Origin of the sequence: Haloferax sp. Atlit-48N, assembly GCF_003383015.2 — an archaeon.
Taxonomy (GTDB): Archaea; Halobacteriota; Halobacteria; order Halobacteriales; family Haloferacaceae; genus Haloferax; species Haloferax volcanii.
On record NZ_CP137689.1, the window covers coordinates 1,359,852 to 1,471,044 of the forward strand.

The following is a 111,193-nucleotide window of genomic DNA, read 5'->3' on the forward strand; positions in this document are numbered from 1 at the left end:
AGTTCGGTGTCGACCGCGCCCCACGCCTCGAACGACCACGTCTCGGGGTCCCACGAGGGCGTGCCGCTCTTGGAGAGGACGGGAAACCGCTGGGTCTCGCGTTGGCCCGGCGGGAGCCGGTCGTCGCCGAACTCCTCGTAGAGGTGGGTCACGTCGTTGGCCATGCTCGAAGCTTCGGCCCGACGCACCTATCACTAACGACTCCGGACACCCGCAGGCGACCGGGGCGACGACCGCACTAACCGAACGTAAGCGGGAATTCGCGTTCGCCCGGACGACCTTCGGAAAACCCGATTATTCCCCCGGTAGAGTTATATACGGCCCTTCCAAAGCGACGGACGTTCAGATGCCCAAAGTAGAGATTACCGTGCCGGAACACCTGGAGATGCAGATCGTCCAACTCGTCGAGCAGGGCGAGTTCGTCAACCGCGACGAGGCCATCGAGGACCTGCTGTCGACCGGTATCCGCGCGTACAAGACGAGCGGTCCGATGTCCGACGAGGACCGCGCGTACGAAGACGACGGAATGATGGGCCACGAAGACGAGTACGTCTTCTGAGCCGAGTGACAGTATCCCCCAATAACGCTTAAACCGCCCTCGCACCTACCCAACGCTCATGCACAAGGACGAACTGCTGGAGCTGCACGAACAGATGGTTATCATCAAGGACCACTTCTCGGCCCGCGACCACGTCGATTCGAGCCTGTTCGACCCCTACGACGAGCTTGCGGTCGAGCCCTCCCACGTCCACAAATCGAAAAGCGAACACAAACACGCCGTGTTCGTGCTCGGCAACGCTCTCGCGACCGCGATGAGCGACGACGAGTTCTCCAGCGCGGGCCGTATCGGCAAGCGTATGGAGGAGTTGGCCGACGACGCCGAAGGCAAAATCTGAGCGGCCGTCGACCGCGACGCGCCTCCTGACCGACCGACGCGGAGTCGTCGATGACGGCCGCGTTCGTGTCGTTCGCTAGCACTACTCAAGCAGTTCTCCGCGGGTTTCTTTATCACCCGTTCGCACGACACAGGTAGCTCATGCTAGAGATACCGGGCTGGATACCGTTCCAGCGGCTCGCCGCGCTCCTCGCGCTTCTCGCGGCCGCCGTCGCGCTCGCCGTCGTCGACAGACCGAGTCGGCTCTCGGCGGCGCTTCGGCGGCGCTTCCTGTTCGGTCTCCCGCTCGGAACGCTCGCCAGCGCCGGCGGCGTCCTCCTCGTCTATCTCGTGGTGCAGGACGGCTGGTCGTCGTGGTACCGGCCCGTCGTCATCCCGTTCCGGGCGTGGTCGTACGTCTACCCGTCCGGGATGCTGACCGCCGCGTTCGCCCACTCCAGCCCCGGGCACCTCGTCGGCAACCTCGTCGGCACGCTCACCCTCGCCCCCGTCGCGGAGTACGCGTGGAGCCACTACCCGACGCGCCGCGGGTCCACGTCGTTCGGGTCGGCCCGCGAGAACCCCTACGTTCGGTCGCTCGTCGTCTTCCCGGCGGTCGTCTTCGGCGTGGGGCTTCTGACTTCCGTCTTCGCGCTCGGCCCGGTCGTCGGCTTCTCCGGCGTCGTGTTCGCGTTCGCCGGCTTCGCGCTCGTCTTCCGGCCGCTGGCGACCGTGCTGGCGTTCGTCTCCGGGCGCGTCGTCAGCCTGTTTTACAACGCGATGCTCTCGCCCGAGGTCGTCTCGTCGGCCCGCCCCGTCTTCTCGACGCCGTGGTGGTCCCAAATCGCCATTCAGGGCCACGCCATCGGCTTCCTGTTCGGCGTCCTCCTCGGTGCGTGGCTCAGTCACCGCCGCGGGGGTTCGAACCCGCCCGCGTTCCGCAGTTTCGCCGGCGTCCTCCTGTTTGCCGTCAGCGAGTCGCTGTGGGCGGTGTACTGGTACCGCGGCGGCGAGACCTACGTGCTGTTCCGCGCGGTCGGGTTCGCGCTCGTCGTCGCGCTCGCGACCATCGTCGCGCTGACGGTCGCGGCATCCGACAAGCCGCTTCGGGCGTACGCACCCGACAACTCGCTGTTTTCGGCCCGTCGCTGGCAGGCCGGCCTCGCCGTGCTCCTCGTCGTCGTCGCGGCGCTGTCGGGGCCGGCGATGCTGTACAACACGTTCACCGCGAGCGGCGACGACTTGCCGGGCGAGAGCGTCACGGTCAGGGACTACGAGGTGACGTACGCCGAGGACGTGCCGAACGGGCTGACCGCCGTCTTCGACGTCGAACTGTTCGGCGAGTCGACGACGACCAACACCTCGGGGGTCATCGTCAAAAGCGAGCGGCGCGGCATCTGGACGACGGCCGTCTCGACGAGTCGGCTGGCGTTCGACGGCGAGTCCGCGGTCAGAGTCGGCGGTCTCGGCTGGCGCGACCGGGTGACGGCGGTCCGCGACGGCTACGTCGTCACGGGCGCGGGGGTCGCCTACCGGGTGTTCCTCGTCGCCGACGGCGAGGCGCGGCTGGCGTACGAGACCGGTCCGGTCCGGGCCGAACCCGTCGTCGCCCGGCGGAACGTCTCGGTCGTGCCGACGCCGACGGGCTACGACGTGCAGGTGTCGTCCGACAGCGGGACCGTCAGGGGGCCGATGCCGACCGAGAACACGACGACGACGCTCGACGGGATTCGGTTCGTCCGCGAGAACTCCCTCGTCTTCGCCGAATCCCGGGGGACGAAAGTCCGCATCGCGCGACAGGAGACATACAATTAGGGCGCGGTCGGCGGGCGATTCACGCGGTGTCGGCGGGCAGTTCGCGCGGTGAGTGGTCGGCGGCGCGACCGCCGGCTCACCACTCGATGCGGAACACTTCGGCGTCGAGCTGTCGGCGGTCCTCGTCGTGGAAGTCGAACTGGCGGTCGAGGTCGAACGTCGCCCGAAAGGCGTCGGTGAGGTCGCCGCCGGCGTCGGCGACGAACGACTCGACGAACTCCTTGCTCCCCTCGTTGTGGACCGAATAGGACACGTCGGCGACCGACGCGACCGAGTCGAGGAAGGCGCGGTCGGCGTGTTCGTTGCCCCGTTGCGCGCCGAACGGCGGGTTCATGAGCACCGTGACCTGCCGGTCGTCGGAGAGACAGAGCGGCAGGCGGGTGGCGTCGGCGCGAATCCAGTCGATGGGGGCGCTCGCGCCGACCCGGCGGGCGTTGTCAGTCGCGGTGGCGAGCGCGTCGTCGTCGAGTTCGACGCCGACGACGCGGGCGGGCGAGCGGAGCGCCGCGCCGAGTCCGAGCATCCCGGTTCCGGAGCCCAAATCGAGGACCGTCGCGCCCTCGATGTCGCCGCGGAGGTCCGCGAGATGGACGAGATGCGCGGCGAGGTCCGGCGGCGTCGGGTACTGTTCGAGCGAGACCTTCGGGTTCTCGAAGCCGGCGACCACCGCCAACTGCGCCTCCAGCGCGGCCTTGGTTGCCATCAGCCGTCGATGGAACCTCGAAGCTCAAAAGCGACACCCTCGCGCCGGGCGCGCTCGCCCAGCGCCGCGAGCGCCGACTCGGCGTCGTCGGGGCGACAGCACTCCGCGACGTCGACGGCGACGCGCCCGACGCCGAGGAACGCGGCGGCGCGCACGTACTCGCGGAGGCGGTCGGACTCCGACTGCACCGCGAGCGGGGCGTCGTCGCTGAAGCGGGCTTCGACGGTGAGTTCGGCCGGGAGGTAGCCCTCCTCGGCGAGTCCGGCCTTCAGGTCGCGGAGGTGCGAGGGAGCGGTCGACTCCAGACACGACGCGTCGAGGACGACGGGAGTCAGGTCGGCGGGACGACCGGCGGCGACGGCGGCTTCGACGGACGAGGATTCGTGCGTGCTCATGTTGCACATACATTTTCTCTAGTTATGTATATATCTTTGTAAATGCGCAGTAGTAATCTAGCGGGTGGATTCGCCGGTGGCCCGCGGATATCCCCGCGAACGTGACAACCTAGAGACTAATGATGGAAGGTGTCGTACCGCCGTTGGGGGGAGCACGCTCCACCCCCATTCCCCTTGACGCCGCGCGGGCGGTTCTCTCGGCCCCACGAGGTTCTACCTAGACAGTGTCTCCCCGAACAGCGGCTACTCGTACGTGTACGCGAGCACTTCGTCGCCGGTGGCGTCCCGAACCGTGACCGTGTCGCCGCCGTTGTTCCACACCGCGCCGCCGCGACCCCAGTAGACGTCTTCATCGGTGTCGGTTCCCGACCCCGTGTGGAGCGTCAGCGACGCGCCGGGGTCGAGTTCGGTTCCCCCGGCGAACGTGTAGGTCGCGCCCGCCGCGTCGGAGACGGTCCACCCGGAGAGGTCGATGGCGGCGTCGCCGTCGTTCCTGAGCGTGACGTACTCCTCGTTCAGATTGTCGTTGTCGTTGCCCGGCGCGTCGGCGACAATCGAGAGGGAGAGGCCGTCGTCGGTGGTCGCGTCCGCGCCGCCCGCGGCCGCGCCCTCGGTCGCGCAGGCCCAGAGGCCGACCCCGCGCTCTCTGGCGTCGCGCTCGGCGCGCTCGTAGCGCTCGCGCTCCTCGAACGAACTCTCGTAGAGCCGGGCGTGGCCCTCGGTGATGAGGTCGTAGTTGAACTCCGCGCCGTCGACGACGACGTACGCGAGGAGCCGGCCGTAGTAGCCGCGCTCGCCCGCCTTCCCGTCGTACCGGAGTTCGACGGTCCGGTCGGCGAGCCGGGATTTCGCGTAGGCGCTCGCGTCCTCGCCGGCCGCCCGGAGGCAGGTCCGCCCGGCCGCCGTCTCGGGGACGCCCTCGAACTCGTCGGGCGTGTTCTCGGCGTGGACCTCCGGCGTGTCGACGCCGAGGAGTCGCACCGTCTCGCGCGCGCCGTCCGGCATGACGACCTTGATGGTGTCGCCGTCGACCACCTCGACCACCTCGACTGTCACGTCGCCCGCGGCGGCCGCGGTCGCCGGCGACCCCGACTGCGACGTCGTCGCCGCCGTCTCCGTCGCGGTCGATTCGACCGTCGTCGCCGTCCCCGCGCCGCCCCCGCCGAGACAGCCCGCGAGGACCGCGAGCGCGACGACAACGAGTGTCGCGGTAGCACGTCTGACCATTCGATTCACCGTTAGTCAGGGAACTGTATAAGTAGGTGCGTCCCGATTGCCCGAACCCGAACGCGACGAATCGACAGACAGCGACCTGTATCATATTTCTGTTACAAAGGTTTAAATTCACGCTCCACCAGAAACCTTTTAATGGAACGTCCGAGCCGGCAGCGTCAACGAGAGGAGGAGGCAACGGCACAAGAGGACGAGCAAGTCAACTGTCCGGAGTGCGGCTCTGACCAGATCGTCACGGACGCAGACCAGGGGGAGCTGGTGTGTGACGACTGCGGACTCGTCCTCGACGAGCGACAGATTGACCGCGGTCCGGAGTGGCGGGCGTTCAACCACTCCGAGCGGCAGTCGAAGTCGCGCGTCGGTGCGCCCATCACCGAAACGATGCACGACCGGGGGCTGACGACGACCATCGACTGGAAGGACAAAGACGCCTACGGTCGCTCGCTTTCGTCCGAGAAACGCTCGCAGATGCACCGCCTGCGCAAGTGGCAAGAGCGCATCCGAACCAAGGACGCCGGCGAGCGCAACCTCCAGTTCGCCCTCAGCGAAATCGACCGCATGGCCTCGGCGCTCGGCGTCCCTCGGTCGGTCCGTGAGGTCGCGTCGGTCATCTATCGACGCGCGCTCAACGAGGACCTGATTCGCGGCCGCTCCATCGAGGGCGTCGCCACCTCGGCGCTGTACGCCGCTTGCCGTCAGGAAGGCATCCCGCGCTCGCTCGACGAGGTCGCGGAAGTGTCGCGCGTCCCGCAGAAGGAAATCGGGCGTACGTACCGCTACATCTCGCAGGAACTCGGGCTCGAACTCAAGCCCGTCGACCCCAAGCAGTTCGTCCCGCGGTTCGCCTCCGCGCTCGACCTCTCCGAGGAGGTCCAGGCGAAGGCGACCGAAATCATCGACGTGTCCGCCGAGCAGGGCCTGCTGTCGGGGAAGTCGCCGACCGGCTTCGCCGCCGCCGCCATCTACGCCGCGTCGCTTCTCTGCAACGAAAAGAAGACCCAACGCGAGGTCGCGGACGTGGCGCAGGTGACGGAGGTCACCATCCGAAACCGCTACCAAGAACAGATCGAAGCGATGGGCTTCCGCTGAGCGTCGGCCCGCAGACCCGACCCGCGACCCGGCTCGCCGTCACCGATTGAGACCGCCCGCGACACTCAGTTTTCCACGAACACCACGACCGGCCGCCCCCAGAGTCCGGTGTCGTACTGGTGTGCGACGTAGCCGTCGAGCAGCGGCGCGACCGTCCCGCGCTCGTCGGCGGGCGCGATGACCACCGGCGGCATCGACGACCGCGATTCGAGCGCCTCCGGCGTCGCCGCCGACGCGGTGTCGGCCCCGATTCGCTCGACGTACCACGCCATCGGGAGTCGCTCGCCCCACGACTCGGGCACCGGCGGGGAGTCGGCCGCGCCGTCGGCGACGTACATCGAACTCCCGTAGTAGAGCACGTCCGGCCTCTCGTCGTCGGTCGGCCCGACCCACGCAGAGAGGTTGTCGCGGAACGACGAGAACTCCGCCGACGGCTGGGCGAACTGCGCGAGTTCGGCGTCGCGGTCGCTCGGGCCGTACACCTCGCTCGACGCCACCGCCCCGGTCTGGACGACGAGCGCGAGCAGGACGATGACCGCGGCCGCGACGCGGGGCGCGTCCCGGCCGTCGAAGGCGCGCCGCCCCCAGCGGACGAGCGCCGCGAGGCCGATTCCCGCCGGGAGCGCGAGCGGGACGACGACGTAGACGCCGAGCCACGGCGCGGACACCTCGGTCAGCATGGGGACGAACACCAGCGACGCGCCGGCCCAGTACACCGCCGCCGACACCTCCGAGCGCGGCCCGCCGGCCGTGTAGCGGTCGACGAGGAACACCGCCGCGCCGAGGAGGACGACCGGAAGCGCCGCCAGCGCGAGCGCGCCGAGGAGGTCACCGAGATAGGGGAGGTACTCGTGGGTCCCGTCGGGGTAGCGGTCGACGACGCGGACGCCGACGAACCGCCGGACCGAGTCGAACAGCGCCGCGTCGACTGCGCCGAGCACCGTCCCCGGCGTGTAGAGGCCCGCGCCGTCGGTGTCGCCCGCCCGCGGCGCGAACGCGAAGACGTAGACGGCGACGAAGACGAGGAGCGCGCGAGCCGCGGGGGTCGCCGCGCCGCGGACTCGGGCGGCGTACTCACCGAGGCGCATCGCGGCCGGGCGCGCCGACGGGAGGAGCGCCGCGTGGTCGAACACGAGGAACCCGGCGACGCCGAGACAGCAGAGTGCGACGACGCCGAGTCCGGACGAGGCGACGGCGAGCGCCAGAGCCGCGGCGAGTCCGTAGGCGTTGCGCCGCCCCGCGCCGTCGACGAGGCGGAGCGCGAAGCCGAAGGCGACGAGCGCGAAGCCGACCGCGAGCACGTCGCCGCGGGCGAACCGGCCGTAGTAGACGAGAATCGGGTTCACCGCGAGGACGGCCGCAAGCCCGAGAACCTCGTCGTCAGCGAGGCGGCCGCGGAAGAGGAGCGCCGCGAGCGGGAGGGCCGCGCCGAACAGCGCGAAGGGGAGGCGGAGCGCGAAATCGGTCGCGCCGACGAGCGCGAGCGACGGCCGCGAGAGGTGATAGACCAGCGGGCCGCCGGCGACGGGGCGGTACGAGAAGAAGCCGGTTTCGAGCGACCGGAGGCTCCAGTAGCCGACGCGGGCCTCGTCCCAGTGGAGCGGCCGGTCGCCGAGGCCGACGAGGCGGACCACGAGTGCCGCGGCGGCGAGCGCGACGACGGCGAGCGTCGTTCGGTCGGGTCGCCGCCCGGCGCGGGAGGGAATCATGGGGTGACGTGGCGCGCCGGGCGGCAGAAAGGTTACGACTTGGACGGCCGCCGGCCCGCCCCTTCGAAAGCGTCATCCCCGCCGACCGGTAGCACTCGGATATGTCGCTCATCGAGTCGCTGCCCGCTCGCCCGCTCGAACCGCAGGAACTCACGTCTTTGAACCGCGCCGACGCGTTCGACCTCGTCGTCGCCGTCGAGGACGACGGCCCCGCCCGCAGTCTGCTCGTCGCCACCGAGGGGTGGGTCAAGGCTATCGCCCACGAGGACGGCGCCGGCTGGTCGGTCGTCGAGACGGTCGCACTCGACGACGAGACCGAGCGAATCGACGGCCTGCAAGCGTGCGAGGAAGCCATTCTGTCGTTCCGAGACGACGGGAACGAGGAGTAGTATTAACCCCGTTCCGAACTAAGTATAATTTGTCATGTACCGCGAAATCCTCGTCCCGACCGACGGCAGCAAGGCCGCCGAACGCGCCATCGACCACGCGCTCGACCTCGCAGAGACCTACGGCGCGCGGATTCACGCGCTGTACGTCGTCGATACCAGCATCTACACCTCGCTCGACGCCGGCGGGGACGTGGTCATCGACGCCCTCGAACGGGAGGGCGACGCCGCGACCCGACACGTCCGCGAAGCCGCCGAGGAAGCCGGCATCGACGTGCAGGCGGAGGTCGTCACCGGAACCGCCTACCGCTCCATCCGGGAGTACATCGACGGCCACGACATCGACCTCGTCGTCATGGGTACCCACGGGCGCACGGGCCTGAGCCACTACCTGCTCGGGAGCGTCACCGAGCGCGTCGTCCGCACCTCACCGGTGCCGGTGCTCACCATCCGACTGGACGACGACGAAGAAAACGAGGCGGACGCCGCGGACGAAGCGACGGACGCCGACGCCGACGCCGAGGAGTAGGCCGACAGTTTCGGGGAGTCAAGACACAGCCTCGGCCGGCGCGGTCGGTGACGGGGTCGCCGCGGCTTTGATAAACAGTTTTGGTGCGGTCGCGCATACGCCGCGGTATGACCGAGTACACCGTCGAGTTCGTCGGCACGGGCGAGACCATCACTGTCTCCGACAAGCAGACCATTCTCAAGGCCTGCATCGAGGAGGGCATCGCACAGGAGTACTCCTGCCGCGTCGGGATGTGCCTCGCCTGCTCCGCCGAGATTCTCGAAGGCGACGTCACCCAGCCCGCCGCCCGCGGGCTGACCGAGGAGGAGGCCGAGCGCTTCGCGCTCACCTGCATGGCCCGCCCGCAGAGCGACCTCAAACTCGACCGCGGCGTCTACCCGCCGAGCATCGAGGACGACGCCGCGGCCGCCGGCACCGCCGCAGACGACGACTGACGACGGGTACTCTCCGGGGGCGGCCCCGCGGCCGCCGACCCACGTTCTCAGTTCCGCATCGCGCCGCCGAGCCGACGCGCTGGCCCGACGTAGTCGCTCGACCCGCAATCTGCCCGCGAATCGCGCCTCACGCCTCGCTCGTCGCCGCGCAGTTGTTCGGCCCCAACTCGACTTCGAACGCCTCCTCGTCGGTCAGCGAGTTCCGACCGAGATTCGTCTCGATGATGCGCTCGTAGTTGGCCGGCCGCGGCGGCATATCCGAGCAGACGAACGAGACGAACGCCGCCTCGTCCATCGAGAGCGCCCCGAGCCGCTCGCGGAGCGCCCCGAGTTCCGCGACGTACGCGCCGGTTTCGTCCGGGGCCGTCCGCGGGCCGTAGTGGGCGGGCGCGACCAGCGTGTCGTCCGCGAACTCGCCGTACCGCTCGGTGAGCGTCGCGTGGAGCCGTCTCGCGGCGTCGGGCGCCCCCTCGTCGCCGTCTTCGAGGTCCGGGCGGGCGACGCTCGCTAAAAAGAGGCTGTCGCCCGCAACGAGCAGGTCTCCGAGGCGGAACGCGGTCATCTCGGTCGTGTGCCCCGGCGCGTGGACGGCGACGAGTTCCGCGCCGCCGACGCCGATAGTCTCGCCGTCAGCGACGAGTCGCGCGTCGAAGTCGAGGCCGCGGTCGGCCGCGCCCGCCGGGAGGACGGGCGTCGCGTCGGTGCGCTCCGCGACCGCTCTGACGCCGCTGACGTGGTCGGCGTGGACGTGCGTGTCGACGGCGGCGACGACCTCAGCGCCGCGCTCGCGGGCGTCTGCGACGTATCGGTCCGCGAACGCCCGAAGGGGGTCAACGACCACGGCCTCGTCGCCGACGACGGCCAGATAGGCGAGACAGCCGCTGGAGGGGCGGTCGTACTGGAGCACCGTCGCGTCCCTGTCCCCGTCCGCGTCTCCGACGGGGAGGTCGCGGGCGCGGTAGACGCGCGCCCAGCCGTCCATGCCGGTTTCGAGGTTCTCGGCGGGGACGCCGGCCTCGGAGAGCAGGCCGGCGACGTGCGCGCTCGACCGGCCCTCCGCGCAGACGACGACCACAGGCGAGGGGGCGTCTCGGAACTCGGCGGCGAGTTCGTCGACCGTCCCGCGAATCTCGGCCTGCGTGAAGCGAATCGCCGGAATCTGGGTCGCGGTCACGGCCGCGCCGTCGACGCGCCACGCCGCGAACTCGTCGCGGTCGCGCACGTCGAGCACCGCCGTGGGGTCGCCGCGGGCGAGTCGGGTCGCCAGTTCCTCGGGAGTCATACGCACACGATACGCGCGCCGGGCGGAAGAACGCTCCGCGGGTCGGAAAGAGAACAGCGGCCCGAGCAGCGGCCCGCGCTACTCGGTCGTTCCGCCGTCGTTGCTCAGGCGGTTCGAGGGCGGTTCGTCGAAATCGAAGTCGCCGAGGACGCCCTCCGGTGGGCCGTCGACGCCGCCGGCGGGCGGGGCGTCGGCTCCCGTCTCCGGGAGCGTGTTCGGCCCGGTGGCGTCGCCCGTCTCGCCGCCGAGGCGTTCGGCCGCGTCGCGAATCGAAAGCACCTGCTCGGTCTGCGAGCGGTTCGCGTCTGCGATTTCGCCGATTTGGTCCGACACGGTGGTCGCGCGCTCCGTCGCGTCGTCGACCATGCCGGCAATCTGCTCGGCGCTTTCGGCCTGGTCGTCGGTCGCAGAGGCGACTTCGCCGACGCCGACGGTGGCCTGTTCGACCGCCGCAGAGATGTCCGAGAGACTCCGCATCACGTCCTCGCCGCGGTCGATGCCGTCGTAGAGTCGCTCGGTCGTCTGCGAGAGGCTGTCGATGGTCTCCTGGGCCTCGGACTGGATGTCGCCCACCGTGCCTTCGACCTCGGCGGCGCGGGCCTGCGACTCCTCGGCGAGATTCTTCACCTCGCTGGCGACGACGGCGAAGCCCTCGCCCGCGTCGCCGGCGCGGGCGGCCTCGATGGAGGCGTTGAGCGCGAGCAGGTTCGTCTGCTCCGCGATGTCGTTGATGGCGTCGAGCACCTCGTCGATCTCCGCGATTTGGTCGTGCAGTTGCTGGACGTCCTCCGAAGCCGTCTCCGCGGCCTCGCTCACGTCGCGCATCACGTCGATGGCCTCGTCGGCCGCGTCCTCGCCCTCGGCTGCGCGCGTTGCGGCGTCGGCGCTGGTCCGCTCGACCTCCTCCGCGGTCGCCGCAATCTCCTCGACGGTCGCGCTTAGCTCCGACACTTCGGCGGCGACCGTCGCCATGTCGTCGGCCTGCGCCCGCGCCGTGGTCTCGATGTCGTCGGTCCGCTCGGTGACCTCCTCGGAACTCCGCAGGAGCGACTCGACGGGGTCGCTCACGTCGGCTTCGACCTCGTGTGCGAGGGCGCGCCGACGCTCGGCGGCCTCGCGCGCCGCCTGACTGTACGAGTGGATGTACGTCTCCATCGCCACCTGCTGGTCGAGCGACAGGAGCTTCAACACGGGGAGGAAGCGCTCGACGACCTCGTCGACGGCGGCTTCGACCCGGTCGTCGCCGCCGCGGAGGCCGCTCGAAACGCCGGACGCGCCGCCGAGAAGTCCCGAGAGCAGGCCGCTATCGGCGTCGGTATCGCCGGCCGTGTCGCCTTCGAACTCGGTGTCGGCGTCGCTCCCGACCGTGTCGCCGCCGGTGAACTCCGCTTTCACTTCGTCCGCGACGGCACCGAGAATGCCCTCGTAGTAGACCGAATACGCGCCGAGATAGAACTTCGGCCCGAGGTCTATCATATCGTGTAGCTTCCCGATACGCGCCCGCTTCGCGAAGTAGTCCTCGCCGTACTCGCCGCGACCGAGTTCGCGGAGGTAGGTCGCCTGGTCGGCCCGCAGCATTTCCGTGGTCTTCGTCGAGCGACCGAAGAACTTCGTCGTCGCGTGCTCGCCGAGGTGGTCGTAGAACTCCGCCGCGAACTCGTCCGCGAACTCGTCCAAGAGCGGTTCGAGGTCGCTCAGGCGGCGCTCGTCCGCGTCCGAGAGGCGAACGAACGATTTCCGGCGGTCGATTTCCGCCGCGTCGATATCCAACTGCGAGAGCAGCGCGTCTCCGTCGACGCGAGCTCGCGCGTTGGCGTCGACTTGCCCCGAGGAGTCTGTCATATACCTCTCTCAACAGACACCGGTATTTCAACCCTCTCCGCGGAGTATCACGAATGATAGAGCGGGGAGAGAGGGATAACCGTGAGAATCTCGTTCTCGTGGGCCGGACCGAACGTTCACGTCGCTGGCGGACCGAGAGGCGGTATGGACGCCGATTCGTTCCGCGAGTCAGTCGAGACGGCGAAGCGAACCCAACTCGACCGGCTCGGCTCGTCGAAGCTCCTGTTGGCGCTGACCGAGGCGGACCTCTCCGAGCCGGCGGTGCTCCGCGCCGCCGCGTACTCCGAGCACGCGGCCCGCGGGACGTTCGCGGCGTGGGCCGAAGACGAGACGGACGAGGAAGCGAGCGCCGCGTTCGAGGCCGCCGCGGCGCAGGAAGCCGAGCACCTCGACCGCGTCCTCGGCGCGCTCGACGAGGCGGTCGACCTTCCCGACGAACCCGGCGTGATGCACGCGTACCTCCGCGGTCGCGAGGACGCTATCGAGCGGGTCGCCGCCGGCATGGTCGGCCGCGGCCTCGTCTCGATTCGGACCCACACGCAGGTCATCGGCTTCTTCGTCAACGAGGCGGACGAGCCCCGCGCCGACCTCTTTCGCGACCTGAAAGCCGAGACCGAAGAGACGCTTGCGACCGGCCTCGACCTCTTGGCCGACCGCTGTGCGACCGACGACGACTGGGAGCGCGCCCGGATGGTCGCAGAGTACGTCGTCCAACTGGCGTACGACGACTACGCCGACGGCCTCGCCGAGCTCGGCGTCGACCCGAAGCCGCTCTGCTGAGTCGACGCCGCGACGTCCGGCCCGCACTGCCCCGCACCGCCCAGCCCAGCCCCGCACCGCCGACCCAATCTATTCGTGTCCCCGAGTGGTAGCCGATGGTATGACTTCCGAGGTTCGCGGGCGCGTCGAGGCGCTCTACACCGCGCCGTCGAAGGGTGAGCCGATGGTCTCCCACGAGGCCGTCTCGGTCGCGCGAGGCGGCATCGAAGGCGACCGCTACTTCGACGGCGACGGCTTCTACTCGGCGACCGACGGCTGTCAGGTGACGCTCGTCGACGCCGCGGTGCTGGACGACGCGGCCCGCGAGTACGGCCTCGACCTCGCAGACGGCCAACACCGCCGTAACGTCGTCGTCCGCGGCGTCGACCTCGACGCCCTGCTCGACGCGACGTTCCAACTCGGCGGGGCCGAACTCCGCGGGACGAAGCTCAGGCCGCCGTGCGCGTATCTCGCGGACCTCGTCGGCGACGACGACGTGGGCGAGGCGCTCCGCGAGTCCCGGGGCGGCATCTGCGCGGACGTGCTCTCTCCCGGCCGGGTCGCCGTCGACGACGACCTCCGCGTGACCGAGGCGAACCCGCGGGAGATGGGCCGCCAGCTAGCCGAGCGACTCCGCGGCGAGCGAGTCGAAGACGGCGGCGAAGCCGCGGCGAACCACGGAGAACGCGGAGACGACAACGAATGACCGGCGGCGGCGACGATACGGCCGCCGGAACCCCGGTCGAGCGCGCGAAGGCCGCGCTCGCGGCGCTCGGAGCCGACGGCGACGCCCCGAGTCGGCGTTCGCGGTCGACGACGGCCCCGACGGTCGCCGTCGCCCCCGGCCGCGTGAACCTCGTCGGCGGGCACACCGACTACAACGACGGCCTCTGCCTCCCGATGGCCGTCGACCGCCACGTCGCGGTCGCGGCCCGTCCCCGAAGCGACGACCTGCTCCGCGTCCGCGCCGCCGATTTCGACGAGACGGCCGAACTCGCCCCCGAAGACGACCCCGACGGCTGGGCGGCCTACGTCGCCGCGGTCGCGCGCGTCCTCCGCGAGGACGACCCAATCAGCGGCGCGGACCTCGCTATCGCATCCGACGTGCCGACGGGCGCGGGACTCTCCTCGTCGGCCGCGCTCGAACTTGCCGTCGGCCGCGCGCTCCTCGCGGTCTCCGGCCGCGACCTCCCCGCCGCCGACCTCGCGCTGGCGTGCTGGCGGGCCGAGCGCGAGGGCGTCGGCGTCGAATGCGGCATCCTCGACCAGTTCTCGGCGGCGCTGTGCGAGGCCGATTCGGCGCTCTCTCTCGACTGCCGGAGCCGCGAGACCGAGCCGGTCCCCCTCGGCGACGGCGTCGGCGTCCTCGTCATCGACACCGGCGTCTCCCACGAACTGACCGAGTCGGGCTACAACGACCGCGTCCGCGAGTGCGCGGCGGCGCTCGATACCCTCCGCGAGGACGCCGACCGCGACCTCGACTCCCTGCGCGACGTGGACCGCGACCTCCTCGACGCCCACGCCGACGCGCTGGACCCGGTTCACTTCCGCCGCGTCCGGCACGTCGTGACCGAAAACGAGCGCGTCCGTCGCGCCCGCGACGCGCTCGCCGCGGGCGACCTCGACCGCGTCGGCGACGCGATGCTCGCGGCCCACGACAGCCTGCGCGACGACTACGAGGTGAGCTGTCCGGAACTCGACGCGGCGGTCGAACTCGCCGCCGGGACGCCGGGGGTCTACGGCGCGCGGATGACCGGCGGCGGCTTCGGTGGAAGCGCGGTCGCGTTAGTCGATGACGACGCGCTCGACCGAGCCGAGCGCGCGATTCGAGACGCCGCCCCCGAGCGCGTCGGCCCCGACGCCGACGTGTTCGCCTGCCGCCCCTCCGCCGGCGTTCGACTGGTCGGTGAGGAGTGAGCGCGAGCCGACGGCTCCGCGCGGTGTCTCGTGAAAAATCGAACGCGGGGCCGTGAGTTCGGGGTTGGATTCTGCTTCGGCTTCCGCCTCGTCGAACGAGGTGAATCAGAGATTCACCGGCTCACGAGTCGGTTTACTCCTCGTCGAACATAACAGACGCTACGCGTCTGTTGGCTCGACGAGTCGTTTCACTCCTCGTCGAATAGTGTCGAGCGAAGCTCGACTGATTCGACTTCGGCTTACGCCTCGTCGAACGAGACGAATCGAAGATTCGTCGGCTCGACGAGTCGGTTCACTCCTCGTCGAACAGCGTCTCGCCGTCGACCATGTGCTCTTCGACGGTGTCCATGTCCAGCGTCACGCCGAGGCCCGGCTTCTCCGGAATCTCGATGTAGCCGTCCTCGATGACCGTCTCCTCGACGAGGTCTTCCCACCAGCCCAGCTCGTAGGAGTGGTACTCGACGGCCAGCGAGTTCGGAATCGCCGTGCCGACGTGCGCCGACGCCATCGTCGCGACCGGCGACGAGACGTTGTGCATCGCGACCGGCACGTAGTACTGGTTCGCCACGTCCGCGATTTTCTGCGTCTCGCGCATCCCGCCGACCTTCGGCATGTCCGGCGCGACGATGTCAACGGCCTGGTTCTCGATGAGGCGGCGAAGCTCCGTCACGCGGTAGCGGTTCTCACCGACCGTGATGGGCGTGAGCGTGGACTTCGTGACCTCCTCCTGCACGTCGAGGTTCTCCGGCGGGACGGGGTCTTCGAGCCACCACACGTCGTAGTCTTCCAACTCAGCCGCGAGGCGCTTGGCGCTCCCGCCCGAGAACGTCCAGTGGCAGTCGAACGCCACGTCCGCCTTGTCCTTGACGCGCTCTGTGACCTTCTCGACGATTTCGGCCTTGTGCCGAATCTCGCCGGGGCGCAGGTGGCGGTTCGCGCGGTCCTTCTCGTGGCCCGAGGGCACGTCGAGGTCGAACTTCAGCGCGTCGTAGCCGAGTTCGTCGACCACGCGCTCGGCCTCGTCGGCGCACGCTTCGGGGTCGGCCTCCTCCTCGGTGTGGCAGTCGCAGTAGACCCGCACCTTGTCGCGGTACTTCCCGCCGAGAAGCTGATAGGCGGGGATGTCGAGAATCTTGCCCGCGAGGTCGTGGAGCGCGACTTCGATGCCGGCGATGGCGGTGACGGTGACGCCCTCGACGGAGCCCTCGCCGGACATCTTCTGAACGAGGTGCTCGTACAGGCGGTCGATGTCGAGGGGGTTCTCACCGATGACGAACGGCTTCATGCGCTCGATGAGTTCGGGCACGCCCGCGCCCCAGTAGGCCTCGCCGGTGCCGACGACGCCCGCGTCGGTGTAGATGCGGACGAGCGTCCACGGGAAGTTGCCGTCGACCATCGTCGTCTGCACGTCGGTGATTTCGACGTCGCGGCCGCCGCCGCGCTTCGCCGTCACGCCCATCGTCTCCGCCGACAGCTCTCGCATCGTGTACTCCGCGTTCGGGTCGTGTAAGTCCGCGTAGTTCTTACCCATGAAGGGTGGTTTACTCGGACGTTAGTAAAGTTTTCCCGACCGGGACAGCTCTCCGCTCGGGTCTCGGGGGGACGGGACGCGAAGTCAGACCGGTGCGCGCCGGTCGAGCGAGTCGCGGAACGTCGCTCTGACGAGCGCGTCGAGGTCGGCGGGGAGTTCGAGTCGGCGGAGGTCGGTTTCGGGGTCCGTCTCGGGGTCGAGGTCGATTCCGCGGCGTCGGACCGCGAGGAGTCGCCAGAGATACGCGAATCTGAGCAGGCGCATCGCGTCCGGCACGTCGGCGTCGCTTCTGACGCGGTAGGTCACCCACGTCGACTCGGGCACCACGCGGTGCGGGTCCGCGAGGCCGTCGGTGAGGAGCGCGTCGCGGACGCGCCTCGTGAGCGCGAGGTCGACGACGCCGGCGTCGTGGACGTGACCGAGTTCCCTGCCAGCGACGACGAACGCCGTCCCTCCGAAGCGATGCGGCGCGGTCTCGACGCCGGGCCAACGCGAGACGCGCGAGACGATTCTGTCGATTGCGGCGGTCATTCGACGACTGTACGCGCTCCGAGAAGATAACGACAGAGCCGAAGCGGGTCAGACCCCCGCGAGAGACTGGCATTTGGGGTCGTTCGACATCGCGTACCCGGGCGATAACCACAGGCTTTCCGGACATTCAGTTCACCAAGAGAGTACGTCGAAAATAGACCCTCAGAGCGGCGCGATATTCGCGGATTAACACGGGTTAGGAACGCGAATTTTCGCATCCCGTGACGGGTTCCGACCGCGCAAGCACCGCGGGTGCTGGGTTCCGCGCGGAGCGCGTCGGTCCACGCCGGCGGCGAGCGGTAGACGAGTCGTAACGAAACCCTCGGGAGACGAACAACAGTTCGAACCATGTCTCTGACCCCCACGGATGTACCACTGCGGGGAATCGACCCCGACTCTCGGGAGGCCGACAGATGAATCTCGGCCAGCTCGGCGTCGGCGTCGTCATCCTCGTCATCGTCGTGTTCGCGCTCCTCTCCGGCGGGGTGAACACGCCCGAGACGCCCGCCCCGGCCGACGACGCCGACAGAAGCATCGGCGCCGACGTGACAGAGCCCGACGCGGACGACGCGCCGCCCGAGGACTCCGACCCCGGAACCGAACAAGAGCCCGTCGTCGCTGACGACGACGGGGCCGACGACGCGGGCGACGACGGCACCGCAAACGAGAGCGGAAGCGAGAGCGGGACGTTCGAGACGGTCGAGACCGGCGACGACGACACCGACTCGCCGACGAGGACGACCAGACCGCGTGGCAGTCCGGTCGGCGTCTCGGACTACAATGACGGTGACGACGGCTCGTCCGACGACTCGTCTTCGGACGATTCGACCGACGACTCCTCGACTGACGACAGCACCGACGACTCCTCGACTGACGACAGCACCGACGACTCCTCGACTGACGACAGCACCGACGACTCGTCCTCGGACGACTCGACCGACGACAGCACCGACGATTCGGGCGACGACGATTCGAACACCGATGATTCGAACACCGATGATTCGAACGGCGAAGACTCGAACACCGACGACACCGGCTCGTCATCGGACGACTCGACCGACGACGCCGGTGACGACACTGGCGACGACTCGGGCGACGGTTCGAGCGGTGGCGACTCGGGTGACGACATCGGGATGTGCACGGTGTAAACTCTGGACACCGTGGCAACGCGACACCCTCAGTCGACTAGGAGATTGAGGGCGTAGGCGGTCCGGAGCACCGACGCGGCGTCGCCGCGGGGAAACACCAGTTCGTCGGTCTCGCGGACGTGGTCGAGCACGCCCGGCGAGGAGTGCTCGGGAGCCGCCGCGAGCCCGCAGTCGTTTGCTGCTGCCCACCGCATCACGTCGAGGTCGGACTTCGAATCGCCCATCACGAGGACGAACGGGTCGTCCACCCCGAGCACGTCGAGCGCGGCGCGGACGCCCGCCGCCTTGTTCAGGTCGACCGCCGAGAGCTCCGCGGCGTCGGCGTGGTAGTACGCGACCGTCACGCGTTCGAGCGTCTGTGCGACGGGGTCCGGAATCTCCGACTCCGCGTCCGAGTCGGGAAGCGCGTCGCGGGCGTCGAGCACGTCGCGTATCTCCGGGTCGCGCGCCGCGAAGTACGCCCGCGCCCAGTCGGAGCCGGCGGGGTCGTCGGTGAGCGCCTCGCCGAGGAGGTCCAGCAGGTAGACGAGCGCGCCGTCGATGACTTCCTCGGCGTCGTCGCTGCCGGTCTCGAAGTTCGGCTTGAGCGTGACGTTGAACTCGTTTCCCTGCAAGTGGACGCCACCGCGGAGCGCGTCGGGGAGGTCGCGGATGACGCGTCCGCGGACCGATTCGAAGACCGACTGCACCGAGTCGTCGAGCGTCTCGTAGAGGAGGCGCTTCGTGTCCGAGCCGTGACCGGGCGTGAAGACGCCGGTGCCGGCCTCGTAGACGATGCTCACGTTCCCCGAGTGGACGAGTTCGTTGCCGAGTCCCTGAATTGCGAAGCCCTTGACGTTCTCCAAGGTCTGGCCGGTGCAGATGACGATGGGGACGCCCCGCTCGTGGAACTGCGTGAGGAGATGCAGCACCTCGCGGGGAATCTCGTTGTCCGTCTGGCCCGCAGAGCGCAGCGTCTCGTCCACGTCGAGGACGAGCGCGTTCACCGCCCGTCCGTACTTCGTGTAGAGGTCGAGGGCGGTGAACGCCTGGTCCCGCGTCGCACGCGCGGCGAGTTCCGCGTAGCGGTCGCCGTCCGAAAGCGCCCGGCGGATGCGGTCTTTCTTCCCCGCGAGTTCGTCGTCGACCTGCTGCCAGTGCGACAGCGCCACCGGCGAGCCGAGCGGCGGCAAGAGGTCGACGAAGTCCTGTGCGTCCCGGACCGCGTCCGCGTCGAAGTTCCCGTACAGTCTGTACAGGAGGTCGTACCGCTCCATGACTCGGGGTCGTCACCCAACCGCATTAAAGCCGCGTGAGAGGCGGGTCGCCTCGCGGCGGCTCGTCGGGGCGGGGTCGTCGGTCGGTCGCGGTCGTCCGCGGTCGGTCTGCCCCGCAACTCTGATACCGACCGGCCGACGACGTGTGCACATGGCACATTGGACCGACAGCATCGTCGGCGACCGGATGACGGTGGACCGCGAGTTCAACGAGCAGGTGACGAACTCCCGGTTCAACAGTCAGGAGTGGGGGCTCATCATGACGGCGACGGAGTTCGAAATCGAGAACGCGGACGACCCCGAGGCGGCGCGCATCGTCGCCGACACCGAGAAGGTCCCGCAGATTATCCCCGAACTCGACAACATCCGCAGTCAGATGGGCGCGATGGGCGGCGGGGGAGGCGAGTCGTCGTCCGACGGCGGCATCGTCGACTCCATCAAGGGCGCGCTCGGGATGGGCGGCGGCGGCAAGAAAGGCGAACAGGAGAAACTGGAGGCCGCGGAACGACTCACCCAAGAGTACGCCGACGCGCTCCAAGACCACCTCGAAAAGAAAGGCAAGTGGAACCAGGTCCGGGTCAGCTACCTCGAATAGCGGGGAACCCCGCCGGCGCACTGGTGCTCCTCGCGGGAGCGCTCGCGCGATGGCTCGGGTTGTAACGGGCCACCGCGACACCGCCAGAAAAACGCCCGAGCGTCGCTGCCGAGTCGAGTTCAGTACTCGTCGCCGGCGTGGAACAGCGTCCGTTCGCTCGCCTCGTAGATGTTCATCAGTTCGTTGATGAGGTCGTCGTACTCCTCGTCGTCCTCGCGGAGCGCGTCGAGTCGGGCGACCGTCTCGTCGTCGAGGTGAATCTGCGGCATACCTACACCCACGCCGCGTGATGCCTTAAGCGACGTGGGGGCGTCGGATTCGACCCCCTCATCCCCGAGAGCGTCGCCGCTGGGGGAGACGTACGAAACGAAAAACCGGCGGTGTGCCGGGTGGAGACGACGGCCGGTGTCGGCCCGCGATGCGGACGCGACGAGCGCTCGACGGTGAACGAGTCACCGTCCGCGCGGCGTTACTTGAACAGCGACTGGCCGGCGCTGCCGGAGACCTCGGTCAGGTCGGCGTGCACGTCGGCGATGCGCTCGCGGATGTCGCGACCGGCGACGCGGGGGTCGAACACGTCCTTGTTCGGCGACCAGTCGGTCTCGTTGAAGAACGTGTCGCGGGCGTCCGCGACGCCCTCGGGCGGGACGATGGCGTTCGGTTCCTCGTTGTAGCGGTCGTACGCGGTGCGGGTGTACTCGTACTGGTAGCGGGTGTCCTTGTTGACCTTGCAGATGCCGTGTTTGAGCATCTCTTGCAGTTGGTCGGGCTGGACCCCCGAGGAGCCGTGGAGGACGAGCGGCGTGTCGAGGCCGTGGTCGCGCAGGGCTTGCCGGATGTCGTTGGCGAGGTCCGGACGGAGTTCGAGGTCCTTGCCCTTGGCGACGCCGTGCTGCGTGCCGACGGAGATGGCCAGCAGGTCCGCGCCCGTCTTGTCGACGAACTCGACGGCTTGTTCGGGGTCCGTGTAGAACGCCTCCTCGGCCTCGATTTCGTCCTCGACGCCCTTTATCTGGCCGAGTTCGGCCTCGATGAGCACGTCGGAGCCCGCGGCCTCGACCATCTCGACGACCTCGCGGCTCGTGGCGACGTTCTCGTCGAACGGCTCGTGGGACGCGTCGATCATGATGGACGACGGGATGTCGAGTTCGATCTGTTGCTCGATGAACTCGAGGTCCGTCTGGTGGTCCATGTTGAGGAAGACGCCGATGTCGTACCGCTCGGCGATGGTCTCGATGTAGTTCCCCATGGCCTTCAGACCCGCGACGGCGTCGCCGTCGCCCGCGAACCGACAGGCCCCGCCGCTCATCTGCAACAGGAGGTCCGAGTCCATCCGGTCGGCCCCCTCCATGAGACCCATCATGATGTTCGGCTCCGCGATGTTACTCGCGATGAGGCCGAATCCTTCGTCGAGCGCCTCGTCGTACACTGTGGCGAGTTCCTCCCCGCCGTAGAACGGCATTATGCGTTCACCTCGGTTTCGTCAACGACTGCGAGACTAATAATGTATGGGAAGCGAGTTTCGATTCTGCACGTTTTCGTTTGTTCGCGTTCGAGTTAATTTCCATCGCCCGACAGAGCGCCGCCGCTGGAAGCGAGCGAAAAAACGGAAAAGCCGTCGCGGGGGTTACGAGAACAGCTTCTTCAGGCGGGCGAACAGCCCCTTTTCGGGGTCGCCGCCGCGGCGCACGGGCTCGTCCGACTCCGCGGCGTCGGCGTCGGCGGACGAGTCGTCGGCACCGGCGTCGGCGTCCTCGCCGTCGTCACCGCTTCCGAACGTGACCGAGCCCGTCTTGCCGGCCTCGGCGAGTTCGACGGCCTTCTGCACGACGGCCTCGGCGTTGTTCACGCCGTCCTTGACCGTCCCCTTGAGGACGAGTTTGCCGTCGAAGCGGTCGCGGCTGACAGACGTGTCCGAGGTGATGATGACCGCGTCCGCCTCGGCGATGGCGTCGGAGGCTAGTTCGTCCTGCGTGCCCATCGCGCCCTGAACCTCGACGTCGATGTCGTGGCCGAGGCGCTCGCCGGCCTGCAAGAGGTTCTCGGCCGCCATCTGGCTGTGTGCGATTCCGGTCGGACAGGATGTGACTGCGACGAGTTTCATTGGTCTAGTGTAAGGATTTCCGCGACTTCAGCCTTCGTGTCGGCTTGGAGGACGCGCTCCGCGAGGTCGCGGGCGTCCGCGGTGTCGGTCTCCGCGACGGCCGCCTTGACCTGCGGCACCGTCACGGCGCTCATGCTCAGTTCGTCGAGGCCGAGCCCGACGAGCAGTTCGGTGAGGTCCGGGTCGCCCGCCATCTCGCCGCACATGCCGACCCAGCAGTCCTCGCCTTCGGCCGCCGAGACGGTGGCGTCGATGGCGCGGAGGACCGCCGGCTGCCGGTAGTCTCCGAGCTCAGAAACGCGCTCGTTGCCGCGCTCGGCGGCCATCACGTACTGCGCGAGGTCGTTCGTCCCGATGCTGAAGAAGTCGACGTGCGGCGCGAACTGGTCGGCCATGAACGCCGCGGCGGGCGTCTCGACCATGATGCCGAACTCGGGCAGTTCGTTTGCGACGCCCTCGGCGTCGAGGTCGGCGGCGACCGACTCGAACCGCTCGCGGCCGGCGCGAAGCTCCTCGACCGTCGAGACGAGCGGGAGCATCACCGACAGGTTCGCGCCGTCGGCGCTGGCCGCCGCGCGCAGGAGCGCGCGGGCCTGCGTCTCGAAGAGGTCCGCGTCCGGGCCGAGCGACCGGCGGATGCCGCGCTCGCCGAGGAACGGGTTCTCCTCGTCCGGCAGGTCGAGATACGGGACCGGCTTGTCGCCGCCGATGTCGAGCGTCCGGACGACGACGCGCCCGCCGTCGAACGATTCGAGCGCCTCGACGTACGCCTCGTACTGCTCGTCTTCGTCCGGCGGCGACTCGCGGTCGAGGAAGAGGAACTCGGTGCGGAACAGGCCGACGCCGTCGGCCCCGCGGTCGACGGCCGGCCCGAGGTCCGCCAGCGTACCGATGTTGGCGGCGACCTCGATGTCGACGCCGTCTGCGGTCTCGACCGGCTCGTGTCGGATGTCAACGTCGGCGGCGGCCGCGGCGGCCTCCTTGCGCTCGTCGCTCGGGTCGACCACGAGGTCGCCCGACTCGCCGTCGACGACGACCTCGGTGCCGTCCTCGACGGACTGGAGCTCCTCGCCCACGCCGACGATGGCCGGCAGGGCGAGCGAGCGCGCGAAGATGGCCGCGTGGGAGGTGCGGCCGCCCGTCACGGTGACGAAGCCGGCGACGCGCTCCGGGTCGAGTTGCGCCGTGTCGCTCGGCGTGAGCCGCTCCGCGACGACGACGCTCCCCTCCGGCAGCGACGAGAGGTCGACGCGCTCGCCGTCCGAGAGGACGCGCACGAGTCGGTCGCGCACGTCGCGGAGGTCGTCGGCGCGCTCGCCCATGCGACCGCCCATGTTCTCGAACTGCTCGACGAACTCGGTGAACGTCTCCTGAACGGCGTGTTCGGCCGGGAGCCCGCCCTCGATGGCGTCGGAGACGCCGTCGGTTATCTGCGGGTCGTTGAGGAACTGGACGTGCGCGTCGAACACCGCGGCCTCCTCCTCGCCGACGCGTTCTGCGGTCCGCTCGCGCTCGGCTTCGAGTTCGTCTTCGGCGGCCGCGCGGGCGTCCTCGAAGCGGGCCAGTTCGGCCTCCGCGTCCACGTCTGCCGGGGCCGGCGGCTCGGGGAGGTCCGCGTCCGGGCGGTACCAGACGACGGTGCCGACGCCCGAAAGCGGTGTCACGCCGATGCCGGAGAGGGTTCGTTCGGTCATAGCTTACTGTTTGACTTCAGGCGTGGAAAGGATATCCTCTAGGGCGTCGAGTGCCGCTTCCGCGTCGTCGCCCTCGGCGACGAGTCGGACGGACTCGTCGTGGCCGACGCCGAGGCCGGTGACGGCGAGCATGCTGGCGGCGGGGACGAGGTCGTCCTCGTCGGCGCGGCCGAGCTGTACGTCGGCGTCGAACTCGTTTGCGGTCTCGACGAACTGCGAGGCCGGGCGGGCGTGCAGCCCGTCTTCGGGGACGACCGTGACGGTCCGCTCCATCACTCGACCACCTCTGCGAGCACGTCCTGGACGGTCTGTTTGCTCTCGGCTTCGAGGAGCTTCTCGCGCACGTCCTCGTGCATGAGCGACCGCGAGAGGGCGCTCAGAATCTGCAGGTGGTCCTCGCCGCCCGCCGCGGGGACGAGAATCATAAAGAGGAGCTTCGCCGGCTTGTCGTCCATGGCGTCGAAGTCGATGCCCTCGGTCGAGCGCGCGAAGGCGACCGTCGGCTTCGAGACGGCGTCGGTCTTCGCGTGCGGGATGCCGATGCCGAAGCCGACGCCGGTCGTCGCCTCCTCCTCGCGTTCGAGGAGGGCGTCGAGCGCGGCGTCGCGGTCGTCGACGCGACCGGCGTCGACCGCGAGGTCGAGGAGGAACTCGATGGCCCCCTCCTTCGTCGCCGGCGGCTCTTCGAGCGATATCAGTTCGAGCGGTGTGATGGTGCTGATGTCAGTGACGTCCATTGTATTGTGCTTCGTTCGAGTCTGGAAAGATTAGTTCGGTGTGGTCAGTCGTCGGAGCTCTGGGCCGCCATCTTGGCGTCGAAGTTCGGCTTGATGGCCGTCGCGATGACGGCGGTCACGATGGAGCCCAGCAGGATGCACGCGATGAACATGAACGGCTGGTTCGACAGCGGAACCACGAAGATGCCGCCGTGCGGAGCCGGCATGTTCACGCCGAGCGCCATCGAGGCCGCGCCGGCGACGGCGCTGCCCGCGACGACGCTGGGAATGACGCGGGCCGGGTCGGCGGCCGCGTACGGAATCGCGCCCTCGGTAATGAACGAGAAGCCGAGGAGCACGCCGCTCTTGGCGTTCTCGTACATCTCGGCCGCGTACTTCTGCGGCGCGATGAAGTTCGACAGCGCGAGACCGATGGGCGGGACCATCCCCGCAATCATGACCGCGGCCATCGGTGCGGTGACGCCCTCGGAGATGAGGCCGACGGAGAACACGTAGGCGACCTTGTTGACGGGGCCGCCCATGTCGGCCGCCATCATCGCCCCGAGGATGCCCCCGAGGAGAATCGCCTGTCCGCCGCCCTGCATATTGCTCAGGAACTCGGTGAGCCCCGCGTTGGCGATGGAAATCGGAACGCCCAGCACGAACAACATGACGGGCGTGAGCACCGCCGTCGTCGCCACCGGAATGAGAAGCACGGGCATCATCGGTGCGATGAACTCGGGCACGTCGCGCTGCTTGAACCAGCGCGCGACGACACCGGCGAGGAAGCCGGCGACGATAGCGCCGAGGTAGCCCGCGCCGGCGGAGCCGCCCTGGAGACCGATGACGTCACCGGCCGCTTGCAGGACGTTGCCCTGCTGGATGATGTACGACAGGATGAAGCCCGGTGCGAGGCCCGGTCGGTCGGCGATTGCGTACGCGATGTACGCGCCGAGAACCGGAACCATGAGCGTCAGCCCGGCGCTCCCGATCTGCGCGAGGAACCAGCCGGCGGTCCCCGTGCTGTTGAACACGTCTTGTACGTTGTTCGAAAGCGAGGCTACCGCGTAGCCCAGCGCAAGGAAGATTCCGCCGATGGTCACGAACGGAATCATGAACGATACCCCGGTCATCAGGTCCTCCTTCACCGAAGTGAGGTAGGACCGAACTGCGTCTTCTGCGTCGTTTGCCATAGTGTTGCCACCCCTACGAAAGAACGTACGCAAATGTGCTCAAAAACCCTTTCGAATATGAACGTTACTGCGTGTTTCGGTCGTTAACAAACGATCATCCGAGAGTCACCGGGTCCGAACGGTCGCCACCTCGACGTGCGTCTCGTTCGTCAGCACGTCTTCGAGGTCCGGGACGCGGGTCCCGGCGACGCCGACGACGCGGGACGCGGTCAGCACGCCCATTCGGAGCGCGTCGGCGTCCGAGAGGCCGTGTTCGCGCGCGGCGAGGAAGCCGGACATGACGGCGTCGCCCGCGCCGACCGTGTCCACGACCTCCACGTCGAGCGCGGGCGCGGAGAGCACCTCGTCGTCGGTGACGAGGAGCGCGCCGTCCGCGCCGAGCGACGCCAACACGTACTCGAATCCGCGCGCGTGAAGCTCCTCGGCGGCCTCGACGGCGTCGGCTTCGGTCTCGACGGTCCGGCCCGTCGCCGCCGCGAGCTCAGAGCGATTGGGTTTGCAGACGTAGTAGTCGGCGTCCAGTTCGGCGAGATACTCGCCGCCCATGTCCACCGCGATTTTCCAGTCGCCCGCGCGGGCGAGCCTGTCCACGTCGGAAAGCGACATCCCCGGCGGGAGACTGCCGCCGACGAGGAGCGTGTCGGGTTCGTTCGCCTGCGCGGTCTCGACGAGTTCGTCCACGTCGGCTGCACGAATCTGCGGGCCGTTGTGATTGAGTTTGTACTCGCCGTCGTCCGCGAGGACGGTCGTGTTGAGGCGGGTGTCCGCGTCGACGGTGACGAAGTCCGAGGCGATGCCGTCGGCGTCGAGTCGGTCGCGGACGAACTTCCCGAAGTGGCCGCCGAGAAAGCCCGAGGCGGTCACGTCGGCGTCGAGCGCCGAGGCGTACTTGGCGACGTTGATACCCTTGCCGCCGGCGGTGAACACCGCGTCGTCGGTCCGGTGGACGACGCCGGTCTGAAGCGGTTCGTCGAAGTGAATCGTGTGGTCGACTGCTGGGTTCGGGGTGACTGTGAGAATCATCGTGCAACTCCGTCGACGACGGTGACGCCCGCGCTCTCTATCTCCTCGCGCGAGTCGGCGTCGAGCGTCCCGTCGGTGATAAACAGGTCAATCTCTTCGAGCGATGCGAACTGGACGAAGCTCCGTCGACCGAGCTTCGAGAGGTCCGCGACGAGGACGACCTTCGCGGCCTTCTCGACCATCAGCTCCTTCATCCGCGCCTCGTCCTCGTTCGGGGTCGTGAGGCCGGATTCCACGTCTAAGGCGTTCGTGCCGAGGAACAGCAGGTCGAAGTTCGTCCGCTCCATGAACGACTCCGCGGTCGGTCCCACGAGCGCCTTCGTCCGCCGGCGGAGCGTCCCGCCCGTGAGTTTGACCTCGTTGTCCTCCTCGTTCAGTTCGATGGCGAGCCGCGGCGAGTTGGTGACGCCGAGTATCGTCCCGTCCTTGGGGACTTTGCGGGCCACCTCCATCGTGGTCGTCCCGGCGTCGAAGAACACGACCTGCCCCTCGGCCAGTTCCTCGACCGCGCGGTCCGCGATTGCGCGTTTCCCTTCGAGATTCTGTACTTCCTTCTGCCCGTAGGTCTGCTCGCGCCCGACGGAGGTCACGGGGACGGCCCCGCCGTGCGACCGCTCGATGAGCCCACGGTCTTCGAGTTCGCGCAGGTCACGACGTATCGTCGCCTTCGAGTAGCCGAGATGGTCTGACAGCGACTCGACCGACCGACCGTCCGAGTCGGAGACGAGTTCGACGATGCGGCGTTTGCGCTCTGCTGGTAACATCGGTGGCGATTCCTCGTTACGAGGAAGGTAGGTCGGGGAGTAGTGTTAATTGTTTATGTTGGATTCCGACCGTATCTGCTCGAAACAGCCGAATCCCACACAGGAACGAAAACAGGGTGTTCGTCGATGAGAAAACGATCAGAAACGAAAACGAGCGTGTTCGAAACGAACGCCGAATCGCCGGTTCGGCGGGTCGCCGGCGCTCAGAGTCGGTCGAGAATCGCGGCGGTCACGTCCTCCGTGGAGGCGTCGCCGCCGAGGTCGGGCGTGCGCGGCCCGTCGGCGAGGACGCCTTCGACGGCCGACCGGACGCGGTCGGCTTCGGCCTCGTGGTCGAGGTAGTCGAGCAGCATCGCCGCGGACAGAATCGTCGCGGCCGGGTTGGCGATGCCCTCGCCGGCGATGTCGGGCGCGGAGCCGTGGACCGGTTCGAACAGCGCGGCGTCCGGGCCGATGTTCGCCGAGGGGAGCAGTCCGAGGCCGCCGACGAGGCCGGCGGCGAGGTCGGACAGCACGTCGCCCGCGAGGTTCGGACAGACGATGGTGTCGAACTGCGTGGGGTCGAGACAGACGCGCGTCGCGAAGGCGTCCATCAGGACCTCCTCGGTCTCGACGCCGCGCTCGTCGGCGACGGCGACGACGGCGTCGCGGAAGCGACCGTCCGTCTCGCGCATCACGTTCGCCTTGTGGGCGACCTGGAAGCTGCCGCCCTCGCCGCCGACGTAGTCGCAGGCGTACTCGGCGAGTCGCTCGGACGCCGAGGTGGTGACGACGCGCGTGAGCGTCGAGAGGTCCTCGGAGAGGCGGTCCTCGTGGCCCGAGTAGACGCCTTCGGTGTTCTCCCGGAGGAACACGAGATCCGTCTCCGGGCGGAGCGCGTCGACGCCGGGGTAGGCCTTCGCCGGGCGGACGTTGACGAAGGAGTCCACCGCGGTCCGAAGCGGCAGGATGACGTCCGCCGCGGTCTCGCCGGCCGCGCCGAACAGCGTCGCGTCGGCCTCGGCGGCGAGGTCGTACGTCTCCTGCGGGAGCGCCTCGCCGGTCTCTTCTTTGACGTGGTCGCCGGCGTCGGCCTCGACGAACTCGAAATCGCCGACGGCCTTCAGCACGTCAACCGCCGCCGGGATGACCTCCGCGCCGATGCCGTCGCCGGGGATGACGACGATTTCCTCAGTCATCGACGTAGGGCAGGGCGGCGGCTTTCTCGGCGACCGCGTCGGCGTTCGACTTCATGAGCGCCGTCGTGTCCCAGACGCCCTCGGTGAGCGCCTTCCGTTGTGCGTCGTCGACGGTCACGTCCACGGTGGTGTCGCCGTAGGTGACCGTCTCGTTTTCCACGTCCACGTCGATGTCGGCGTCCGGGTGCTCGTCGACCCAGTCCTGGAGTTCGGTGACCGTCTCGTGGTCCGCGGTGACCGTCGGGATGCCGAGCGCGAGGCAGTTGCCCGCGAAAATCTCCGCGAACGACTCGCCGACGATGGCGTCGATGCCCCAGCGCATGAGCGCCTGCGGGGCGTGCTCCCGAGAGGAGCCACAGCCGAAGTTGGCGTTGACGACCATGATGGACGCGTCCTGGAACTGCGGCTCGTTCATCGGGTGGTCCTTGGGTTCGTCGTTCTCGTCGTAGCGCTGGTCGAAGAACGCGAACTCGCCGAGGCCGTCGAACGTGACGACCTTCATGAACCGCGCCGGGATTATCTGGTCCGTGTCGATGTCGTTGCCGCGGATGGGCACGCCGGTGCCGGACGCGGAGTCGATTTCGGGGATTTCGTCGGTCATACCGTGGTCACCTCCTTCAGTTCGCGTACGTCAGTCACTTCCCCGGTGACGGCCGCCGCGGCGACCATGCGCGGGTTCATCAGGACGGTGCGGCCGTCTTTCGACCCCTGCCGGCCGATGAAGTTGCGGTTCGACGAGGACGCGGAGGCCTCGTCGCCCTCCAGTTGGTCCTCGTTCATGCCGAGACACATCGAACAGCCCGCCTCGCGCCACTCGAAGCCGGCGTCCTTGAATATCTCGTCGAGGCCCTCCGCTTCGGCGGCGGCCTTGACGCGCTGACTGCCGGGGACGACCATCGCGCGGACGCTGTCCGCGACCTGTCGACCCTTCACGACCCCCGCCGCGCGGCGGAGGTCGGGCAGGCGAGCGTTCGTACACGAGCCGAGGAACGCCACGTCGATTTCGTAGCCCTCCATCGTCTCGCCGGGCGTGACGCCCATGTGTTCCTGCGCCATCCGGGCGGTGTCCTGCTTCTCCTCGGGCAGGTCTTCGGGGGCCGGAATCGGCTGGGTGATACCGACGCCCTGTCCGGGCGTGGTCCCCCACGTCACGACGGGTTCGAGTTCGGAGCCGTCGATGGTGACGACGTCGTCGTACTCGGCGTCCTCGTCGGAGCGGATGGATTCCCAGTACGGCTTGAGTTCGTCGAACCGCTCGGGGTTCTCCTGGAAGTACTCGGTCTCTTTCAGCCAGTCGTAGGTGGTCTCGTCGGGGTTGACGTAGCCCGCGCGAGCGCCGCCCTCGATGGACATGTTACAGATGCTCATCCGGCCCTCCATGTCGAGGTTCTCGATGGCCTCGCCGGCGTACTCGTAGACGTAGCCGACGCCGCCTTCGGTGCCGAGGCGACGGATGATTTCGAGGATGACGTCCTTCGCTTCGACGCCGGGGCCGAGTTCGCCCGTGACCTCGATTTTCCGCACCTTCTTCTTCTCCATCGCGACGGTCTGGGTCGCCAGCACGTCGCGAATCTGGCTCGTCCCGATACCGAACGCGAGCGCGCCGAACGCGCCGTGGGTCGAGGTGTGGCTGTCGCCGCAGACGATGGTCATGCCGGGCTGAGTGAGTCCCTTCTCGGGCCCGATGACGTGGACGATACCCTGCTCGCCCGACGTGGGGTCCGAGAAGTTGATGCCCGCTTCGCGGACGTTCTGCTCCAGTTCGGCCATCATCTCCTCGGCGGCGTCGTCGCGGAACGGCCGCGACTGGTCCGACGTGGGGACGATGTGGTCGACCGTCGCGTGCGTCCGGTTCGGGTAGGCGACTTCGAGGTCGCGCTCCTGCAACATGCCGAACGCCTGCGGGCTCGTCACCTCGTGGATGAGGTGCAGGCCGCAGAACAGCTGCGTCTGGCCGGTCGGCAGCTCCGAAACCGTGTGTTCCTCCCAGACCTTGTCGTACAGCGTTCCCTCACTCATGTCCGTCACCCGGTACGACGCGGTCGTCGCGGCCGCGTTCCCAGACCTGGTTCGCGCCCTCGCCGTTGCGGGGCGTGTGGTCCACGTCGCCCATCGTCTCCGTCTCGGTCGGCTCCGTGGTCGCGGGCGTCGCGTCGCTCCGACCGCCGTCGGTGACGGCCGGGCCGCGCTCGTAGACCGTGGTGAACGTCTCGCCCGTATAGGGGTTGGTGTGGCTGATGTCTCGCATTCGGTCGGTCGTGTCGTCGCGTGTCATTGGTGTCGTGTTCAGTCGTCCGCCGGCGCTTCGGCTTTCTCCGCGTCCGCCTCGTCTTCCTCGTCGGCCCACGCGAACAGATCGCGCAGCGGCGCGCCGACCTGTTCGATGTGGTGGTTCTCCTCTGCGTCCTTGAGCTGGGAGTACGACGGGCGGCCCGCCTGGTTCTCCAGAATCCACTCGCGGGCGAAGGTGCCGTCCTGGACCTCCTCCAGAATCTCCTCCATGTTCTCGCGGGCGTGCTCGTCGACGACGCGGTCGCCGCGGGTCAGCCCGCCGAACTCGGCGGTGTCGGAGACGGAGTGCCACATCTCGCCGAGCCCGCCTTCGTACATCAGGTCGACGATGAGTTTCAGTTCGTTCAGGCACTCGAAGTAGGCCATCTCGGGGGAGTAGCCCGCGTCGACGAGCGTCTCGTAGCCCTGCTTGACCAGCGAGGTGACGCCGCCGCAGAGGACTGCCTGCTCGCCGAACAGGTCGGTCTCGGTCTCCTCCTGGAACGTCGTCTCGATGACGCCAGCGCGGGTGCAGCCGAGGCCGTGCGCGTAGGCCAGCGCCTCCTCCTTGGCGTCGCCCGTCACGTCCTGGTAGACCGCGATGAGACCCGGCGTCCCCTCATTGGACTCGTAGTTGCGGCGGACGAGGTGGCCCGGCGACTTCGGCGCGACCATCGTCACGTCGACGTCTTCCGGGGGCCGAATCTGGTTGTAGTGGATGTTGAATCCGTGGGCGAACTGGAGCGTGTCGCCGGCGTCCAGCGAGTCTCGAATCTCCTCGAACACCGCCGGCTGGACGGTGTCGGGGACGAGCACGGAGACGATGTCGCCCTCGGCGGCCGCCGCGGCGGGCTCTTTGACGCGGAGGCCGTCGGCTTCCGCGGCGCTTCGGGACGAGGAGTTCGCGCGCAGGCCGACGACCACGTCGACCCCGCTGTCCGCGAGGTTCTGCGCGTGGGCGTGGCCCTGACTGCCGTAGCCGATGACGGCTACGGTCTTGTCGTCGATTTGGGAGCGGTCGGCGTCGTCGTCGTAGTACACTTCGGTGGTGAGTTCTGTCATTGCGTGTTGGTGTTGGGTTTGGTGGGTTCGCCGGAGGTTCCGGGTTCCTCTCCGGGGACGGTCTTCTTCGAGCCGTGGGCGAGCGCGGTCTGGCCGGTCCGGGCGATTTCGATGATACCGAACCGTCGGAACGCGTCCACGGCGTCGTCTATCTTGCGCTCGTCGCCGGTGAGCTGGACCGTGATGGTCTCCGGCCCGGCGTCGAGGGTGCGGCCGTCGTACATCTCCGTGATGGCGTGGACCTTGTCGGGGTCCTCGCCGCGGACCTTCAGGAGGACGAGTTCCGCGCGGACGGCGTCGTCGTCCAGCTCGCCGACGGAGATGACGGGCTTGAGCTTCGCGAGCTGTTTTTCGATCTGGTCGATGCCCGGTTCGGGCTCCTCGACGACCATCGTGATGCGGGAGTGGTCCTCGACTGTCGTCGGGCCCACGGTGAGGCTCTCGATGTTGAACTGACGGCGGGCGGCGAGGCCGGCGACGCGCGAGAGCACGCCGGGTTCGTCCTCGACGATGGCCGAAAAGACCGCGCGCCGCGGTTCGTGTTCCGATTCCGCTTCGGGGTCGATGCGGATGCCCTGCGCGTTGCGGCGGCCATCGGGGTGCGGCCGCTCGTCGGGCGCGGGGCCTTGCAGTCCTGTCCGATTGTCGCTCATAACTGGTCCTCCGAGAGTGCGAATTTGCCGTTCGCGCCGCCCGAGGAGACCATCGGATAGACGTTCTCCGCCGGGTCGACGTGGAAGTCGATGACCGAGGGGCCGTCGTACGCGAGCGCTTCCTCGATGACGTCGGGAACCTCCTCGTAGGAGTCGACGGTCCAGCCGCGCGCGCCGAACGCCTCGGCGAGCTTGTCGAACTGGGGACACCAGTCGTAGCCGGCGGCCATGCGTCGGCCCTCGAAGAAGGCGTCCTGCCACTGGCGGACCATCCCGATGTACTCGTTGTTCAGGATGGCGACCGTGATGTCGAGGTTCTCGCGGACGGCGACCGACAGCTCCTGAATCGTCATCAGGAACGAGGCGTCGCCGTCGACGCAGACGACCGTCTCGTCGTCGTCGGCCGCGACCCGCGCGCCGATTGCGGCGGGCAGGCCGTAGCCCATCGTGCCGAGACCGTGGGACGAAACCCACCGCCGCGGCTCGGTGAACGTCCAGTACTGGGCGGCCCACATCTGGTGTTGACCGACGCCGCTCGTGACGATGGTCTCGTCGGGCGTGGCCTCGTCGAGCGCCTCGACGACGAACTGCGGCTTCAGCGGCTCGTTGTCCGGGGCCGCGTAGTCCATCGGGTAGTCGTCTTTCCACGCGAGACACTGGTCGACCCACTCGCGCGCGTCGGGACCCTCGTCGAGTTCGGCGTCGACGCGCTCGATGGCGCGGCCGGCGTCGCCGACGACCGGGTAGTCCGCGTGGACGTTCTTCGAGATTTCCGCCGGGTCGATGTCGATGTGGACGACTTCGGCCTCGGGCGCGAACGTGTCGATGCCGCCGGTCAGGCGGTCGTCGAACCGCGTGCCGACCGCGATGAGGCAGTCGGTGTGCGTGATGGCCATGTTGGCGTAGCCGGTGCCGTGCATCCCCGCCCACGAGAGGCAGAGTTCGTGGTCCTCCGGCATCGCGCCGATTCCGGGCATCGTGGTGACGACCGGAATCCGGTGCTCGGTCGCGAACTGCCGGGCCACCTCGGTCGCGTCGGCCTTGACGACGCCGCCGCCGAACAACAGGAGGGGCTTCTCCGCGCGCTCGATTGCGCGCGCGGCGGCCTCGACCTGCGAGTCGGCCGGGTCGGTGCGGGCGCGGCACGTCTCGGGGGGCTGTGCCGGCCCCGGCTCGGTGTCGGTCTCGTTGAGCGAGACGTCCTTCGGGAGGTCGACGAGCGTCGGGCCGGGTCGGCCCTCGGCGGCGAGCGCGAACGCTTCGCCGACGGTGTCGCCGACGGTGTCGGGCGACGAGGCGAAGTAGTTGTGCTTCGTGATGGGCGCGGTGACGCCCGTGGTGTCGGTCTCCTGGAACGCGTCGGAGCCGACCATGTCGGACGGGACCTGTCCCGTGAGCGCGAGCACCGCGTCGGAGTCCATGTTCGCGTCGGCGATGCCGGTCACGAGGTTGGTCGCGCCCGGACCGGACGTGGCGAGACAGACGCCGGGGTCGCCGCGAACGACGCCGTACGCGTCGGCCGCGTGCGCCGCGCCCTGCTCGTGGGCCATCGTCACGTGACGGATGTCGGAGTGGTACAGCGCGTCGTAGATGGGCATTATCGCCCCGCCCTGCACGCCGAAGGCGGTCTCGACGCCGGCGTTTTCGAGGGCGCGGACGACGGCCGTCGAACCCGAGGTGACTTCGGTCGGCGTCTGGGCCGCGTCGTCGGCGGCGTCGGTCGCGTCGGGGTCGGTCGTGGCTGCGGTTCGTTCGCTCATGTGTGGGCTCCGTGGTGTGTGGTCGGTCGTCGATACGGGCTGTCTGGTGACTGCGTGTGGTGCTGGTGCGCCATTGTAGGGACTGCGGACGTGTCTGAAAACGGTGCGAATACGCGGGACGGAGAGATGGTGTGGTAGGGGGCTATGCCCCTACAATAATGAGCGACCGAATCGCAGCGACGGCGGCGGCGCTGGCCCCGGCGTCCGGGGTCGCGCGAACCGCGTGTTCGTCGTGCGAGGTCATCGTATGCAACACGTCCGTCCCGTCGGTAATAATGTTTTCGCGGCGGGCAACGATTGCACGCCGGTCGGGAGGTCGGACGCGTGCAGGGCGGTCGCCCCGTAGGGCCACAGCCCGGCGCCATCAGGCCCGGACCTCCTCCTCCGTGTCGTCCTCGTGGGTGATACCCACGTCGCGGGCGAACACCTCGAGCGTCGAATCGTCGACGCGTTCTTTCTCCGCGCCGTGGTCTTTGACGCGGCGGGTGACCTCCCGGACCTCGGCGTCCGAGGGGTCGAACCCGATGTCTGCGAGGCGCTTTCGCACCGAGTGCGTCCCCGTGTGCTTGCCGAGTACGAACTCGCGGGTCGCGCCGACCATCTCCGGGGTCATGACGCCCGGTTCGAACGTGTCGGCGTTCTCGATGACGCCGGCGGCGTGGATGCCGCTCTCGTGAGAGAAGGCGTTGCGGCCGACGACCGGCTTGTTCGCCGGGACCGGGATGTCGGACGCCGCCTCGACGACGCGAGCCAGCTCGGTTATCTTCGTCGTGTCGATGCCGGTGTCGACGCCGTAGAGGGATTCGGCCGCCATGACGACCTCCTCGTAGGCGGCGTTGCCGGCGCGCTCGCCGATGCCGTTGACCGACACCTGCGCCTGTGCCGCGCCGGCCTCGAAGCCGGCCATCGCGTTCGCCGACGCCAGACCGAAATCGTCGTGCGCGTGCACGTCGATTCTCGCGTCGGTGTGTTCCCTGACCGTCGCCACCATGCGGGCGAAGCGAGTCGGCGTCGCCACGCCGCAGGTGTCCGGCAGGTTGATCCAATCGACGCCCGCCTCGGAGACGGCTTCGACGACTTCGATGAGGAAGTCCTCGTCCGTCCGGGTGGCGTCCATCGGTGAGAACATTACTTCAACGCCCGCGTCGCGGACGTGTTCGACACTGCGGACGGCCCGCTCGACGGCTTCCTCGCGGGAAGCGTGCATCGAGTCGGCCAACTGGACGTCGCTGGTGCTCACGAACGTGTGCACCATGTCCACGCCGGAATCCAGCGCGGCTTCGATATCCTTGTCGACGACGCGGGCCAACCCGCACGTCGTCGCGTCCGTCGAAGCAGCGATATCTGCGACTGCTTCGAACTCCGCCTCCGAGTTCACCGGGAACCCGGCCTCGATGACGTGGGTACCCATGTCGTCGAGGGTCTCGGCGATGTCGCGCTTTTCCTCGTAACTGAACGAGGTTCGCGGTGACTGTTCGCCGTCGCGGAGTGTCGTGTCGAAGATTCGTACGTCTTCGATTTCAGATTGTTGGGCTAATGTGCCCTGGAAGAACTCGACCCGCCGGGGAACCCGACGAATCCTCCGTGTCTTTGTGAGACATCGTGTCAGTCACGTGCCCGAACTCCTATTTAAACGTTTCTCCCCGACAGTATCACGAACGTTCAGTGGGTGTTACGTGACAACCTCTCTCGGGGGTAATCGCAGTACCTAAACGGCCTTATATGATTTCATGACATATATTGACTTGATATGTGAGCTCACCGTTCGATAGCCACGGAACGATAATACAACTAAATAGAGTTTAGAAACAAAATTTAGCACCCGGTGCGCGCACCGACGACTGGACAAACGTGGATCGAAACGCGACTGTCGTGTGAACCGTGATAACAATGCTCGCTTTGCGCACTCGGAGGCGAACGCATGCCCCGACCGAACCCTTTTCTCGTCGCTCGACAACCGGGCGGGTATGGGCGATTTCAATCTCAACTTGCAGACGGCCGAAGAACACCTCGACGAGGACGACGCCGAGGGTGACGTCGTCCTCGGCGTCCTCGACGGCTCGACCCCGCCGGAGGAGTGGGTCCAGTCCGTCGCCCGCGGCAACGTCCTCTTTCTCGCCATCGAGGGCGACCTCAACAAGCTCGCGTCGGGCTTCGCACGCGATATCAAGGATATGGACGGCCAGTTGATGCACTTCCGGAAGTTCCTCGTCGTCTCCCCGCCCGGCGTCGATATCAACACCGACAACCTCTGACCGGGCGGCCCGTGTTGCGGTCGTCGCGGCCGGCCAGCAATCGGCAATCGGCAATCGGCTACCGGCTACCAGCGACTGACGACCGGCGACCGGCGAGGAGCGGCACGAGAACCGGGCGCATCAGCCGCGGGGAGAGTCCTTATGCGCCGCGCGCCCCAGCATACTGGCATGCCGATGAAAGGTCAGGGCACGTCCGACCTCCGCGAAATCGACCGATGGGACCACGGCGTCGGCTGGCTCGCACACCCCGACGAGACCATGCAGCGCGCCAGCCACGCCGTCGAAATCGACGGCGACGTGTGGGTGTTCGACCCCGTCGATGCCCACGGCGTCGACGACCTGTTCGCCGAGTTCGGCGACGTGGCCGGCGTCGTCGTCGGACTCGACCGGCACAAACGCGACGCGGCCGCCATCGCTAACCGCCACGAGGTCCCCGTCTACGTCGCCTCGTGGATGACCGACGTGGCCGACGACCTCGACGCGCCCGTCGAGCGCTTCGGCGCCGACCTCGCTGATTCCGGCTTCGAGGCGTTTCGCATCATCGACCGCGCCGTCCCGCCGTGGCAGGAAGTCGGCTTCTATCACGACGCGTACGACCTGCTCGTCGTCCCCGAGTCGGTCGGCACCGTCGACTACTTCTGCGCCCGCGGCGAGCACCTCGGCGTCCACCCGATGGTCCGGCCGTTCCCGCCGCGGCGCGTGCTCTCCCGGTACGACCCCGACCGACTGCTCGTCGGCCACGGCGCGGGCGTGCCGGTGGACGCGGGCGACGAACTCCGGACCGCCCTCGGGAACGCCCGCCGAAACCTCCCGAGCGCCTACGTCCGGGCGTTCTCCTCGATGCTCTCGAACTGATGCCCGACGAGACGGCCGACGACGACGAGAATCCACTGGACGCGGAGGCGACACCCGAGCGCACGACCGAAGGAGAGACCGCCGAACCCCGACCGAGCGAGACCGCCGAACCCGAGCGCCGACGAGTTCACGTCACGCGCGGACTCGTCGACCTGCTGCTCGATATGGCCGAAGACGCCGAGCCGTCGTCGGTGAACCTCGTGCTCGCTCCGACACCCGCGGGCGAGTTCGACGCGGACCTCGGCCTCGACCCTGAGACGCCCGTGCTCACACACTTCTACATGGCCGAGGCCGGCCAGTCCGTGAGCGCCGTCTTCGGGATGGACCTCGGAACGCCCGCCGGGCGCGGCCGCGCCCGCTTTCTCACGCACCCGCAGGGGCCGTTCGAACTCACGGAGCGCGACGACCTCGCGGCCGTGGTGCTCCTCGCGGTCCCCCCGTGGGAGCGGCGGACGCTCGCCGCGTTCGACCGCGCCGGTCGGAAGTTAGAACTCGCCGTCCTCGACGCCGAGCCACCGCAGGAAGAACTCGACTGAGCCGACCGCGTTCCGCTGCCCGGCGCTGCCGGCCCGCGCGCGGCGGCCGCTCGCCTCGGTCGACTACCGCAGGTAGCCGAGGTCGGTCAGTTGCTCCGCGATTTCTTGGAACTCCGCCTCCGAGAGATCGCCGCCGGAGCGCTCGTGCTGGATGACGATGCTGCGCAGGAGGAACCGGACGAGATCGCTCGTGCTCGAGAAGGTGGTTCCTTCGATGGTGTCGTCGACGCGAGCGGCCAACTCCTTCGGAATCGAGACCGTCGTGTACTCGGTCATGGGTCGACCGTGGCACCGGGCGAGGTTAACCCCAACGGTGGCGACCGGGACCGTCCGGCGCGGTTTCCCGGCGTTCACTGGCGATTTCGCCGGAGGTCGGGGGTTTTTCCATGCGGGGCGTACTATACACGTTCGATGGCCGCGAGACCGCCGCAGAACGATACGTCGGAGCCGGACTCAATCGAATTCGGTATCGCCGCGCTCGCCGATGACGTCGACACCGCAGACATCGACTACCCGGCAGACGCGACCGAGATCACACGGGCGCTCGACGACGTTTCCGTGCCGATTGACGCCGCGGGCAATACGGTCGCGATAAGCGACGCCCTCGCCGCCGCGCCGAAAGACCGATTCGACTCTCGCCGGGACCTCTTGGAGACGCTTCACCCGGTGTTCGAGGAGTTCCGCGCGAAGGCCTCGAAGAGCCTGATGGGTCGGCTTCGTTCGCTCGTCCCGTTCTGAAGGCGGTCTCGGTTGGCGTCCTCCAGTCCCGACGGCCCGGTTCGAACCGACTCACTCCAGTTCTTCGATTCGTTTCATCTGCTCGCGGTGTAGCGAGAGGATGAGATCCGACAGCACGCCGAACATCAGCAGTTGTACCCCGAAGAGAATACCTGCCATAGAGACGACGGCGATGACCTCGTGGGAAATCGAGCGAACGACCCACTCGTAGGCGACGTACAGGGCGAGCCCGAGCCCGGTCGCGGTCGACGCAAACCCGACGCTGCCGAAGTAGAAAAGCGGGTTGTTGGTCTTGGCGCGGCGATACAGTTCCAGGAAGATGATACCACCGTCGCGGATCGGGTCGAGATTCGTATCCGAGCCGTCGGGCCGCGGGTAGTAGGTCGTGGGCACGACCGTCGTCTTGATACCACGCTTCGCGCACTCGACGGCCATCTCCGTCTCGATGCCGAAGCCGTCGGAAGTGAGCGTCATGTCGAGAAACGACTCGCGGGTGAACGCCCGGTAGCCGCTGAGGATATCACGAAAGTCCTGACCGTGAATAAACGCGAACGCCCGGTTGATGATGCGGTTTCCGACTCTGTTGAGCCGCGTCATCGCGCCCGGCCGCATATCGGCGAATCGGTCGCCGATGACGTGGTCGTACCCCTCGGTGAGCGGGTCGAGCATCTTGGTGGCGTCTGTCGCTTCGTAGGTCCCGTCGCCATCGAGCATCAGGACGTACGGCGCTTGAATGTGGTCTTCAACGGCTTCTCTGACAGCCTGGCCTTTTCCGGACCCCGACTGGACGACGACATGAGCACCGGCGTCTTCGGCGAGTTCCCGTGTCCCATCTGTGGAGCCGCCGTCGATGACGAGGACGTTGGCGAATCCCTCATCTCGGTAATCTGAGATGACATCAGCGATTGTTTCCGCCTCGTTGTAGGTGGGGATGAGGATACAGACGGCATCGGGGGTGGGCATTAGTCTCGATATGATTGTGCTGAATAAAATAGTCTATCGTTTGGTCCACACAGTTGGTGATAATCAAATGTGGACTGATATTAGTCTATCAACTCACGGTGAGATACAATCAGATTGTCCCATTGACAACTATAATTATCAGACTACAACCTCTCGATTTGGACTGCACTATCGGTTGATTACGTTGAGCAGAGGCATCATTGAAACAGACATCCTACTATCCTTCTCTCAAAATATGGTTGACTGTTCTATAATTCGTACGTAGGCAGTTACACAACAGTCCACGAAAGACTCACATCAGCGCGCAACACAATAACATACAACAACTGTGCCGAGACTTAGACAAACGCCGATTGAGGGAGTCACTAACTAGATAGTGTATTTAATCATTTTGTCTGCGACCAATAACAAAATCCTCATCGCGATTTAATTTGGTAATCTCTGTGGAGAGTTTTGCCTCGGAGAGTAGTTTTGTCACGTCTTTCGGGTCAACACCAGCGTGAATCTCAACTATTACAAAGTTAACTGACTGCAATGCATTGGTCATACCTTTCAGAACCTCTAATTCGTGACCCTCAACGTCAACTTTCACAACATTTGGTTTCGGAACCTCTCCACTCTCAACTAACTCATCTCCAGAGATTGTTTTGATAGTCATAGATCCTTCAGTCGATACTTTGTGTGTCCCGTTCGCTGCAATTGGGGAGGGCTCGAATGAGATATCCCCAGAAGAACTAGATAATCCATATCTCAGTGGTATAACCGTTCCTGGAGCACGGTCCGAATTTTCTGTTAGACGATCAAACGTGTCTGGGTTTGGTTCGAAGGCGAACACATTGGCTTTTGTGGAGCAGATACATGCGTGAGTCCCAATATTGGAACCAACATCCCACAGAACATCGTCTTCTTCAGCCTCCTCAAGGAGCAACCGAATAACATCTTGCTCTCCTCGAAGATCCCTGATCCTCCAGATTTCTTCCACACTTTGAACAGTAAACCTGGCAGCATATCCACCAACTTCGGCAATCATTGGGGACCTGATGGCACCTGTCTTGAGTGCAATCCAGTCGCGAAGACGCGCCACTTTTTTAACTATTGTCATATATTTAAGATGAAGACTGATTGTCTCTGGTCTGTATACCTGTCGTACATCCTCAAATATTAAATCTGCGAGTCATTTGTCAATAGTTCGTCTTCTTTGTTGTTAGTCAAGATATATCTCGTAGTCATCTAATCGGGTTGCTTCGTATAACCGTGCAGCATGGGTCTGTTTATCATCAGTTCCTCTCGTTAGCAAGCTGGCATTGGGGTCAAAAGAGTGCTGTATCTGTTCATTTACCCACATCTCTCGTTCCTTATATGAACCCACGCTAAATGTCTCCATCGCCGCAGGCACTTCGAAACCAGGAGGATTGTATGGATGCGAGAACTTGTTATCCGTAGTCGCTTCTCGAAACTCCTCGGAGAGAGTATACTCAAGGATATCCGAGAGCAGGTCAGTACTCCAGACCGAATGAGACGGAAATTCTCTTGCGAGTATTGCAAGAGCATAGAGGTTAAACGAATGGTAGCCCTCAGCTTTGTTCCTCAGACGTCGTTTGCTTCTGGGTGGTCGGAGATAATGAAGGAGATGGTTTCGAACCATACTACGGTGGACATCATGAGTCACTGACTCAGCGAGTTCGCTCAGATCCATAGATGGTCGAAGAGGATGTCTGATCAGTCCGTTTTCGTATATATCGATAGTTGAAGGAAGACTATCTAAAAAGTCACGAACACGTTGAGAAACCTCCTGGGGAGCAGTATGTGCAACAAGTCCTCCAGAGGCCGCAAACCAAAGCTGATGGTTGAACGTACGGTCAAAACCTAATATTGTCCCATCGGTATCAACACGTTGCCACAATTTGAGCTTGTCACAGAATGGGTGTGATAAGAACACATCTGCGGCGACAGCAGCAGCACGTTCGTTGTCAAGTGCTCTAGCTGCAAGCGCAAGGGCCTCAAGTGACCATGCCTGTCCCATCAGGCCATTGCATCGGTCCTTCGTATCGTTTTGTCTGTGTTCAAACGTATGGCCATGTGGTCGTGCCTCTTCACTCAATAGATAAGAAACCGCATCTGAAGCAGCTTGTCTAAATCTATTTTCATCCGTAAGTTCGTGGGCCTTCAGAAATGTTACTAACCAGTGAGACGTGTTTCGAACAGGTGTTTCAGGATCATGGTACGGGCCGTTGTGTCCTGCTGGCATTGAACCATCTGATCGCTGGAGTGAGAGTCCAGCCTCTGCACTGGAGGCAAGAATGTCAGAAAGAGAGGTCATTGTTCCTCCGATCTTAGGATATAAGAAAGACGGCCAGCATTCTCTGCGAGCCGACAACACCACGCAACCACAAGTATTCTGACGAACATTGCTTTCGTCACTGTCTGTCCAGTCCGTCGTAAATCTTGGGAGAGATAGTGTGGAGGTTTCGGGAGAAAGCCAACGAGAATCCACAATGCCAACGCAAATACTCGCCTCAGAGAAATTCTGTCTAACATCCACACCTGTATCTGACCTTTGCCAACTCTGAATTGCTTCTTCAACAGTTCTCCGAACGGTCGAGCAGGATGACAACCAATCGCGTCGTGTGCGAAAGTTAATGAATACCCTGCGTCTGTAGCTCTCTTCGTCCAGTGGACATCACCACCAGAGATAAGATGGTTTGGAAACGGACCAACGTCCTCAACGACATCCTGTCTAACAAAGAGATTTACCGTCTTCGCCACGTTTCGTTTAGATATGCTCTCTTTCATTTGCATATTAGTAAACGAGTCGTACCGCTCAGCTGCGGTTCCTCCATTTGGATACGTGAATTCCACGTTACCTCCAACGAGGTCTACTCCTGTACCGGAGATTGTAGACACGCCGCGTTCAAGCCACTGTTGGTGTGGAGAACAATCCCCATCTAAAAAAGCAAGAATAGCGCCGCTAGACTGCTCAATACCAGTATTTCGGGCAGCATAAGACCCTTGTTGTTCATCCTCAATCAGAATTTCGAGATTGTCGTAAGCAGTGCTAAACTGACGAGCGATCTCTTTCGTACCATCCTGTGATCCATTATCTACGACGAGTACTTCATACTTTGACTTGGGGTACGTCTGTGATGTTACCGCATTGAGGCATTTTTGAATATTTTCAGCCTCATTATAGACTGGAATGATGACAGATACAAACGGTAGAGCCGAAGTCATTAGTAGTAGGTGATAGTATCCCAAGCGAAAGTACTTGCGACCTAGTCATACCTCAACCAAGACTTTCAGATAGCAACTGTTGAACTCGTTCTCGAAAGTTCGACGAGAGGCTAAGAAGGACAAAGCCGTACGTAGTGGCTCCAGCAAGGACGTATAGGACAACTTCTATCGGTTGACCAATTGGCCGGTAGTTGAGAATTGTGAAGAGTACAACAGCCATCGCTCCCGCACTCACAAACTGGCTTCCGATAGCAGATACTGGGGGCAGTGTTTGAACGGCCTTCGGTAGTGCACGGACAGCGAGTATGCTACCTAGAGTCATTGAAAGGAGGGTAGCGATAGCCGCGCCAATCACACCGAACATCGGTATCAACGATACGTTAAGTATAATATTAGTCGTGATGAAGATAACTCCTATTCTAAATGTCCTGTCAGGTAGATCTAAAGCATTGAGTGCTTGCATTACTAGCGTCTCGTAGCACTCAACAAGTCGTACGACAGAGAGGAATACTAACACAGATACAGCAACACCAACAGAGGAGACTGACGGACCATACAATGCAAGGACGTCACCTCCTACAAGAACTGAACCCACTAATCCAGGAATAGCAAGTACACCAGCCACTGAAAGCCCACGGGTGAGAATCCGACGAACTTTATTTAATTTGTCAGTATCTCTTAGAGAACTAATTGTTGGGAATGTCGATTTACTGATAGCTGTTGGGAGGAGAACGAATAATGCCGAGATCCGCCATGCTACTTCGTAGATACCGACCAACGATGTTGAGACAAAAAAGCCGAGAATTATGGTATCTAACCAAGAATATGACATCCGTTTCAAATTATCTAACCATCCATACCGTGCCCAGGAATAGAGGCTTATTGCAGCACTCCGTGTGGGAGACACAAATGAAATATTGAGTGAATATACACCAAAAATACCGATGACAATGCTAGAGGTAATCTCTCCATAGAAAAGTGCATCTACACCCACGCCTGTGTAGACAAGAGCCAACTTCACAAGTGAAGATAGGATTCCCCAAAGAGCTTCGTAGAGACTAGACATCTCGACTCGGTTCTCACCTCGAAGCCCTCCTAAGACTAGCCGGAACGAAACGTTCGAGACGAACATACCACCCACCAGTTGTGTACCGCTGTAATCAAGGTACTGTTCAACGAAGGGAGAGTAACCCAAAAGGGCGAGAAGTCCAACTAGTATGATTGCTCCCGTGAGGACAGACGCGGTGGTGAAATACTCGCTTGGGGAAATGTCGTCACTTTCGTTCATTCGTGTTATTACCGCACCACGGATACCAACAGCCGGAATAGACGCCCATTTCACCAAAGCTGCAGAGAGCGCAAAAATCCCGAAGGCACCAACGCCGAGTTCATTGATCACGTAGATTGTGATAATTGCTCCAACGAATGTCTGCGTAACGTTGGCCCCGAACTGCAGCGCAGAAGCGCGTGCTAATTTGGCCATAGAGTAGTTGTGACTTTGCAATTGATAAATTATAGTTTCTAGCAGAGATCTAGTTAATCACCTGAGTTAGCACTCGTCTGTTGAGCGTGCTTGCAGTTTCGCAGTGCAGGAATCAAGTAACAGGGGAAACAGCAGAGTTATTCTATGTTGCTAATAGAGAGCCAAGTATGATGAAACGATTAGCAAAAGCAGCATTCAGTCAAAATTCATTGACTGCCCCGATAGTCTCTACATTTGTTTATCTTATTTCTGTTGTACGTGTTGTTCTCAATGGAAATTGGCCAGTCACCTCATCAGATACAGCAATGTTTCAGCATATAGGATGGATGGTTTTCAGTGGAAAGAGATATTACATCGATGCATGGGACCCAAAACCACCACTGACACTCGAGCTTGCGACAATCATCGCTTATATCTCTAATGGGGATCCGCATCTTCAACACACTCTATCTGTCGTAAGTACAATAGTAGCAGGGATCTTGCTAACATATTTAATCTCCCACATCACCTCAGAAATCACTGGGAATCAGTTCGCGGGTCTACTTAGTGGCATTGTTTTTATTACATTCCCAGTTATTCATTATTCACCAGTCTTTGGGTATGAGCCAAAATATTTTGTTTTTCTTTTCGGACTAGGAAGTATTTATCTTTCCAGAAACCCGAAACCAATACTATCTGGGGCCGCAGCAGCAGCGTCAGCAGGCATGTGGCAATTTGCGATTATATTCCCAATCATATCATTCGGGATTATTTCACGGCAAAAAAGCAAAGATCTGATTCTCAAATATGTTTTTGGGGCCACAATTATTGCTTTTATTTCTCTTCTCCCAATTTATCTACAGGGTGGGCTAGTTGCAATGACTGTTGAAGTGATAATTGCCCCGTTGTATGCAGGTGAGACACAATCATTCTTATATCGGTTGGTAAAAGGAGTCACTCATCTAAAATTAATGATCCCGATAGCACTTCTTGGAATGGCCGGTATATTACTAGGCTTTCTAGACGACATTCGAGAAAGGTGGTGGGTCGTAGGGCTTTTGCTGTGGTTCTGTATCCAAATATTCATCTTGGATTACGATGGTGCAGACGATTTATTTCTTGGGATTATTCTAGTTTCGATGGGTATCGGATTTGCATTCGAAAAACTATCAACCAAGTATGAGTCTGAGAGAATTAATTCGATAGTAACAGCCGTTGTCGTTTGCATGTTGATTTGGCAGGTAGTGACCTTGGGTGGCGTTGGCGTCATTACGAACCCATACTCTTACTCAGGGGATGGCCCCGATCAAGCCATTCTCGAAAGTGGGATTCAACAGTTTGCTCATTTGTCTGGATACACAGAATACACAATAGGTGGATCACCCCCAGATGAACAATACAATGTCAAATCCAGGTATGGTCCAGACAAGATAGAAGAATTGTTCTTTACATCAACAATCCCCTCGACATGTCATTACAGACTTAGTGGGATGGAACTTGAATGGATGAATCTAACAGAACAGTCATTCACAGAGGAAAAGTGTGGAAAATGGAGGTTACCTTGATAACCGCAGGACACCAACCCAAATTGGCCATATATTAACTTATACTTTTCTTGTGAACAACCGGTATAGGGTGGACAACTATCGCAAAGGAGACGTTAAACTCAAAGCCTATCACCAGTCTTTATATCCAACTCATTTTATATACTTGGCCTCGATGACTCTCTTACTATGCAAGCTGTTGTCCTCGCCGCCGGTAAAGGAACCCGTCTTCGACCACTCACTGAAGACAAGCCGAAAGGAATGGTCGAGGTCGACGGAAAACCGATTCTCACCCACTGCTTTGACCAACTCGTCGACCTCGGTGCGGAGAAACTTGTCGTCGTTGTCGGCTACAAGAAGGAGATCATCATTCAACACTACGACGACGAATATCGTGGCGTCCCCATTACCTACGCGCATCAACGTGAGCAGAAAGGTCTAGCACACGCCCTCCTCACCGTCGAAGACCACATTGACGAGGACTTCATGCTGATGCTTGGCGACAACATCTTCAACGCCAACCTCGGCGACGTCGTCAAGCGACAGCGAGAGGATCGGGCGGACGCCGCCTTCCTCGTGGAAGAAGTCAACTGGGACGAAGCTTCCCGTTACGGTGTCTGTGTAACCAACGATTACGGTGAAATCACAGAAGTCATCGAGAAGCCCGAAGAACCGCCGTCGAATCTCGTGATGACCGGGTTCTACACGTTCACGCCGGCTATCTTCCACGCGTGTCATCTCGTCCAACCATCGAACCGCGGCGAGTACGAAATTAGTGAGGCAATCGACCTTCTCATCCGCTCTGGGCGAACTATTGACGCGATTCGTATCGACGGGTGGCGGCTGGATATCGGCTACCCAGAAGACCGTGACGAAGCAGAACAACGACTACAAGAGGAAACGACACAGGCGACCGAGTAGACGTCTAATCACGTGTGCTTTTTATTAGTGGGAGTAAACCTGATTTCAATGGCTGATTCTCCGTTTCCTTGTGTTTCTGTAATCGTTCCAGTTTATAACGACCCCACAGGTATACGTGACACACTGACTGCGCTGACCAAACAGACGTACCCGACGGAGAGAGTAAACATACTCCCCATCGACAACGGGTCGACAGACGAGACGCGCGACGTGATTCGTCAGTTCGAACGCGAGCACGAGAACGTCACACTCGTCGTCGAAGACGAAATCCAGGGGTCGTACGCGGCCCGAAACGCTGGCATAGAACAGGCGACGGGGGAGATATTTGCGTTCGTCGACGCCGACATGTACATGGACGAGTCGTGGCTCGAAACGGCGGTTGACGCGATGGACGAGGCAGCGTACGTCGGGTGCGACGTCGAACTGGTTACCAATGGGGAAGACACGCTCGCAGCAAGGTTTGACGCACAGACCGCCTTTCCCATAGCGCAGTATATTCGTCAGCAGCAGTACGCCCCGACGTGCGGGCTCCTCGTCAGTCGGGAGGTCGTCGACGATGTCGGTCCGTTCGACGAGCGTCTCGTGTCGGGCGGTGACTCGGAGTTCGGCAGTCGAGTCGCAAACGCCGGGTACAGGCAAGCGTTTGCACCGGCGGCGACACTGTACCACCCAGTTCGAGATTCGTTCTCGTCGCTGGTGAAAAAAGAACTTCGCGTCGGCCGCGGCTTGTGTCAGCGGCAAGAGTACTACGCCGAGCGGTTCGGCCGTCCCGGGATTCCGCCACGTCCGAGTGGCGTGAAATCGCCCGATGAGGAGTCGTCCGGTCTCGATTTCGAGCGACTGCTCTTCGGCGTTCTCTCGGTAGTGATGACAGGAGTTCGCGCCCTCGGGTATTATCGTGAGTACGTCCGATACGTTCGCGGGAACACCCGCTGAAACGCCAACTAATTATTCGTCTTCTCCACGAGGTTCGGCGTCAACAGACCGTAGACGTATCCAAATCCAACCGCCGCAGTGAAAACGAAGATAGCGATCAATTGTTGGACCTGCGCCAGCGACGGGTCTTCGACGAGATTCTTGAGTCGGTCAACAACGTAGACGAGCATCAAGTCCTTCAGATACGCGTTTTTATCGTCTGACGCTTGTGGATACAACAAGTCCATCACGCGCTTCGAGTAGCCCTGCCAGAACGAACGAAAGACGAGCCAGTCAAACTCAGTTCGATATTCGAAGAGTTTGTGATTCACGCGCGCTTGTTTGTTATAGATGACGCGCTCGCCCGTCTGTTCGTAGATACGAATGCAGACGGGTGCTTCGTGCGCCTGGACGTGTTTGTCTCCTTTTCGACCGGTGTTCGTGTCGTAGCCGCCCACTTCGAGAAAAACGTCGCGCTTGAAGGAGATGTTCGAGCCGTAGGTGTTCCGAACCTCCTCCATGTGCTCGCCGAACCCACGTTCGTCACACCCGACGAGCCAGTAGAATTCTTCTGGAAAGAACTCTGGTTTGCGAGCGACCCAGTCGGGGACGACGGTACCGCCGACAGCGACCGCATCCGGATTGTTTTCATAGGTGTCGACGAGCGTCTCAATCCAATCGGGTTCTGCCGTTGCGTCGTCATCAATCATCGCGACGACGTCGCCGGTTCCGAGCTCAGCACCTTTGGTCCGACTGTACGAGATACCGCGGTTCTCGTCGTTACAGTGCAGAACGACATCGTCGATGTCACCGAAGTCGTCTTGCACGCGGTCGAACACCTCTTCGTTTCCATCGACAACGATGACGAGTTCGAGGGGTTCGTAGGTCTGTGCGAGGACACTCTCGACGGTCTCGGAGAATGACTCGTACCGTTCCATCGAGTACGTACAGACCACGACGGAGACTTTCATAAGTCGGAGTTACCGAGGAGTCCCGAATAAGCATTGTCCTTCGATTTGTAACTAGCTATTTCTACCGACACAGACTATCACAAGGCTTATGAACGGCTTGGCGGTTGTTGGTCACAATGAGTGACGAGCAAACAAAGTATTCGCCCTCCATAGCGGATCTCGCTCGCGACTGGTATCACATACCGGTCCTCTCGACTATTATTCTCGTCATGCTGTGGATACGCCTCCGCAGTTATGACGCATTCATTCGAGAGGGCACAGTGTTCTTCTCAGGAAACGACGCCTGGTATCATCTTCGCCAGGTGGAATACACCGTCCGGAACTGGCCCGCGACGATGCCGTTCGATCCGTGGACCGAATTCCCGTTCGGCCGGACCGCAGGTCAGTTCGGGACAATTTACGACCAACTCGTCGCGACCGCGGCGCTCGTCGTCGGTCTGGGAAGCCCGTCATCAGACCTCGTAGCCAAGTCGCTTTTGGTCGCGCCGGCCGTCTTCGGTGCGTTAACCGTTATCCCAACCTACCTTATCGGGAAGCGTCTCGGCGGCCGTCTCGGTGGGCTCTTCGGTGCGGTTATTCTGATGCTTCTCCCAGGAGCGTTCCTCCAACGTGGGCTCGTTGGGTTTGCAGATCACAATATCGTAGAGCCGTTCTTCATGGGCTTTGCCGTCCTCGCGATCATGATCGCCCTCACGGTTGCCGACAGAGAGAAACCCGTCTGGGAACTCGTTGCGGCACGCGACCTCGATGCGCTCCGTGAACCCCTGAAGTGGTCCGTTCTCGCCGGTGTCGCAACGGCCATCTACATGTGGTCGTGGCCACCGGGAATCCTTCTCGTCGGTATCTTTGGCCTCTTTTTGGTCCTGAAGATGGCTTCCGACTACGTCCGCGGTCGGTCGCCTGAACACACGGCGTTCGTCGGTGCCATCTCGATGACGGTCACCGGCTTACTGATGTTCATCCCGATCGAGGAACCGGGATTCGGGGTGACCGACTTCGGCTTCTTGCAGCCGCTGTTCTCACTCGGCGTCGCCCTCGGTGCTGTGTTCCTCGCCGCACTCGCCCGGTGGTGGGAATCGAACGACGTCGACGAGCGGTACTATCCTGCGGTGGTTGGCGGAACCATGCTTGTCGGGATAGTGCTGTTTTCTCTCGTCCTTCCGAGTGTTTTCGATTCGATCGCACGCAACTTCCTCCGTACGGTTGGGTTCAGCGCCGGCGCTGCGACCCGAACCATCAGTGAAGCCCAGCCGTTCCTCGCAGCAAACGTACTCCAGTCGAACGGTCAGACTGCTGTCGGCCGTATCATGTCCGAGTACGGCTTCACCTTCTTCACAGGTGCTCTCGCGGCAGTGTGGCTCGTCGCGAAGCCGCTTGTCAAGGGTGGAAACTCGCGGAAGATCGGATACGCTGTCGGGAGTCTCGCCCTCATCGGAGTACTCTTCTTGATACCGGCGCTTCCAGCAGGAATCGGCAGTGCCCTGGGCGTCGAATCGTCGCTCGTTAGCCTCACCATCGTCACCGCACTCATCGTGGGCGCAGTGATGCAAGCCGACTACGAGAGCGAACGTCTGTTCGTCCTCGTGTGGGCAGCCATCATCACGTCGGCAGCGTTCACGCAGGTTCGTTTCAACTACTACCTCGCGGTGGTCGTCGCGGTGATGAACGCCTACCTCCTCCGAGAGGCCCTCGGAATCGACTTCATCGGCCTCGCGAACGTCGAGCGCTTCGACGACATCTCGTATGGGCAGGTCGCAGCAGTCGTGATTGCCGTCCTCCTCATCCTCACGCCCGTTCTCATCATCCCGATTCAACTCGGCAACGGCGGCGTGTCTCAGACCGCCATGCAAGCGTCCCAGACCGGTCCAGGAACGGTCACTCAGTGGGACGGGAGCCTCACCTGGATGCAGAACAACACACCCGCAGAAGGTGAGTTCGGCGGCGAATCGAACCGGATGGAGTACTACGGGACGTACGAGTACACGGACGACTTCGACTATCCGGACGGTGCGTACGGCGTCATGTCTTGGTGGGACTACGGTCACTGGATCACCGTCCTCGGCGAGCGCATCCCGAACGCGAACCCGTTCCAAGGAGGTGCCACCGAGGCAGCGAACTACCTCCTCGCCGAAGATGAACAGCAGGCTGAGTCGGTTCTCACCTCGATGGGTGACGACGGCGAAGGCGACCAGACCCGCTACGTCATGGTCGACTGGCAGATGGCTTCGACCGACGCGAAGTTCAGCGCGCCGACCGTCTTCTACGACGAGTCGAACATCTCCAGGTCGGACTTCTACAACCCGATGTTCCGCCTGCAAGAACAGGGCGAGCAAACGACTGTCGCCGCCGCGTCGAGCCTCAAGGACCAGCGGTACTACGAGAGCCTGATGGTCCGGCTCTACGCGTACCACGGCAGCGCCCGCGAGGCGTCGCCAATCGTCGTCGACTGGGAAGAACGTACGTCCGCCGACGGCTCGACCACGTTCAGAGTGACGCCCTCGGACGGGCAGGCGGTCAGGACGTTCGACAACATGAGCGCCGCGGAGGAGTACGTCGCGAACGACCCGACCTCCCAGATCGGCGGTATCGGTACGTTCCCCGAGGAGCGCGTGTCCGCCCTCGAACACTACCGCCTCGTGAAGTCCTCGAACAGCTCGGCGCTCCGCTCGGGGTCCTACCAGCGGTCGCTCATCAGCGAGGGCAACACCTACGGCCTCCAGCCGCAGGCGCTCGTCCCCAACAACCCCGCGTGGGTCAAGACGTTCGAGCGCGTCCCCGGCGCGACGGTCGACGGCAGCGGTGCCCCGGCCAACACGACGGTGACCGCGCGCGTCCAGATGCGCGACCTGACGACTGGCACGAACTTCACCTACACGCAGCAGGCCCAGACCGACGCCGACGGTGAGTTCACGATGACGCTCCCGTACTCCACGACCGGCTACGACGAGTACGGCCCGGACAACGGCTACACGAACGTCAGCGTCCGCGCGGCGGGCGGCTACGCGTTCACCGGGCCGACCTCGGTCACCGGGAACAGCACCATCGTCAGCTACCAGGCGGAGAACGTCGCCGTCGACGAGGGCCTCGTCAACGGTGCCGAAGACGGTACCGTGCAAGTCACCCTCGAACGGAACGAACAGGAACTCGACCTGCCGGGCGATTCTTCGTCCGAGGATAGCTCGTCCGAGGACGGCACGTCCGACGACTCGCAGACGAACGAGTCGGCGTCGACATCGACCTCGGCGTCGGTCGACGCCAGCGCGGTCTCGGCCGCCGCGTAACACGAGCCGAGACGGCGACGACTCTCGCGGTCGCAGTTTCATTTTCCACACGCAGTTCAGAACAACCGCCGACGGTCGAAAAGCGAGTGCCGAGCGAAAGCCGCTCGGAAGCAGTCTTCGGCTTCGGTTCCGGTCCGGCTCCGACTCCGGTTCCGGCTCAGACGAGCGACTCGTAGTCGAGACCCTCGCGGCGGGTGACGATGCGGCGGCCGTCGATGACGATGCGCTCGCGCATGGCGTCGAACTCGTCGTCGAGCGCCGCGAACTCGTCCCAGTCGGTTGCGACGAGCGCCGCGTCGGCGTTTGCGAGCGCGTCGGCGGCGGAGTCGGCGTAGTCGATGTCGGGGAACCGCTCCCGCATGTTCTCGGTGGCGACGGGGTCGTAGCCGACGACGTCGGCCCCTGCGTCGAGGAGCGCCTGAATGAGTAAAATCGCGCGGGATTTCCGGATGTCGTCGGTGCCGGGCTTGAACGCGAGTCCGAGCACGGCGACGCGCTTGCCGTCGAGGTCGAATCGCTCGCGGAGGAGGTCGAGCATACGCTCCGGTTGGCCGTCGTTGACGTCGACGGCGGCCTGCAACAGACGCGGTTCGTAGCCTTGAGCGCGGGCGGCGGCGATGATGGCAGCCGTGTCCTTCGGGAAACACGACCCGCCCCAGCCGAGACCCGCACCGAGGAACGCCGACCCGATACGGGAGTCGAGGCCGATGCTCTCCAACACTTCCGCGGAGTCGACGCCGAACTCCTTGCAGATGTTCGCGAGGTCGTTGGCGAGGCTAATCTTCGACGCGAGGAAGGCGTTGTTGGCGTACTTTATCATCTCGGCTTCGCTGATACCGGTCTTGACGACGGGTGGGTTCCCGGCGCGTTCGACGAGCGGGGCGAAAATCTCGGCTAGCGTCTCGTACGCCCGGTCGGTCTGCGCGCCGAGGACGATTTTGTCCGGCGAAAGGAAGTCGTCGACGGCGGTGCCTTCGCGGAGGAACTCGGGGTTCATCGCGATATCGAACCCGTCGCCGACGCGTTTCCCCGAGGCCTCTTCGATTCGCGGCCCGATGACGTCGACCGTCGTCCGCGGAACGACCGTGCTCTTGGTGACGACGAGGTGCGAATCGTCCTTCCGGGCCAGCGTCTCACCGAGCGAGGTCGCCGCGGCTGTCATCGCGCCGAGGTCGATGCTGCCGTCGTCGTTCGACGGGGTCGGCAGGGCGAGGAACGTCGCGTCCGTGTCGAGAATCTCGTCGTAGTCGGTCGTCGCTCGGAGTCGGTCTCCCGCGTACCGTTCGACGAGCTCGGCCAGTCCGGGCTCGTGAATCGGGGCCTGCCCATCGTTGAGTGAGGCGACGACGTCTTCGTCGATGTCCACGTTGACGACGTCGTGTCCGAGTTCAGCGAAGCACGCCGCGATAGTCGTGCCGACGTACCCACTCCCGATGATACTGAGTTCCATTGGTAGAGTTGTGAATGCCAGGTGGTTTGATTCTTTCCGAGTCCCGTAGTTCACTGAGGAAACAGCCGGAATCACGTAGCGGTGGACTGATATCCTCCCCGAGAGAGGGTCCGACAACGAAATGTCGAGGAACTCAGACGGGGACGCTCCCCGGCTCTCGTGGCTTCTCATCTACCTGAAGGGCGTCTGCATGGGTGCCGCCGACGCCGTGCCGGGCGTCTCGGGCGGCACAATCGCGCTTATCACGGGTATCTACGAGCGGCTCATCAGCGCGGTGACGGCCATCACACCCGGCCGAATCAAGCGCGCCCTCGGCGTCGTCGTCCCCGGACGCCGGGCCGACGCGGTCGCGGCGATGCGCGAAGTCGACGTCGGCTTCCTGCTCGCCCTCGGCGCGGGTATCGCCACCGCAATCGTGACCGTGATGCGCGTGCTCCACATCGCGCTCAACGACGCGCCGGTGCCCACCTACGGCTTTTTCTTCGGGCTCATCGCCGCGTCGGCGGTCGTGCTGTACGCCCAAGTCTCGCTCGACGGCCCGCGTCAAATCGCGGCGGCCGTCGCCGGGTTCGGCCTCGCGTTCGTCGCCTCGGGCGGGAGCGGCGGCGCGTTCGGACACTCGCTGCCCGCGATTGCGGTCGCCGGCGGCATCGCCGTCAGCGCGATGATTCTCCCCGGCGTCTCCGGGTCGCTCATCCTGTTGATTCTCGGGCAGTACGAGTACATGAACGCGGCGCTCAACGCGTTCATCGACAGCCTCCTCGACGTCGCCGGCGGCGCACCGCTGTCGGTCGTCGTCGAACCGGGGACGGTCGTCGTCACGTTCATGGTCGGAGCCGTCGTCGGCCTGTTCAGCATCGCGCACGTCGTCCGCTGGGCGCTCGAACACTACCGCCGGGCGACGCTGGCGTTCCTCGTGAGCCTCATCGTCGGCGCGCTCCGCGCGCCCGTGGTGGAGAGCACCGCCGCGCTCGTCGACGCGGGACGGTCGTGGACGACGGAGCTCTACGCCTCGTTCGCCGTGGCCGCGGTCGTCGGCGCGGCGGTCGTCCTACTCGTCGACCGGTACACGGACGTCATCGAGTCGTGAGCGCGCATCGGAGCGGCGCATCGAAGCGGGGTGCTCCGACGCCCCGTGAGAAGGAAGTCGGTCATCGTCCGAATCGATGACGTGCGGAATCGCGCGACTCGCGCCTCACTCGCGGGCGACGGCGATGTTTCGAACCGACCCGCCGCAGTCGGGACACTCCGACAGGTGGCTCGCGCTGACGGTCCGAGTCCGACAGGAACGACACTCGTAATACCCCTCGGTCGGGTGATAGTCGTCGATGACTGAGTTATGTAACACCATGATATACTATACCATGGTTTTCGTGGTAAGCGTTGTCCTGATATTCACCAAATTACTCTAGTACATTAATATTCTACGCCGGTATGGACACTCGAACGAGAAGCGAATCAACTTCGGCACGGCTCACTGTTCAATTCTAACGGGGTCACTTCACGGGTTCGTTCGCGTCAGCGCCGGGCGACGCAGACGAACGTCTCGCGTCGGGTCTCGCCGTGGGTGACGGTGAAGCCGGCCGCTTCGAGCGCGGAGACGGCGTCGCCGAGGCCGAATCGCTCGTCTCGCGGCGGGCCGTCTTCGCCCGAGCCGGATGTGGACCAGTCGACCACGACCACGGTGCCGCCGGGACGGACGACGCGAGCGAGTTCGGCGAGCGCCTCGTCGGTGGCGAACTCGTGGTAGGTCATCGTCGAGAAGGCGGCGTCGAGGTGGTCGTCGTCGAACGGGAGCGACGCCACGTCGGCCGTGACGAACTCGACGTTGTCGGGCGCGCCCTTCTCGCGGTAGTAGTCGTGCATGACCGCCTGCACGTCGACTGCGTAGAGCGTGCCGACGTGCGGGGCGACCTCGTCGGTGAAAAAACCGGTGCCGCTTCCGAGGTCGGCGACGACGCGTTCGGGCGCGACGCCGAGGTGCGAGAGCAGTTCCTCCCGCGAGACGAACCGGAATCTCGCGGGGTCGTCCAGTTTCGCCGCCCTGTCGGCGTCGAAGGTGTGAAAGCCCATGCGATTCACTCCGCGTCCCGAGCCGTAAGTCCCATCGGTTCCTCCCCGAGTCGTGTTTGTCTCGTGCATAGCCGCCGGTGAGTCAGTCCGCCACCGGGTCGAAGCGGGTCGGCGCGAGTCGGCGCGAGTCCGAGCGACCGCCCGCGAAACTGCCGACGGCGATGGGCTTTTTTGCCCGGCAGTCGGTCTCACAGGTATGGAACCCCAACTTCGACGGCCGACGCGACGCGCCTGCGAGCGCTGCGGTCGGGTGGAACGCTGGGACGACGACGCCGCGACGTGGCTCGTCGACGAGACGGACGGCGAGAAACGGGTCGGAAGCCCCTACTGCATCCACGAGTGGGACATCAACGGCCGCTTCGCTCCCTTCGAGGAACCGGCCTGAGACGCCGACGAGCGGCGCGCGGTCGGCGGTTACGCCGCGTCATCTTCCCGGAGCGAGTCGAGCACCGACAGCGTGCCGTCCATGAACGACCGGTCGAGCACCGTGTCGGCGGCCTCCTTGGCTACGTCGTCCGCGTTGGCGACGGCGTACGACCGCCCGGCGACCCGGAACGTCGAGGCGTCGTTGACGCTGTCGCCGACGGCGACGAAGTCCTCGGGGTCGTAGTCCATCGTCTCGCAGACGCGTTCGAGGCCGACGCCCTTCTCGACTCCCGGCGTCTTGATGTGGTAGGCGAAGCCGGTGTCGATGACTTCGACGTCGAACTCGTCTGCGACTGCCCGGAGGAGCGCCTCGTCGGCGTCGAGACGGGCGATGATTTCGGTCTCGCGCCAGCGGTTCGCGGTGTCCGCGGCGTCCCAGCCGAGGTCGCCGCCGCGGGCGACGAACTCGTCGGCGGCGGCCTGCGCGGCCTCGCGGTCGCCGGTGAACGTCACCTCGCCGTCTGCGAGGACGACCCCGCCGTTCTCCGCGATGACGGTCTGTGGGAGGCCGAGATAGTGACACAGCGAGACCGGGTACGGAAACGCCTTGCCGGTGGCGAGGATGACGGGCGCGTCCCACGCCGGGAGCACCTCGAACGCGCGGGGGTCGAGATGTCCGTCCGCGTCGGTGAGCGTCCCGTCGATGTCGAGTACGAGCGGCGGAACCATACCCGGAGTTGGGCGACGGGGGAAAAAGGTTCAGCGGTCGGGGAGAACCGCGCCGCGGCCTGCGCTCTCGACGCCGACGACGAACTCGTGGCGGCGAGCGCCGACGCCTCAGCGCTCGGCGTCGTCCAGCCCGCGGAACGCCAGCGTCGAGAAGTTCGGGACGGGTCGCGTCGCCGGTCTGCCCGGGCCGTCGGTGGAGTCGGAGTCCGAAACCCGGCGCACGATGCCGAGGTCCGAAAGCTCGTAGAGGACGCGCCGGACGGTCGCCGGCGACAGCGACACCCGCGGCGACGCGGCGATGTGCTCGGTTGCCGTCGAGACCGAGGCCGTCTCCTCGTCGTCGAGCGCGACGAACGCCCGGAGGACGCGCCGGCGGCTCTCTGGGAGCGCGAACACGCGGCCGAGCGAACAGCCGTCGTCGGGGACGGCGTCGATGCCGGCGCAGACGTACTCGGTGTCGATTGTGTCCGCGCCGTCGGCCGCGGCGAGCGTCGCCGCCCCGTAGAGGGCCGACAGCGCGTCGTGGGCGTCGCCGTCGGCCCACTCGGCCACCTCGCGCGTCGCCTCGTGCGGGAGCGCGTTGCGGGCGACGCCGTCCGACGCGCGAGCGACGAGGATATCGACGAGGCTGTGGCGCTCGTAGGCCGAGACGGCGATGGACGCCGCGTCGGTTACGTCGGTTACGTCGTCGTCATCACCGGCTTCGGTCGCGTCGCTCCGCGGGCCACGGCCGACGGTGAGCACCGAGACGTGCGGCGACACCGAAGAAAGCGTCTCGACCGCCGTCGCCGCGGAGACGGTCTCCGGCTCGCCGACGTGGTCGACGGCGACGACCGCGTGTTCGTCGTGGGCGACCCGCGCCGTGAGCCGCTCGCGGAGCGCCTCGACGCCGACGCCCTGCGAGGGCACCGGCTCCTTCGAGAGCGTTTCGAGCGCCGCGTGAAGGAGCGCGAACTCGGTCGGAGCGTCCCGGGCGTCGACGTAGGCGAACGAGGTCGTCGGCGTGGCGGCGGTCCGCGTCGCGGTGTGGATGACCGACCGTCGGGCGGGGAGGGCGCTGGCGAGGTGCTCGAACAGCGCCGCGACGACCGCCGACTTCCCGACGCCCTTCGGCCCGTGGACGTGAGCGTCGGGCGGCAACTCGCCGTCGAACACCGGGTCGAGATGGTCGAGAATGCGTTCGAGCGTCGGACCGCGGCCGGTCGGCTCTCGGGGATGAGCCGTCGGGTCGAGCGCGCTCAGGTCTCGGACGAGCCGCCGTCTCTTCCCGCCGCGTCGACGCCGCCTGGTGATTCTGTCTTCGAGGCGCATGGCGTGGAACGTTCCGTGGCTGACGGTATCCGGCGCACGCCTAAAAACCGACCACTACCGACGGCCGCCGTGTGGAATGAGAACACGAAACACTAAAATCGGCCGTTCGGAGCGCTTCAAAGGCAGTTGAGAGGTTCGTGACGACCGCCGAGCTCGAAGCAATCGTAACTAATAGTAACAATAATTTTGAATTATTGCCGTCGTTTTGATTCGGCGTAGAAACGCCGAGATACGGTATTCTACGACCACTACGATGGCATTCCGGTCTGTGAAGTGGTCCGTTCTGTGAGACGAACGGGGCGCGAGACGAGTGAAGGTAAAATAAAGTGCCGTCGGTCCTACCTCACGAAAGACAGATGAAAAAATCGCCGAGCGTCCTCGTCATTGGCGGGGGGTCGACCGGCACGGGCATCGCGCGCGACCTCGCGATGCGCGGGCTGGACGTGACCCTCGTCGAGAAGGGGAACCTCACACACGGGACGACGGGGCGGATGCACGGACTCCTCCACAGCGGGGGCCGGTACGCGGTGTCGGACCAGCCGTCCGCCAAGGAGTGTATCGAAGAGAACCGCGTCCTGCGGCGTATCGCGGGCCACTGCGTCGAGATGACGGGCGGGCTGTTCGTCCAGCGCCCCGAGGACTCCGACGAGTACTTCGAGAAGAAACTGGAGGGCTGCCGCGAGTGCGGTATTCCGGCCGAAGTGCTGTCCGCCGAGGAAGCCCGCGAGATAGAGCCGTACCTCGCGAAGGACATCAAGCGCGCCATCAAGGTCCCCGACGGCGCGGTCGACCCGTTCCGCCTCTGCGTGGCGAACGCCGCGAGCGCCGTCGAACACGGCGCGCGCATCGAGACGCACTCCGAGGTCACGGACGTGCTCGTCGAGGGCGGCGAGGTCGTCGGCGTCGAGGTCACCCACCAGACCGGCACCGGCCCGTACGTCCACGGCGAACCCGGCGAGGTCGAGGAAATCCGCGCCGACTACGTCGTCAACGCGACGGGCGCGTGGGCCGGCCAAATCGGTGACCTCGCGGGCGTCGACGTGGAGGTCCGCCCGTCGAAGGGCGTCATGACCATCATGAACACCCGGCAGGTGGACACGGTCGTCAACCGCTGCCGGCCGAAGGGCGACGCCGACATCATCGTCCCCCACGAGACGACGTGCATCCTCGGGACGACCGACGAGGAAGTCGAAGACCCCGAGGACTACCCCGAGGAGGGCTGGGAAGTCGACCTGATGATAGAGACGCTCTCGGAGCTCGTGCCCATGCTGGCCGACGCGCGGACGATTCGCTCCTTCTGGGGCGTCCGCCCGCTGTACGAGCCGCCGGGCACCGGCACGGAGGACCCGACGGACATCACCCGCGAGTTCTTCCTGTTGGACCACGCCGACCGCGACGACCTGCCGGGCATGACGAGCATCGTCGGCGGCAAGCTCACGACCTACCGGATGATGGCCGAACAGATTTCTGACCACGTCTGCGAGAAGCTCGGCGTCGACGCCGAGTGCCGCACCGCCGACGAGCCGCTACCGGGCAGCGAGGACTTCACCGTCCTCCGCGACTACATGGACGACTTCGGCCTGCGGTCGCCCATCGGCCGCCGGTCGGCCCAGCGCCTCGGCTCGCGCGCCGACGAAGTCCTCAACAGCGTCGACCCCAACCCGGTCGTCTGCGAGTGCGAGGCCGTCACCCGCGCGGAGATTCAGGACGCCCTCGACACCGCGGGCACGGACCTCAACTCCGTGCGCATCCAGACGCGCGCCTCGATGGGCAACTGTCAGGGCGCGATTTGCTGTCACCGGATGGCGAACGAACTCGCGCCCGAGTACGACGAAAAGACCGTCCGCGCCTCCCTCGACGACCTCTATCAGGAGCGCTGGAAGGGCGAGCGCCACGCCATGTGGGGCACGCAGCTCTCCCAGACCGCGCTGAAGCACATGCTCCACGCGGCGACGATGAACCGCGACGAGGACCCCGCCGCGGCCGACGCCGATATCGACTTCGCCGCCTTCGACGACGGCGGCGCGTCGGAGGGCGACGCCTCGGGCGTCGCGTCCGGCGGCGCGGTGGCAGACGGCGGCCGCGAACGGGCCGCGGACCGCGCGGACGACGACGCGCTCGGAGGTGCAGATGGCGATAACTGACGACGTGCTCGTCATCGGCGGCGGCATCGCCGCCTGCACGGCCGCGCTCTCGGCCGCGGAGACGGGCGCTCGCGTGCGCCTGCTCGCCCACAAGAAGAGTACGCTCCGACAGGCAAGCGGCCTCGTGGACGTGCTCGGCTACGCCGGCGGCGACGGTCCCCTCTCGGACCCCTACGCCGGCCTCGACGCGCTCCCGGAGGGCCACCCCTACCGCGTCGTCGGCGAGGACGGCGTCCGCGCCGGTCTCCGCATCTTCGACGAGGCGGTCGGTGACGCTTACCGCGGCGGCCACACCGATTCGAACGCGCTCGTGATGACCCACGGCGGTGCGGTGAAGCCGACCGCTCGGTATCCCGCGTCGGTCGCGCCCGGCCTCGCCAGTTCGTCGGGCGACACGCTGCTCGTCGGCTTCGCGGGTCTCACGGACTTCGACGCGCCCGTCGCGGCCGACCACCTCGCGGCCGCCGGCGTGCCGTTTTCGGCCCGCGGCGTCACCGTCGAGTTCCCCAAGCGGTTCCGCGCCGACGCGAAGGTGACCCGGTTCGCCAAGGCGCTCGACCGCGACGAGGACGTGGACGGCGGCACGGTCCGCTCCGTCCTCGCTGACACCGTCGCCGACGAGTTAGACGGCGAGTCGCGCGTCGGTTTCCCGGCGATGCTCGGCGACGACCACGACGAGGACGTCCGCGCGGAGCTTTCCGACCGACTCGGCGTCCCCGTCTTCGAGGTGCCGACCGGGCCGCCGAGCCTGCTCGGACTCAAGCTCGAAGACATCCTGTTCGACGCGCTCGACGAGGCGGGCGTCCGCATCTCCGCGGGCAACCCGGCGGTCGACTTCGAGGCCGACGCCGGCCGCGTCGAGACCGTCGTCGTCGACCAGAAGAGCCGACCGACGCCCTACTCGGCCGACCAGGTCGTCCTCGCGACGGGCGGCCTCGTCGGCAAGGGCCTCGACTCCGACCGCGAATCGGTCACGGAGCCCGTCTTCGGCTGTCACGTCCCGCACCCCGAGGACCGCTACGACTGGTCCGCCCCCGAGGCGTTCGGCGACCACGCGTTCGCGCGCTTCGGCGTCGTCCCCGACGACGAACTCCGACCGACCGACGAAGACGGCGAACCGCACTTCGAGAACCTGCGCGCCGCGGGCGGCGTCGTCGGCGGTGCCGACGTGGCGCGCGAGAAATCCGCGAGCGGCGTCTCCTTGGCGACGGGTGCCGTCGCCGGCCGACTCGCGGGCGAGGAGGCAACCAGATGAGTGACGCAGAATCCCCAGGCAACCCGACTTTGACCCCCGACGCACAGACAGACGACTTCGAGGCCGTCGAGGTGTTCCCCGACAGCACCGATATGGACCTCCGTCCCGGCGCGGACAACTGTTACAAGTGCACCGCCTGCGACGTGTCCTGCCCGGTCGCGGAAGTCGACGACGAGTTCCCCGGGCCGAAGTTCCAGGGACCGGAGCAGTGGCGGCTCAAGCGCAAGGAAGACGAGGCCGTCGACGACTCCATCATGTCGTGTTCGAACTGCATGCGCTGTGACGACGCCTGTCCCTCGGGCGTCCCGCTCAGCCAGATGCACAACACGGCCCGCGGCGAGTACGTCGACGAGCAGATGGACAAGCTCTCGCGGGAGTACATCCGCAACCGCATCCTCGCCAACTACGGCACGCTCGCCCAGTTGGGCAGCATGTTCCCGCGGCTGGCGAACGCCGTCATGGGCAACTCGGTCGTCCAGCGGATAAACGAGAAAGTGCTCGGCATCACGGCCGAGCGCGACTTCCCCGAGTTCGCCACCCAGACGTTCCGCGAGTGGTGGAACGAACGCGGCGGCCCGCAGGTCCGCTCCGAGGAAAAGCGCGTCGCCTACTTCCACGGCTGTTACTCCAACTACAACACGCCCGAGGTGGGCAAGGCGATGGTCCGCGTCTTCGAGTCGTTCGGCTACGAGGTCGTCGTCCCCAAGCAGCGCTGTTCCGGGACGCCGATGTTCGCAAACGGGATGCTCGACGACGCCAAGCGCGCCGCCGGCATCAACGTCGACAACTTCGCGGGGCTCATCCCCGAGGGCTACGACATCATCGCGTCGTGTACCTCCTGTTCGATGTCGCTCCGCCAGGAGTACCCCGAACTGTTCGACATCGACGGTATCGAGGACCTCTCGGCGCACACCTACGAGGCGCTGGAGTACCTCCGTATCCACGAGGACCTCGAAGGCGCGGTTCGCGAGGCCTCGGTCGACGACCAGGCGTTCGCGTACCACGCGCCGTGTCACGGCCGCAATCAGGGCCTCGACCGGCAGGCGGTCGAGCTGTTCCGCCAGCTCGACGGCGTCGAAATCGAGGACGTGGGCGACTCCTGTTCCGGCATCTCCGGCACCTACGGCTGGAAGGAAGAGAAGTACGACAAGTCGATGCAGATCGGCGCGGACATGTTCGACCACATGGAGCACGCCCAGGGGAGCGTCGGCATGACCGAGTGCCCCACCTGCTCGATGCAGATGGAACACGGCACGGGCTACGACATCAAGCACCCGCTCCAGCTCCTCGAAGAGGCGCTGGTCTGACTCGCGCGCACAACTGACGGACGGGACGCGTTCGAGCGCCGCACCACTCGGGCCGCGTCGCGCTCGGCGCGCGCGCCGGTTCGGCGGCGGTTTAGAGGACCGTGTTGCCGGTTAATCGCCGTTTTTCCCCGTTAATCGGCGGACGCGGTCGTTCTGTTCGCCGGACCGACCCGATGGTTAAAACGGTCGAAAAAAGCGCCCGTGTGAAATAAAACTCCCGAATACAGTGGGTACAAGCCCTCTACCCCGAATACAAACGCCACAGTATGCGGGGCAGTAGTAAAGAAACATTTATCATATAATTTGTACACGTTTGTAGTGGTAGGACTCTCACACCGAGAGTTCGTATCGAGGTTGGTTAGAAATGTCAGGAGAAACTTACGTCGGTGCCATCGACCAAGGTACCACAGGCACGCGGTTCATGGTGTTCGACCACGACGGCAAGGTGGTCGCCAACGCCTACGAGAAGCACGAACAGATCTACCCGGAGCCCGGTTGGGTCGAACACGACGCAAACGAGATTTGGGACAACACGAAGCAGGTCATCGACGCGGCGCTTTCGAGCGCCGGGCTCGACGCCGAGCAGTTAGAAGCCATCGGCATCACGAACCAGCGCGAGACGACGCTCGTCTGGGACCGTGAGACCGGACAGCCGATTCACAACGCCATCGTCTGGCAGGACCGTCGGACGACCGACCGCATCGAGACGCTCGAAGCGGAGGGCAAGACCGACGACGTGCGCGCGAAGACGGGGCTCGAACCCGACGCGTACTTCTCTGCGACGAAAGCCGAGTGGCTGCTGGACAACTCCGACCCCATCAAGCTCCAGCGCTCCCGACCCGAAGATATCCGAGACCGCGCCGCCGACGGCGAACTCGCCTTCGGGACCATCGACACGTGGCTCATCTACAATCTGACGGGGAACCACATCACGGACGTGACGAACGCGTCGCGGACCATGCTGTTCAACATCCACGACATGGAGTGGGACGACGAACTCCTCGACGAGTTCAACGTCCCGCGCGAACTCCTCCCCGAGGTCCGCCCGTCGTCCGACGACGACTACTACGGCACGACCGACGCCGACGGCTTCCTCGGCGCGGAAGTCCCCGTCGCCGGCGCGCTCGGTGACCAGCAGGCCGCACTGTTCGGCCAGACCTGTTTCGACGCCGGCGACGCGAAGAACACCTACGGCACCGGCTCGTTCATGCTGATGAACACCGGCGACGAGGCGGTTATGTCCGAACACGGCCTCCTCACCACCGTCGGCTTCCAGCGCTCCGGTGAGCCGGTCCAGTACGCCCTCGAAGGCTCCATCTTCATCACGGGCGCGGCTATCGAGTGGCTCGAAGACATGACGCTCATCGACAACGCCGCCGAGTCCGAGAAGCTCGCTCGGTCGGTCGAGTCCACCGACGGCGTCTACTTCGTCCCCGCGTTCACGGGCCTCGGTGCGCCCCACTGGGACCAGCGCGCCCGCGGTACCATCGTCGGCATGACCCGCGGCACCCGCCGTGAGCACATCGTCCGCGCGACGCTCGAATCCATCGCGTTCCAGACGCGCGACGTGGCCGAGGCGATGGAGTCCGACAGCGACATCGACCTCTCCAGTCTCCGCGTCGACGGCGGCGCTGTCAAGAACAACTTCCTCTGTCAGCTCCAGTCGAACATCCTCGACACGGAAATCGTCCGCCCGCAGGTCGACGAGACGACCGCCCTCGGCGCGGCCTACGCCGCCGGCCTCGCCGTCGGCTACTGGGAGACGCTCGACGAACTCCGCGAGAACTGGCAGGTGGACCGCGAGTTCGAGCCGAAAGACCCACAGAACGTCGAGCACCGCTACGGCCGCTGGAAAGAGGCCGTCGACCGCTCGCTCGACTGGGCACGGGAGGAATAACACGTGTTCGAAGCATTCGCACTCCAGATTCCGGTCATCGGCGTCAGTACCGAGCGGTTCATCGTCCTCCTGCTCGCGGCGTTCGCGGGCGGCATGTTCGGCGCGGCGCTCGGCGCGCTGCCGTCGTTCATCTTCACCGGCTTCGTCGTGCTGCTCGGCGAGACGGCGGGCATCGTCATCCGACAGTTCGAAGGTGCCGACCTCGTCACCGCCGGCGAGCTCGGCACGGGTATCACCGGCAGTATCGGGTTCGGTCCGTTCGTCGGCCCGCACATCGCCTTCGCCGGCGGTGTCGCCGCCAGCGCCTACGCGGGCAAGCGGTACGCCGACATGAACCCCAGCGAGGGCGGCTACCACTTCGGGAAGGACATCACGTACGCCTTCGGCACGAAGCCCGACATCCTCGCCGTCGGCGGCCTGTTCGGCGTCCTCGGGCTCCTCATCTCCCGGGTCGCCGGCGGTATCGGCCTCCCGCTCGACAGCGTCGCGCTGTCGGTCATGACGACGGCGCTCATCGCACGCGTCGCCTTCGACTACCCGCTCATCGGCTCGCCCGCCGGCAGCGGCCTCCTCGACATGTCGCCGTTCGAGAAGGGCGAGATGCGCGGCGACGGTAGCGGTCGGCCCGCGACCGAGCCGTGGCTCCCCCACCAGTACAAGTGGGTCAACATCGTCGTTATCGGCCTCGGGGCCGGTATTCTCGGCGGCTGGGCGTGGCTCATCACGGGGAGCTTCTTCCTCGCCTACGGTATCTCGGCGGCCAGCCTGCTGTTCTTGAACCTCGGCGTCGAGAAGATTCCCGTCACCCACCACATCACCCTCGGTGGGTCGGCGTTCGCGGGCGTCGCCGCGCCGATGGTCGGCGGTAACGAACCGCTCATCATCGTCGCCGCCGCGGTCGGTGGCGTCATCGGTGCGCTCCTCGGGGAACTCACCCAGCGTATCGCCTACGCGCACTCCGGGACGCACGTGGACCCGCCGGCGATGTCGATTACCATCTACTCGCTGCTCATCGGCGTGCTGTTCCTGCTCGGGGTCATCCCGAACTCGGCGTACCTCGGGCTCTAAACCCGGACGCCTCCGGCCCCGCACCCGTCGTTCACGATTTTTCTGCGCCGCGTTCCGCAACCGGTAGCGATAACGCTCCGCAGTCGATACCCGACGTATGGAACGCATCGTCACCGTCGTCCCGAAAGACGGCCTGCACGCACGTCCCGCCTCCCAGTTCGTCGAGACCGCGAACTCCTTCGACGCCGACGTCCAACTCGGCCGGGCCGACGAGGACGACCTCGTCCCCGCCGCCAGCATGCTCGCCGTCACCGGCCTCGGCGTCGGCCACGGCGAGGAGATTCGCCTCGTCGCCGACGGCGACGACGCGGAGGCCGCGCTCGACGCGCTCGAAGCAGTGCTCTCGACGCCCGAATCCGGCGACGAAGAATAAGAACCGACGGCCCGCCGCTCCCGCGGCGGTGTTTTACCGGCACGAATCGACGAACCGACTCAGTTCGGCCGGTTCAGCGCAGATCAGTTCAGCTTCCGGTAGTCGCGGGCGTCCTCGGCGCGCTCGACGACCGAGTCGAGCGTCGCCTTCTTGCTCGTCGTCTCGACGGCCGCGTTGAGCGTCCCCTCCAGCACCGGCGCGTCCGCGATGACCGCCTCGGAGTCCATCGCCATCTCGATGGCGAGCTCCGCGTTCATCACGGCGCTGCCGAGGTCGACGAGGACGACGACGCCGTCGCCGTCGTCCGCCTCCTCGATGCCCTCGCGGATGCGGTCCGGCGAGGTTCCGATGCCGTCTTCGTCGCCGCCGGCGGGGACGATGCGGGCGTTGCCGCCGCCCATCTGCGCCGCGACCTCCGCGATTCCCTCGGCCGCCTTCGCGCTGTGCGAGACGACGACGAGGCCAATCATTCGCCTCTCCCGACCGCGTCTTCGGCCCGCGCGTCGCGGTCGACCTCGCCGTCGAGGTACTCCTCGGCCGTTTCGAGGAGCTCTTCGAGGATGAACAGCGTGCTCGTCGCGCCGGGGTCCTGATGGCCGACCGAGCGCCAGTCGAGGAACGACGCGCGGCCCTTCATCGCCTTGATGGGGACGGTGAAGGCGACGCCGCGCTCGGCCGCATCGACGGCCTTGGCGAGGGCTTCCAGCGGCGGGAGGTCGTCCTGCTCGATAGACTTCTTGTAGGTGTGGACGGCGGGCACGAGCGCGTCGACCATCGTCTTCGCGCCGACCTGCGCGCCGCCGCGGTCCTTGACCTTGTCGAGGTACGCTTCGGCGAACGCCACCGACGACTCGGCGGTGATGCCGTCTTCGAGCTCTTGGCTAGCGAACATGATAGAGCCGCCGTAGAGGGGGCCGGAGGCCCCGCCGACGTTCGAGATGAGCGTCGTCCCGACGTTTTTGACGACCTCGTTCGGCTCCATCTCGACGAACTCCTCGCGCTTGTCGGCGGCCTTGCCGAAGCCGCGTTCCATGTTCGCGCCGTGGTCGGCGTCGCCGATGGCGGAGTCGAGGTCCGTGAGATACTCCCTCTCCTCGGCGAGGCGCTCCGCGACGTTGTCGAGCGCGTCCAGCACCGCTTCGCGTTGTGTCTCTGCGTCAGCCATGGCTGACCTTCGTCGGCCGGGGGTTAATCCCTTGTCCCGCGGGACTGTTCTGCCGCGAAAAATCGGTGACGTGTCGGGGGTCGCCGGCGCGAGTTCGCTGCGACCGACGACGCGGCGCGTCGCTTACTCGGTGACGGTCAGGCCGGGCGTCTCCGCGGGCGCGCCGAGCAGTTCCTTCAACTCGTCGTCGACGCGGAGCACGGAGACCGAACAGCCCATCATGTCGAGCGAGGTCATGTAGTCGCCGACCCACGCGTCCCACGTCTCGACGCCGCGGTCGTCGAGGATGGACTGGAGCTTGCGGTTGACGATGTACAGCTCCGACAGCGGCGTGCCGCCCATGCCGTTGACCATCGTCACGACCTCCTCGCCCTCGTCGAGGTCGAGGTCGTCGAGGACGTTCTCGGTCAGGTGTTCGGTAATCTCGTCGGCGCTCATGACGTCGGCGCGCTCGGTGCCCGGCTCGCCGTGGATGCCGATGCCGAGTTCGATTTCGTCCTCGCCGAGGTCGAACGTCGGCTCGCCCTTCTCGGGCGTGACACAGGAGGTGAGCGCCATCCCCATCGTCCGCACGTTGTCGACGACCTTCTCCGCGACCGCCGTGACCTCGTCGAGGTCGCCGCCCGCGGCGGCCTTCGCGCCCGCGCACTTGTGGACGAAGATGGTGCCCGCGACGCCGCGGCGACCCGAGGTGTACAGCGAGTCCTCGACGGCCACGTCGTCGTTGACGACGACCTGCTCGACGTCGACGCCCTCCATGCCGGCCATCTCGGCGGCGGTGTCGAAGTTCATCACGTCGCCCTCGTAGTTCTTGACGACGCAGAGGACGCCCTCGCCCGCGTCCGTCGCCTGAATCATCTCGTTCAACTGGTCGGCCGTCGGGGAGGTAAAGACCTCACCGGCCGCCGCGCCGTCGAGCATTCCGTCGCCGAGATAGCCCGCATGCGTCGGCTCGTGACCCGACCCGCCGCCGGAGACGACCGCGACCTTCCCCTCGACCGGCGCGTCGTCGCGGACGAGAACGTTCGTGCCGTCGAGCCGGCGCAGTTCGGGGTGCGCCGCGACCATCCCGTCGAGCATCTCGTCTACGACCGCTCCGGGTTCGTTGATGAGTTTCTTCATGACTCACCGTCCCTCACGTTCGATGAGGCCAAAAGTGTTGGTCAGTCGGAAGTCGAGGCGGTCGCGTCTGCGAAAAATCGGTGGTAAGCACCCTCCATTTCGCGGGTCGCGGCGGCGGCCGAACGCCGGCGGCGACCGGGGAGGGACGGAAACGCGCGACCGCCTCAGTCGAGTTGGGTGACCGCGATAGTCACCGACACGTCTTCGACGTCCCACGTCTCGACCGTCTCGCCCTCGGCGCTTCCGAGGTCGAACTCGCGGGCGCGGACCTCCTCGGCGATGAGGTCGCTGTTCTCCTCGACGAAGCCGGCGACGCGCTCGTCGTCGACGGCGAGCGACACGTCGATTTCGGCCTCCACGTCGAGGTCGAGCTGTTTGCGCATCTCCTGAATCCGGCGGATGACGTCGCGGGCGTAGCCCTCGGACTCGATGTCGTCGGTGAGTTCGGTGTCGACGTAGACCGTGCCGCCCTCGAAGTCGGCACCGCTGACGTGTTCCGGCGGTTCCGCGCGGTACGAGACCATCTCGTCGGTGAGGTCGTACGTCTCGCCGTCGACTTCGACGCCTGATTCGACCGCGGCGCGCGAGAGCCCCTCGACGGCCTCCATGATTTTTTGCGCCTCAGCGCCGAACTCCGGCCCGATGACGCTCATCTGCGGCTCGGCCGTCTCGACGAGTTCGTCGAAGATCTCGACGACCTGCACGTCGCGGGTGTTCACGCGCTCCGCGAGGAGGTCCGAGAGGGCGTCGACCGCCTCGGCGACGTCCTCGTCGTCGGATTCGACGACGATTCGCGAGACGGGCCAGCGGAGCTTGCGGCCGCCGAGTTGGCGGGCGTGCGCCGCGGCCTCCTCCACGTCGCGGAGGACGGCCATGTTGGCCTCCAGTTCCTCGTTTCGGAGCTCCTCGTCGGCCTCGGGGTACGACAGCATGTGGACGGTCGTCTCCGAGCCGTCGAGCCGCTGGTACATCCGCTCGGCCATGTAGGGCGCGTAGGGCGCGATGAGCCGGATGGACTCCGAGAGCACCGTCGAGAGCGTGGCGTACGCGCCGAGCTTCGACGCCGAATCCTCCTCGTCCCACATGCGCTCGCGGATGGCCTTCACGTAGAAGCGCGACACGTCCTTCGTGATGAAGTCGAGGAGCGTGTTGAGCGCGGTGGAGACCTCGTAATCGTCCCACGCGTCGGCCATCTCGGCCTCGACGGTCTGGAGCCGCGAGAGCACCCACTCGTCGACGACGGTGAGTTCGCCCGCAGAGAGGTCGGCCTCGGCGGGGTCGTAGCCGTCGAGGTCCATGTACGGAAGCGGGAAGCGGAAGACGTTCCAGAAGATGTTGAGCGTCGACTGGGTGTCCGCGAGGCCGTCCCACTCGAACGAGAGGTCGACGCCCTGCTGGTCGTGGCTGAGGAGGTAGGCGCGGAGCGGGTCGCGGCCGGCGCGGTCGATGGCCTCCTCGGGCGTCACGATGTTGCCGACGGACTTGGACATCTTGCGGCCGTCCTTGTCGTTGGCGAAGCCGTGCATGATGACCTCCTTGTACGGCGACTCGCCGGTCGCGGCGGTGCCCATACCGAGCTGCGACCAGAACCAGCCGCGGGTCTGGTCGTGCGCCTCGATGATGAGGTCGGCGGGCCACAGTTCGTCGTAGGCGTCCGTCTCGCCGGGGAAGTCGAGCGTGCCCCACGTGGCGACCGAGGAGTCTATCCACACGTCGAACACGTCGGGGACGCGCTCGTAGGTGACGCCGTCTTCGGTGATGGTGATGGGGTCGACCGAGGGCCGGTGGAGGTCGACCGTCTCGGGGTCGATATCCTGGTCGGCGCGCTCGGCCAGTTCCTCTCGCGTGCCGACGACAATCATCTCCTGTGCGTCCTCGGCGTCGGCGTCCTGCGGAACCCAGATGGGAAGCGGGATGCCCCAGTAGCGCTGCCGGGAGACGTTCCAGTCGGGCGCGTCGCTCACGAAGTCGCGGAAGCGGTTGTCGCGGGCCCACTGCGGGTGCCACTCGGACTCCTCGATGTTGTCGAGGAGCTGTTCTTTCACGTCGGTGACCGTGATGAACCACTGGTCGGTGGCGAGGAAGATGATGTCCGTGTCACAGCGCCAACAGTGGCCGTAGCGGTGGTCGTGCTCGCCGGCGTGGAGCAGGTGGCCGAGTTCGTCGAGGTCCTCGATGACCTCCGGGTTGGCGTCGCGGACGAAGGTGCCCGCGTAGTCGCCGCCCTGCTCGGTGAACTCGCCTTTGTCGTCCACGGGGACGAACACGTCGAGGCCGAGTTCCTGCCCGCGGGCGAAGTCTTCCTGCCCGTGACCGGGCGCGGAGTGGACGAGGCCCGTGCGGTCGGCCTCGACGTAGTCGGCGGTGTACACCTGTCCCGCGCCCTCGAAGTCGGCGTACTCGTCGACCACGCCGTCGAGCGGGTGGTCGTACTCCCAGCCGACCATCTCCTCGCCCGTGACCTCCGAGAGCACCTCGTAGTCCTCGTAGCGGCCCTTCTTCAGGACTTCCTCGACGCAGGGTTCGGCGAGGTACAGCACTTCGCTCTCACCGTCCTTCTCGGCGCGGACCTCCTGATACGTCATCTCGCCGTCGACGGCGACGAACGTGTTCGCGGGGATGGTCCACGGCGTCGTCGTCCAGATGACGAGGTTGCCCTCGCGGCCCTTCAGGGGGAACTTGACGTAGATGGACGGCGAGGTGATTTCGTCGTACTCGACCTCGTTGGCCGCGATGGCGGTCTGACAGCGCGGGCAGTAGTTGACGCTGCGCTTGCCCTGTTCGACGAGTCCGTTTTCGGCGACCTTCGAGAACGCCCACCACGCGGACTCCATGTACTCGGGCGACAGCGTCTGGTAGGGGTTGTCCCAGTCCATCCACGCGCCGATGGACTGGAAGTCCTCGTCCATCGCCTCGCGGTTGCGGACGGCGAACTCCTTGCACTTCTGGATGAACTGCTCCATGCCGAACTCCTCGATGTCGCGCTTCGAGGTGAAGCCGAGTTCCTCCTCGACTTTGACCTCGATGGGGAGGCCGTGCATGTCGTAGCCGGGGCGGTCCGTGACCTGATGGCCCGTCATGCGCTTGTGCCGGATGACGGCGTCCTTCAGCGTCTTGTTCCACGCCGTGCCGAGGTGCATCTGCCCGGAGGTGTACGGCGGGCCGTCGACGAAGAAGAACGACGGGTCGTCGGCGTGTGCCTCCTTCGTCGCCTCGTACGCGTCGTTCTCGTCCCAGTACTCGCCGACGACGGACTCCACGTCCGACGGCGTGTACTGGTCTGCGATGTCTTCCATACCCCGTCCTTCTCGCGGATATATATCAAAACGGCGGGTCTGGTCCGCGTCGGCGGGACGTGCCGCCGGGTCGGACTCAGACACGGGAGACCCTCCGCTGTCGGTGGTCTGTTGGTCGCTGTCGATACGCCTGTCGGGTGTGGGTCGTGCGTCGCTCCATGTTGGGTTCCGGTGGTCGTGGTCACACCGGACGGGAGACCGCTGTCGCTCGGAAGTCGATACGGGCGGGAGTCGAGGATGAGAGATGTGCGAGGCTACCGCCCCGCAATAATGGGCGACGGGGCGACGACCGAGCGCCGTGACTGGCCGACCGCGGGCGGGCGGCGCAGAGTCAGGAGTCGTCGCATGCTGTTCGAACGAAGTCTCGGAATCGACATAACGCTTACTCCGACGCCGACTCGCGGCCCGACGCCACCGCCACCGCCACCACCGACGCTATCGGTCCGCCCAGCGACCGACGCGGTAGGTCGCCACAGTCTGTTCGGGGTCGGACCCGTGGGTCGTGCCGGACTCGTCGTCGCGCTCGAACACCCGGAGCGCGGCGTTCGTCGGGGCCGCCCCCCTCGCAACGTCGAACGTCGAGAGGTGGGTGCAGACGAGCGTGTCGGCATCCACCTCGAACACCTCGGGGTCGGCCGGCGGCGACCGCCGAATCGGGATGTCGGCGTCGCGCCACCCGGTCCACGACGGCGACTGCGCGACGTTGTAGAACGCGGCGTCCTCGCGGGGCATCCGGACCTCGAACAGGAGGACGAACGAGTCGCCGTCGGCTTCCAGCAGGTCGTTCGAGTACTGCCCCTGCATCGCGCGGTCGGTGAACACGTCCCGCTGGTCGGCCGGCGGGTCCGAAAAGAGCCACCCGCGGAAATCGGCGTCGTCGGGGAACGACCCGGTCACGTACCGCTCGTCTGCCGGATGGAGTTTCGAGTGGCCGGTGTCGGCGCGGATTCGACCGCTGGTGGTTCGTCGGGCGTCGGCGAGACAGCCAGAGAAGCCGGCAAGCGAGAGCGCGGCGGCGCTCGAAAGGAGGGCTCGGCGGTCCATGCAAGGAGGCTCGGAGGCCTCCGGGTTAACGTTTAATCCCACGTAATCCACAGGAGGACCCCCAGCGCGACCGCTTGGAGGACGTGGATTCCCATCAGCACCCGCCACGCCGCGGCGGGGACGGCCGTGGCGAACCAGACCGACAGCGCCGGGTCGACGAGGTAGTAGTAGAGCGCGAAGAGGCTCTGTGCGAGCAGAAAGACGCCGAAGACGACGAGACCGAGCGCGTGCTTCGACCGGAACAGCAGGTAGTTCCGCGCCCAGATGCCGAGCATGACGACGAGGAACGTGACGCTCGCGCCGAGCGAGAGCCGCGCGGCGTCGACCCAGACGCTCATGGCCGCCGCTGGGCGCGCGGCAGTCCGAATCGTCGGGGTCGTGTCGTCGTCATTCGTTGGAGAGGAGGTCACTCGGAGGGGAAGCGTGGGGCTGAGCGAGGCCGACCGCCGGGCGGTCGGATGACTCGCCCCGGCTCAGTTGTCCGCGACGACGCTGAGGTCGAACGCGGCGTCGGCTGGCTCGTCGTCCGGCGTCAGGTAGCCGAGCGCGATGGCGGTGTAGGCGCGGCCGCCCTCGACCGCGACGTCGAACTCGGCGGCCACGTCGCCGTCGTTCGACTCCGTATCGCCCCGAATCTGGAGCGTGTACTCGCCCGCGGGGACCTCGACGGTCGCGGCGTCGCCGAAGGCCGCGCCGTCGACGAGGGCGTCCCCGGAGCCAGCGACGGTCACGTCGACTGCGGGCGCGTCTGGCGAGGCGTGAAGCACCCGGACGCGGGCCATGTCGTCCGCGGGGGCCGAGCGGTCGTCTTCGAGGAGCGAGACGGCGAAGCCGTTGTCGGCCGCCGAGTCGAGTTCGCCGAGCGCCGCGGCGGTGTACGCGCCGGCCGCGAGGTCGAGCATCTCGTCGAAGACGACGGTGTCGGGCGCGTCGGTCGCGCGAATCGTCACTTGGTGCGAGCCGGCGGTCAGCGCGAGGTAGTCGCTGACCGCGCCGAACGGCACGTCCGAGAGCGCGACCGCCCCGTCGACGAGCACGTCGACGTTCGGCGCGTCAGGCGAGAGGTGCGCGGCGCGGAGCGACACGTCGCGCTGGACGAGTCCGCCGCCACCGGACCCGGCGTCGACGACCGCGACGGGCCGGAAGCCCGCGTCGGCCGGCTCGTCGTCGGGCGTCAGATAGCCCGCCGCGAACACCGTGTAGACGGTGCCGCCGGCGAGTTCCACGTCGAACTCCGCGACCGCGTCGCCGTCGTTCGACTCCGTGTCGCCCCGGACCTGAAGCGCGTAAGTATCGGCCGGCACCTCGACGCTCCCGGACTGGGTGAAGGAGACACCGTCGAAAAGCACCGTATCGCCGGCGGTCACGTCGACGGCGGGTGCGTCGGGCGAGGCGTGGACCACCCGGACGCGGGCCGTGTCGTCGGCCGGGAGCGACACGTCGTCTTCGAGGACGAGCGGTTCGAACGTCTCCTCGGAGAGTTCGCCGACCGCGGCGACGGTGTAGGTCGCCTCGGCGACGTCGAGGTCGCCCTCGAAGGCGACGGTCGACTCGTCGCCGGCGGCGGTCACTTTCACCGTTCGGGTCCCGACGGGCACCGAGAGGTAGTCGCTGACCGCGCCGAACGGCACGTCCGAGAGCGCGACCGCGTCGTCGACGTACACGTCGACGTTCGGCGCGTCCGGCGAGAGATGCGCCACGCGGAGCATCGCCATTTCCGGCTCCGGCGTCGGCGTCGAGGTCGGCGTCGGCGTCGGCGTGGGGGTCGCCGTCGTGGTCGTCTCGGTTTCGTCGTCGGCCGTGCCGCCGCCCATACATCCTGCGAGTCCGCCCGCGATGGCGACGCCACCGAATCCACGGAGCACGTCGCGGCGTTTCATGTTCGTCATAGCGACAGGAGATGAGAGCGGCGATTGGGACATCACCGTTTTCCCAAATCTGACCAGAATATCCCCATAAATAAGTACGTTCGACGGGAATACCACGAATAAAAGAATATTCCCAACGGTTTTCGGAGGTCGTGAGAGGCCGTGCCAAGAAAAACGACGGACGGGGAGAGATGCGGCGACTCAGCCGAAGTCCGGCAGGTCGTCGGGCGCTTCGTACTCGGACTCCCAGTCGATGTAGTCGTCTTTGAGCACGTCGCACACGTCCTGTCCGAGTTCGGTGAGGCCGGCGTTGATGGACGACACCTCGCCCCACGAGGTGAGTTCGGGGTGGAGTTCGCGCTCCTTCCAGTCCTCGGGGATGCCCGGCGCGTGGTAGCCGACGCGGTCCGCGAAGTCGTCCCAGAAGAAGTCGAAGTGGGAGAGGAGGTCGAGGTCGAGGACGATTTCCCACTGCGCCTCGGTGACGGGCGTCTCGGCGGCCCACGCCTCGAAGGCGTCGGCCCACGCGCCGGCTTCGAGGAACTCCTCCAACTCGGCGCGCTTGAAGTCGGCGTCGGCCGCCACCTGCGCGTCGTCGTACTGGTTCGGGTCGACGGTCGGGAGCGACGGCGGAGCCGGGACGGGAACGTCGAGCATGGTCGCCAGTCGGTCGCCGCGGGGGAAAAGAGTTCGGCGCTGTCGTCGGTGGGAGCGTCCGCCCTACTCCATGCGCTCGATGACGGATTCGAGCTGGTCGGCGCGGGCGGCGACCGCCTCGGCGCGGAGTTCCTCTTCCTCGTCGGTCTCGCAGACGAGGCGGGGCACGGGCGTCGGCTTCCCGTCGTCGTCGAGCGCGACGAACGTCAGGAACGACGTGGTCGTCTTCCGTCGCTCGTCGGTCTTCGGGTTCTCGGCGTGCACGTCGACTTTCACGTCCACGCTGGTCCGACCGACGTTGAACACGTACGCCTCCATGACGGCCACCTCACCGAGGTCGATGGGGCTGATGAAGTCGACGTGGTCCATCGACGCGGTGACGCACTGGCGGTTCGAAAAGCGCATCGCCGCGATGGCCCCGCAGATGTCCATCCAGTGGAGGACCGCGCCACCGAGGGCTCGCCCGAGGTTGTTGGTGTCGTTCGGCAGGAGGAGTTCGGTCATCTCGGTGCGCGACTCGTCGAGCGTCGCGGTGGGTTCGCTCATGCGAGCAGGGTCACGCCGAGGGGGCTTGAAATCGTGGGGCGCGGCGGCGACGGCCCCGGGTCACTCGTCGAAGTCGGCGTCGAACGCCTCGGGCGACTGGCCGGCGGCGTCGAGCACTTCGTCGGAGACGAGAATCGGGCAGTCCACGCGGATGGCGAGGGCGATGGCGTCGCTCGGGCGCGCGTCGAAGACGACCGACCGCGCCTCTCCGTCGTGGTAGCGCTCGGCGTCGACCTTGGCGAGGAACGTGCCGTTCGAGAGGTCGTCGATGCGGATGCTGTCGATTGCCCCCCCGAACTCCGTCACCATCTCGACCAGGAGGTCGTGGGTCAGCGGGCGCTCGAACTGCTCGCCGGAGAGACCGAGTTGGATGGCCTGAGCCTGGTCCGACGTGATGACGATGGGCAGGAACTCGTCGCGCGCTTCGAGGACGACCGCCGGGACGTTCGAGCCGTCTTCGCCGACGCCGACCCCGATACCGCGGACCACGGCACGGTGTTTCATGCTACGTTGTAGTTGGGGGGAGTACGAATAGTTACCCCAGCGCGAATGGCCGGCCCGGTCGCCGTCGGCCCCCGCGGGGCCTCACCGTCGGGCGAACTGGACGGCCGCGACGACGAGCAGGATGACGAGGCCGCCGGCGAAGAAGGCGAGCCCCGGCGGGACGACCTGCGCCGCCGCGGGCGCGGCCTCCGCGGCCATCGTCGAGACCGCCCCGGCGTCGGCGGACTCCGCGGCACCGCCACCGCCGCCGAGGACGCCGACCCCGCGCGTGGCGACCCACTGGACGAGCGCCGACAGCAGCGCCAACACGGCGACGCCCCCGAGCAGGCTCGTCAGCATGGACGCCAGCCCCGTCCGGGTTTCCTCCCCCGCGGCGACGACGACGAGCGGCCTGTCGGCGGGCGCGTACACCTTCATCTCGCGGCCCTTCTCGGAGTAGACGGTGTCGACCACCTCGACGAGGCCCGCGTCGTCGAGCTTTCGGAGGTGGTACTGGACGTTCTGGAGCGACGTGTCGACGCGTTCCGCGAGCTCCGCGGCGTTCGTCGGCTCCTCGTGGAGCGCGGCGAGCACGCGGCGGGCCGTCCCCGACGAGAGCGCCGACAGGAGGTCCGACGCCTCGTCGTCTTCGAGTCCGATGACCCGCGGGGAGGACTCGTCCGCGGCGGAGGTGTCGGGGGTGGAGGGCAACAAACCGGCCATGGCGTGGAGTACTCCGCCGGAGGATACAAACCTGTTGTCCCGCCAGCCGAAAATCGCCGGCGCTCAGACGCCCTCGCTGACCACGAGGACGCGCAGGTCGTTGACGTTCGTCCCCGTCGCGCCGGACTCGACGAGCGCGCCGGCCTCTCGGAGCACCGGGAGCGCGTTGTTTCTCGCCAGCGCGGCGTGGGCGTCGCCCGCGGCGACCGACGAGGCGTCAACGACCGCGCCCGCGACCTCGGTCCCGCCGTCTTTTCCGTCGCTGTCGATGCTGGCGAGGACGGTCCCGTCGGAGAGTTCCGCGGCGGCCGCGAGGCAGAATTCGAGGTTCGGCCCGCCGTCGCCGTCGCCGCGGACCGTCACGGTGCACTCGCCGCCCGAGAGGACCACAGCGGGCGCGGTGATCGGGTTTCCGGTCGCCAGCGACTCCTCCGCGACGGCGACGTGGGTCTTCGCGGCCTCGCGCGCCTCGCCGCGCACGCGAGAGGAGAGGATGAGCGACTCGTACCCGCGGTCGTCGGCCACCTCGCGGGCGGCGTCGAGCGCGGTGAACGTGTCCGCGAGGACGTGGTTCGTCACCCGGTCGAACACCGGGTCGCCGGGCTTCGGCGTCTCCGGCACGTCGCCCGCGGAGCCGCGGGCGAGGCGCGTGCGGACCGGTTTGGGCACGTCGAGGTCGAAGCGGTCCAGCACGTCGAGGGCGTCGTCGTAGGTCGTCTCGTCTGGCGCGGTCGGGCCGGAGGCGATGACGCCGAGGTCGTTTCCGACCACGTCCGAGAGGACGAGGCCGACGACCGTCGCGGGCGCGGCGAGTCGCGCGAGACCGCCGCCTTTCAGCGTCGAGACGTGCTTTCTGACCGCGTTGAGGTCGTGAATCTCCGCGCCGCTTTCGAGCAGTCTGTCGGTCGTCTCCTGCAACTCGGCGATCGAGATGCCCTCGGCGGGGGCCGGGAGGACCGCGCTCGCGCCGCCCGTGATGGCCGCGAGGACGAGCGTCCGGTCGTCGAGGTCCGAAAGGAGGGCCGCGAGTCGCCGCGTGCTCTCGACGCCGCGCGCGGAGGGGACCGGGTGGTCGCCGGGGAGTCGCTCGATGCGTCCGTCGGGGCTCGGCGTCGGGTCGGGCGTCACGACGACGCCGTCGTCGATGCGGTCGCCGAGGACGGCTTCGAGGGCGTCGGCGACGCCGTCGCCGGCTTTGCCCCCGCCGACGACGAGGATTCGGTCGTAGGCGCTCAGGTCGTAGGTCTCGTCCGCGACGGTCAGCGCGTCGCCGTCGAGCGACACCGACTCGCGGACGACGCGGTCGGGAAGGACGGCCTCGACGCCGGCGCGGAGGCAGTCGATGGCCGTCTCGTGGGCGGGCGTCGGGGTTCGCGCGTCGAACTCCTGCATAGTTCGTGGGAGATGCCGACACGGATAAAAACCGTGGGGCGGTAAACCCGGCGATGAACGATTCGTCGCCCGGCGAGGGCCACGTCCGCGTCGTCGGCACGGCCCACGTCTCGGCCGACAGCGTCAGAGAGGTCGAAGAGACCGTCAGAGAGGAGCGTCCCGACGTCGTCGCGGTCGAACTCGACGAGGGGCGCTACCGACAGCTGAAGGGCGGAACGCCCGACGACATCGAAGCGCGCGACCTGCTCCGCGGCAACACCGTCTTCCAGTTTATCGCCTACTGGATGCTGTCGTACGTCCAGTCGCGGATGGGAGACAAGTTCGACGTGAAGCCCGGCGCGGACATGCTCGCGGCGGTCGAGACCGCCGAGGAAGAGGGTCTCGACGTGGCGCTCGTCGACCGCGACATCCAGGTGACCATCCAGCGCTTCTGGCAGCGGATGGGCACGCTCGAAAAGATGCGCATGGCCGGCGACCTCCTGTTCGGGGTCGCCGACGCCCGCGGGGTCGGCGCGGTGTTCGGCATCGCCGTCGGCGTCGTCCTCGGGCCGCTCGTCGGCCTGTTCGGGGGCGCGGTCGGCGTCACCGACCTCCTGTTGACGCGCACGGCCACGGCCGCAGTCTTCGGTGGCGTGGCCGCGTATCTGCTCTACACCGTCGCCTCGTTCTCTCTCGACGGCGACGACGCGATTCTCGCCGGCCTCGGCGGCGGCGCGGCAATCGGTATCGTCGCCGGCTTCGGCCTCGGAGTCGGTACCGGCTTCGTCTCCGGACTCCTCGGGAGCCTCGGTATCGCCATCGTCGGCAGCCTCGTCATCGGCGTCCTCGCGGGCGTCGTCGTGGGCGTCACCGTCGGCGCGGTCCTGAACGCCTTCGGCCTGTTCGCGCCCGTCGAGGGCGACGCCGACGCCGACTACGAGGAGTTCGACATGGCCGAACTGACCGACGGCGACGTGGTCTCGGCGATGATGGAGGAGTTCCGCCGGTTCAGTCCCGGCGGCGCGGAGGCGCTCATCGACGAGCGCGACGCCTACATCGCCCACCAGCTCGTCGCGCTCCGGCAGTCCGGCCGCCACGTCGTCGCCGTCGTCGGCGCGGGCCACCGCGAGGGCATCGAGAACTACCTCGAACACCCCGAGACGCTCCCGCCGATGGAGTCGCTCGTCGGCGTCGCGGAAAAAGACGGCTTCCCGTGGGGCAAGCTGCTCGGGTTCGGCGTTACCGCCGTGTTCGTCGCCTTCTTCGTCCTCCTCGCGATGGCCGGCGTCGGCAACGAACGACTCCTGACCATCTTCGGCGCGTGGTTCCTCATCAACGGCGTGTTCGCCGCCGCGCTCGCCAAGGTCGCCGGCGCGCGGTGGACCTCCGCCCTCGTCGGTGGCCTCGTCGCGTGGATGACCTCCATCAACCCGCTTCTCGCGCCCGGCTGGTTCACCGGCTACGTCGAACTCCGCCACACGCCGGTCAACGTCGGTGACATCGGCACGCTGAACGAACTGCTCGACGACGAGGAGACGCCCATCGTCGAGCTCGTCGGCCAGATGTTCGACGTGCCGCTGTTCAAGCTCATCATGGTCGTCGCCATGACGAACATCGGGAGCATCGTCGCGAGCTTCCTCTTCGTCACCTACGTCATCCCCGTCATCGCCTCCGACCTCGGCGGCGTCGCGGGCGTGACGAACCTGATGTTCGAGGGCGCGCGCAACAGCGCCGACCTCATCTGGAGGTCCCTGACGTGAACGTCTCGTTTTCCTCGCGCGAGCTCCGCGACCTGCTCGTCGCGTGGGTCGCGCTCGGCCTCGCCTTCGCCATCTTCTTCGCCGGCGGCGGCAACCGCACCATCCAACTGCTGACGAACGGGTCGTTCGGTCTCGCGCTCGTCGTGAGCCTCCTGACGGCCGGCGTGGGCTTTCTCCTCCACGAGGTCGCCCACAAGGTCGTCGCCGTCAGGTTCAATCAGGTGGCCGAGTTCCGCGCCGACTACGGCATGCTCGCGGTCGCCATCATGAGCGCGCTCGTCGGGTTCATCTTCGCCGCGCCCGGCGCGGTCTATCACCGCGGCGTGCTCACGGAGCGCGAACACGGCCTCATCGCCCTCGCGGGACCGGTGACGAACCTGCTGCTCCTCGTCGCGTTCGCGCCGGTGCTCGTCGTCGGCGTCCTCGTCGGCTCCGACGTAATCCAGCTCGTCGGCTCGCGCGGGCTCATCATCAACGCCTTCCTCGCGGCGTTCAACATGCTCCCGCTCGGCTCGCTCGACGGTAAGACGGTCCAGTCGTGGAGCACGCCGGTGTTCGCCGGCGTCCTCGTCCTGTCGATTCTCCTCACCGTCGGCCTGTTCCTGTTCGTCGGGTTCTGACCCGACCGGCGGGCGTTTCGGACAACCCCAATCGCGCTATTTCTGGCTCGTCTCGTTCTCGAAGTCGCGAGCGACCGCTAGCGTCGGACGGGAGAACAGAGAGCACTCGAAGGACTCGGGGCGCAGTCGGTACTCGGGGCGCTACGAGGACGAATGCGGGGAGAAGGGGACCGCACGAGTGCGGCGGGGACCGGTCGTCGAGGTCGAGATTCGGGGACGCTTGCGGCCGTGGAGTGCAGTTCGAGACGCGGGGTTGGATTGGGCTGTGTCTGATGTGGGCAGAGGTTGGCTGAAGTTGGCAGGGGTGAGTTGGGGTGGGCAGAGGTTGGCTGAGGTCGGTGTTCGGGTCGGAGTCGGGCAGGTGGACTGGTTTGCGGGCGGTTCGCGGTCGGGCAGGGGCAGGCGCGCCGTGAGAGAGGCCTGCGTCGGCGGGGAACCGAGACGAATCCGGGTTGGTCGTCCGCGTCGAGGACCGCGGTTTACTGCTGGCCGTGGTCGCGCCCGAGGACGAGCGCGACGGCGTGGAGGGCGATGAGGCCGACGAAGAGGGGGAGTTCGCCGGTCGAGAGGCCGCCGCTGAGGACGGGCAGGTACGCGAGGGGCAGCGCGACTGCCGACCAGAAGGCGACGGTTTCGAGGGGGGCGTACGCGAGGCGACCGACGGTCGATGCGAAGTCGAGCGCGATCGAGTCGTTCGTGGAGGGGATTCCGGACATCGTCACTTCTGCATACGACAGGGACCATAATATAAGGGACCGAGCGTTACCGTGAATTCGGGTCCTTTTTCGACCGTTCAAGGCCGGGTTACGGGAGACATTCTCTTTTCGTAACGTTTTACAAACGTCTCAAATCGCCCGAGAATATTTATCCGCTCGTCTCGTGCTTTTTCGCAAATATTGCAATAGCTGTCTATTATTCAATAACAATAGCTCGGAAGCGGGCGGTTAGGAGGGTCGTAGCGGGGGGCGTCTCGGAGCGCGCACGCTCGGCAGGAAGTGGGTAACCGAAGGGGGCGACGCCGGCCCACCGTCTATCCGTCGTCGGTCGGGTCGCCGGCGAACGCTCATCTATGCGAGAACGTGTATGATTCGTACCCTGTGATTTTATATTTCGGCCTATCTCGTACACGAACATGACGAACGACGACTCCGACGGGATGACCTACGCCGACGCGGGCGTCGACATCGAAGCGAGCGAGGCCGCGACCGCCGCGCTCGTCGCACAGGTCGGCGGCGGGTCGGGCGACTACGCCGGCCTGCTCGACATCGGCGACCGCTACCTCGGACTCGCCACCGACGGCGTCGGCACCAAACTGCTCGTCGCCGAGGCGCTCGACGACTACTCGACGGTCGGCATCGACTGCATCGCCATGAACGCCAACGACCTCGTCGCGGCCGGCGTTCGGCCCGTCGCGTTCGTGGACTACCTCGCGGTCGACGCCCCCGACGAGACGTTCGCCGAGCAGGTCGGACAGGGCCTCGCCGCGGGCGCAGAGGAGGCCGACATCGAACTCGTCGGCGGCGAAACCGCCGTCATGCCCGAGGTCATCAACGGCCTCGACCTCGCCGGCACCTGCGCGGGACTGGCGAAGAAAGACGCCATCTTCCCCGGCGAGGCCGAGGAAGGCGACGCGCTCGTCGGCTTCCCGTCGTCCGGCATCCACTCGAACGGTCTCACGCTCGCCCGCAAGGCCGCGACGGCCGACGGCGACTACGACGACGACTGGGACGGCGACGACTACGACACCGTCGGCGAGGCGCTCCTCGAACCGACGCGGCTCTACACCTACCTGCTCGACGACCTGCGCGCGGCCGAGACCAACGCCGCGGCCCACGTCACCGGCGGCGGGTGGACCAACCTCGAACGCATGGGCGAGTTCCGCTACGTCGTCGACGACGCGTTCGACCCCCAGCCGGTGTTCGAGTTCGTCCAAGAACGCGGCGGCGTCTCCGACGAGGAGATGCACACGACGTTCAACATGGGCACCGGCTTCGTCGCGGCCGTCCCCGAGGAGAACGCCGAGGCGCTGGTCGAGGCGACCGACGGCCGCGTCATCGGGCGCGTCGAGGCGGGCGACGGCGTCTCGATTCGCGGCCTCGACCTCTGAGGCCGGACCGAGCGCCGAATCGAACTGTTCGATGAGAAGCACTATTTTATCGATGTTCGCCATAGTGGTGGTGTGACTTCACCGCCACCGACTCCGAGCGGCCTCCCGCTCGTGGGCCACACCGTCGGCTTCGCGGCCGACCCGTTCGGCTTCGTCGCCGACCTCCTCGCGGACCACGGCGTCGAGGACGCGGTCGGACTCGACGTGGTGGGGATGGACGAGCTGTACGTCCTCGCCCACCCCAACCATTTCGAGCGGGCGTTCGTGACCGACCGCGACTCAATCGTCAAGGGCGGCGAGTTCGAGGCCGCCTTCGGCGACGCCGTCATCGCGGCCGAGGGCGACGAGTGGCGGCGACAGCGCGACGAGCTAGACCCCTTCTTCCGCTGGGACCGGGTCGACGACTACGCGTCCGTGATGCGCCGACAGGTCGAGCGCCGCCTGCGGACGTGGCCCGACGCGGGAACGCTGTCGCTCGAATCCGAGATGAAGGCGGTCACCTTGGACATCATCTTCGCCACCATCCTCGGCCGGGAACTCGACCGCGACGGCGACGAGCGGATTCGGTCGGCCGCCGACGGTCTCAACGGCCGCTTCGCGCCCGCGTCGTGGGTGCTGCCGTCGTGGGTGCCGACGCCGAGTCGACGCCGGTTCGACCGCGCCGACCGCGTCCTCCGCGAGGAGGTCCGAGAACTGGTCGAGACCGCCGACGACGAGAGCCTCACTCGCCGCCTCGCCGACGCGCTCGGAACAGACGCAGACTACCCGACGACCGTCGAGTCGCTGGAGAACCAGCTCGTGGGCATGATTTTCGCCGGCCACGAGACGACCGCGCTCGCGCTCACCTACGCGCTGTACCTGCTCGCGACCCACCCCGAGACCCGCGAGCGCGCCGCCGCCGAGGTCGACCGCGTCGTCGGCGACGGCCCCGTGACCGCCGAGGCGACCCGGGAGCTTCCGGTGCTCGAACGCGTCATCAAGGAGACGATTCGGCTCTATCCGCCGGTCCACACGCTCCCGCGAGAGACGGCGAAACCGTTTCCGACCGGTGACCGGGTCATCCCGGCGGGCACGGACATCCACCTCTCGATCATCCGCATCCACCGCGACGAGCGGTGGTACGACGACCCGCTCGCGTTCCGGCCCGAGCGATGGGACGACGACACCGACCGACCCGCCTACGCCTATCTCCCCTTCGGGGCCGGACCGCGGAGCTGTCTCGGGCGAGCGTTCGCGCTCACGGAGGCGAAAATCGTGCTCGCGACCGTCCTCCGCGACTTCGACCTCGACTGGGGCGGCGACGGAGCGTTAGCAATCACGCCCGAAATGACGACCCAGCCGAAGGGAGAAACGCCGCTCGTCGTCCGGCGGCGGTGAGTCCGCAGCGGCGGGCTGTCGGGGACCGACCGTCGGTTCGGGGCCGCCTCAGATGTGGGCCGCGATGTCGGCCTCGGTGATGATACCGACCGTCTCGCCGCTTTCGACGACGATGATGGCCGAGTTGTGGTCGAGGTAGACGCCGATTTCGTCCAGCGTCGTCTCGGGTTCGACGGTCGTGACGCCCTCGGACATGACCTCGTTGACGGGGCGGTCGGTGACGTCGTCCTCTTGGACGTGGCGGATGTCGGCGTTCGAGATGATGCCGAGCGGGCGGCCGTTCTCGATGACGGGCAACTGCGAGAAGCCGGCGTCGAGCATGATGTCGCGCGCCTCGCGGACGGAGTTGTCGGGGGCGACGCTCCGGACGGTCGTGTTCATGATGTCTTCCGCGCGCACGATGCGACCCTCGGCCTCGTCCAGCGCCTCGACGATGCGCCGGAGCGTCGAGAGGCGCGGGTCGACGTCGCCGCCTTCGATGCGGGCGATGAGCGGCTGTGAGACACCGGCCATGTCGGCGAGTTTGCTCTGCGTCAACTCCAAGGAGTTCCGCCGTTCCCTGAGGTCCTGCGGCGTGGGGAGTTCCATGCCGGAGTGATAACCCGTAGTTATGAAAAAGTGTTCCGGTCGCCCACCGGAGATGGGAGTCGCCGCGTTACTGCTCTTCGTCGGAGTCGAACTCGCGGATGTCGATGACGTCGAGAGGAACGTCGCGGAGCGCGCCGCCGACCTCGCTTTTGGCGATGCGGGAGGCGTGCTTCTCGCCGTCCGCGTTGAAAATCTTGATTTCGAGGAGCAGGCCGACGAGCGCGGTGTTGGCCGCGATGAACGCGGAGTCGAACGGTTCGCCACAGGCGGGACAGGGCGTCGCGCCGACTTCGACCTCGACGTACTCCTTGTCCTTCTGGTTGAGTCGCTTGCCGGCCTCGCTGACCGCGACGCCGATGGCGTCGTCGATGTCTTCTACGTCCCGGACCAACCAGGCCGCCTCCATCGCGACGAGATAGTTGCTCATACATACGTTACGCGCCGGTGGGGTTTCGTGTCTTGTGGTTCGAGTGTCGGGGCGCGTGGGATTCACACGCCCGACGCGCGCACCGACCGCGACGCGACCGAATCCGCGATGCGTCCGAATTCGCGACGCTCCCGCCGCCCGACCGGGGCGCGCACGACCCGCGCATGCCACGGTGATTATCGCTATAACTTATAGAAAAGCACTCCGCGGGTCACGCGCGACCCACGCCGAATAGTCGGTCTAGTTGGTCTAGAGACAAGTTCGCTTTAATCGACAGACAGCGTCGGGGTGTTCCGCGTCGGATTGAGAGAAGATTTATATACTGGCACCGCCCGAGCCTCGACTGAGGACACGGTGATGATTCCCCGCCTAACCAAGTACGTCCTGTTCGCCGCCTACCAGCTATCGGTCGCGATGGGCATCGCGCTGCTCCCCGTCGCGCTCGCCGCCCGTCGGATGGGCGTGACCCTGCCGATTCGCCGGCTCGTGGAGACGACCGGAACCGCCTACGAACGCGCCGCGGCTCGCTAACGCGACTCGGGCGACTCCCTCCTTCCGACGCCGCTCACCGCGAGCGACCGCCTCGCGCGGCCGCCGCCGACACGCGTCTGACGCTTTGGCACCGGCAACGGAGAGGTGAAGGGTTGCATTTATCAGCGCCGAAGTGCAATCGCTGACAATGCGTACCCCGACTCACGACGAGTTCTCCGGCCGTCTCGACTCGCTGAACGGCGACCGCTCGAACGTGTTCGGCCCCGAGCTCGGCGAGTTCTCGAACGCCGACCGCCGCGCCGACGAACTCGGTGACAAAGAGACGAAGACCGGAACGACCACCGTCGGTATCAAGACCGAAGAAGGCGTCGTCCTCGCGACCGACATGCGCGCGAGCATGGGCTACATGGTCTCCTCGAAGGACGTCCAGAAGGTCGAAGAGATTCACCCGACGGGCGCGCTGACCATCGCCGGCTCCGTCTCGGCCGCCCAGTCGCTCATCAGCTCCCTCCGCGCCGAGGTCCGCCTGTACGAGGCTCGCCGCGGCGAGGACATGAGCATGCAGGCGCTGTCGACGCTCGTCGGCAACTTCCTCCGCTCGGGCGGGTTCTACGTCGTCCAGCCAATCCTCGGCGGCGTCGACGAGACCGGCCCGCACATTTACAGCATCGACCCCGCCGGCTCCATCCTCGAAGAGGAGTACACCGTCACCGGCTCCGGCAGCCAGTACGCCCTCGGTGTGCTCGAACAGGAGTTCGAAGACGGCCTCAGCATCGAGGAGGCGAAGGGAGTCGCCACGAAGGCCATCCGCTCGGCGGTCGAGCGCGACCTCGCCTCGGGCAACGGCATCAACATCGCCGTCGTCACCGAGGACGGCGTCGACATCCAGCGCCACCAGAACTTCGAAGGCCTCGAATAAGTCGCCCGCAGTCGGCGGTTTCTCTCCATTTTCGCGATTCGTGACCGGCGGGACTGGCCGGAACTCCCGCGGTGGGAGCCCCGCGACGAAACCGCCGTAACGGAGCCCGCGACGAAATCCCCGCGGCCGAATCCCTCGCTCAGTCGCCGCCTGGAAGCGGCCGCAAGAGCCCGTACCACGCCCGGTAGACGACCACGCCGAGGACGCGCCCGAAGCCGAGGCTGTACGTGAACGACTCGGTGCGGGGAAGCAGTCGGCGCTCGACCGCGAGGCCGACGAGGCTGACGACCAGCCCGCGACGCCGATTCGACCGAACCTTCCAGCAATCGCGGTCGTACGCCCACACCTGTCCGACTCCCCACGCTCCGCCGACGGCCAGTCCGCCCGGCGACAGCGGCGTCGGCTCGTGGGACTCGTCGTCACTGGAGCGGAGCAGACGGCGCATCGACACCATCCAGAGCGCGGTGAGAACTGCGATACCGAGTTGAGCGACCGCTTTCGTCCGACGGGAGACCATACGCGGTCTTCGCGGGACGCAGTAATAGTTATTTCTCCGACAAGACGTGAGAGCGTCGGCGGCCGGCGAGCACGGCCGCGAGCGTCGTCGCGGACGCGGGCGCTCGCGCCGTCAGAACCAGTCCGAGAACGCGCCTTCGAGCAGCGATTCGGACTGCCGTTCGACGTACTCGCGTTGCATCTCGCGGAGCGCCGCCCCGAAGTCGCCGCCGCCGTCGAGGGCGTCGCGGACGCGGGCGCGCTTCCAGTCGGCCGGCGTGACGCCCGTCTCGACGCGCTTTCGCAGGGGTTCGAGATAGTAGTTGGCCTCCTCCTCGGAACAGCCCGCGAGCCGAAGCCCGTCGCGGGCGTGGACGAGCAGGTCCTCGTAGAGCTCCGCGCCGGTCACGTCGTCGCCGTCGACGTCTATCCACCGTAGGTCGCCGTGCGGCCCCTCGCGCATCGCGGTGTAGAAGTTCTCTTCGGCGGTCTCCCAGTCGAGGCCGATGACGGGATGGTCGAGTCGAGGGAGCCGTTCCATGAGCCCGGCGAAGGCCGCCTGGAACGCCACCGAGTCGCGGACGGTCGGCTGGCCCGCGATGGGTCGGAACTCGATGCGGGCGTTGGCCGACGACCGGGACGCGCCGTCGAACACCGGGCGGACCCACCGCCAGTAGGTGCCGTGTTTCCGGCGGAGCGTGGCGAAGTCGTCGTCGAAGCGGTCGCCGCGTTCGACCGACATGGGGACCATCGTGGAGTCCTCGACGACGCGGTCGACCGCGTCCTCGACGGTGTCGAGGTCGCCGGGGAAGGCGACCTTCTCGTGGTCGCCGGAGTTGAGCACCGACTCGAACACCGCGATGCGGTTTTCGTCCCACCCGTCGTCGAGAATTTCGTCGGCCGTCGCGTCCTCGTCGTAGAGGTCTGCGGGGAAGAACGGGGAGTTGACGCCGAGCGCGAGCAGCGGCCCGGCGACCCGCAGCGCGTAGTTGAAGTGGTACGGCAGGTCGTCGGCGTGCGGGACCTGATAGTGCGGCTGGATGGACGTGATGAGCGCCTCGGGCATCACGGTGTCCGCTTTCAGCGAGACGTGCGGCGCGTCGAGCGTGAACGACGCCGGGGCGGTCGGCCCGTTCGCCATCGCGTGGTAGCGCACGGAGTTGCTCATGTTCGTCGCGAGGCGGACGCCTCCGTCGGTGACGGAGTCGGTCAGGTACTCGCGGGCGCTCTCGCCGGCCGGCGGGATGCTCCACATCCCGTCGGAGACGAGGCGCATCCCCTCGGCGGCGGCGCAGTCGAGCGCGGCGTCGAGTCGGGCGCGGACCTCGGATTCCTGCGCGCGGAGGCCGTGGGGGTTCAGCGGTTGGGGGCTCGTGGTCATCTCGGCGTTGTGGAGTCCGAGTTCCTTCTCGAAGCCCATGAGGCCGAGCAGGCGGCGCGGGACCCGCATGAGCGCGTGCACGTCGTCTTCGCTCGCGGACCAGCGACCGTCGGAGACGGCGTAGAACTCGTACTCCAAGCCGACGATTGACTGGTGGTTATCGAAGGTCCCCTCGCGCAGTTCGCGCTTGAGCACCTCGGCGTCGGCTTTCGCTTGCGCTTCGAACTCGGCCGCGTCGACCGCGAGCACGTCTTCGACGCGCTCTGCGAGGTCGTCGCTCATACCCGGCGTTCTGGCGTCGAACGCCTTCAACTTCCCGGCACTCCGGACGTTCGACAGCGAATCACATCCCCGACGACTGTCGAGACGCTTTTGCCCCGCGCGGCGATACCCACGGACGATGCAGTTCGCCGAGTTCGCCGCCCGCGCCGCCGAGATAGAAGCCGAGCCAGCGGACCTCGCGGTCGTCTCGCTCCTCTCAGACCTCTTTTCCGACGCCGGCGACGACCTCCCGACGGTCGCCCGGTTCGTCCAAGGTCGCGTCTTCCCGGCGTGGGACTCGACCACGCTCGACATCGGCCCGCGGCTCTGCCACGAGGCCATCGCCCGCGCCGCCGGCCCGAACGTCTCGGCCGACGACGTGGAGGACCGCCTCGCCGACCGCGGCGAAATCGGCGCGGTCGCCGCGAGCTACGACTTCGGCGGCCAGCGCGGCCTCGCCGCCTTCGGCTCGGGCGAACAGGACGGCCTGACCGTCGCCGAAGTCGATTCGGAGCTCCGCGCCCTCGCGGCCGCCTCCGGCTCCGGCAGCGAGGAGACGAAGCTCAAGACGCTCTACGGCCTGTTCAACCGGACCGACCCCGACGAGGCGCGCTTCCTCGCGCGGCTCGTCCTCTCCGAGATGCGCATCGGCGTCGGCGAGGGGACCGTCCGCGACGCCGTCGCGGAGGCGTTCCTGGTCGCCCCCGCGGACGCCGCCGCCATCCGCGACGACGACGCCGACTCGGAGACCGAAGCCGCCGCCCGGGAGCGCCGAAACGAGGCCATCGCCGCCGTCGCCCGCGCCTTGCAGGTGTCGAACGACTACGGCATGGTCGCCGGACTCGCCCGCGACGAGGGCGAAGCCGGGCTCGACGGGGTTCGCCTCGAAGTGGGCCGCCCCGTGCAAGCGATGCTGGCACAGGCCGGCACCGCCGCCGACGCGCTCGACGAGTGGGGAACCGCCGCGGTCGAGACCAAGTTCGACGGCGCGCGCGTGCAGGTCCACCGCGACGCCGACGGCGAGGTGTCGCTGTTTTCGCGCAACATGGAGGACGTGACCGACGCGCTCCCCGAGGTGGTCGAGTTCGTCGCCGGCGCGGTCGACGACCCCGTCATCCTCGACGGCGAGGTCGTGGCGATGGACGACGGCGGCGAGCCCCTGCCGTTTCAGGAGATTCTCCGTCGCTTCCGCCGAAAACACGACGTGGGACGGATGCGCGAGGAGGTCCGGGTCGAACTCCGGGCGTTCGACTGCCTGCACGCCGCCGGCGACGACCTCCTGGCCGACCCGCTTGCCGCCCGCCACGACCGACTGACCGCGCTCCTCGGTGACGACTCACCGGCCGTCTCGGACCTGCTCCTCTCGGACGACCCCGACGAAATCGCCGCCTACGAGGCCGACGCCCTCGACGCCGGCCACGAGGGTATCATGCTGAAGAACCCCGACGCGCCGTACTCGCCGGGCGACCGCGGGAAGAACTGGCTGAAGCGCAAGCCCGACGTGGAGACGCTGGACCTCGTCGTCACCGGCGCGGAGTGGGGCGAGGGTCGCCGCGCGGAGTTCCTCGGGACGTTCCTGCTTTCGGCCCGCGTCGAAGCCGAGTCCGGGGACGACGCCTTCGAGACCATCGGCAAGGTCGCCACGGGCATCACCGACGAGGAGTTGGCCGAGTTGACCGACCTCCTCGAACCCGAAATCGAACGCGAGGCGGGCAAGGAGGTCGACATCCGCCCGTCGGTCGTCTTCGAAGTCGGCTACGAGGAGATTCAGGCCTCGCCGACGTACTCCTCGGGCTACGCGCTTCGGTTCCCGCGGTTCGTCACCGTCCGCGAGGACAAGACCGCCGAGACGGCCGACTCGCTGGACCGCGTGGAGCGACTGGCCGACTCGCAGTGAGCGACGCTCGCGGCGGGTCGCGCCCAAAGAGATATACTGTGCTAAAATCCACAGGTTCACACAAATGCCCTCCACGGACGTTAACGCCCTCCTGAAGCCGCTCGCGCTCTATACGGGGCTCCTCGGGCTGGTTACTGTCGGTGCGGTGTATCTCGCCACGCACTCGGGGCTGTACCTGCTGGCGTTGACGGGGGCCGGCGTGCTCCTCGTCGTGCTCGGCGGCGGCGCAGTCGGGCAGATGGGTCCGAGCAACGTCGAACACGCGGGCGAGAAGGGCGGGACGAACAGGGTCGTCTCGAACGCGGGGCTGTGGTCGCCCGTCGAGACGGACACGTCGCTCCGACTCGCCCTCCTGTGCTACGGGGCCGGCGTGTTCCTGTGGAGCCTCGTCGTGTTCGGCGTCCTGCGCGACACGCTCGTCTGAGCGGGACCCCGCGAATCCGCCACTGTCGCTCGCCACCCGTCACCCGCCACCGCCACCCGCCGCCCGTCCGCACCGGCCGACTCTCACCGAGAGCCGCGCTTTTTACCCCTCGGTCCGAGGTATCGCGTATGACCATCAAACACGACGGCCTCGACGTGTCGTGGCTCGGCTACGCGACCGTCAGAATCGAGTCGCCCGACGGCTTCGTCGTCTACTTCGACCCCGGCCGCTACGGCGTCCTCGACGACTACTACGCCCGCGACGGCGACCTGATTTTGGTCACGCACAACCACCACTACGACTCCGACGCCATCGAGCAGGTCGCAGACGCCGACGCGACCGTCGTCGCGTTCGAGGGGGTCGACGCGGCGACTATCGACCGCGACGTGGTGCCGGTCGAGGACCTCCCCTACGAGACGGTCCGCGTGGACGAGGAAGCCCACCTCACCGTCGGTGAGGTCGACGTGTGGTCGCTCCCGGCGTTCAACGACCCCGACGGCCCGCATCTCCGCGACGGCGACGTGGTTCACCCGCAGGGGTTCGGCTGCGGCTTCCACATCTCGATTGCCGACCGAACCGTCTTCTGGCCCGGCGACTCCGACGTGCTCGAAGGCCACAAACATCTCGAAGTGTCGCTGTTTCTCGCCAACATCGGCGGCTCGGTCGTGATGGACCGCCGCGAGGCCGCCGACCTCGCGGAGACGCTCGACCCGGACCTCGTGCTTCCGATTCACTACGACACGATTCCGCTTCTCGAAACCGACCCGGACGCCTTCGTCGTGGACGTGGCGAACCGCGGTATCCCGGTCGTCCTCGACGACCCCGACCAGGTCTGAGGCGGCGACGGCGGGACCGACAGCCGGGCAGACAGACAACCAGACGGACTGGCGAATGGACCGAACGATTTTGCCGCGTCGGGCCGTCGGTTCGCGTATGGACCTCGACTACGGCATGCTCGGCGGCCGGCGGCCCTACTACCGCTTCGGTGACGCCGACGCCGACCCGCTCGTGGTGCTTCCCGGCCTCTCCGACGCCTTCCAGCGCATCGACCCGAACCGCGGGACTGCGGCGGCGCTCGCCGGCCTGTTCCGCGAGTTCGACGACCGCGACGTGTGGGTGGTCGGCCGCCCGCGACACCTCCCGGTCGGCTCGACCACCCGCGACATGGCCGCGGGCTACGCCGGCGTCATCGACGAACAGGACCTCTGGCCGGCCGACGTTATCGGCGTCTCGATGGGCGGCCTCGTCGCCCAGTACCTCGCCGCCGACTACGGCGACTACGTGGACTCGCTGGCGGTCGTCGCCGCCGGGACGCGACTCGGCGGCCACGGCGAGAACGTCGTGACGCGCTGGCGCTCGCTGGCGGGCAAGAGCCGGTGGGCCGAGGTCGTCGCGGACGCGGAGCGGGAGTCCGCGACCGGCCTCGAAGCGACGGTCGCCCCGGCGCTCATCGAGGCGGCCGGCCGGGTCGTCGACTTCCGGCCCGCCGTCCCCGCCGACGCGGTCGTCTCCTGTACGGCCTGTCTCGAACACGACTCCCGAGAGATACTCGGTGACATCGACGCGTCGACGCTCGTCGCCGCCGGGAAGGCAGACCGACTGTTCCCCGAACCGCGGATTCGAGAACTCAAAGGCGGCGTCGCGGACGCGACGCTCGCGCTGTTCTCCGGGGCGGGTCACGACCTCGCGACGAGCGAGCCGCGAACACTGAACGGCGTGGTCAGACGCTATTTCGACGGATTCCGCGGCGACGGGCTGTATCCGTAAGCGCGAACCGCGAGCCGCGACGCCACCGAATCCGAACCCTCCGCGCGGCAACAGGCTCATACAGCGGGCGACCGTCGAACCGCCATGCGCGACGCCCTCCGGTCGAGCCCGCTTTTCAGTGTTCGTCGGCTCTTCATCTGTCTCGCCGCCACGCTCGTCGTCCTGACGACCGACGCGCTGTTTTTTCACATCAAACCCATCCAAACCACCGCGGGGTTCGCGACCGAGCTGGCGATTCACACCCTCGGCTTCTACGGCGGGTTCACTATCGTGGCGCTGTTCAATCTGACCGAAACGAGGTAGAAAAACGGCGACCGGGAGTGAGCGGGGTTAGATGATACCCATCTCGTCGAGGCGCGTCGGCAGGTACTCGTCGGTCACGAAGTCGAGACCGCGGGAGGCAAGCGCCTGCTGTTCTGCCTTCTTGCCGATGTCGAGTTGGAGCTCTATCTGCTCGGTCCAGTAGTCGCCCATGAACCGCGGGTCCTCCAGTTCGGACTGGAGCGCGTTGATGTCGGAGTCCGCGAGCGGGTCGGTCGGGAGGTCGTAGTCAACGATGTCCTGCGGCTGGATGCCGACGAACTTCGCGTCGGGCGTGGCGAGGTACTCCGAGAGGTGCGCGGATTTGATAGAGCCGTAGGCGACCGAGCCGAAGATGCGGTAGGACCACGGGTCGCCGTCGGTGAAGACCACGACCGGCAGGTCGAGTTCGTCGTGCAGGCGCTTCGTGATACGCCGGGTGGCGCGCGCCGGCTGGCCGCCGAGGTGGACGACGAGCGCGTTGTAGTCGTCGTCGAAGCCGTTCTCGACGAGGCGGTCGCGCATCCCGCCGGTCTCGACGCACATGACGAACTCGATGTCGTGTTCGAGGAACTCGATGGTGTCGGGGTTGTTCGGAATCTGGTAGCCGCCCTGTCCCACGTCCAACTGGCAGTGAATCTCGCGGTCGCCGCGGTTCGTCTGCTCGCGGATTTTGAGGGGACCCATGAGCTTCGCGCCGGACTCCTCCGGGCGCATGTGGAAGTCCTCGCGCTTGACATCGCTGACGATTTCCAAGTCCTCGATGAGCTTGTTTGACTCGTCTTGGTCGGAGAAGTGCGCCTCCTCGTTGTCCCACGACTCGGAGATGTAGTACAGCTCACGCAGGGTTGACGAGCGGTCCTCGTCGAGTTGGCGCGCGAGGAACTCGATGGTGTAGGCGGCCTTCAGGAGCTTTCGCGCGCCCCGAACGCTGTTCGCAGAGCGCTTCGAGGTCCGGTCGCCGTACACCCAGACGTTGGCGTCCTCGTCGTACTCGATGTTGCTTTTCGTCCGCGTCGGGAGCGTCATGTGCGGAATCTCCCCCGCGTCGAACTGGTCGTAGAACTCCGCCGCGAGGTCGATGAGACGCTCGCGGGCGCGTTCCTCGGATGTCTGCTGGTCGGATGCCATTATACGTTCACCGTGAGTTTCTCCGTCTCGACGCCGTCGACGTTGATGTCGAACGACGCGTCCTGTGCGACCGAGTACGTGAGCGTCGCCGTCTCACCGGACGACACCTCGGGGTTCCACTTGACGAACCACTCCCCGTCGAGGTCGACGACCGTCGCCTCGCCGTCGAGACCGCCCGGCTCGGCCGAGACGATATCGGTGATGTCCGGCGACTCGTTCGTGTTGGAGTGGTTCGTCACCGTGAGCGTCACCTCGCCGTCGTCGACGGCCCGCTCGACGGTCAGGTTGTTCATGATGCGGCCGAGCGCGCCGTCGATGTTGGGCTCGGGTCGCCCGGTGACCTCCGAGAGCTTCGTCGCCATCTGCGGGAGGATGCGGCCGAGCACGTCCTGTTTCTCGCGGCGCTTCTGGAGCGACCGCCGCTTCGACAGGTAGGATTTGAGGTCGCGGGCCGCCTCGCGGATGGCGAGTTCGACCTCGTCTTGAATCGCCGGCACGTCCGCGAGCGCGTCCTTCGACTCGCTCGTGAAGGGGACGTTCGTGGAGGCGACGTGGACCATCAGAACCGCGGGGCCGTTCGGCATGCCGCTGCCGCCCGGCTGGTCGAGGCCGTAGTTCCGCCAGCCGATGTCCTTGACGACGTGGGTGATGGTACACGCGCCCTGCTGGTAGACCAGCGGGACGCGGTTGGCGAAGCGGAGCAGGTCGATTTTCCCCTCGGACTTGAGTTCGCCGCCGTAGGCGATGCCGGCTTCGACGATAAAGGGGTCGCCGCCGTGGACCTCGGCGTCGCGGGTCGCCGCGGCGTAGAAGTCGGCGTCGAACTCCTTTTTCAGGCCGGCTTCGACGAGTTCCGCCGAGATGGGAGACAGACAGTCCGTCGGCGGCGCGAGGATGTCCGTCTCGCGCATCGCGTCGAGCAGGTCGCGGGCCACGTCGCGGTCGTCGGCGACCTCGCGGACCTTCGGCACCTCGTCGGAGACGGTTCGCATCCGCGACCAGATGGCGTCGGCGATGTTCTCCTGTGCAGTCTCGCCGTAGGTCTCGTCCTCGCGCTCTTTGGTTCGGTCGGCGGCCCACGAGACGAACTCGGCCACGTCGTCGCGGGTGGCGCGGTCGGCCGGGCCGGTCGTCTCGGCGAACTGCGTGGCGATGGAGCGCGCCATCGACAGCTTGCCGGCGTCGTCTTTCTGCGTGGTGGTCACGTCGTCGACGATGGCGTACGCGTCGCCCTCGCGGTCGTCGGTGAGGGCGGGCCACAGCGCCTCGACGACGTTCTCGCGGACCGTCTCACCGAACGAGGTGTCGGTGTCCTCACCGACCGTCTCGGCGGCGTTTTCGACGATAGTGACGAGTTCGCCGTGGGCGATGCGGTCCTTGCCGACGACGATATCGACCAGTTCGTCCGCGAACGCCGCGGTCGCCTCTTTGCCCTTGTTGGCGACGGCGTCCTCGACGACGGCGACGAGGTCGTCGGCCTCGGACGCGTCGGGCGTCCGCCACGTCATCTCGCGGCCGAAGTGCCGGTCGCGGAAGGCGTCGTGAACCTTGTCGGAGGTCTTCGCGCCGACGCGGGTGAACTCCTCTTGGAGGAAGCCGGACACGGAGTACGACTCGGTCGCCGAGAGCATCTTCAGGAGCGTCCCGAGTTCGACGCCGTGGGGGTGCGGGCGAATCTCCTTCGTCTGTTTCGGAAGCTGGTCGGTCGCCCGCTCGAACTTCATCGGCTCGTCGAGGCCGGGTTCCCGGAGTTCGATGCGGGCGTGGGGGTTGACGACCGCCGTGTGGAGGATGTAGTCGTGAAGCTGCTGGCGGGCGCGCATGTTGGCTTCCATCTCCAACTCGATGCGCGTGCCGTGGGGGCGGTCCCACGAGGTCGTCTTCTCGGTGCGAATCTCGGGTTCGTTCTGGTCCGTGTTGATGACGAGTTCGAAGTACTCGGCGTCCTCCGAGCCCTGCGTCCGGCTCGTCACCTTGGCGGGCTTGCCGCTCGTCAGCTGCGAGTAGAGGACCGCCGCGGAGATACCGATACCCTGCTGCCCGCGGGACTGTTCGCGCGCGTGGAAGCGAGAGCCGTAGAGGAGCTTCCCGAACACTTTGGGCACCTGCTCTTTCGTGATGCCCGGCCCGTTGTCCTCGATGACGAGGCGGTAGTAGTCGCCCGCCTCGGCGATTTCCACGTAGATGTCGGGCTGGATTCCCGCCTCCTCCGTGGCGTCGAGCGCGTTGTCCACCGCCTCCTTAACGGCGGTGACCAACCCGCGGGCTCCGCTGTCGAAGCCCAACATGTGCTTGTTCTTCTCGAAGAACTCGGCGATGGAGATCTCCCGCTGGCCCTTCGCCAGCTCCTCTGCGATCCCCGGCTCGTCACCGAGTGTCGACTGGAACGAGGTCATTTCCTGATGCGCATCTACCCAGTCCCGCGTTAAGTACTCACCGGCAGCGGAGTGAAAGTGAACTCGGGGCGTTGACGCGCTTCGAGGGGCGTTCGCGCCGGAACGCCGAATCATGATACACAGAGTCACCCACGAAACGCGGGTCGGTCGGTCGGTCGGCGTCTCCGATGTCGGAAACCGCTACGCGGGACTCCAGTAAGTAGTACGCGCCCGCGCGTGCGAGCCTTTAAGGGACGGGCTATCCTAGGCCTGTTCAGATGTCTCAGGATAACGAGTACGGGGCCGGACAGATTCAGGTCCTCGAAGGGCTTGAAGCCGTTCGAAAGCGTCCGGCGATGTACATCGGGTCCACCGATTCTCGCGGACTCCACCACCTCGTCTACGAAGTCGTCGACAACTCCATCGACGAGGCGCTCGCGGGCCACTGCGACGCCATCAAGGTCGCCCTCCACGAGGACGGCTCTGTCAGCGTCACCGACAACGGCCGCGGGATTCCGGTAGATACGCACGAACAGTACGACCGACCCGCGCTGGAGGTCATCATGACCGTCCTCCACGCCGGCGGGAAGTTCGACAACAAGTCCTACCAAGTCTCCGGCGGCCTCCACGGCGTCGGCGTCTCCGTCGTCAACGCGCTGTCGAGCGAACTCGAAGTCGAGGTCAAACGCGACGGCGCGGTGTGGACACACCGCTTCGAGGTCGGCGAGCCGCAGGTCGAGGAGTTCGAGCGCGTGCGCGACCTCGAACCCGGCGAAGACACCGGGACGACCATCCGCTTTTGGCCGGACGACGGTATCTTCGAGACGACCGAGTTCGACTTCAAGACGCTCGAAAACCGCCTGCGAGAGCTCGCGTTCCTCAACTCCGGGGTCGAGATTTCGCTCTCCGACGAGCGGACCGACGAGTCGAGCACGTTCCTCTTCGAGGGCGGCATCCGCGAGTTCGTCGAGTACCTCAACGAGACCAAGACGGCGCTCCACGACGACGTCATCTACTACGACGACGAGTCGGAGGGCATCGAGGTCGAAATCGCCATGCAGGCGACCGACGAGCTCCAGGGGTCGATTCACGCCTTCGCCAACAACATCAACACCCGCGAGGGCGGCACGCATCTGACCGGGTTCAAGACGGCGCTCACCCGCGTCGTCAACGACTACGCGAACAGCCACGACATGCTCGACGACCTCGACGGCGACAACCTCCGCGGCGAGGACGTTCGCGAGGGACTCACCGCCGTCATCTCCGTCAAGCACCCCGACCCGCAGTTCGAGGGCCAGACGAAGACCAAGCTCGGGAATTCCGAGGTCCGCGGCATCGTCGAGAGCGTCACCCACCAACAGCTCGGGACGTTCTTCGAGGAGAACCCGGACACGGCGACGGCCATCATCTCGAAGGCCGTCGAGGCCGCCCGCGCCCGCAAGGCCGCGAAGCAGGCCGAGGAGCTCACCCGCCGCAAGTCCGCGCTCGAATCTACCTCGCTGCCGGGGAAGCTCGCGGACTGTCAGAGCCGCGACCCCTCGGAGTCCGAACTGTTCATCGTGGAGGGCGACTCCGCGGGCGGGTCGGCCAAGCAGGGCCGCGACCGCAAGTTCCAGGCGATTTTGCCCCTCAAGGGGAAGATTCTGAACGTCGAGAAACACCGCCTCGACCGCATTCTCGAAAACGACGAGATACGGGCGCTCATCACCGCCATCGGCGGCGGCGTCGGCGACGAGTTCGACATCGAGAAGGCGCGCTACCAGCGGCTCATCCTGATGACCGACGCCGACGTCGACGGCGCGCACATCCGGACGCTGCTGCTTACGCTTCTGTACCGGCACATGCGCCCGCTCATCGAGGCCGGCTACGTGTACGCGGCCCAACCGCCGCTGTACCGCGTCCGCTACCGCGGCAACACCTACGACGCGATGGACGAGGCCGAGCGGGACCGCATCATCGAGGAGGAATGCAACGGCAACCCCACGCAGGTCCAGCGGTTCAAGGGACTCGGTGAGATGAACCCCGACCAGCTGTGGGACACGACGATGAACCCCGAAAACCGCGTCCTCAAGCGCATCACCGTCGAGGACGCCGCCGCCGCCGACCGGATGTTCAACATCCTGATGGGCGACGCCGTCGGGCCGCGAAAGCAGTTCATCAAGGACCACGCGAACGACGCCGAATGGGTAGACATCTAATATGAGTTCTGACGCACCAGATTCGTTCGAACCGGGCGCGGGTATCGCGGCCGAAGTCAAGAACGCGCGCATCGAAGACGAGATGGAGCAGTCGTACATCGACTACGCGATGTCGGTCATCGCGGGGCGGGCGCTGCCCGACGTGCGCGACGGCCTGAAGCCGGTCCACCGGCGCATCCTGTATGCGATGCATCAGGCCGGCGTGACCTCCAACTCGTCGCACCGCAAGTCCTCGTCCATCGTGGGCGAGACGATGGGTGACTACCACCCCCACGGCGACTCCGCCATCTACGACACCCTCGCGCGCATGGCGCAGGACTTCTCCATGCGCTACCCGCTCGTCGACGGCCAGGGTAACTTCGGCTCCGTCGACGGCGACCCGCCGGCCGCGATGCGCTACACGGAGGCGCGGATGTCCCCCATCGCCGAGGAACTCCTCGACGACATCGACAAGGACACCGTCGACTTCCAGTCGAACTACGACGACCGCAAGCAGGAGCCGACGGTGCTGCCGTCGTCGTTCCCGAACCTGCTCGTCAACGGGTCGTCCGGCATCGCGGTCGGGATGTCCACGAACATCCCGCCGCACAACCTCGGTGAGGTCGTCGACGCCACCGTCGAACTCATCGAGAACCCCGACGCGACCGTCGCGGACCTGATGGAACACATCAAGGGGCCGGACTTCCCGACCGGCGCGAACATCGTCGGCCGCAACGCGGTCCACAAGGCGTACAAGACGGGTCGCGGTCGCGTCCGCGTCCGCGCCGACTACGACGTGTTCGAAGAGGAGGGCCGCATCGTCATCAACGAACTCCCGTATCAGGAGAACAAGGCCCGCCTCATCGAGCGCATCGCCGACGACGTGAACGAGGGCAAAATCGAGGGCATCCGCGACATCCGCGACGAGTCCGACCGCGACGGCATCCGCGTCGTCATCGAACTCAAGCGCGGCGCGATGGCCGAGGTCGTCAAGAACCAGCTGCTCGACAACCACCTCGAATCCACGTTCGGCGTCATCAACCTCGCGCTCGTCGACGGACAGCCGCAGGTGCTGACGCTCAAGGAGACGCTCGAACACTACCTCGACCACCGACGCGACGTGGTTCGCCGGCGCTCCGAGTACGAACTCGCCGAGGCCGAAGACCGCGCGCACATCCTCGACGGCCGCCTGAAGGCCCTCGACAACATCGACGACGTGGTCGAGACCATCCGCAACTCCGAGAGCCGCGACGACGCGAAGGCCGCGCTCCGCGGCGAGGTCGAAGTCGAAGTCGACGGTGAACCGCTGCCGACGTTCGACTTCTCCGAGGAGCAGGCGAACCACATCGTCTCGATGCAGCTCGGGTCGCTCACCTCGATGGAGGCGGCCGAAATCGAAGCCGAGTACGAGGACGTGCAGGCGACCATCGAGCGCCTCGAAACCATCCTCGGCGACCAGTCGGAACTCGACGCCGTCATCGAGTCCGAACTGCTCGACATCAAAGACGAGTACGCCGACGACCGGCGGACCTCGTTCGTCGCCAACACCGGCGAGGTCACCCGCGCCGACCTCATCCCCGAGGAGGACGTGGTCGTCGTCGTCAGCGAGGACGACTACATCAAGCGGATGCCGGTCTCCCGGTTCCGCGCCCAGCACCGCGGCGGCAAGGGCATCATCGGGACGGACCTCAAGGAGGGCGACAACGTCTCGTCGGTGTTCGTCACGAACACCCACGACGACCTGCTCTGTTTCACCAACCACGGGCAGGTCTACCAACTCAAGGCCTACCAGGTCCCCGAGATGTCGCGGACCGCCCGCGGGAAGTCGGCGGTCAATCTGCTCGACTTCGACGACGGCGAGGAGATTACGGCCGTCGTCAACTGCGACGACCTCGAAGATATCGAGGGATATCTAACGATGGTGACCCGGAACGGCTACATCAAGCGGACCGGCACCGACCGCTTCCAGAACATCCTCTCGACGGGCATCATCGCCACCAAACTCGACGAGGGCGACGAACTCGTCGACGTGGAGGTCACCGACGGCGAAAGCGACCTCGTCATCGGCACCGAACGGGGAATGTCCATCCGCTTCGACGAGGACGAGGTGCGTGCGATGGGCCGCTCGGCCCGCGGCGTCCGCGGCATCAAACTCGAAGGCGACGACGTGGTCGCCGGCGTAGCAGCCATCGACGAGGACCACCACAGCTGGATTCTCACCGTCACCGAGAACGGCTACGGGAAGCGCACGGACCTCGACGCCTACCGCACGCAGTCCAGAAACGGCAAGGGTCTCATCGACATCAAGGCAAACGAGCGGAACGGCCCGGTCTGCGCCATCAACACCGTCGGCGAGGGCGACCACCTCGTCGTCATGTCCGACGAGGGGCAGATTCTCCGGACCCCCGTCGAGGATATCTCGACGGTCGGCCGCAACACGATGGGCGTCATCGTGATGGACCTCGACGAGGGCGACGCCGTGGCCTCCGTCGACGTGATTCCGGCCGCGATGACGACCGAGGCCGAGGAACTCGACGACGCGGACAGCGTGGAAGAGGACGCGGAAACCGACGCGAAAGCCGACGCGGACGACGAGTAACGGCTCCCCGCGAGACTTTTTTCGCGGACTCCCGCCGGAGAGCCGCGGCTCCGACCGTCGCTCCCCGAAGACATTTATCTCGGCCGGAGGTCCTACCGGTATGAGCGTGCGACCGCGGTCGAGAATCGTCGGCGTCTCGGCGCTCGCGTTCGTCGTCGTCCTCGGCGGCCTGACCGCGCTTCGGGCGTGGAACCTCGAACCGCCGACGGCCGTGCAGTCGCTCGTCGTCGACGCGGGCGCGGTACTGGTCGTCGCCGGCGTCGCGGCACACGTCGCCCGCGGCGAGAATATCGGCACGCGCGCCGGCGAGGGTATCGTGCTCGCCTTCGGCCCGTGTCTCGGCTTCGCGGCCAACCTGTTCGTCCCGGTTTCGACGATGGAGTCGCCGCTGTGGGTCGCGTACCCGCTCGTCGCCGGCGCGGCGCTCGCGCTCGCCGTCGGTGGGGTCGGCGCGGCCGTCGGCTACGTCGTCCGAGTCGTGCGAAAAAACGGGACCGCCATCGGTCGAACCTCGTAGTCGGCTACTTCTCCACGTCCGAGGGTTCTCTGGTCAGGTCGTAGGTGTAGTGTCGCGGCTTGCGGTCCCGGAGCCAGTCGCGGAGCGGTTCGACCCGCGGCCGGTAGGTGAGCGTCGACCCGAGGGCGGTCAGCGGGAGGAACTTCGCCGCCTCGATTTCGTCGTCGGGGTCGCTCGGCGACGGCGTCGGATCGTCGGCGACGGGCGTCGCGTGGTAGAACCGCTGGAGATAGATGCGGTGGTCCGGAGCGCGAATCTCGCTCGTGAAGGCGAGCGACTGGATTTCGACTTCGACGCCGGTCTCCTCTGCGGCCTCGCGGGCGGCGGTCTCGAAGAAGAACTCACCGGGTTCGGAGCCGCCTTTCGGCAGTCCCCAGCGGTCCTTCTCGTAGACCGCGAGCACGGAGTTCTCCCGGAGGACGACGACGCCGGCGGCGAGGTCGTGCGGCGCGGGGGCTTCTCTCGGCGTCGACATCAGAGGATGCGCTTGCCGAAGGCGCTTGCGGCGAGTTCGGTCGCGAGCGTCGCGGTCTCGTTGTGCTCGTCGAGGATGGGGTTGACCTCCACGAGTTCGAACGAGCGCATGGCTTCCGAGCGGGCGACGAGTTCCATCGCCGCGTGGGCCTCGCGGTAGGTCACGCCGCCGCGGACGGGCGTCCCGACGCCGGGGGCCTCGCGGGGGTCGAGCCAGTCGAGGTCGAGGCTGACGTGGACGCCGTCGGTGCCGTCGGTCGCCACGTCGAGGGCGTCGTTCGTCACCGCGGTGACGCCCCGCTCGTCGATATCCGACATCGTGTACACCGTCACGTCGCTGTCGCGAATCGCCTCGGCCTCCGCGTCGTCGACGGAGCGCAAGCCGACGATAGCGACGTTCTCCTCTTTGAGGCCGGCGGCGTTCGCCCACTCGACGCCCGCGAAGTCACCGATGCCGAGCGCGGCGGCCAGCGGCATGCCGTGGACGTTGCCGGACGGCGAGGTGCTCGGCGTGTTGAAGTCGCCGTGAGCGTCGAACCAGATGACGCCGATGTCGGCGTCGCGGGCGCTGCCGACCAGCGAGCCGATGGCGATGGAGTGGTCGCCGCCGAGCGCGAGCGGGGTCGTCCCCTCGGCGAGCGCGGTCGAGACGGCGTCGGCGAGGCTCCGCGTCACCTCTTCGACTTCCTTGACGTGCTTCGCGTTCGTCGCCCCGGCGTCGGCGTCCCGCGTCGCGTGGTGCGGCACCGCGAGGTCGCCGGCGTCAGTCGGCGAGACGCCCGCGGACTCCAGTTCCCCCGCGAGTCCAGCGTATCGAATCGCGGAGGGACCCATGTCCACCCCGCGTCGATTGGCACCGTAGTCCGTCGGTGCACCCAGAATTCTGACGTTCCGTTCCATAGATGACCCACTCGTTCGGGCCGTTTAGTGGCATCGGAAAAACACCCTTATTGATAATGCTATCTGTCGCCTCGGGGGAGGCCGTCGTCCGGCGGAACGCACGGGCTACTCGTCGAGATACGGTTCGCAGACGCGCCGGAGGCCCTCCTCGAAGGAGATTTTGGGTTCCCAGCCGGTCGCCTCGCGTATCTTCGTGCAGTCGGCTTTCGTGTCGTGGACGTACACGTCGAGGGGGTTTTCGATGTATTCGGGTTCGACGTCGGTGCCGAGCGCCTCGTTTATCATGTCGACCATCTCGTTGAACGAGTAGCTCTCGCCGGTGCCGAGGTTGTAGATGCCTTGTAGCCGGTGGTCGGCGGCGAGTTCGATGCCGCGAACGATGTCGTCGACGTGGGTGAAATCGCGGGTCTGGGTGCCGTCTCCGAACAGCTCCGGCGACTCGCCGGCCGCGATTTTGTCGGTGAACTGCGCGACCGTGTTGGCGAACTCGCCTTTATGTTCCTCCGCGCCGCCGAAGCCCTGATACACCGAGAAAAACCGGAGCCCGGCCGTCCGCATATCGTAGTGGTGGTGGAAGTACTCCGCGTAGCGCTCCCGGGCGAGTTTCGACGCTTCGTAGCCCGTGCGCGCCTCGACCGGCATCTCTTCCGGCGAGGGCTCGGTCCGCGAGCCGTAAATCGAGGAGGTTGAGGCGTAGACGACGGTGTCACAGCCGTCGTTTCGCGCCTGCTCGACCGTGTTCACGAAGCCTTCGACGTTGACGCGCGCGCCCTTCGTCGGGTTCTCCTCGTGCATCTTGTACGACGACAGCGCCGCCAGATGGAACACCACGTCCACGTCGTCGGTCGGGAGGTCGTCGTCGAGCACGCTCGCGTCGTGGAACTCCACGGCGTCGTCGAGATTCTCGGGCGTGCCGAGGTAGAGGTCGTCGACGGCGACGACCTCGTTTTCGTCGGCGAGATGGTTCGCGAGATTCGAACCGATGAAGCCGGCACCGCCGGTCACGAGGACTCGTTTCCCGTTCATGTGCTACCGGAGTCTCGTGAGCCGTATAGTGCTATCGACAGCATCGAGGCCGAATCGAGGTTCGGAATGAACATTCATGAGTGTGATACGGTTACAAAGTAGACGAACGGCAGATTCGAGGCGTCATCCATCGGATTTAAGGACGTATGTAGCGAACCATTCTCCATGTCATCAATCGAGCTCACGTCGAGTCAGAAAACTATCTTGACTGCACTCATCAACCTCTATCGGGACTCCGAAGACGCCGTAAAAGGTGAGGATATCGCGACCGAAGTCAACCGAAACCCCGGCACCATCCGAAACCAGATGCAGAGCCTGAAGGCGCTCCAGTTGGTCGAGGGCGTCCCCGGTCCGAAGGGCGGTTACAAGCCGACCGCGAACGCCTACGAGGCGCTCGACGTGGACAAGATGGACGAGCCCGCGTTCGTCCCCCTGTTCCACAACGACGAGGAAGTCGAAGGCGTCAACGTCGACGAAATCGACCTCTCCAGCGTCCACCACCCCGAGCTGTGCCGCGCCGAGATTCACGTGCAGGGCTCGGTCCGCGAGTTCCACGAGGGCGACAAGATTCGCGTCGGTCCGACGCCCCTCTCGAAGCTCGTCATCGACGGCACGCTCGACGGCAAGGACGACACGAGCAACATCCTCATCCTCCGCATCGACGACATGCAGGCACCCGTCGGCGAACCCCAGCACTAACCACGCTTTACTTTCCGTCTTTTTCCGGGCACTCTCCGCGCACTCCGACCGGCGGGACCGGCGTTCGGACGGCGAAGCGGTCCGTTCGGCTTGGTGATACGGTTCGCGCCACCGATTGACCCCGGCGAACGGCGACTCGACTCGTCAGTACTCGGGGAGTGCGACAGAGCCGGAGAAATCGAAACCGAGTCGACGAGCGTCGGGCGGCGGGTGCCGCGTCACCCGGCGGTCGGGCGCGTGTTCCGAGTTAGAGGTCGTTCCAGGCGGAGAGCGCGCGCTTCGGCGACGTGACGTCTGCAATCCAGTTCGCGGCGATGCCCTTCTTCAGCGTCCGCGCGAGCGGGCCGCCGAAGACGTTGACGGGGAACTCTCCGAAGACGGGGAACTTCACGCCGTGGGCGACGGCGTCGTGGCCGATGGAGATGACCGTCCCCTTGTCGGTGAACGTCCAGCGCTTGAGCGGCTTGCCGGCGATGGCGCGGGCGATGTTCTCGCCGGCCACGTCAGCGGCGTCCCAGGCGGCCTGCGCCGTCGGCGGCGCGACGTTGTCGGGGCCCTGCTCGACGAGGGCGCAGTCACCGACCGCGAAGACGCGGTCGTCGCTGGTCTGGAAGTCCTCCTCAGCGAAGAAGCGATGGGAGCGCTCGTCCTGTTCGAGCTCCACGTCGGACGCCTCGGGCTGGCCGGTGATGCCGCCGGTCCAGACGAGCACGTCGTAGTCGAGTTCCTCGGGCGCTTCGTCCTCGCCGCCGCCGATGAAGACGGTCTCCTCGTCGACCTTCGAGATGAAGTCGCCGGTGAGGATGTCGATGTCGAGGTCTTCGACGCGACGCCGGAGCGCGCCCTGCAGTTCGGGGTCGTTGCCGGGGAAGATTTCGTCCATCCCCTCGACGAGCTTGATGTCGATGGGCGCGCGGTTCGTGTCGCGGTACTCCGCGACCTCGGCGGCGGTCTGGATGCCGGAGAGACCCGCGCCGCCGATGACGACCTGCGCGGGGTCGTCGCGGGAGGCGTCGGCGGCCGCCTCCTTGATGTCCTGGTGAATCTCGCGGGCGTCGTCGAGACCTTTGAGCTGGTGGGCGAACTCTTCGAGACCCTCGATACCGAAGAAGGCGGTCGAAGAGCCGATGGCGACGAGCAGATAGTCGTAGTCGACGGTGTCGCCGCCTTCGAGCTCGACTGCGCGCTCGTCGACGTCCACGTCGGTCGCGCGACCCTTGACGAACTCCGTCGAGTCGTCTTTGATGTCGTCGACCGGGATGGTGATGCTGGACTCGACGCTCGGGTCGCGGATGCAGCGGTGGACCTCGTGGAGGACGAGGTGGTAGTCGTGTTCGGCGACCCACGTGAGTTGCGCGTCCGGACCGAGCTCTTCTTCGAGGGTTGTAACCGCGCCGGCCCCGGCGTACCCCGAGCCGAGAACGACGACCTGCGTGCTCATGTCGTCGGATGCGCAGTCATCCGATAAAGGGGCTTTGAAACCGTCTCCACAGCCGGGGTAATTTTGGCCGCTACGCCCCCAGAGCGTCGAAATACGGATTCGACGGTTGTCGGATTAGTCGAGACTGAGGCCCGCGTGCCAGCGGTCGACGCCCGCCTCACGCTTGACTTCGTCCATCTTCGCGAGGAGGTGGACCGCGAGGCTGGCGGTCTCGGCCGCGCGCGATTCGCCTTCGGTGCGGAACTCGCCGGTGACGCGGTTCGCGTACACCGAGCAGACGGCCCCCGCGCGGAGGCCGTAGACGTTGGCGATGGTCAGGAGCGCCGCGGCCTCCATCTCGATGTTCTTCACGTTCGCCTCGCGGAGTTCCTCGACCAGCGAGTCGGAGCCGGCGGCGCGGAAGCCCTCGAAGCCGGGGCGACCCTGCCCCGCGTAGAAGGAGTCGGCGCTCATCGTGAGGCCGACGTGGTAGTCGTAGCCGAGTCGTTCCGCGGCCGCGACGAGCGCCGAGACGACCTCGTGGTCGGCGACGGCGGGGTAGTCCTCTCGGACGTACTCCTTGGAGGTGCCCTCCTGTCGGACCGCGCCCGAGGTGATGACGAGGTCGCCCACGCCCATCTCGGGCTGAATCGCGCCGCAGGAGCCGACGCGGATGAAGGTGTCCGCGCCGACGCGGGCGAGTTCCTCCACGGCGATGGCAGCCGAGGGACTCCCGATGCCCGTCGAGGTAACCGAAATCGGCGTCCCGTCGTAGCTGCCCGTGGCGGTCCGGTACTCGCGGTGGGAGGCCTTCTCCTCGTGGTCGTCCCACAGCGCCGTCACCTTGTCCACGCGCTCGGGGTTCCCCGGGAGCAACACCGCGTCGGCGAGGTCCGCGGGACCGACTTCGAGGTGGTACTGGACCTCGTCGTTCGGGTCCTCACTGTCGTTCATGGCACTACTCGCGGGCCACCGATGGAAATTCTTGCGTTCTCCGAGGGGTCATCGCGGGCGTCGTCGCGTTTCCCGCCGTCTCGCCCGCGAGACCGCGCCACGCCCGGTCGTCGGCGGGGTCGCCGTCGCGGAACGGCGGCGGGAGGTCGGCTCTCTCGTCGGCCGCAAACAGGTAGCCGAGTCCCGCGCCGACGTACCAGTCGACCAGCGACGGGGCGAGGTCGGCGTCCACGACGAGGTCGCCGCCGGTGTACCACTCCAGCGCCGCGTCGTCGTCGGCGTCGACGCCGGTCCGCCGCCAGCGCACGCCAGAGCCGCCGTCGCGGAACGCCGACACCGAGAGCGTCACGTCCGCCATCTCGGGGTTGGAGACGCGTTCGAACGAGAGGTTCGCGGGCGCGACGCCGTCGGCCCCGCCCTCGTAGTACGACAGCGCGTGGTCGATTTCGGCCTCGTGGGTCGCCCGCTCGCCGGGCGAGACGTTCGAGAGGTCGACGTGGACCGCGACGGTTCGCTCGCGGAAGGGCGACTCCCGCTCGGCGGCGTCCGGTTCCGGCAGTCGCGTCGTCTCGACGCGCTCGGACAGCACGGGAAACGCGTCGGCGTCGTCGTGGGTCAGCCCGAGTAGGTGGCCGAACTCGTGTTTCAGAACCATCTGGGTCGTCTCGTCGTCGTAGCCGGCGGCGACGACCACCGTGACCGGCTCCGTCGGCGCGGTCGGGTCGTCGCCGTCCAAGAGGGGCGCACAGCCGACCGCGTCCGCGCCGGCGTCGTCGCCGCAGCCGTCGATTCGCTCGACGACCGAGACGGTCACGTCCGGGTCCGAACTGTTCGGTCTCACGACGAACGCCGGGTCGTAGGCGACCGCCGACGCGTTCGCCCGCCAGTAGTCGACCGCCGATTCGACGAGCGAGGCGTAGTCGCGACCGTCCGCGGGCGCGTCGACGCCGACGACGACGGGCGCGTGCCCCCACGGGTTGTCGGCGGTGTCGGCGGGGCGCGTCTCCGACGCCGACGACCCGGTTCCGCCGACGGCGGCCGAGACGGCTCCGTCGTCGCCGTCGCTCGCGTCGGCCGACGGGGCACCGAGAGCAGCGTCTACGACCGGCGGTGACGGCGATGAGGACGTACACCCCGAGAGTACCACGAGCAGGACGAGCGCGAGCGCGAGCGGGGCGATTCCGCGGTCGGCGGCGGGCGACACGTTACTCGTCGGCGTCGCGCTTCGCCGCGGCGGCTTCCAGCGTGTCCAGCGAGATGGTGTTCGGGAGGAGTTCGCCCAGCGTGTACTCGGCCACGTCGTCGCCGCCGAGGTCGCAGACGACCGGGAGGTCCTCGTCGCAGAACTCCGCGAGCGTCTGGCGGCACATCCCGCAGGGGGTGACGCCGTCGCGCGCCCCCGAGGTGACGACGAGGCGGTCGAACTCGGTGTGGCCGTTCTTCACGGCCTCCGCGACGGCGACTTCCTCGGCGTGGAGGCTGTTGGAGTAGTTCGCGTTCTCGATGTTACAGCCGACGTAGACCTCGCCGTCGGCGGTCCTGAGCGCCGCTCCGACGGTGTACTCAGAGTAGGGAACGTAGGCGTTGTCGAGCGCTTCGCGGGCGCGTTCGACGAGTGCTTCGGGCATTGGGCGCTCATTCGCGTGGGGTGGCTTAGTTCGTTCGGCTCCCCGAGACTGTCGCCTCGGCCGGCAGACGCTGGCGGCGGCTCCGCGGGGCACCGCCAATCGCGTCGTCCCGCAAGCGACTATACGGCGCGGCCCTAACGCGGCGTCGTGAACGACACATCCGGCGGACGACGAATCCTGCTCCTCGTCGGCGCGAGCGTCGTAGTCATCTCGGGCATCCTCGGCCTCTTCATCGGTGAGAACGGCGGCCAAGTCGCCGCCGAGATATCGCTGTTCGGCGTCCTCTCGCTGCCGACAAGTCCCCTCGCCTTCAGCCTCTACGGGATGGTGCTCTCGGCCGCTCTCCTCGGGGTGCTGTTCGGACTCGTCGAGTACGCCTCGCGCGTGGAGAACGCGCGGTAAGTCGGCGTCGCTCGCCGCGGACGCGGGGGCGTATCGACCGTGGAACCCCGACCGGAAGGCGGACCGTTTTTGCTCGTCGGGCCCCGACGGACCCGCATGGACGCGCCCTCGTCGACCTCGACCTCGGACGCCTCGGCCGGCGACGCCTCACCCGGCCCGCTCCCGGAAGAGACGGGCGGCAAGAACCGCAAGCGCGCCGCGCTGGCGACCGCGCCGTTCCTCGCGCTCGGACTGGCCGACGTGGTACTCATCCTCCTGCAAGGGCTCGAACCGCTCTGGGGCTTCGCCATCCTCCCGCCGATTCTGTTTTGTAGCGTGCTGACCTGGATCGTCTTCAGCACCGACTTCCTCGACGACCGGACCTGAGTCGGACCCGGCTCAGCGCCGGAGATTCGTCGAGTACTTCGTCGGCGTCTCCTCGTCGTAGCCGAAGTCCTCGGCGGTCAGTTCGGGTTCGGCGTCCCCGGCGCTCGCGGGCGCGGCGGCCTTGAACCGCTCGCGGAGGCGCTCGGGCATCGAAAACGCCTCGCGGTCGAGTCGGAGCGCGATGGCGTCGCCGTCGGCTTCCCTGACCCGGTCGAGTCGCTGCCGCGGCCCCTCGGGGAGGTCCTCGGCGTCGACCGCCTCGAAGCCGAACTGCGCGCAGTAGCCGTGGTCCGAGGTGAAGCCGTAGACGGTGTCGAAGTCTTCGGCGGCGGCGCGGTCGACCAGTCGCTCGACGACGTGCGCGCCGACGCCCTGTCCGCGCCACCGCTCCGAGACGCCGACGCAGGTGAGTTCGCAGAACGGCTCGTCGGTCTTGTGGACCCGGATGCGCCCGAAGCCCGCCTTCTCGCCGGACTCCTCGTCGAGCGCGATGACGTAATCGCGGGACCGGAAGGAGCCGTCGTCGAGTCCGAGTTCGTCCAGCGAGTCGAGCAACCAGACCTCGTCTCGGTTCTTCGCGTCTCGGACGTACATGTCTACCCCTAGCACACCGGCCGACAAAAACGCCTCGGGCCGGGCCGCCGATGGCCGTCGCGTCCGTCGAACCCAACGAAAGAACAGTAAAGATTCATGGTTCCGGTCGCGGTAGCTCGGTTCATGGACGTACCCGACACCGACACCGTGGTGCACGAACCGGACCCGGCGTTCGTCGAGGACGCCAACGTCACCCGCTTCATGCGGGAACACGACATCGAGGACTACGACGAGCTCATCGAGCGAACGACGACCGAGGTGCCGGGCGTCGGTGCCTCGGGCGTCGAGTGGTTCTGGGACGAGCTCGTCGACTACCTCGACGTCGAGTTCTACGAGGAGTACGACGCGGTCCGCGACGACTCGGAGGGGCCGCAGTTCTCCCGCTGGTACCCCGGCGGCGAGATAAACGTCGCCCACAACACCCTCGACCGCCACGCCGCGGTCGGTTCCGGGAACCGGAACCGCGTCGCCTGCATCTGGGAGGGCGAAGGCGGCGAGGTCGTCCAGCGGACCTACCACGACCTCTACCGCGAGGCCAACCGCGTCGCCAACGTCCTCGAATCGTACGGCGTCGAGACCGGCGACACCGTCGGGCTCTACATGCCGATGGTCCCCGAGGTCATCTCTATCCTCTACGGCTGTTTCAAGGTCGGCGCGGTAGCCGTCCCCATCTTCTCCGGCTTCGGCGTCGACGCCACCGCGACCCGCCTCGAAGACCCCGAGTGCTCGGTGCTTTTCACCGCCGACGGC

Annotated in this window: 112 protein-coding genes (2 of these 112 only partly in view); 46 read left to right on the plus strand and 66 right to left on the minus strand. The window is 66.2% G+C overall.

Annotation, left to right across the window (positions count from 1 at the left end; translation table 11 throughout):
- On the minus strand, positions 1-164 hold the beginning of the coding sequence (locus tag DEQ67_RS07400; protein WP_004063338.1) for a sulfite oxidase-like oxidoreductase. Its footprint begins 430 nt before the window's first position; only the first 164 of its 594 coding nucleotides appear in the window; the start codon lies at positions 162-164; its stop codon lies off the left edge, out of view.
- A 182-nt stretch (positions 165-346) separates the two neighbouring features.
- Here DEQ67_RS07400 and DEQ67_RS07405 point away from each other — a divergent pair, with 182 nt between their 5' ends.
- The 3 genes from DEQ67_RS07405 to DEQ67_RS07415 all read left to right on the plus strand — a co-directional run bounded on the left by DEQ67_RS07405 (position 347) and on the right by DEQ67_RS07415 (position 2,689).
- Positions 347-559 (plus strand): ribbon-helix-helix domain-containing protein, encoded by a 213-nt coding sequence (locus tag DEQ67_RS07405; RefSeq protein WP_004043463.1) that lies wholly within the window; start codon positions 347-349, stop codon positions 557-559.
- A gap of 58 nt (positions 560-617) precedes the next feature.
- Positions 618-896, plus strand: coding sequence for a UPF0058 family protein (locus DEQ67_RS07410; RefSeq protein ID WP_004043462.1), 279 nt, complete (start codon positions 618-620; stop codon positions 894-896).
- A 140-nt stretch (positions 897-1,036) separates the two neighbouring features.
- On the plus strand, positions 1,037-2,689 hold the full coding sequence (locus DEQ67_RS07415; RefSeq protein ID WP_115802583.1) for a rhomboid family intramembrane serine protease: 1,653 nt from the start codon (positions 1,037-1,039) through the stop codon (positions 2,687-2,689).
- A 76-nt stretch (positions 2,690-2,765) separates the two neighbouring features.
- Here the strand turns inward: DEQ67_RS07415 and DEQ67_RS07420 are convergent, their stop codons facing one another.
- From DEQ67_RS07420 to DEQ67_RS07430, 3 genes are all read right to left on the minus strand, one after another.
- Complete coding sequence (locus DEQ67_RS07420) at positions 2,766-3,392, minus strand: METTL5 family protein (protein ID WP_115859897.1); 627 nt, start codon at positions 3,390-3,392, stop codon at positions 2,766-2,768.
- On the minus strand, positions 3,392-3,787 hold the full coding sequence (locus DEQ67_RS07425; RefSeq protein ID WP_004043459.1) for a hypothetical protein: 396 nt from the start codon (positions 3,785-3,787) through the stop codon (positions 3,392-3,394). The genes DEQ67_RS07420 and DEQ67_RS07425 overlap by 1 nt, the downstream gene beginning before the upstream one ends.
- A gap of 243 nt (positions 3,788-4,030) precedes the next feature.
- Positions 4,031-5,014, minus strand: coding sequence for a lamin tail domain-containing protein (locus DEQ67_RS07430; RefSeq protein WP_115859895.1), 984 nt, complete (start codon positions 5,012-5,014; stop codon positions 4,031-4,033).
- 141 nt (positions 5,015-5,155) lie between these two features.
- On the opposite strand from DEQ67_RS07430, the gene DEQ67_RS07435 reads away from it, so the two are divergent.
- Entirely contained in the window at positions 5,156-6,109 is a 954-nt protein-coding gene (locus DEQ67_RS07435; RefSeq protein ID WP_004043457.1) for a transcription initiation factor IIB, read from the plus strand.
- 65 nt (positions 6,110-6,174) lie between these two features.
- On the opposite strand, the gene DEQ67_RS07440 is transcribed toward DEQ67_RS07435, so the two are convergent.
- The gene (locus DEQ67_RS07440) at positions 6,175-7,818 is read right to left on the minus strand and encodes a flippase activity-associated protein Agl23 (RefSeq protein WP_115891251.1); all 1,644 of its coding nucleotides are present in this window, start codon (positions 7,816-7,818) and stop codon (positions 6,175-6,177) included.
- Positions 7,819-7,919: 101 nt separating this feature from the next.
- On the opposite strand from DEQ67_RS07440, the gene DEQ67_RS07445 reads away from it, so the two are divergent.
- The 3 genes from DEQ67_RS07445 to DEQ67_RS07455 all read left to right on the plus strand — a co-directional run bounded on the left by DEQ67_RS07445 (position 7,920) and on the right by DEQ67_RS07455 (position 9,167).
- Positions 7,920-8,207 (plus strand): hypothetical protein, encoded by a 288-nt coding sequence (locus tag DEQ67_RS07445; protein ID WP_115802587.1) that lies wholly within the window; start codon positions 7,920-7,922, stop codon positions 8,205-8,207.
- Positions 8,208-8,241: 34 nt separating this feature from the next.
- Complete coding sequence (locus tag DEQ67_RS07450) at positions 8,242-8,733, plus strand: universal stress protein (RefSeq protein WP_115891250.1); 492 nt, start codon at positions 8,242-8,244, stop codon at positions 8,731-8,733.
- Between the two features lie 107 nt (positions 8,734-8,840).
- Positions 8,841-9,167 (plus strand): 2Fe-2S iron-sulfur cluster-binding protein, encoded by a 327-nt coding sequence (locus DEQ67_RS07455; RefSeq protein WP_004043453.1) that lies wholly within the window; start codon positions 8,841-8,843, stop codon positions 9,165-9,167.
- A 127-nt stretch (positions 9,168-9,294) separates the two neighbouring features.
- Here the strand turns inward: DEQ67_RS07455 and DEQ67_RS07460 are convergent, their stop codons facing one another.
- Together DEQ67_RS07460 and DEQ67_RS07465 are read right to left on the minus strand one after the other, a co-directional pair.
- On the minus strand, positions 9,295-10,449 hold the full coding sequence (locus tag DEQ67_RS07460; protein WP_115891249.1) for an MBL fold metallo-hydrolase: 1,155 nt from the start codon (positions 10,447-10,449) through the stop codon (positions 9,295-9,297).
- A gap of 78 nt (positions 10,450-10,527) precedes the next feature.
- Complete coding sequence (locus DEQ67_RS07465; RefSeq protein WP_115891248.1) at positions 10,528-12,291, minus strand: globin-coupled sensor protein; 1,764 nt, start codon at positions 12,289-12,291, stop codon at positions 10,528-10,530.
- Between the two features lie 144 nt (positions 12,292-12,435).
- Here DEQ67_RS07465 and DEQ67_RS07470 point away from each other — a divergent pair, with 144 nt between their 5' ends.
- From DEQ67_RS07470 to galK, 3 genes are all read left to right on the plus strand, one after another.
- The gene (locus DEQ67_RS07470; RefSeq protein ID WP_004063320.1) at positions 12,436-13,071 is read left to right on the plus strand and encodes a hypothetical protein; all 636 of its coding nucleotides are present in this window, start codon (positions 12,436-12,438) and stop codon (positions 13,069-13,071) included.
- A 100-nt stretch (positions 13,072-13,171) separates the two neighbouring features.
- On the plus strand, positions 13,172-13,756 hold the full coding sequence (locus DEQ67_RS07475; protein ID WP_115802591.1) for an MOSC domain-containing protein: 585 nt from the start codon (positions 13,172-13,174) through the stop codon (positions 13,754-13,756).
- The gene (gene galK, locus DEQ67_RS07480; RefSeq protein ID WP_115859890.1) at positions 13,753-14,967 is read left to right on the plus strand and encodes a galactokinase; all 1,215 of its coding nucleotides are present in this window, start codon (positions 13,753-13,755) and stop codon (positions 14,965-14,967) included. Before DEQ67_RS07475 ends, galK begins: the two co-directional genes overlap by 4 nt.
- Positions 14,968-15,259: 292 nt before the next feature.
- Here galK and DEQ67_RS07485 read toward each other — a convergent pair whose 3' ends face one another.
- Together DEQ67_RS07485 and DEQ67_RS07490 are read right to left on the minus strand one after the other, a co-directional pair.
- Complete coding sequence (locus DEQ67_RS07485; RefSeq protein WP_115859888.1) at positions 15,260-16,498, minus strand: mandelate racemase/muconate lactonizing enzyme family protein; 1,239 nt, start codon at positions 16,496-16,498, stop codon at positions 15,260-15,262.
- An 84-nt stretch (positions 16,499-16,582) separates the two neighbouring features.
- The gene (locus DEQ67_RS07490) at positions 16,583-17,029 is read right to left on the minus strand and encodes a luciferase family protein (protein WP_115859886.1); all 447 of its coding nucleotides are present in this window, start codon (positions 17,027-17,029) and stop codon (positions 16,583-16,585) included.
- A 413-nt stretch (positions 17,030-17,442) separates the two neighbouring features.
- Between DEQ67_RS07490 and DEQ67_RS07495 the strand changes: the two genes are divergently transcribed.
- Positions 17,443-18,177, plus strand: a complete 735-nt coding sequence (locus DEQ67_RS07495; RefSeq protein WP_115859884.1) for a hypothetical protein — start codon at positions 17,443-17,445, stop codon at positions 18,175-18,177.
- A gap of 29 nt (positions 18,178-18,206) precedes the next feature.
- Here the strand turns inward: DEQ67_RS07495 and DEQ67_RS07500 are convergent, their stop codons facing one another.
- Positions 18,207-19,433 carry an HAD family hydrolase gene (locus DEQ67_RS07500; RefSeq protein ID WP_004063308.1) on the minus strand — a complete coding sequence of 409 codons (1,227 nt, stop codon included), beginning with the start codon at positions 19,431-19,433 and terminating at the stop codon, positions 18,207-18,209.
- 151 nt (positions 19,434-19,584) lie between these two features.
- On the opposite strand from DEQ67_RS07500, the gene DEQ67_RS07505 reads away from it, so the two are divergent.
- Complete coding sequence (locus tag DEQ67_RS07505) at positions 19,585-20,028, plus strand: DUF5799 family protein (protein ID WP_004063306.1); 444 nt, start codon at positions 19,585-19,587, stop codon at positions 20,026-20,028.
- 119 nt (positions 20,029-20,147) lie between these two features.
- On the opposite strand, the gene DEQ67_RS07510 is transcribed toward DEQ67_RS07505, so the two are convergent.
- The 17 genes from DEQ67_RS07510 to DEQ67_RS07590 all read right to left on the minus strand — a co-directional run bounded on the left by DEQ67_RS07510 (position 20,148) and on the right by DEQ67_RS07590 (position 36,055).
- The gene (locus DEQ67_RS07510; protein WP_004043442.1) at positions 20,148-20,297 is read right to left on the minus strand and encodes a DUF7557 family protein; all 150 of its coding nucleotides are present in this window, start codon (positions 20,295-20,297) and stop codon (positions 20,148-20,150) included.
- Positions 20,298-20,497: 200 nt separating this feature from the next.
- Positions 20,498-21,490, minus strand: coding sequence for a class II fructose-bisphosphate aldolase (gene fba / locus DEQ67_RS07515; RefSeq protein WP_004043441.1), 993 nt, complete (start codon positions 21,488-21,490; stop codon positions 20,498-20,500).
- A gap of 165 nt (positions 21,491-21,655) precedes the next feature.
- Complete coding sequence (gene ptfB / locus DEQ67_RS07520) at positions 21,656-22,132, minus strand: fructose PTS transporter subunit IIB (RefSeq protein ID WP_008606247.1); 477 nt, start codon at positions 22,130-22,132, stop codon at positions 21,656-21,658.
- Entirely contained in the window at positions 22,129-23,826 is a 1,698-nt protein-coding gene (gene ptsP / locus DEQ67_RS07525) for a phosphoenolpyruvate--protein phosphotransferase (RefSeq protein ID WP_115859882.1), read from the minus strand. The genes ptfB and ptsP overlap by 4 nt, the downstream gene beginning before the upstream one ends.
- 3 nt (positions 23,827-23,829) lie before the next feature.
- Positions 23,830-24,099: a phosphocarrier protein HPr gene (gene ptsH1 / locus DEQ67_RS07530; RefSeq protein ID WP_004063299.1), complete on the minus strand. Its 270-nt coding sequence runs from the start codon at positions 24,097-24,099 to the stop codon at positions 23,830-23,832.
- A complete protein-coding gene (gene ptfA, locus DEQ67_RS07535; protein ID WP_004970773.1) occupies positions 24,099-24,563 on the minus strand; it encodes a fructose PTS transporter subunit IIA in 465 nt (154 codons plus the stop codon). Before ptfA ends, ptsH1 (DEQ67_RS07530) begins: the two co-directional genes overlap by 1 nt.
- Before the next feature lie 44 nt (positions 24,564-24,607).
- The gene (ptfC, locus tag DEQ67_RS07540) at positions 24,608-25,735 is read right to left on the minus strand and encodes a fructose PTS transporter subunit IIC (protein ID WP_004063295.1); all 1,128 of its coding nucleotides are present in this window, start codon (positions 25,733-25,735) and stop codon (positions 24,608-24,610) included.
- A 105-nt stretch (positions 25,736-25,840) separates the two neighbouring features.
- Positions 25,841-26,758: a 1-phosphofructokinase gene (gene pfkB, locus DEQ67_RS07545; RefSeq protein ID WP_115802596.1), complete on the minus strand. Its 918-nt coding sequence runs from the start codon at positions 26,756-26,758 to the stop codon at positions 25,841-25,843.
- A complete protein-coding gene (gene glpR / locus DEQ67_RS07550) occupies positions 26,755-27,522 on the minus strand; it encodes an HTH-type transcriptional regulator GlpR (RefSeq protein ID WP_004043434.1) in 768 nt (255 codons plus the stop codon). The genes pfkB and glpR overlap by 4 nt, the downstream gene beginning before the upstream one ends.
- A 203-nt stretch (positions 27,523-27,725) precedes the next feature.
- Positions 27,726-28,700 carry a 3-isopropylmalate dehydrogenase gene (gene leuB, locus DEQ67_RS07555; protein ID WP_004063291.1) on the minus strand — a complete coding sequence of 325 codons (975 nt, stop codon included), beginning with the start codon at positions 28,698-28,700 and terminating at the stop codon, positions 27,726-27,728.
- Entirely contained in the window at positions 28,693-29,301 is a 609-nt protein-coding gene (gene leuD / locus DEQ67_RS07560; protein WP_006600282.1) for a 3-isopropylmalate dehydratase small subunit, read from the minus strand. Before leuD ends, leuB begins: the two co-directional genes overlap by 8 nt.
- A complete protein-coding gene (leuC, locus tag DEQ67_RS07565; protein ID WP_115802597.1) occupies positions 29,298-30,719 on the minus strand; it encodes a 3-isopropylmalate dehydratase large subunit in 1,422 nt (473 codons plus the stop codon). Before leuC ends, leuD begins: the two co-directional genes overlap by 4 nt.
- A complete protein-coding gene (locus DEQ67_RS07570) occupies positions 30,712-30,975 on the minus strand; it encodes a hypothetical protein (protein WP_004063287.1) in 264 nt (87 codons plus the stop codon). Before DEQ67_RS07570 ends, leuC begins: the two co-directional genes overlap by 8 nt.
- Before the next feature lie 11 nt (positions 30,976-30,986).
- Entirely contained in the window at positions 30,987-32,033 is a 1,047-nt protein-coding gene (ilvC, locus tag DEQ67_RS07575) for a ketol-acid reductoisomerase (RefSeq protein WP_004043429.1), read from the minus strand.
- Positions 32,030-32,686, minus strand: coding sequence for an acetolactate synthase small subunit (gene ilvN / locus DEQ67_RS07580; RefSeq protein ID WP_004043428.1), 657 nt, complete (start codon positions 32,684-32,686; stop codon positions 32,030-32,032). Before ilvN ends, ilvC begins: the two co-directional genes overlap by 4 nt.
- The gene (gene ilvB, locus DEQ67_RS07585; protein ID WP_004063286.1) at positions 32,683-34,446 is read right to left on the minus strand and encodes a biosynthetic-type acetolactate synthase large subunit; all 1,764 of its coding nucleotides are present in this window, start codon (positions 34,444-34,446) and stop codon (positions 32,683-32,685) included. The genes ilvN and ilvB overlap by 4 nt, the downstream gene beginning before the upstream one ends.
- Before the next feature lie 364 nt (positions 34,447-34,810).
- Positions 34,811-36,055 carry a LeuA family protein gene (locus DEQ67_RS07590; protein ID WP_206043199.1) on the minus strand — a complete coding sequence of 415 codons (1,245 nt, stop codon included), beginning with the start codon at positions 36,053-36,055 and terminating at the stop codon, positions 34,811-34,813.
- Positions 36,056-36,413: 358 nt separating this feature from the next.
- Between DEQ67_RS07590 and DEQ67_RS07595 the strand changes: the two genes are divergently transcribed.
- The 3 genes from DEQ67_RS07595 (at position 36,414) to DEQ67_RS07605 (ending at position 38,092) form a co-directional block, all read left to right on the plus strand.
- Entirely contained in the window at positions 36,414-36,701 is a 288-nt protein-coding gene (locus DEQ67_RS07595) for a DUF5779 family protein (protein ID WP_004063285.1), read from the plus strand.
- A gap of 168 nt (positions 36,702-36,869) precedes the next feature.
- Positions 36,870-37,556, plus strand: a complete 687-nt coding sequence (locus tag DEQ67_RS07600) for a hypothetical protein (RefSeq protein WP_115859880.1) — start codon at positions 36,870-36,872, stop codon at positions 37,554-37,556.
- Positions 37,556-38,092 (plus strand): hypothetical protein, encoded by a 537-nt coding sequence (locus tag DEQ67_RS07605; protein ID WP_115859878.1) that lies wholly within the window; start codon positions 37,556-37,558, stop codon positions 38,090-38,092. Before DEQ67_RS07600 ends, DEQ67_RS07605 begins: the two co-directional genes overlap by 1 nt.
- Before the next feature lie 63 nt (positions 38,093-38,155).
- Here DEQ67_RS07605 and DEQ67_RS07610 read toward each other — a convergent pair whose 3' ends face one another.
- Entirely contained in the window at positions 38,156-38,368 is a 213-nt protein-coding gene (locus DEQ67_RS07610; protein WP_004063282.1) for a ribbon-helix-helix domain-containing protein, read from the minus strand.
- A 135-nt stretch (positions 38,369-38,503) separates the two neighbouring features.
- Here DEQ67_RS07610 and DEQ67_RS07615 point away from each other — a divergent pair, with 135 nt between their 5' ends.
- Positions 38,504-38,830 (plus strand): hypothetical protein, encoded by a 327-nt coding sequence (locus DEQ67_RS07615; protein WP_004063281.1) that lies wholly within the window; start codon positions 38,504-38,506, stop codon positions 38,828-38,830.
- 51 nt (positions 38,831-38,881) lie between these two features.
- Here the strand turns inward: DEQ67_RS07615 and aglJ are convergent, their stop codons facing one another.
- The 5 genes from aglJ to DEQ67_RS07640 form a co-directional block, all read right to left on the minus strand.
- On the minus strand, positions 38,882-39,793 hold the full coding sequence (gene aglJ / locus DEQ67_RS07620; RefSeq protein ID WP_049896072.1) for an S-layer glycoprotein N-glycosyltransferase AglJ: 912 nt from the start codon (positions 39,791-39,793) through the stop codon (positions 38,882-38,884).
- Positions 39,794-40,175: 382 nt separating this feature from the next.
- Positions 40,176-40,823 (minus strand): FkbM family methyltransferase, encoded by a 648-nt coding sequence (locus DEQ67_RS07625; RefSeq protein ID WP_223173899.1) that lies wholly within the window; start codon positions 40,821-40,823, stop codon positions 40,176-40,178.
- A gap of 174 nt (positions 40,824-40,997) precedes the next feature.
- Positions 40,998-42,113: a glycoprotein pentasaccharide biosynthesis putative isomerase AglQ gene (gene aglQ / locus DEQ67_RS07630; protein WP_115859874.1), complete on the minus strand. Its 1,116-nt coding sequence runs from the start codon at positions 42,111-42,113 to the stop codon at positions 40,998-41,000.
- Positions 42,110-43,024: a glycosyltransferase gene (locus DEQ67_RS07635; RefSeq protein WP_115859872.1), complete on the minus strand. Its 915-nt coding sequence runs from the start codon at positions 43,022-43,024 to the stop codon at positions 42,110-42,112. The genes aglQ and DEQ67_RS07635 overlap by 4 nt, the downstream gene beginning before the upstream one ends.
- A 52-nt stretch (positions 43,025-43,076) precedes the next feature.
- On the minus strand, positions 43,077-44,507 hold the full coding sequence (locus DEQ67_RS07640; protein ID WP_115859870.1) for a polysaccharide biosynthesis C-terminal domain-containing protein: 1,431 nt from the start codon (positions 44,505-44,507) through the stop codon (positions 43,077-43,079).
- Between the two features lie 167 nt (positions 44,508-44,674).
- On the opposite strand from DEQ67_RS07640, the gene DEQ67_RS07645 reads away from it, so the two are divergent.
- The 3 genes from DEQ67_RS07645 (at position 44,675) to aglI (ending at position 47,887) form a co-directional block, all read left to right on the plus strand.
- The gene (locus DEQ67_RS07645; protein ID WP_223173900.1) at positions 44,675-46,051 is read left to right on the plus strand and encodes a DolP-mannose mannosyltransferase; all 1,377 of its coding nucleotides are present in this window, start codon (positions 44,675-44,677) and stop codon (positions 46,049-46,051) included.
- 168 nt (positions 46,052-46,219) lie between these two features.
- Positions 46,220-46,951: a UTP--glucose-1-phosphate uridylyltransferase AglF gene (gene aglF / locus DEQ67_RS07650; RefSeq protein WP_115859868.1), complete on the plus strand. Its 732-nt coding sequence runs from the start codon at positions 46,220-46,222 to the stop codon at positions 46,949-46,951.
- A gap of 48 nt (positions 46,952-46,999) precedes the next feature.
- Entirely contained in the window at positions 47,000-47,887 is an 888-nt protein-coding gene (gene aglI / locus DEQ67_RS07655; protein WP_115859866.1) for a glycosyltransferase AglI, read from the plus strand.
- An 8-nt stretch (positions 47,888-47,895) separates the two neighbouring features.
- Here the strand turns inward: aglI and aglG are convergent, their stop codons facing one another.
- A complete protein-coding gene (gene aglG, locus DEQ67_RS07660; protein ID WP_004063273.1) occupies positions 47,896-48,837 on the minus strand; it encodes a glucosyl-dolichyl phosphate glucuronosyltransferase in 942 nt (313 codons plus the stop codon).
- A gap of 116 nt (positions 48,838-48,953) precedes the next feature.
- On the opposite strand from aglG, the gene DEQ67_RS07665 reads away from it, so the two are divergent.
- Positions 48,954-52,118 (plus strand): oligosaccharyl transferase, archaeosortase A system-associated, encoded by a 3,165-nt coding sequence (locus DEQ67_RS07665; RefSeq protein ID WP_115859864.1) that lies wholly within the window; start codon positions 48,954-48,956, stop codon positions 52,116-52,118.
- 157 nt (positions 52,119-52,275) lie between these two features.
- Here the strand turns inward: DEQ67_RS07665 and aglM are convergent, their stop codons facing one another.
- Positions 52,276-53,568, minus strand: coding sequence for a UDP-glucose 6-dehydrogenase AglM (gene aglM, locus DEQ67_RS07670; RefSeq protein WP_115859862.1), 1,293 nt, complete (start codon positions 53,566-53,568; stop codon positions 52,276-52,278).
- Between the two features lie 121 nt (positions 53,569-53,689).
- Between aglM and DEQ67_RS07675 the strand changes: the two genes are divergently transcribed.
- A complete protein-coding gene (locus tag DEQ67_RS07675) occupies positions 53,690-54,658 on the plus strand; it encodes a DUF368 domain-containing protein (RefSeq protein WP_004063270.1) in 969 nt (322 codons plus the stop codon).
- 105 nt (positions 54,659-54,763) lie between these two features.
- Here the strand turns inward: DEQ67_RS07675 and DEQ67_RS07680 are convergent, their stop codons facing one another.
- On the minus strand, positions 54,764-54,919 hold the full coding sequence (locus DEQ67_RS07680; protein WP_004041411.1) for a rubrerythrin-like domain-containing protein: 156 nt from the start codon (positions 54,917-54,919) through the stop codon (positions 54,764-54,766).
- Positions 54,920-55,086: 167 nt separating this feature from the next.
- A complete protein-coding gene (locus tag DEQ67_RS07685) occupies positions 55,087-55,641 on the minus strand; it encodes a class I SAM-dependent methyltransferase (RefSeq protein WP_004041412.1) in 555 nt (184 codons plus the stop codon).
- A gap of 196 nt (positions 55,642-55,837) precedes the next feature.
- Between DEQ67_RS07685 and DEQ67_RS07690 the strand changes: the two genes are divergently transcribed.
- Entirely contained in the window at positions 55,838-56,026 is a 189-nt protein-coding gene (locus DEQ67_RS07690; protein ID WP_115859860.1) for an HEWD family protein, read from the plus strand.
- Between the two features lie 29 nt (positions 56,027-56,055).
- Here the strand turns inward: DEQ67_RS07690 and DEQ67_RS07695 are convergent, their stop codons facing one another.
- Positions 56,056-56,736: a phosphoglycolate phosphatase gene (locus DEQ67_RS07695; RefSeq protein WP_115859858.1), complete on the minus strand. Its 681-nt coding sequence runs from the start codon at positions 56,734-56,736 to the stop codon at positions 56,056-56,058.
- Between the two features lie 108 nt (positions 56,737-56,844).
- Entirely contained in the window at positions 56,845-58,047 is a 1,203-nt protein-coding gene (locus DEQ67_RS07700; RefSeq protein ID WP_115859856.1) for a Cdc6/Cdc18 family protein, read from the minus strand.
- 356 nt (positions 58,048-58,403) lie between these two features.
- Here DEQ67_RS07700 and glpA point away from each other — a divergent pair, with 356 nt between their 5' ends.
- From glpA to ptsH1 (DEQ67_RS07730), 6 genes are all read left to right on the plus strand, one after another.
- Positions 58,404-60,191: an anaerobic glycerol-3-phosphate dehydrogenase subunit GlpA gene (glpA, locus tag DEQ67_RS07705; RefSeq protein ID WP_115859854.1), complete on the plus strand. Its 1,788-nt coding sequence runs from the start codon at positions 58,404-58,406 to the stop codon at positions 60,189-60,191.
- Complete coding sequence (gene glpB / locus DEQ67_RS07710; protein WP_115802731.1) at positions 60,178-61,446, plus strand: glycerol-3-phosphate dehydrogenase subunit GlpB; 1,269 nt, start codon at positions 60,178-60,180, stop codon at positions 61,444-61,446. Before glpA ends, glpB begins: the two co-directional genes overlap by 14 nt.
- The gene (locus DEQ67_RS07715) at positions 61,443-62,753 is read left to right on the plus strand and encodes an anaerobic glycerol-3-phosphate dehydrogenase subunit C (protein ID WP_049896069.1); all 1,311 of its coding nucleotides are present in this window, start codon (positions 61,443-61,445) and stop codon (positions 62,751-62,753) included. Before glpB ends, DEQ67_RS07715 begins: the two co-directional genes overlap by 4 nt.
- Before the next feature lie 364 nt (positions 62,754-63,117).
- Positions 63,118-64,650, plus strand: a complete 1,533-nt coding sequence (glpK, locus tag DEQ67_RS07720) for a glycerol kinase GlpK (RefSeq protein ID WP_004063264.1) — start codon at positions 63,118-63,120, stop codon at positions 64,648-64,650.
- A 3-nt stretch (positions 64,651-64,653) separates the two neighbouring features.
- Positions 64,654-65,718 carry a hypothetical protein gene (locus tag DEQ67_RS07725; RefSeq protein ID WP_004063263.1) on the plus strand — a complete coding sequence of 355 codons (1,065 nt, stop codon included), beginning with the start codon at positions 64,654-64,656 and terminating at the stop codon, positions 65,716-65,718.
- A 97-nt stretch (positions 65,719-65,815) separates the two neighbouring features.
- Positions 65,816-66,091, plus strand: a complete 276-nt coding sequence (gene ptsH1, locus DEQ67_RS07730; RefSeq protein WP_004063262.1) for a phosphocarrier protein HPr — start codon at positions 65,816-65,818, stop codon at positions 66,089-66,091.
- 83 nt (positions 66,092-66,174) lie between these two features.
- Here the strand turns inward: ptsH1 (DEQ67_RS07730) and dhaM are convergent, their stop codons facing one another.
- The 12 genes from dhaM to DEQ67_RS07790 form a co-directional block, all read right to left on the minus strand.
- Positions 66,175-66,561 carry a dihydroxyacetone kinase phosphoryl donor subunit DhaM gene (dhaM, locus tag DEQ67_RS07735; protein ID WP_004063261.1) on the minus strand — a complete coding sequence of 129 codons (387 nt, stop codon included), beginning with the start codon at positions 66,559-66,561 and terminating at the stop codon, positions 66,175-66,177.
- Positions 66,558-67,256, minus strand: a complete 699-nt coding sequence (dhaL, locus tag DEQ67_RS07740) for a dihydroxyacetone kinase subunit DhaL (protein WP_004041423.1) — start codon at positions 67,254-67,256, stop codon at positions 66,558-66,560. Before dhaL ends, dhaM begins: the two co-directional genes overlap by 4 nt.
- A 123-nt stretch (positions 67,257-67,379) precedes the next feature.
- Positions 67,380-68,378, minus strand: a complete 999-nt coding sequence (gene dhaK / locus DEQ67_RS07745) for a dihydroxyacetone kinase subunit DhaK (RefSeq protein WP_115859852.1) — start codon at positions 68,376-68,378, stop codon at positions 67,380-67,382.
- Between the two features lie 164 nt (positions 68,379-68,542).
- Positions 68,543-71,674 carry an isoleucine--tRNA ligase gene (ileS, locus tag DEQ67_RS07750; protein WP_115859850.1) on the minus strand — a complete coding sequence of 1,044 codons (3,132 nt, stop codon included), beginning with the start codon at positions 71,672-71,674 and terminating at the stop codon, positions 68,543-68,545.
- A 435-nt stretch (positions 71,675-72,109) separates the two neighbouring features.
- Positions 72,110-72,718 (minus strand): hypothetical protein, encoded by a 609-nt coding sequence (locus DEQ67_RS07755; RefSeq protein ID WP_115891247.1) that lies wholly within the window; start codon positions 72,716-72,718, stop codon positions 72,110-72,112.
- A 32-nt stretch (positions 72,719-72,750) separates the two neighbouring features.
- Complete coding sequence (locus tag DEQ67_RS07760) at positions 72,751-73,056, minus strand: hypothetical protein (RefSeq protein ID WP_115802609.1); 306 nt, start codon at positions 73,054-73,056, stop codon at positions 72,751-72,753.
- Positions 73,057-73,191: 135 nt separating this feature from the next.
- On the minus strand, positions 73,192-74,607 hold the full coding sequence (locus tag DEQ67_RS07765; RefSeq protein ID WP_115802610.1) for a DUF4397 domain-containing protein: 1,416 nt from the start codon (positions 74,605-74,607) through the stop codon (positions 73,192-73,194).
- A 180-nt stretch (positions 74,608-74,787) separates the two neighbouring features.
- Positions 74,788-75,243, minus strand: a complete 456-nt coding sequence (locus tag DEQ67_RS07770) for a hypothetical protein (RefSeq protein ID WP_004063257.1) — start codon at positions 75,241-75,243, stop codon at positions 74,788-74,790.
- 63 nt (positions 75,244-75,306) lie between these two features.
- Positions 75,307-75,789, minus strand: a complete 483-nt coding sequence (locus tag DEQ67_RS07775) for an acyl-CoA thioesterase (protein WP_004063256.1) — start codon at positions 75,787-75,789, stop codon at positions 75,307-75,309.
- 60 nt (positions 75,790-75,849) lie between these two features.
- Positions 75,850-76,293, minus strand: a complete 444-nt coding sequence (locus DEQ67_RS07780; protein WP_004041429.1) for a bifunctional nuclease family protein — start codon at positions 76,291-76,293, stop codon at positions 75,850-75,852.
- A gap of 81 nt (positions 76,294-76,374) precedes the next feature.
- The gene (locus tag DEQ67_RS07785; protein WP_115802611.1) at positions 76,375-76,995 is read right to left on the minus strand and encodes an ArsR/SmtB family transcription factor; all 621 of its coding nucleotides are present in this window, start codon (positions 76,993-76,995) and stop codon (positions 76,375-76,377) included.
- A gap of 63 nt (positions 76,996-77,058) precedes the next feature.
- Positions 77,059-78,387: a glycerate kinase type-2 family protein gene (locus DEQ67_RS07790; protein WP_115891246.1), complete on the minus strand. Its 1,329-nt coding sequence runs from the start codon at positions 78,385-78,387 to the stop codon at positions 77,059-77,061.
- 53 nt (positions 78,388-78,440) lie between these two features.
- Between DEQ67_RS07790 and DEQ67_RS07795 the strand changes: the two genes are divergently transcribed.
- Together DEQ67_RS07795 and DEQ67_RS07800 are read left to right on the plus strand one after the other, a co-directional pair.
- Entirely contained in the window at positions 78,441-80,126 is a 1,686-nt protein-coding gene (locus DEQ67_RS07795) for a TraB/GumN family protein (protein WP_115859842.1), read from the plus strand.
- Entirely contained in the window at positions 80,123-80,746 is a 624-nt protein-coding gene (locus DEQ67_RS07800) for a hypothetical protein (protein ID WP_004063252.1), read from the plus strand. Before DEQ67_RS07795 ends, DEQ67_RS07800 begins: the two co-directional genes overlap by 4 nt.
- A gap of 479 nt (positions 80,747-81,225) precedes the next feature.
- Here DEQ67_RS07800 and DEQ67_RS07805 read toward each other — a convergent pair whose 3' ends face one another.
- On the minus strand, positions 81,226-81,462 hold the full coding sequence (locus DEQ67_RS07805) for a hypothetical protein (RefSeq protein WP_115802614.1): 237 nt from the start codon (positions 81,460-81,462) through the stop codon (positions 81,226-81,228).
- Positions 81,463-81,878: 416 nt separating this feature from the next.
- Here DEQ67_RS07805 and purM point away from each other — a divergent pair, with 416 nt between their 5' ends.
- Both purM and DEQ67_RS07815 read left to right on the plus strand, forming a co-directional pair.
- The gene (purM, locus tag DEQ67_RS07810; RefSeq protein ID WP_115802615.1) at positions 81,879-82,853 is read left to right on the plus strand and encodes a phosphoribosylformylglycinamidine cyclo-ligase; all 975 of its coding nucleotides are present in this window, start codon (positions 81,879-81,881) and stop codon (positions 82,851-82,853) included.
- Positions 82,854-82,925: 72 nt separating this feature from the next.
- Positions 82,926-84,230, plus strand: a complete 1,305-nt coding sequence (locus DEQ67_RS07815) for a cytochrome P450 (RefSeq protein WP_115802616.1) — start codon at positions 82,926-82,928, stop codon at positions 84,228-84,230.
- A gap of 48 nt (positions 84,231-84,278) precedes the next feature.
- Here the strand turns inward: DEQ67_RS07815 and DEQ67_RS07820 are convergent, their stop codons facing one another.
- Together DEQ67_RS07820 and DEQ67_RS07825 are read right to left on the minus strand one after the other, a co-directional pair.
- Positions 84,279-84,818: a CBS domain-containing protein gene (locus DEQ67_RS07820; protein ID WP_004041437.1), complete on the minus strand. Its 540-nt coding sequence runs from the start codon at positions 84,816-84,818 to the stop codon at positions 84,279-84,281.
- A gap of 67 nt (positions 84,819-84,885) precedes the next feature.
- Positions 84,886-85,245, minus strand: a complete 360-nt coding sequence (locus DEQ67_RS07825; protein ID WP_004041438.1) for a DUF555 domain-containing protein — start codon at positions 85,243-85,245, stop codon at positions 84,886-84,888.
- A 357-nt stretch (positions 85,246-85,602) separates the two neighbouring features.
- Here DEQ67_RS07825 and DEQ67_RS07830 point away from each other — a divergent pair, with 357 nt between their 5' ends.
- Together DEQ67_RS07830 and psmB are read left to right on the plus strand one after the other, a co-directional pair.
- Positions 85,603-85,776, plus strand: coding sequence for a hypothetical protein (locus DEQ67_RS07830; protein ID WP_004063248.1), 174 nt, complete (start codon positions 85,603-85,605; stop codon positions 85,774-85,776).
- A 148-nt stretch (positions 85,777-85,924) separates the two neighbouring features.
- Positions 85,925-86,656: a proteasome endopeptidase complex subunit beta gene (gene psmB / locus DEQ67_RS07835; RefSeq protein ID WP_004041440.1), complete on the plus strand. Its 732-nt coding sequence runs from the start codon at positions 85,925-85,927 to the stop codon at positions 86,654-86,656.
- A gap of 139 nt (positions 86,657-86,795) precedes the next feature.
- Here the strand turns inward: psmB and DEQ67_RS07840 are convergent, their stop codons facing one another.
- A complete protein-coding gene (locus DEQ67_RS07840; protein ID WP_004041441.1) occupies positions 86,796-87,173 on the minus strand; it encodes a hypothetical protein in 378 nt (125 codons plus the stop codon).
- A gap of 111 nt (positions 87,174-87,284) precedes the next feature.
- On the minus strand, positions 87,285-88,814 hold the full coding sequence (locus tag DEQ67_RS07845; protein ID WP_115802617.1) for a hypothetical protein: 1,530 nt from the start codon (positions 88,812-88,814) through the stop codon (positions 87,285-87,287).
- A 118-nt stretch (positions 88,815-88,932) separates the two neighbouring features.
- Between DEQ67_RS07845 and ligA the strand changes: the two genes are divergently transcribed.
- From ligA to DEQ67_RS07870, 5 genes are all read left to right on the plus strand, one after another.
- Complete coding sequence (gene ligA / locus DEQ67_RS07850; RefSeq protein WP_115891245.1) at positions 88,933-90,690, plus strand: ATP-dependent DNA ligase LigA; 1,758 nt, start codon at positions 88,933-88,935, stop codon at positions 90,688-90,690.
- 64 nt (positions 90,691-90,754) lie between these two features.
- Complete coding sequence (locus DEQ67_RS07855) at positions 90,755-91,114, plus strand: hypothetical protein (protein ID WP_115802619.1); 360 nt, start codon at positions 90,755-90,757, stop codon at positions 91,112-91,114.
- Positions 91,115-91,242: 128 nt separating this feature from the next.
- Complete coding sequence (locus tag DEQ67_RS07860) at positions 91,243-91,950, plus strand: MBL fold metallo-hydrolase (protein ID WP_004063244.1); 708 nt, start codon at positions 91,243-91,245, stop codon at positions 91,948-91,950.
- A gap of 97 nt (positions 91,951-92,047) precedes the next feature.
- Positions 92,048-92,881: an alpha/beta fold hydrolase gene (locus tag DEQ67_RS07865; RefSeq protein WP_115802621.1), complete on the plus strand. Its 834-nt coding sequence runs from the start codon at positions 92,048-92,050 to the stop codon at positions 92,879-92,881.
- 84 nt (positions 92,882-92,965) lie between these two features.
- Positions 92,966-93,184, plus strand: coding sequence for a hypothetical protein (locus tag DEQ67_RS07870; protein ID WP_004041448.1), 219 nt, complete (start codon positions 92,966-92,968; stop codon positions 93,182-93,184).
- A 27-nt stretch (positions 93,185-93,211) separates the two neighbouring features.
- Here the strand turns inward: DEQ67_RS07870 and DEQ67_RS07875 are convergent, their stop codons facing one another.
- Positions 93,212-94,312, minus strand: a complete 1,101-nt coding sequence (locus tag DEQ67_RS07875; protein ID WP_115802622.1) for a DNA topoisomerase IV subunit A — start codon at positions 94,310-94,312, stop codon at positions 93,212-93,214.
- A complete protein-coding gene (locus tag DEQ67_RS07880; RefSeq protein ID WP_115802623.1) occupies positions 94,312-96,708 on the minus strand; it encodes a DNA topoisomerase VI subunit B in 2,397 nt (798 codons plus the stop codon). Before DEQ67_RS07880 ends, DEQ67_RS07875 begins: the two co-directional genes overlap by 1 nt.
- 257 nt (positions 96,709-96,965) lie before the next feature.
- On the opposite strand from DEQ67_RS07880, the gene gyrB reads away from it, so the two are divergent.
- The 3 genes from gyrB (at position 96,966) to DEQ67_RS07895 (ending at position 101,980) form a co-directional block, all read left to right on the plus strand.
- The gene (gyrB, locus tag DEQ67_RS07885) at positions 96,966-98,885 is read left to right on the plus strand and encodes a DNA topoisomerase (ATP-hydrolyzing) subunit B (RefSeq protein WP_115891244.1); all 1,920 of its coding nucleotides are present in this window, start codon (positions 96,966-96,968) and stop codon (positions 98,883-98,885) included.
- A gap of 1 nt (position 98,886) precedes the next feature.
- Entirely contained in the window at positions 98,887-101,463 is a 2,577-nt protein-coding gene (gene gyrA / locus DEQ67_RS07890) for a DNA gyrase subunit A (protein ID WP_115891243.1), read from the plus strand.
- 100 nt (positions 101,464-101,563) lie between these two features.
- The gene (locus DEQ67_RS07895; protein ID WP_004041453.1) at positions 101,564-101,980 is read left to right on the plus strand and encodes a hypothetical protein; all 417 of its coding nucleotides are present in this window, start codon (positions 101,564-101,566) and stop codon (positions 101,978-101,980) included.
- Positions 101,981-101,984: 4 nt separating this feature from the next.
- On the opposite strand, the gene DEQ67_RS07900 is transcribed toward DEQ67_RS07895, so the two are convergent.
- The 3 genes from DEQ67_RS07900 to DEQ67_RS07910 all read right to left on the minus strand — a co-directional run bounded on the left by DEQ67_RS07900 (position 101,985) and on the right by DEQ67_RS07910 (position 104,380).
- Positions 101,985-102,455 (minus strand): NUDIX domain-containing protein, encoded by a 471-nt coding sequence (locus tag DEQ67_RS07900; RefSeq protein WP_004041454.1) that lies wholly within the window; start codon positions 102,453-102,455, stop codon positions 101,985-101,987.
- Positions 102,455-103,354, minus strand: a complete 900-nt coding sequence (gene rocF / locus DEQ67_RS07905) for an arginase (protein WP_115802626.1) — start codon at positions 103,352-103,354, stop codon at positions 102,455-102,457. Before rocF ends, DEQ67_RS07900 begins: the two co-directional genes overlap by 1 nt.
- A 105-nt stretch (positions 103,355-103,459) precedes the next feature.
- Entirely contained in the window at positions 103,460-104,380 is a 921-nt protein-coding gene (locus tag DEQ67_RS07910; RefSeq protein ID WP_115802627.1) for an NAD-dependent epimerase/dehydratase family protein, read from the minus strand.
- 165 nt (positions 104,381-104,545) lie between these two features.
- Between DEQ67_RS07910 and DEQ67_RS07915 the strand changes: the two genes are divergently transcribed.
- The gene (locus tag DEQ67_RS07915; RefSeq protein ID WP_004063234.1) at positions 104,546-105,079 is read left to right on the plus strand and encodes an Rrf2 family transcriptional regulator; all 534 of its coding nucleotides are present in this window, start codon (positions 104,546-104,548) and stop codon (positions 105,077-105,079) included.
- Positions 105,080-105,326: 247 nt separating this feature from the next.
- Here DEQ67_RS07915 and DEQ67_RS07920 read toward each other — a convergent pair whose 3' ends face one another.
- The 4 genes from DEQ67_RS07920 to cdd all read right to left on the minus strand — a co-directional run bounded on the left by DEQ67_RS07920 (position 105,327) and on the right by cdd (position 109,081).
- Complete coding sequence (locus DEQ67_RS07920; RefSeq protein ID WP_004063232.1) at positions 105,327-106,520, minus strand: NAD(P)/FAD-dependent oxidoreductase; 1,194 nt, start codon at positions 106,518-106,520, stop codon at positions 105,327-105,329.
- Between the two features lie 114 nt (positions 106,521-106,634).
- Positions 106,635-107,453: a nucleoside phosphorylase gene (locus DEQ67_RS07925; protein WP_115802628.1), complete on the minus strand. Its 819-nt coding sequence runs from the start codon at positions 107,451-107,453 to the stop codon at positions 106,635-106,637.
- Positions 107,454-107,457: 4 nt separating this feature from the next.
- Complete coding sequence (locus DEQ67_RS07930; protein WP_115859831.1) at positions 107,458-108,657, minus strand: hypothetical protein; 1,200 nt, start codon at positions 108,655-108,657, stop codon at positions 107,458-107,460.
- A 1-nt stretch (position 108,658) separates the two neighbouring features.
- Complete coding sequence (gene cdd / locus DEQ67_RS07935) at positions 108,659-109,081, minus strand: cytidine deaminase (RefSeq protein WP_004041462.1); 423 nt, start codon at positions 109,079-109,081, stop codon at positions 108,659-108,661.
- A gap of 147 nt (positions 109,082-109,228) precedes the next feature.
- On the opposite strand from cdd, the gene DEQ67_RS07940 reads away from it, so the two are divergent.
- Positions 109,229-109,483 (plus strand): DUF7520 family protein, encoded by a 255-nt coding sequence (locus DEQ67_RS07940; protein ID WP_004041464.1) that lies wholly within the window; start codon positions 109,229-109,231, stop codon positions 109,481-109,483.
- 96 nt (positions 109,484-109,579) lie between these two features.
- Complete coding sequence (locus DEQ67_RS07945) at positions 109,580-109,849, plus strand: hypothetical protein (RefSeq protein WP_004063229.1); 270 nt, start codon at positions 109,580-109,582, stop codon at positions 109,847-109,849.
- Positions 109,850-109,861: 12 nt separating this feature from the next.
- Here the strand turns inward: DEQ67_RS07945 and DEQ67_RS07950 are convergent, their stop codons facing one another.
- Positions 109,862-110,443: a GNAT family N-acetyltransferase gene (locus tag DEQ67_RS07950; RefSeq protein ID WP_004041468.1), complete on the minus strand. Its 582-nt coding sequence runs from the start codon at positions 110,441-110,443 to the stop codon at positions 109,862-109,864.
- Positions 110,444-110,566: 123 nt separating this feature from the next.
- Here DEQ67_RS07950 and DEQ67_RS07955 point away from each other — a divergent pair, with 123 nt between their 5' ends.
- Positions 110,567-111,193, plus strand: the beginning of a protein-coding gene (locus DEQ67_RS07955) for an AMP-binding protein (RefSeq protein ID WP_115859829.1). 1,380 nt of this gene lie beyond the right edge of the window; only the first 627 of its 2,007 coding nucleotides appear in the window; the start codon lies at positions 110,567-110,569; the stop codon falls past the right edge of the window.

Coding starts and splice junctions, on each gene's coding strand:
- DEQ67_RS07405 (WP_004043463.1), top strand. CDS start 347: ATGCCCAAAGTAGAGATTACCGTGCCGGAACACCTGGAGATGCAGATC.
- DEQ67_RS07410 (WP_004043462.1), top strand. CDS start 618: ATGCACAAGGACGAACTGCTGGAGCTGCACGAACAGATGGTTATCATC.
- DEQ67_RS07415 (WP_115802583.1), top strand. CDS start 1,037: ATGCTAGAGATACCGGGCTGGATACCGTTCCAGCGGCTCGCCGCGCTC.
- DEQ67_RS07420 (WP_115859897.1), bottom strand. CDS start 3,392: ATGGCAACCAAGGCCGCGCTGGAGGCGCAGTTGGCGGTGGTCGCCGGC.
- DEQ67_RS07425 (WP_004043459.1), bottom strand. CDS start 3,787: ATGAGCACGCACGAATCCTCGTCCGTCGAAGCCGCCGTCGCCGCCGGT.
- DEQ67_RS07430 (WP_115859895.1), bottom strand. CDS start 5,014: ATGGTCAGACGTGCTACCGCGACACTCGTTGTCGTCGCGCTCGCGGTC.
- DEQ67_RS07435 (WP_004043457.1), top strand. CDS start 5,156: ATGGAACGTCCGAGCCGGCAGCGTCAACGAGAGGAGGAGGCAACGGCA.
- DEQ67_RS07440 (WP_115891251.1), bottom strand. CDS start 7,818: ATGATTCCCTCCCGCGCCGGGCGGCGACCCGACCGAACGACGCTCGCC.
- DEQ67_RS07445 (WP_115802587.1), top strand. CDS start 7,920: ATGTCGCTCATCGAGTCGCTGCCCGCTCGCCCGCTCGAACCGCAGGAA.
- DEQ67_RS07450 (WP_115891250.1), top strand. CDS start 8,242: ATGTACCGCGAAATCCTCGTCCCGACCGACGGCAGCAAGGCCGCCGAA.
- DEQ67_RS07455 (WP_004043453.1), top strand. CDS start 8,841: ATGACCGAGTACACCGTCGAGTTCGTCGGCACGGGCGAGACCATCACT.
- DEQ67_RS07460 (WP_115891249.1), bottom strand. CDS start 10,449: ATGACTCCCGAGGAACTGGCGACCCGACTCGCCCGCGGCGACCCCACG.
- DEQ67_RS07465 (WP_115891248.1), bottom strand. CDS start 12,291: ATGACAGACTCCTCGGGGCAAGTCGACGCCAACGCGCGAGCTCGCGTC.
- DEQ67_RS07470 (WP_004063320.1), top strand. CDS start 12,436: ATGGACGCCGATTCGTTCCGCGAGTCAGTCGAGACGGCGAAGCGAACC.
- DEQ67_RS07475 (WP_115802591.1), top strand. CDS start 13,172: ATGACTTCCGAGGTTCGCGGGCGCGTCGAGGCGCTCTACACCGCGCCG.
- galK (WP_115859890.1), top strand. CDS start 13,753: ATGACCGGCGGCGGCGACGATACGGCCGCCGGAACCCCGGTCGAGCGC.
- DEQ67_RS07485 (WP_115859888.1), bottom strand. CDS start 16,498: ATGGGTAAGAACTACGCGGACTTACACGACCCGAACGCGGAGTACACG.
- DEQ67_RS07490 (WP_115859886.1), bottom strand. CDS start 17,029: ATGACCGCCGCAATCGACAGAATCGTCTCGCGCGTCTCGCGTTGGCCC.
- DEQ67_RS07495 (WP_115859884.1), top strand. CDS start 17,443: ATGAATCTCGGCCAGCTCGGCGTCGGCGTCGTCATCCTCGTCATCGTC.
- DEQ67_RS07500 (WP_004063308.1), bottom strand. CDS start 19,433: ATGGAGCGGTACGACCTCCTGTACAGACTGTACGGGAACTTCGACGCG.
- DEQ67_RS07505 (WP_004063306.1), top strand. CDS start 19,585: ATGGCACATTGGACCGACAGCATCGTCGGCGACCGGATGACGGTGGAC.
- DEQ67_RS07510 (WP_004043442.1), bottom strand. CDS start 20,297: ATGCCGCAGATTCACCTCGACGACGAGACGGTCGCCCGACTCGACGCG.
- fba (WP_004043441.1), bottom strand. CDS start 21,490: ATGCCGTTCTACGGCGGGGAGGAACTCGCCACAGTGTACGACGAGGCG.
- ptfB (WP_008606247.1), bottom strand. CDS start 22,132: ATGAAACTCGTCGCAGTCACATCCTGTCCGACCGGAATCGCACACAGC.
- ptsP (WP_115859882.1), bottom strand. CDS start 23,826: ATGACCGAACGAACCCTCTCCGGCATCGGCGTGACACCGCTTTCGGGC.
- ptsH1 (WP_004063299.1), bottom strand. CDS start 24,099: ATGGAGCGGACCGTCACGGTCGTCCCCGAAGACGGGCTGCACGCCCGC.
- ptfA (WP_004970773.1), bottom strand. CDS start 24,563: ATGGACGTCACTGACATCAGCACCATCACACCGCTCGAACTGATATCG.
- ptfC (WP_004063295.1), bottom strand. CDS start 25,735: ATGGCAAACGACGCAGAAGACGCAGTTCGGTCCTACCTCACTTCGGTG.
- pfkB (WP_115802596.1), bottom strand. CDS start 26,758: ATGATTCTCACAGTCACCCCGAACCCAGCAGTCGACCACACGATTCAC.
- glpR (WP_004043434.1), bottom strand. CDS start 27,522: ATGTTACCAGCAGAGCGCAAACGCCGCATCGTCGAACTCGTCTCCGAC.
- leuB (WP_004063291.1), bottom strand. CDS start 28,700: ATGACTGAGGAAATCGTCGTCATCCCCGGCGACGGCATCGGCGCGGAG.
- leuD (WP_006600282.1), bottom strand. CDS start 29,301: ATGACCGACGAAATCCCCGAAATCGACTCCGCGTCCGGCACCGGCGTG.
- leuC (WP_115802597.1), bottom strand. CDS start 30,719: ATGAGTGAGGGAACGCTGTACGACAAGGTCTGGGAGGAACACACGGTT.
- DEQ67_RS07570 (WP_004063287.1), bottom strand. CDS start 30,975: ATGACACGCGACGACACGACCGACCGAATGCGAGACATCAGCCACACC.
- ilvC (WP_004043429.1), bottom strand. CDS start 32,033: ATGACAGAACTCACCACCGAAGTGTACTACGACGACGACGCCGACCGC.
- ilvN (WP_004043428.1), bottom strand. CDS start 32,686: ATGAGCGACAATCGGACAGGACTGCAAGGCCCCGCGCCCGACGAGCGG.
- ilvB (WP_004063286.1), bottom strand. CDS start 34,446: ATGAGCGAACGAACCGCAGCCACGACCGACCCCGACGCGACCGACGCC.
- DEQ67_RS07595 (WP_004063285.1), top strand. CDS start 36,414: ATGGGCGATTTCAATCTCAACTTGCAGACGGCCGAAGAACACCTCGAC.
- DEQ67_RS07600 (WP_115859880.1), top strand. CDS start 36,870: ATGCCGATGAAAGGTCAGGGCACGTCCGACCTCCGCGAAATCGACCGA.
- DEQ67_RS07605 (WP_115859878.1), top strand. CDS start 37,556: ATGCCCGACGAGACGGCCGACGACGACGAGAATCCACTGGACGCGGAG.
- DEQ67_RS07610 (WP_004063282.1), bottom strand. CDS start 38,368: ATGACCGAGTACACGACGGTCTCGATTCCGAAGGAGTTGGCCGCTCGC.
- DEQ67_RS07615 (WP_004063281.1), top strand. CDS start 38,504: ATGGCCGCGAGACCGCCGCAGAACGATACGTCGGAGCCGGACTCAATC.
- aglJ (WP_049896072.1), bottom strand. CDS start 39,793: ATGCCCACCCCCGATGCCGTCTGTATCCTCATCCCCACCTACAACGAG.
- DEQ67_RS07625 (WP_223173899.1), bottom strand. CDS start 40,823: ATGATTGCCGAAGTTGGTGGATATGCTGCCAGGTTTACTGTTCAAAGT.
- aglQ (WP_115859874.1), bottom strand. CDS start 42,113: ATGACCTCTCTTTCTGACATTCTTGCCTCCAGTGCAGAGGCTGGACTC.
- DEQ67_RS07635 (WP_115859872.1), bottom strand. CDS start 43,024: ATGACTTCGGCTCTACCGTTTGTATCTGTCATCATTCCAGTCTATAAT.
- DEQ67_RS07640 (WP_115859870.1), bottom strand. CDS start 44,507: ATGGCCAAATTAGCACGCGCTTCTGCGCTGCAGTTCGGGGCCAACGTT.
- DEQ67_RS07645 (WP_223173900.1), top strand. CDS start 44,675: ATGATGAAACGATTAGCAAAAGCAGCATTCAGTCAAAATTCATTGACT.
- aglF (WP_115859868.1), top strand. CDS start 46,220: ATGCAAGCTGTTGTCCTCGCCGCCGGTAAAGGAACCCGTCTTCGACCA.
- aglI (WP_115859866.1), top strand. CDS start 47,000: ATGGCTGATTCTCCGTTTCCTTGTGTTTCTGTAATCGTTCCAGTTTAT.
- aglG (WP_004063273.1), bottom strand. CDS start 48,837: ATGAAAGTCTCCGTCGTGGTCTGTACGTACTCGATGGAACGGTACGAG.
- DEQ67_RS07665 (WP_115859864.1), top strand. CDS start 48,954: ATGAGTGACGAGCAAACAAAGTATTCGCCCTCCATAGCGGATCTCGCT.
- aglM (WP_115859862.1), bottom strand. CDS start 53,568: ATGGAACTCAGTATCATCGGGAGTGGGTACGTCGGCACGACTATCGCG.
- DEQ67_RS07675 (WP_004063270.1), top strand. CDS start 53,690: ATGTCGAGGAACTCAGACGGGGACGCTCCCCGGCTCTCGTGGCTTCTC.
- DEQ67_RS07680 (WP_004041411.1), bottom strand. CDS start 54,919: ATGGTGTTACATAACTCAGTCATCGACGACTATCACCCGACCGAGGGG.
- DEQ67_RS07685 (WP_004041412.1), bottom strand. CDS start 55,641: ATGGGCTTTCACACCTTCGACGCCGACAGGGCGGCGAAACTGGACGAC.
- DEQ67_RS07690 (WP_115859860.1), top strand. CDS start 55,838: ATGGAACCCCAACTTCGACGGCCGACGCGACGCGCCTGCGAGCGCTGC.
- DEQ67_RS07695 (WP_115859858.1), bottom strand. CDS start 56,736: ATGGTTCCGCCGCTCGTACTCGACATCGACGGGACGCTCACCGACGCG.
- DEQ67_RS07700 (WP_115859856.1), bottom strand. CDS start 58,047: ATGCGCCTCGAAGACAGAATCACCAGGCGGCGTCGACGCGGCGGGAAG.
- glpA (WP_115859854.1), top strand. CDS start 58,404: ATGAAAAAATCGCCGAGCGTCCTCGTCATTGGCGGGGGGTCGACCGGC.
- glpB (WP_115802731.1), top strand. CDS start 60,178: ATGGCGATAACTGACGACGTGCTCGTCATCGGCGGCGGCATCGCCGCC.
- DEQ67_RS07715 (WP_049896069.1), top strand. CDS start 61,443: ATGAGTGACGCAGAATCCCCAGGCAACCCGACTTTGACCCCCGACGCA.
- glpK (WP_004063264.1), top strand. CDS start 63,118: ATGTCAGGAGAAACTTACGTCGGTGCCATCGACCAAGGTACCACAGGC.
- ptsH1 (WP_004063262.1), top strand. CDS start 65,816: ATGGAACGCATCGTCACCGTCGTCCCGAAAGACGGCCTGCACGCACGT.
- dhaM (WP_004063261.1), bottom strand. CDS start 66,561: ATGATTGGCCTCGTCGTCGTCTCGCACAGCGCGAAGGCGGCCGAGGGA.
- dhaL (WP_004041423.1), bottom strand. CDS start 67,256: ATGGCTGACGCAGAGACACAACGCGAAGCGGTGCTGGACGCGCTCGAC.
- dhaK (WP_115859852.1), bottom strand. CDS start 68,378: ATGAAGAAACTCATCAACGAACCCGGAGCGGTCGTAGACGAGATGCTC.
- ileS (WP_115859850.1), bottom strand. CDS start 71,674: ATGGAAGACATCGCAGACCAGTACACGCCGTCGGACGTGGAGTCCGTC.
- DEQ67_RS07755 (WP_115891247.1), bottom strand. CDS start 72,718: ATGGACCGCCGAGCCCTCCTTTCGAGCGCCGCCGCGCTCTCGCTTGCC.
- DEQ67_RS07760 (WP_115802609.1), bottom strand. CDS start 73,056: ATGAGCGTCTGGGTCGACGCCGCGCGGCTCTCGCTCGGCGCGAGCGTC.
- DEQ67_RS07765 (WP_115802610.1), bottom strand. CDS start 74,607: ATGACGAACATGAAACGCCGCGACGTGCTCCGTGGATTCGGTGGCGTC.
- DEQ67_RS07770 (WP_004063257.1), bottom strand. CDS start 75,243: ATGCTCGACGTTCCCGTCCCGGCTCCGCCGTCGCTCCCGACCGTCGAC.
- DEQ67_RS07775 (WP_004063256.1), bottom strand. CDS start 75,789: ATGAGCGAACCCACCGCGACGCTCGACGAGTCGCGCACCGAGATGACC.
- DEQ67_RS07780 (WP_004041429.1), bottom strand. CDS start 76,293: ATGAAACACCGTGCCGTGGTCCGCGGTATCGGGGTCGGCGTCGGCGAA.
- DEQ67_RS07785 (WP_115802611.1), bottom strand. CDS start 76,995: ATGGCCGGTTTGTTGCCCTCCACCCCCGACACCTCCGCCGCGGACGAG.
- DEQ67_RS07790 (WP_115891246.1), bottom strand. CDS start 78,387: ATGCAGGAGTTCGACGCGCGAACCCCGACGCCCGCCCACGAGACGGCC.
- DEQ67_RS07795 (WP_115859842.1), top strand. CDS start 78,441: ATGAACGATTCGTCGCCCGGCGAGGGCCACGTCCGCGTCGTCGGCACG.
- DEQ67_RS07805 (WP_115802614.1), bottom strand. CDS start 81,462: ATGTCCGGAATCCCCTCCACGAACGACTCGATCGCGCTCGACTTCGCA.
- purM (WP_115802615.1), top strand. CDS start 81,879: ATGACGAACGACGACTCCGACGGGATGACCTACGCCGACGCGGGCGTC.
- DEQ67_RS07820 (WP_004041437.1), bottom strand. CDS start 84,818: ATGGAACTCCCCACGCCGCAGGACCTCAGGGAACGGCGGAACTCCTTG.
- DEQ67_RS07825 (WP_004041438.1), bottom strand. CDS start 85,245: ATGAGCAACTATCTCGTCGCGATGGAGGCGGCCTGGTTGGTCCGGGAC.
- DEQ67_RS07830 (WP_004063248.1), top strand. CDS start 85,603: ATGATTCCCCGCCTAACCAAGTACGTCCTGTTCGCCGCCTACCAGCTA.
- psmB (WP_004041440.1), top strand. CDS start 85,925: ATGCGTACCCCGACTCACGACGAGTTCTCCGGCCGTCTCGACTCGCTG.
- DEQ67_RS07840 (WP_004041441.1), bottom strand. CDS start 87,173: ATGGTCTCCCGTCGGACGAAAGCGGTCGCTCAACTCGGTATCGCAGTT.
- DEQ67_RS07845 (WP_115802617.1), bottom strand. CDS start 88,814: ATGAGCGACGACCTCGCAGAGCGCGTCGAAGACGTGCTCGCGGTCGAC.
- ligA (WP_115891245.1), top strand. CDS start 88,933: ATGCAGTTCGCCGAGTTCGCCGCCCGCGCCGCCGAGATAGAAGCCGAG.
- DEQ67_RS07855 (WP_115802619.1), top strand. CDS start 90,755: ATGCCCTCCACGGACGTTAACGCCCTCCTGAAGCCGCTCGCGCTCTAT.
- DEQ67_RS07860 (WP_004063244.1), top strand. CDS start 91,243: ATGACCATCAAACACGACGGCCTCGACGTGTCGTGGCTCGGCTACGCG.
- DEQ67_RS07865 (WP_115802621.1), top strand. CDS start 92,048: ATGGACCTCGACTACGGCATGCTCGGCGGCCGGCGGCCCTACTACCGC.
- DEQ67_RS07870 (WP_004041448.1), top strand. CDS start 92,966: ATGCGCGACGCCCTCCGGTCGAGCCCGCTTTTCAGTGTTCGTCGGCTC.
- DEQ67_RS07875 (WP_115802622.1), bottom strand. CDS start 94,312: ATGGCATCCGACCAGCAGACATCCGAGGAACGCGCCCGCGAGCGTCTC.
- DEQ67_RS07880 (WP_115802623.1), bottom strand. CDS start 96,708: ATGACCTCGTTCCAGTCGACACTCGGTGACGAGCCGGGGATCGCAGAG.
- gyrB (WP_115891244.1), top strand. CDS start 96,966: ATGTCTCAGGATAACGAGTACGGGGCCGGACAGATTCAGGTCCTCGAA.
- gyrA (WP_115891243.1), top strand. CDS start 98,887: ATGAGTTCTGACGCACCAGATTCGTTCGAACCGGGCGCGGGTATCGCG.
- DEQ67_RS07895 (WP_004041453.1), top strand. CDS start 101,564: ATGAGCGTGCGACCGCGGTCGAGAATCGTCGGCGTCTCGGCGCTCGCG.
- DEQ67_RS07900 (WP_004041454.1), bottom strand. CDS start 102,455: ATGTCGACGCCGAGAGAAGCCCCCGCGCCGCACGACCTCGCCGCCGGC.
- rocF (WP_115802626.1), bottom strand. CDS start 103,354: ATGGAACGGAACGTCAGAATTCTGGGTGCACCGACGGACTACGGTGCC.
- DEQ67_RS07910 (WP_115802627.1), bottom strand. CDS start 104,380: ATGAACGGGAAACGAGTCCTCGTGACCGGCGGTGCCGGCTTCATCGGT.
- DEQ67_RS07915 (WP_004063234.1), top strand. CDS start 104,546: ATGTCATCAATCGAGCTCACGTCGAGTCAGAAAACTATCTTGACTGCA.
- DEQ67_RS07920 (WP_004063232.1), bottom strand. CDS start 106,520: ATGAGCACGCAGGTCGTCGTTCTCGGCTCGGGGTACGCCGGGGCCGGC.
- DEQ67_RS07925 (WP_115802628.1), bottom strand. CDS start 107,453: ATGAACGACAGTGAGGACCCGAACGACGAGGTCCAGTACCACCTCGAA.
- cdd (WP_004041462.1), bottom strand. CDS start 109,081: ATGCCCGAAGCACTCGTCGAACGCGCCCGCGAAGCGCTCGACAACGCC.
- DEQ67_RS07945 (WP_004063229.1), top strand. CDS start 109,580: ATGGACGCGCCCTCGTCGACCTCGACCTCGGACGCCTCGGCCGGCGAC.
- DEQ67_RS07950 (WP_004041468.1), bottom strand. CDS start 110,443: ATGTACGTCCGAGACGCGAAGAACCGAGACGAGGTCTGGTTGCTCGAC.